Genomic DNA, 115,343 nt, shown 5'->3' with positions numbered 1-115,343 from the left:
CTTTTAATTTACCTGTGCTTACACGTTTTATGAACTTCAATAAAGAAGATACCTGGGGTCCCAGATCATGATAGTGTAAAAAACCATCTTTTTCATAGCCAACATTTACAAATGCGGCATTTAACCCAGGAACAGATTTTCTAATTTTGGCGATATAAATATCTCCAACATTAAATTTGTTACTGTCCTCTTCCTTGTTGAGTTCAACAAGTTTTCCATCTTTTAATAAGGCAAAATCTACAGCAGAAGGTTCGGACCGGATAATTAATTCTTTGTCCACACTTCCAGATTTTTTATCCATATCTGTCATAAAACAAACATAGATGGATTAAACATTATTTTTTTCACAGGTTTTGAATCCTGAAGAAACCTCATCGACATAGGTAAACTGTCGGGGGTTTCGATTTCAAAGAACGATTAAATAAAAAAAGTAGTGATCACACTACTTTTTCTTGTGGCGATTTGCTCTTCTTCTTTTCTTACGCTTGTGCGTAGCCACCTTATGTCTTTTTCTTTTTTTACCACTTGGCATAGTGCAATGTCATTTAAATTAATAATTATTTCTTTTGAAGCCCGACCCATGCCGGGGATCAATTATTTTACCTCAACATTCGATTTCACTCCTTCCACAAAAATCTTCGCAGGCTTAAAAGCTGGAATATTATGTGCTGGAATTTTAATAGTAGTGTTCTTAGAAATGTTTCTACCGGTTTTTTCAGCTCTTGTCTTTACAACAAAGCTTCCAAAGCCACGAAGGTACACATTATCTCCACTTTCTAGGGAAGTTTTTACTTCATCCATAAAAGATTCAATAGTAGCCTGAACGTCACCTTTTTCCATTCCTAATTTTTCTGAAATGTTTGCTACGATATCTGCTTTCGTCATTTTCGTGCTATTTAAATTTATAAATTGGGGTTTCAATTTTTCAAGGGGGCAAATATAAGAATTAAATCTGCAATATTTCAAACCTAATTCACTAATAATAACGGAATAAACTCCTATTATTGCGGAGATTCCTCAATTATTATGGTTTTATCCAATAGACTGATGCATTGGTACTTGCAAAACAAACGTGATCTGCCATGGAGAAAGACTCACGAACCGTACCAAATATGGCTAAGCGAAATTATGCTTCAGCAAACACGAATAGAGCAGGGTTTACCTTATTTTTTAAAATTTATTAAAGCTTATCCAACAGTTTTTGATCTTGCTCGGGCTACTTTAGATGAAGTGCTAAAGCTCTGGCAGGGCCTGGGTTATTATTCCCGGGCACGAAACCTCCATGAAACTGCAAAATATGTTGCTTTTGAACTCAATGGTAAATTTCCAGATTCTTATAAAGGACTCCTTAAATTAAAGGGAGTTGGCGATTATACTGCAAGTGCCATTGCATCCATATGCTATAATGAACCTGTGGCGGTGGTAGATGGGAATGTGTACAGGGTGCTATCAAGAATATTTGAAATAGACACTCCTATTAATAGTACTTCAGGTATTAAAGAGTTTAAAAAACTTGCTCAGGAATTACTAAATACGAAAGATCCGGCTACTCACAACCAGGCGATCATGGAATTTGGAGCTTTGCATTGCAAGCCTCAAAATCCTAAATGTGAAACCTGTCCTTTTAATGATAAGTGTCTTGCGCTAAAAAATGACAGGATTAAAGAGCTACCTGTTAAACTGAAAAAAAGCAAGGTTAAAAAAAGGTATTTCAATTACCTGGTTTTTAATCTGGGGGATGAGAAAACAATTCTTGAACAACGAACTGGAAAGGGAATATGGAATGGTTTATATCAATTTCCATTAATTGAATCTGATGAATTGCTTGAAGAAAACCAGTTAATAGGTCTGCAGGCGTTTAAAGAATCGGTCCCGGATTCAAATATTCAAATTGAACTTCACAATGAAACTCCTATTGTTCATAAGCTTTCACATCAACATTTATTTACCAGGTTCTGGCTGATAGATTCTAATGCTACCTCAGATAATTCAGTCTATATTAAAAAGGTGGCAGATTATCCGGTTCCTGTTTTAATTGAAAATTTTCTGAATGAATACCTCCCTGATGCTTTTAAATAGAACCTTGTTTATATCTTTGAACGTTTTTGTTTACACAGGCAGAAATTTTTAGTATTTTAGGATAAATTTTTTAAGTCAAATAACCGATTTATCGGGATCTAAATAGTTGAATAATGACAGGTACATTAAACAAGGTAATGTTGATTGGACACACAGGAGATGACGTGAAAATGCATTATTTTGAAGGTGGAGGTTCCATTGGAAGATTTCCACTGGCCACAAATGAAAGTTATACAAACCGTACTACCGGTGAACGTGTAACTAATACCGAGTGGCATAATGTAGTGGTTCGAAATAAAGCTGCAGAAATTTGCGAGAAATACTTAAAGAAAGGCGATAAAGTTTATATAGAAGGACGCATTAAAACACGTAAGTGGCAGGATGACGCTGGAAATGAAAAATATTCTACCGAGATTCATTGTACAGAATTTACTTTCTTAACACCTAAGAATGAATCTGGAGCTCAGCCTGCAAGCAATCCTCAAACAACTGAGGGCAGCGCTGCTAAACCAAAAAATGATAACTTTGCAAATAAGAATGAATCTTACTCTCAGGAAGAAGAGGAAGATGATTTACCATTCTAAGTTTAATTAAAATTTTCGCCCTTGGATTCGGAGCCTCCCAGTTTGCTTTTGTTGTGGACCACTATGGGAATTACCCATCTTATAAGTTTCATCTCTTTATTTGTACTATTGTTATGTTCTGCATTGATTTCTGGAGCAGAAGTAGCTTTCTTTTCGCTTACACCGGCAAATTTTATTACTGAAGACGGGAAAAGATCCAAAACGCAGAATATTGTTATCAATCTACTGGAAAAGCCTAAGAAGCTTTTAGCAACCATCTTGGTAGCTAACAATTTCATAAATATTGCGATTGTCCTTTTATTTGACAGTCTTGCTGATGATCTTTTTGCAGGAATTAATACTGAATTCTATGGTGTTGATCTTCGATTTTTCTTTGAAGTGGGGCTGGTAACTTTTCTTATACTTCTTTTTGGTGAGATCCTGCCTAAAGTTTATGCAAGCAGGAATAAAGTGCAGTTTTCCAATTTTATGGCATATCCAATTAACTTTCTGGATAGTTTTTTCTCTCCTTTAAGTACTCCCATGAGGGCTGTGACCTTGTATTTGCATGAAAAATTCGGGAAACAAAGATCTTTTATTAGTATAGATCATCTCTCACAGGCATTGGAGCTTACCAGTGAAGAAGATACAACCAGAGAGGAGCAAAAGATACTTCAGGGGATTGTAAGCTTTGGTAATACAGATACCAAACAGGTAATGCGGCCAAGAATGGATCTATTTGCGTTAAACGAAGAAAGCGCTTTTAATGATATTTTTCCTGAAATTATTGAAAATGGATATTCCAGGATTCCTGTCTACCGTGAGAATGTAGATAATGTGATTGGAATTCTTTATATAAAAGATCTGTTGCCTTATTTGAATAAAAAGAATTTCGATTGGACCACGCTACTTAGAGAGCCCTATTTTGTGCCTGAGAACAAGAAGCTGGATGATCTTTTAAATGATTTCAAAAACAAGAAAAATCACCTGGCCATCGTGGTAGATGAGTATGGAGGAACCAGTGGTCTTATTTCTTTAGAAGATATTATTGAAGAGATTGTAGGGGATATTAGTGATGAGTTTGATGATGAAGACTTGATCTACTCAAAGCTTGATGAGAATAATTTTGTGTTTGAAGGCAAAACACCTCTAAAGGATTTTTACAAGATCGCGAAGATTGAAGATGCTACAGTTTTTGAAGATCAAAAAGGAGAAGCCGATACGCTGGCTGGATTTTTACTGGAGATTTCAGGAGGTTTTCCTAAAAAGAATGATGAAATTGTTTTTTTGAATTATTCGTTTATTATAGAGGTGATTGACGATAAACGTATCAAACAAATAAAATTGAGTATCGCTCCCGTATGAGAAGATTGATTTTGGCTAGTATTGGAATTTTCTTTTTATGTATTTCCTGTAAGCAGGATTTGCAGCCAAAACCAAAAGGCTTTTTAGCTCTTGAATATCCAGAAGCACAATATAAAACTATAGATATTGGCTGTCCTTATTCTTTCGAAATGAATAAAATGGCAGAGATATCACCGTCCAGAAACCGGGTTCCATGTTGGATTGACCTACAATATAAGGATATGAATGGGGTGATATTCATTACGTACCAGCCCGTTAAGAATAATCTTGATTCACTTTTAATGGACGCGCAAAAGTTGCCGTTGCAACATACTATTAAAGCCGATGTAATTGAAGGTGATGTGTATACCAACGAATTACATAATACATACGGAATCTTCTATGAAGTAGATGGCAATGCGGCTTCCCAGGCCCAATTCTATTTAACCGACAGTACAGATCATTTTCTTACAGGTTCTGTTTATTTTAACAGTCTTCCAAATTTCGATTCCATAGTCCCTGCTGCAGAGTATCTTAAGACAGATATGCGACATTTAATCGAAAGTCTGCGCTGGAGTTATTAACAAATGTTGAATTATTAATCGCCGATTTTTGTTAAATCAATAATAAAAATGCTTAATATTGTTAATATAACACTAAAATTAACAATTATGAGGCAATTTTCTTTGAGTTACTTCAAAGTGATTTTCTTTTTTCTTTGTCCTTCATTACTTCTTTCCCAGGAAGTTCTGGAAGGGAAAACGATCAACGAAGCAACCGGCGAGCCGGTACCATTCGTAAATGTGATCGAGAAAGGAACAAGCAATGGTACTACCAGTGATTTTGAAGGTAACTATAGTATTTCGGTAGAATCACTCCCCACAACCCTGGTATTTTCATATTTAGGTTTTGAAACCCAGGAGGTAAATGTGACAAACGTCTCTCCAATGACCATCCAGATCTCTGAATCTGCTGCGGCATTAGACGAAGTAGTTGTTACCGGATTAGCTTCTTCTACTAAGCGTTCTAATACCGCTAATGCTGTAGCGTCAGTTTCAGCAGAAGAATTAACAGGGGTTACAGTACAGTCAGGATTGGACGGAGCTCTTTCAGGTAAATTTAATGGTGCAGAGATTAAATCAAATTCAGGTGCGCCCGGAGGAGGTATATCCATGCGTTTACGTGGTGTAACCTCTATTTTTGGAGACCAGCAACCTCTTTTTATAGTAGATGGGGTGTATGTGGATAACTCCTCAATTGGTTTAGGTAATAATATTGTTAGTGAAGCTGCAGGAGGTGGAAATCCTTCAACCAATCAGGATGACGCTTCCAACCGTATTGCGGACATAGACCCGCAAGATATTGAAAGCGTAGAGATACTTAAAGGTGCCTCAGCTGCGGCCATTTATGGATCACGGGCTGCTGGAGGGGTAGTTCTTATTACCACAAAGAGAGGTAAATTAGGAAAGCCAAAAGTTTCATTTTCACAGGTGGTAGGTCTTAGGAGTCCTACTCAGCTTCTTGGATTAAGAGACTATACCCCGGAGCAGATCACCGCTTTAGGCGGGCCTGCTAATCCAACATTAAGGGATTATGAGGCAGAGCTTTTTGACAATACAGTGGTTTCTTCCACAACACGTTTTTCAACTTCAGGAGCGAATGAGAAGACCGATTATTTTTTCGGTGCAACTCATAGAAATGAACCTGGATTGGTTGATAATACTGGCTACAAGAAAAGTTCCGTTAGACTAAACATAGGGCAACGCTTTAACGATTGGCTGGATCTTTATATAACCAGTAATTATATCAATTCTCAATCAGATAGAGGATTCTTTAATAATGGTAATGCCAATAGAACGGTGGGTTATGCATTAGCTTTCACATACCCATGGGAAGATCTTTCGCCTGTAGATGGTGTTTATCCTTTTGGTGGAGCGGGTTCTAACGTATTGGAAACGGTAGCTTTAACCACGAACAGGGAAGAAGTAAATCGTTTTATAGGAAGTGCCAAGACTAATGTGAAGCTGTTAACTACAGATCGCCAAAGACTAAAATTAGTATTAGAAGGCGGATTTGACCAGTATACCTTAAGAACTACAAGTATCTTCCCTAGCGGACTTACTTATTTCAGGGATCCAAGTTCCCTTGGAGGTGTATCAATATCAGGTAGTACTGTGAATACCAATTACAATTTATCTGCCTTCCTTGTTCATAACCTTGATCTGGATAATGGGCTTGCATTTACAACTCAGGCGGGTAGTTTTCTTCAGGATTTCAACAGAAATACAGTAATTACTATTGCGACAGGATTAAATGGTTCTCAAACCAATCTGGGACAATCTACCAATGTTTCAACCAACCAGGTAATCAGGCCGCAAAGGGATAAAGGATTTTTTGTTCAGGAAGAAGTCAATTTTGATGACAAGATTATTGGAACCGTGGGTATTAGAGGAGATAAATCCACTAATAACGGAGATGCAAACGAAATGTATTATTATCCAAAAGCTAACCTGGCGGTTAACCTTCATGAATTCGATTTCTGGAATATAGATTTTCTAAATGTCCTTAAACCAAGGGTAGCCTATGGTGAGGCAGGACGATTCCCGAATTTTAACGATCGATTTTCTTTAATGGATGCTCAGTTTATTGATGGATCATCGGGTTTAAGCCCGGCGAATTTGCGAGGAAATTCGAATATTGGACCAGAGAGACAAAAAGAATTGGAATATGGTCTGGACTTCGCATTATTTGATAAAAGACTAGATTTTTCAGTTTCATTCTATGATAAAACAATCGAAGATCTGTTAATTCAATCTCAATTCCCAACTTCTTCTGGGTTTACTACAGAGGTTGTAAATGGTGGAGAACTTCAGAACAAAGGGGTTGAACTGGGCTTAAATGCCATCGTGATGGAAAAAGATGATTTTTCATGGAACGCCAGTTTAAAATGGTGGAAAAATAAGTCTGAAGTGACCAGTCTGGATGTACCATCTTTTACTAATGGTGGATTTGCAGCAGGTCTGGGAACATTCCTTATTCAGGAAGGAAAAAGTGCAACGCAAATCGTAGGTACTTATGATCCAGATGCCTTTACTGCAGAAGAAATTGCAGCAAGAGATCCTGAAGGTGACGGATTCTTTGTTTATGGAAATGCAGAGCCAGATTTTCAGATGTCCTGGTATAACGAAATCAAGGTGGGGAACTTTGATTTTACATTTTTATGGCACTGGAAAAAAGGCGGGGATAATATTAATTTAACTACCTTACTATATGATCTTGCTGGTACTACCTGGGATTATAATGATACAGATCTGGACCCAAGTGGAGAGCTTAGTAATGGGCGGTATAGAGCCAGTCAGGCTTTTGTGAATCCAGGTCCTTTTATTGAGGATGCCGGTTACTTGAAACTAAGAGAGGTTGGGTTGTTTTATACACTCCCGAATGACTTTATCAAATATGCATCTAACATTAAAGTTGGAGTGTCAGGAAGAAACCTGATCAATATATTTGACTATAACAGTTATGATCCTGAAGTATCTAACTTCGGTAACAACGTTCTGGCTAATAACGTTGAGGTTACGCCTTACCCTATGTCAAGGTTCGTTAATTTTCATTTAAACGTTAACTTCTAAAAAAATAGAACAATCATGAAAAAATTATCAATAACATTCATCTTCATGTTTGCGTTGATACTCTTCCCGGGGTGCGAATTAGAAGATATCGAAAATCCAAATGCACCTACCGTAAGTAGTTTTGAAGAAGGGGCAACCGCTGGTGATATTATGCTACTGGCTACAGGCCTTGAGGCTATTATGCGTAGCGACCTGGAGTTTCATTATGATACTGTGAGTATTTTAGGTAGGGAGTATTATGACCTCACAAGTGTAGATCCGCGATATACCGGAGAGCTGCTGAAAGGGCCTCTGGATAATAATGGATTTTTAACCACGCGTTCATACGCCGCCTGGTATAAGATCGTGAAGTCGGCTAATATTCTTATTGAAGCCGTTGAAAATTCTGTAGCCGGATTTAGTGATGCGCAAAAGAGCGACTACTATGGTTATGCCAAGACCCTGAAAGCATATGCTTTATTGATGGTGGCGAACCGCCAGTTTGATAACGGAATTAGAATAGATGTAGCCGACCCTGATAACCTTGGGCCGAATGTGGGTTACGACGAAGCTCTTACCGCTATTATGAGTCTTCTTGATGAGGCTAATGCAGATCTTGCTAGTGGAACTGAAGAATTTGTAAGTTTAAGTTCAGGTTTTGATGGGTTTGATACAGCTGCTACTTTTAGTGAGTTTAATAGGGCTATAGCAGCAAGGGTTGCCTTGTACCAGGAGAATGATCAATTAGCTCTCAGCTTACTGGCAGATTCATTTCTTGATCTGGACGGGGACTTGTATGAAGGTCCTTCACATATTTTTGGTTTAACCGGTAACGATATCCTTAATGCACAATATCACGTGCCTATGCAATCCGGCCAGGAATTTATGGTTCATCCATCCTGGATCGCAGATGCGGCTCCTGGAGACTTAAGAGTTGAGGAAAAATCTATAATGCTAGAAGAGGTAGTATTAACAGATGGCTTATCTGCGCAATACCAGATCACGGTATACGAAAGTAATGTGGATCCGGTATATTTAATTAGAAACGAAGAACTAATCCTTATCTATGCTGAAGCCAATATTGGAACAGATAACGATGAAACTGTTGAAGCAATTAATATTGTAAGAAATGCCGCTGGATTATCAGATTATTCTGGTGCTACTGATGCAGATAGTTTGCTTGAAGAAGTTCTAAGACAAAGAAGATATTCTTTACTGGCTGAAGGTCATCGTTGGATCGATCTAAGAAGGCTGGATATGCTCAATGAAGCGAATGTGCCGTTAGATCGTGCTGGAGATAACATTATAGATGCCTTTCCAACACCATTTACCGAGCAGTTAAATTAGAAACGAATATCTAGAACAACTAAAAACCTCTAACGTATGTTGGAGGTTTTTTAGTTTTATATATAAGCCTGATCCTATAATTAAATTTTAGAAAGATCATAATATTCAAAATCAGACCTTAAGAAACATGGAACTTATTTCTATTATAGGTTTTGGAGTATTCCCAATTAAAGAGCTTCAAGAAAATATATCTTCGCAGTCCTAATTTAAAAATAACAGGCTGTGAAAAACCTTAAATGGATCTATTTGATCATACTTTCTATTGTATGGGGAAGTTCCTTTATTCTCATTAAAAAGGCGCTTATTGGTTTAACTGCATTGCAGGTAGGATCATTCAGAATTATTTTTGCTGCTCTTTTCCTGATCCTGGTAGGATTTAAGAGTATTTCAAAACTTACAAAACAACAATGGAAATGGATCGTTATTTCAGGTTTTCTTGGCTCTTTCTTTCCGGTATACCTTTTTGCTTTTGCCGAAACTGAAATAGATAGTGCCATAGCATCTATTCTGAATGCCACAACCCCATTATTAACGCTCATTTTTGGAGTCTTATTCTTTAGGGCAGTATTTACCCAGAATAAAATTACAGGTGTGATTATTGGCCTCCTGGGAACCGCCGGGCTTATATTTAGCGGGGCAAGTATCAATCCAGATCAAAATTATTTTTATTCTTTCTTAGTGATTCTGGCTACCGGTTGTTATGCTTTGAATGTAAATATTCTTAAAACCCGAATGAGTAATATCACGCCACTTGGGATAACCGCAGGAAATTTTTCAGTGTTACTTATTCCGGCCATTGCCATTTTGTATTATTCTGGTTTTGAAATGTCAAATTTGAGCGTAGAAATACGATCTTCTTTAATTTATGTGGGAATTTTAGGAGTGATAGGTACTGGTGTGGCTATGATTATTTTCAATAAACTTGTTCAAATAACAGATCCCGTGTTTACAACATCGGTAACCTACACTATTCCAGTGGTTGCTTTAGGTTGGGGTATTTTAGACGGAGAAGTATTTAGTTTCTGGCAACTTATCTCATCTTTTGTGATTTTAATTGGTGTGTTTATAGTAAATAGATCAAAAGATATTGTCTCTAAATTCAGAAAACAGGCGACATAAAAAAAGCCCCGAAATAGGGGGCTTTAGTTTTACTGTTTTATTAAAATTTATTCAGTCGCAAAATCCTCTTCAGAAATTCCTTCGTTTACTAGAATTTCAGAAACTTTAAATTCAAAAGACTGTGGTCCCATGCTTTGAGAGATCGTAAAAGGAAACTTTACTCCTTCTACTTCCTGGTAATCACTATAACCTGTTGGAATAGTCATCGTTTGTCCAGCCTGGCTCACAGTTTTAATAGATTGAACTTTTAATCCTGTTTTAACGGAATAGAAATTTTTGTTGTTGTCATCTATTTCAACAACATAAGCATCTTCACCATTCACCTTTTCCAACCCTGTTACCTTGGCATCACCAACACTTAATTCAGGAAATGGATTGGCATCTGTTTTAGCGGTTTCAATTTGTTCTTCATTATATGGCATTTTTTGTCCCTGTGCCATTACAAATCCGGTTTCTCCGTCAAAAACCTGCTTATTCATCACATTTCCTCCCATAGAAATTGACTGGGAAAGTTTGCCTTCCATGGTTCTTTTCATTTCAAGGTCTAATTTCATTCCCTGAACCTCAGCCTGAGCAAGCATTACAACACTTTCTACATTATTTACGGCTTCTTTGCCGCCAATAGCGTCAATATATTTGGAGAAAACAGCCTCGGTAGTAACAGAAGCATCTACTGTTTTGGCTTCTGGTTTTTCAGTCTTTTCACCAAATCTATTATAATAATTTATCGGAATTGTTTTGCCGTTATAAGTCATTTTTTCCAGATTCTCAAGTACATCAGAACCTTTTCCTGCGATCACGATTCTCGAATTATCTGCCATGAAATATTTCTGGGCAACTCTTTGGACATCATCTTTAGTTACCTCATCAATTCTTTCAAGATATTCTTCGTAGAAATTATCGTCAAGATCCTCGGTTTCAATTTCCATGGCAAAATTTGCAATAGTTGCAGGTTGCTCCAGGGATAAAACAAAATCTCCAGTAATTTTGGCCTTTGCATTTGCAAGTTCCTGATCTGTTACTTTTTCATTTCTAATCTTGTATACTTCGTCAAGAAAAGCAACCACAGAGCTATCTGTAACTTCATTTCTAACGCTGGCGCTGGCTACAAAGGTAGACGCATATTTGTCATTTCCTGTACTGGAGTAAGCTCCGTAGGTGTATCCCTTGTCTTCTCTTAAATTAAGAAAAAGTCTCGCTTCACCACCGCCACCAAGGATCTTGTTAGCTACAAGAACCGGGAAATAATCGTCGTCTTTCTTCTTAAGATTGATAGTGTTCACTAGCGCGATTTCACTTTGAACAGCGTTTGGCATATTTACGAAATCGATCTCTGTTTCTTCAACATTAGAAACTGTAGGTAAAGTCACATCTGGAGTAGCAGTTCCTTTCCAGCTGGAAAAATTCTTTTTCACAAGATCTTTCACTTCATCTTCGTCTACATCCCCAACAATAACCAAATAGGCATTTTTAGGAGAGAACCATGTGCTGTAATAAGATTTCACATCGGCAAGCTCAATATTATTTACCGTTTCCTGAGTAGAAAATTCACCGTATGGGTGATCTTTTCCATAAGCAAGTGCAGATCGTACTCTTCTTGCGTTATAGGAAACATCTTTTTCGCTGCTCTTAAGCCCATCAATAGTTCTGGCTTTTGACTTGTCAAATTCTTCCTGAGTGAATTTTGCGTTCACCATTCCATCAGCCATCAGGCCTAATACTTCAGGGAAATATTTAGAAAGGGTGTTAGCGTTTGCTCCTCCAGCGTAGAAATTTAAACGTGCTCCAAGAAAATCAACTCTTTCGTTGAATTCATCTTTGGTCATGTTCGTAGTCCCGGTTCCTATAAGGTCCCCGGTAATTCCTGAAACACCTGCTTTACTACCTTCTACATGGGGAGGGTTGTCAAATCTTAACGACATCGCTACCCTTGGTAATTTATGGTTCTCAACGATCATTACCTGTAATCCGTTATCCAGATCAAAAGTTTCAGGTTCGTCCACATTTACTTTCGGAGCAGGCCCAGGTTCGGGCATTTTACTTCGATCTATTTGAGCTGAAACACCAGCAGACAGAGTTAAAACTGCTGCCAGGGTTAATATATTTTTTATCATTATCTATATTTTTTGATTTATTATTCTGCCTGTTCGTTTGCAGGTAAGTATTCCAATACCACTCTTTGATTTGGTTTCAGGTATTCGCTGGCTACCCTCTTTATATCCTCACGAGTAATAGAACGGTAGATTTCGATCTCATCATTAATAAGATCGGTATCCCCGTAAAGCAGGTAGTTTCTAGCTAAGGAATTTGCGATCCCTGCCACGCTCGAATTAGAATTCACGAAACTATTTTCAGCTTTATTCTGAAGTTTTTGAAAGTCACTTTCTGAAATCATCTCATTTCTTAGTTTAGCGATCTCCTCTTCTACTTCGGTATTCAAGGTCTCCAAAGATGTTTCGCCAAGAGGGATACCAAAAATAAGGTACATTCCATAATCTTCCTGTTCAAGGTTAAAGGCACCTATTTGAAGAGCTTGTTTTTGCTCATCAACCAATTTCTTATACAATTTAGAGCTATTCCCGTCACTTAGATAATCTGAGATCATATTTAGAACATATGAATCCTTTTTTGTGAAAGCAGGGGTTCTATATCCAATTACTGAAGCAGGAATTTGAATGTTAGAATCATAAGCTTTTGCATTTATTTGCTTTGTAATTGGCTCTTCTTCTGGGTAATTTCTTGTGATCTCTTCCCCTTTCTGGATAGGACCAAAATAATCCTTGATCATTTTTTTAGTCTTATCCATATCTATGTCTCCCGCTACAACAAGCACAGCATTGTTAGGTACATAATATTTATCAAAATAAGCTTTAAATTCGTCCAGTGTCGCAGCATCAAGATCTTCCATATAACCAACATTAGGATCTTTGTAAGGGTGGTTCACAAACATGTTCTCTTGCATGGACTGCAGGAGATTTCCATAAGGAGAGTTGTCATATCGAAGTCTTCTTTCTTCTTTTACCACTTCATTCTGGGTATCCACTCCCTTTTGACCAATAATTGGGTGCATCATCCTTTCAGACTCCATCCATAATCCAAGTTCAAGGTTGTTTGAAGGAAATACTTCGTAATAATAAGTTCTGTCCTGGCTTGTGTTCGCATTGTTACTTCCCCCATGGGAGCTAACTATTTCAAACCATTTTCCATTTGGAATATTTTCAGTTCCTTCAAAAAGAAGATGTTCAAAGAAATGAGCCATTCCGGTTCTTCCATCTTCACGATCTTTTCCTCCAACGTGGTACATTACAGAGGTGGTAACAACCGGTGCCGAATTATCCTTATGCAGAATAACATGGAGCCCGTTGTCTAAATCATACTCAGTGAATTCAACTTCCTGAGCGAAACCTACGATTCCTATAAAGAAAAAGCAGGCAACAAGTTTTAGTTTGTTAATCATTTTAAAATAGGTTTTTTCAATTGTATTAATTAGTAACTATTAGAGCTAAAAAGTTACATTATTTTGGTATAAATACTAACTCCTGGTGAAAAGTGTTAAAATTAACATGCTATTAAGGTAATAAACGTAACATTTTTTGGAAATTTACTATGAAAAATCTCAAAGTGCTATGGACAAATTAAGTATTCCCGTTAAATATGGAGTTGCTATTGCAGCTGGTTTAATTGCTTATTTTTTAATACTCTCCTTATTTGGAGCTCATGTAAATCCAATTTATAGTTTATTTAATGGAGTTATTATGGCTTACGGGATGTTTGAAGCAATCAAGCATTACAGACTGCATAAGGGGAATAAATTCAAATTTCAGAAGGGGTTTATGGCCGGCCTTCTAACGGGTTTTAATGCTACGATCATTTTCACTATTTTCTTTGGTCTTTATGCTACAGAATTTAATCCTGGATTTCTTGATGATCTCATTACAGTTTGGATCAAAGATTATAATACCAATATTGGAATTGTACTTTTTGTAGTAGCTGTGATGGGCTTTGCAACAAGTCTGGTATTGACGCTAGCTTATATGCAGTTATTCAAAAAATCATGGAATACTAAAGAAGCGAAGAAACATACGATTTCTGGTGATTCTGAAAAATAGAAAAACCTTTGTCAATTAATTAATTAGGATTATATTTGCACCCGCTTGCGTGAAAAATGTAAGCACTATTTTAAGTATTTAAATAATTAATTATACGCTATGTACGCAATTGTAGAGATAGCAGGGCAGCAATTTAAAGTTGCAAAAGACCAAAAGGTTTACGTAAACCGTTTAGCAGGTGAAGAAGGAGACAGTGTTTCTTTTAACAAAGTTTTACTTACTGCAGATGGTGATAATGTTACTGTTGGCGCCCCGGCTATAGATGGAGCTCTTGTTGGAGCAAAGATCAACCGTCACTTAAAAGGTGATAAGGTTATTGTTTTCAAAAAGAAAAGACGTAAAGGTTACCGTGTTAAGAATGGTCACCGTCAGGCTCTAACAGAGATTCTTATTGAAGGAATAGACCTTAAAGGAGGTAAAAAAGCATCAACTAAAAAGGCAGAGCCTAAAAAAGAAGAAGCTAAAAAAGAAACAAAGAAGACTGAGACCAAATCTGATAAGAAATCAGAAGACCTTAGCCAGAACACAGTAGTAGAACTGAGGGAAATGGCAAAAGAAAAAGGTGTTGAGGGATACTCTTCTATGAAGAAAGCAGAATTAATTGCTGCATTAAGCTAAGTTTAACTACTAAAAACGAAATAAAATGGCACATAAAAAAGGAGTTGGTAGTTCCAAGAACGGTAGAGAGTCAGAATCGAAACGCTTAGGTGTGAAGATCTTTGGCGGACAGGCTGCTGTTGCAGGAAATATTATCGTAAGACAGAGAGGTACTGCGCATCGTCCAGGTGACAATGTATACGCAGGGAAAGATCATACATTACACGCTAAAGTAGATGGTCTTGTAAAGTTTACTAAGAAGAAAGATGATAAATCTTATGTTTCTATTGAGCCTTTCGAAGCTTAATTAAACAACCTGATATTTATACAGAAACCCTTTTCTAAACGGAAAGGGTTTTTTTATGTCATTCAGTAAAATTGTTTAACTTTAATCTATATAAATTAAACAAAAAATGAGCATTGCGAAAGAATTTCAATTAGAGGAACGCCAGATAGATAGAATCATTTCCATGGCCTGGGAAGATAGAACCACTTTTGAAGCAATTGAATATCAGTTTGGGTTAACAGAAAAGCAGGTGATCATCTTTATGAAAGAGCAAATGCATCCTCGTAACTGGAGAAAATGGAGAGCTCGCGTTCAGGGCAGAAAAACAAAACATGAGAAATTAAGAGGGAATGATGTGAATAGGTTTAAAAGTAATTCTCAAAGACACATCACCGGGAATAGAATTTCTAAAAAGAAATATTAAAATAAAAATCCCCGCCCTACACGGGGATTTCTAAAAAAAACCAAACAAAAAAGGGAATTAATTCAAAGTAAAAGAACTTATTAAATTAATTTCGTTACCCTTATAGGAATACTGGTAGAGTATATTATCCCCAACCATAAGTAGTCTTTCATCAAGGGGGATGACATCATAGGTGTTAATGTTACTGAATTGATCGATATACTTAAGGTTAGGGGTTTCTTCTATTCCAAATATTTTTAAGCCTGCATTTCCGTCGCAAACAAATAACCAGTTGTCTTTTACACCAAGTCCATAAGGATTTGTCATTTCATAAGAATTCACAAGCTTAGGATTGGATTTGTCTGATACATCCACAACATCAAGTTGATTCATATTTTGACCACAGGCATTACCACCGCGAATCGTTACATACGCATAATTATCTTTAACAACCACCGGGTCACATCCGCGAACATGTTGTAGAAATGATTTTTGCTGAGGATTTGCCGGATCTTCAATAGTGTAAATATACATTCCGGTACTGCTGCCTAGGTATAGATGATTTTCGTAATTAAAAATTGTTTCTACCTGCCAGCCTACATATTCATTCTTTAGTAGATCTGGACTGGAAGGTGTTGAAATATCAAAAGTAGAAAGTGAAGATTCATCGGCAACATATAAGTGGTCATCGTTGAGGCTAAACCTGGCCATGCTACCACCTGTGCCCGAATTTCCTCCTCCGTCTGCGGCTGACTCAAAGAAAGGGCCATCCCCACGTGTCTCTGCATGCTCAATTCTCCTTGTTTCAATTACGTATCCAACAATTACTTCTTTAGAGGGATCAAAACTTTCAAAATCAACATAATTAACACCTTCAGGAGCAGTAGCGTAATAGTTTGGGAATACATCCTGAACTCTTCCAACTTCAGAGATTTTATTAATGTTGCTTATATCAAAGACCACCAGGTCCATTCCATTATCTGCATAAAGTTTTTCGTCCTTTATGGCAATGTCCATATTTCTTGGAATCTTGAGGAATTTAATATTTTGAGGATTAAAAGGATCGGTGTTATCTATTATATGTACACCCTCGTTTTTATCGTTGATGAAAATATAATCGTTCCAGGCATATATTTTCCCTGACTCCTTTATGGTTTTGGGTGCCTGCACCTTAATGGAGGCTCTAAAGTCTGCGATAGATTGTGTAACAGGAACAGCGACATTAGAAAGATTAGAATTCTCCTCTTCGTCACAGGAAATAAAAACCAGAAATACCAATAGGAGCGGAAAATTAAGTAGCCTGTTCATTTCTAAATCGGTTAGTTACCTTTTAGATGCAACTAAAGAAGAAAGGTTGCGTATATATTTATAAATTTTTTTCTGTCACTTTGTCAGAATTGTCTTTAGTCCTATCTTTGCCAATCTAAAAACCGACAGGTTATTAAAGAATTATGGAGAAGATTATAGACGAGAAGAAACAGGGAAACTCTTTGGTAATAGAGCCTAAGGCAAATAATAGTCGTAAGCTGTTTATTGAAAGTTATGGCTGCGCCATGAATTTTAGTGATAGCGAAATTGTAGCTTCTATTCTTTCTAAAGAAGGTTTTAATACTACTCAAAATCTGGAAGAAGCAGATCTTGTTCTAGTCAATACCTGTTCTATAAGAGAGAAGGCTGAACAAACCGTACGGAAACGTTTAGAGAAATATAACGCAGTAAAAAGAATTAATCCCGGAATGAAGGTGGGCGTGCTTGGTTGTATGGCTGAACGTTTGAAAGATAAATTTCTGGAAGAAGAGAAGATCGTGGACCTGGTTGTTGGACCAGATGCTTATAAGGATCTTCCAAATTTGATAAATGAAGTTGAGGAAGGCAGAGATGCTATCAATGTAATCTTAAGCAAAGAAGAAACCTATGGGGATGTTTCACCGGTAAGATTACAAAGCAACGGAGTGTCGGCTTTTGTTTCTATTACCCGCGGCTGTGATAATATGTGTACATTTTGTGTGGTTCCTTTCACAAGAGGGCGTGAGAGAAGTAGGGATCCACAGAGTATCGTTGAAGAAGTGAACGATCTTGCATCAAAAGGCTATAAAGAGATCACATTGCTGGGGCAGAATGTAGATAGTTATTTATGGTATGGTGGCGGGCTAAAAAAGGATTTCAAAAATGCCACAGAGATTCAGAAAGCTACAGCGACCAATTTCGCAGGGCTTCTAAGACTGGTTGCTGAGGCACAGCCTAAAATGAGAATTCGATTTTCTACTTCGAATCCGCAGGATATGACCCTGGATGTTATTGAAACAATGGCTGCTTATAGAAATATTTGTAACTATATTCACTTGCCTGTTCAAAGTGGAAGCGATCGTATTTTAAAGAAAATGAATCGCCTTCATACCAGAGAAGAATATTTTGAGTTAATCGATAATATCAAAAAAATGATCCCTAATTGCGGGATTTCTCACGATCTTATCACCGGTTTCCCTACAGAAACTGAAGAAGATCATCAGGATACGATTTCTCTTATGGAATATGTGAAATATGATTTTGGATACATGTTCACTTATTCTGAGAGACCAGGTACTACGGCAGAGAGAAAATTAGAAGATGATGTGCCAGAGAAAGTCAAGAAAAGAAGGTTACAGGAAATCGTAGATCTTCAGCAAAAACATAGTAGGTACAATACTAATTCAGTAATAGGAACCACCGTTGAAGTTTTAATTGAGAAGAAATCTAAAAAATCTGATGCTCACTGGAGTGGTAGAAATGAAAGAAATACGGTAACGGTGTTTCCAAAAGAAAATTACAAGATCGGTGATTTTGTAATGGTTAAAATTCAAGACTGTACAAGCGCAACCTTAATTGGTGAGCCTGTGGGGTATAGCGATATCAACTAATTATTATTAATTACAGTATAACAGTTCATGTTTTATTAACTGATTGCTGTTTACTAACTACTGAATACTTAAAAATGGAATCAGTTCAGGCAATTAAACAACGTTTTGGCATTATAGGTGACGATCCAAAACTTAACCGTGCAGTTGAGAAAGCCATACAGGTTGCTCCAACAGATATCTCTGTACTGGTAACCGGGGAAAGTGGAGTAGGTAAAGAAAGTATACCTAAGATAATTCATGCATTATCTCATAGAAAACACGGGAAATATATAGCAGTAAACTGTGGTGCAATTCCAGAAGGTACTATAGATAGTGAGCTTTTTGGACACGAAAAAGGAGCTTTTACGGGGGCAACTCAAACCAGAAATGGATATTTTGAGGTAGCAGATGGTGGAACGATCTTCTTAGATGAGGTAGGAGAATTACCTTTACCAACCCAGGTGAGATTGCTTAGGGTTCTGGAGAATGGGGAGTTTATTAAAGTAGGTTCTTCTAAAGTTCAAAAAACCAATGTGCGTATTGTAGCTGCTACTAATATCAATATGTTTGAGTCGATCCAGAAAGACAAATTTCGGGAAGATCTTTATTATCGTTTAAGCACAGTAGAGATAAGCCTTCCGCCGCTGCGTGAAAGAAAGGATGATATTCATTTACTTTTTAGAAAATTTGCTTCAGATTTCGGACTTAAGTATAAAATGCCTACAATCAAACTTGAAGAGGAGGCAGTAGCATTATTGCTGAAGTATCGTTGGGGAGGAAATATTCGTCAGCTCAGAAATATTGCCGAGCAAATTTCAGTTCTTGAACAAAACAGAAGTATAAGCGCTGCAGATTTAAGACATTATCTTCCAGATGTTGGCAGTAATCTGCCTGCAGTTATTTCAGATAAGAAGAAGGAAGGTGATTTTAGCAATGAAAGGGAGATACTATATAAAGTGCTCTTCGACATGAAGAACGACCTTAATGATCTAAAGAAGCTTACCTTGAAATTGATGCAGGAGGGAGATAGCAAACAGGTACAGGACGAAAATGAAGGTTTAATTGAAAAAATTTATGGTAATAGTGGGGACGATATAGATGAAGCTGATATAGATGAAGATGAATTGAACGTACTTCAAATTCCGCAACAGAATTCAGCTGGATCAAGGCAGGAAGAAAAAGATAAATATTATTTTGCCGAAGAGATAGAGGAAGAAGAAACACTTTCCCTGCAGGACAAAGAACTGGAACTTATTAAGAAATCCTTAGAAAGACACAGCGGAAAAAGAAAAGCTGCGGCAGATGAACTGGGGATTAGTGAAAGAACTTTATATAGAAAGATCAAACAATATAATTTGTAGTATTAAGCTATCGGCTTACAGCTAAAACATATGAAGAAACTATTTTTTATTTTTTGCTCTACCTTACTTTTAAGTCTGCAATCTTGCGGAATTTATTCCTTTACAGGAGCAGATACCGGTGAAGCCGAAACTTTTCAGGTCAATTTTTTTCAGAATAATGCAGATCTTGTGGAGCCTGGAATAGACAGGACGTTTACTAACTCATTGCAGGACCTGATCTTAAATCAAACAAGTTTAAACTTGACCAATACCAATGGAGACCTGGTATTTGAGGGGGAGATTACCCAGTATTATATTTCTCCAATGTCTGCGACGGCACAAAATACAGCAGCACAAAACAGATTGACGATTTCCGTAAACGTAAGATATTATAACACGCTGGAGCCGGAAAAGGACTTTGAGAATAGGTTTTCGTTCTATTATGACTACCCTGCACAAACACAATTAGTAGGAGCGGCTTTACAAACTGCGCTGGATGAAATATATACCAGATTAACTCAGGATATTTTTAATGCAGCATTAACCGATTGGTAATGGATGTAAAAGAGCTAACATATCTCTTAGATAATCCCGGAGAAATTACTTCCGAGCAAACCCGAGAGATTGAAAAAATCCTGGTTAGAGCACCTTATTTTCAGGCGGCCAGGGCTATTAGGTTAAAAGGTCTTAAAGAACATCAGGAGTTTAGTTATAATTCAGCGCTTAAGAAAACAGCTGCTTACACTACAGATAGGAGTATCCTGTTTGATTTTATTACCTCACCAGAATTCAATCAAAATCAGATTGCAAAACAAATTAGGGAGCAGGAGGAAAGATTGAAGCAGATCACGGTCTATGAAGCTGAAGAAGTTCATGGGCGTCGAAGTCTTGATATCAATGAAGCTATCAAGATGAAGCAATCTGAATCTGAGCGGGTGATGGATCCTTCTTTGTTTGAAAGGCCTATGCATTCAGAAATAGCAGAAAGTCATGCTGTTGGGAATGAAGAGTCTTCAGAAGAAGAACTGGGGATTGGGAAACCTTTGGAGTTTGATGGAAAAGAGTCGCACTCATTTTCAGAATGGCTAAAACTAACTAAAGCAGAACCAGTACAAAGAGATGATGAGAAAATAGAAGAAAAAACAGATGAGGGTCGTTTAAGGAAATTTGAACTTATTGAAGAATTTATTTCAAAAAATCCAAAAATAAAACCCGGTAAAATTGCCAATAAAGCGAATCTCGCAGAAGAGAGTGTTGCAGCCCCGGAGTCCTTGATGACAGAGACTTTAGCGAAGGTTTATTTAGAGCAGAAGAACTATAAAAAAGCCGTTCAGGCATATAAAATATTAATTTTGAAAAATCCCGAAAAAAGTGGTTTCTTTGCAGACCAAATTCGGGCAATAGAGAAATTACAAGATATTAATAACGATTAAGAATGAGCACATTCACTATATTTTTAGCTTTAATAATTATCGTAGCATTTTTGCTGGTAGTTGTGATTATGGTACAGAACCCTAAAGGAGGGGGACTATCTTCATCTTTTGGTGGCGGGGGTCAGCAAATGGGAGGTGTTAAGAAAACAACAGATTTTCTTGATAAAAGTACCTGGACATTAGCAACTTTATTATTGGTGCTAATCTTACTTTCCAATGTTACAATTATGGATGCTCCGGCCGAGGCTGGAACCAGAGTTTTTGAAAGTGATGAACCTGTAAATACTGAAATGCCTGCAACACAAACTCCGGCTCAACAACCGGTAAGAACTGACAGTACTCAGTAATTTTCACATAATATTATATTCTTAAAATGCCAGCTTATGACAAGCTGGCATTTTTTTTTTGCTATTGGCAGAAATAAGCTACTGGCATAATTTTAGAAACATCCCTAGCAACATTGAAAAATTAATTAACCTATAATAAAATTTCGAAAAAAATGGGACTAAACGTTAAGCCACTTTCAGACAGGGTTGTTATTGAACCTGTTGCTGCAGAAAATAAAACTGCATCTGGTATAATCATTCCTGAAACTGCTAAAGAAAAACCTCAAAAAGGTAAAGTAGTAGCTGTAGGTAAGGGAACCAAAGATCACGAAATGACCGTTAAGGAAGGTGATATGGTACTTTATGGTAAATATGCTGGTACAGAGCTTAAACTTGAGGGTACAGATTACCTGATTATGCGTGAAGACGATATACTGGCAATAGTATAAGTACACGCCAATAAGCTTTTCCTCATTTCGCAGGAAATAAATTCAAAAAATTAATTAACCACATTTTTTCAGATTTAGAATATTCTGAAAATTAAAATTTATAAAAATGGCAAAAGATATAAAATTTGACATCCAGGCCCGTAACGGGATTAAACGTGGAGTAGATGCATTGGCCAATGCTGTAAAAGTAACCTTGGGACCAAAAGGTCGTAATGTTATTATTAGTAAATCATTTGGAGCACCAACCGTAACAAAAGATGGTGTTACTGTAGCAAAAGAGATCGAACTTGAAGACCCTCTTGAGAATATGGGGGCTCAGATGGTAAAAGAAGTTGCTTCTAAAACCAATGATCTTGCAGGTGATGGTACCACTACTGCAACGGTTCTTGCTCAGGCGATCGTTCAGGAAGGTTTAAAGAACGTTGCTGCCGGTGCAAATCCAATGGATCTTAAAAGAGGAATAGATAAAGCTGTAGAGGCTCTTACAAAAGACCTTGCAAAGCAAACCAAAGAAGTTGGAGATTCTTCAGAAAAAATTAAGCAGGTAGCTTCTATTTCTGCTAACAATGATGATGTTATTGGTGATCTGATCGCTCAGGCATTCGGGAAAGTTGGGAAAGAAGGAGTAATTACTGTAGAGGAAGCTAAAGGTACTGAAACGCATGTAGATGTTGTGGAAGGTATGCAGTTTGACAGAGGTTACCTTTCTCCATATTTCGTTACAAATTCAGAGAAAATGACGGCAGATCTTGAAGATCCTTATATCCTTCTTTTTGATAAGAAGATCTCTTCAATGAAAGATCTACTTCCTGTACTTGAGCCAGTAGCTCAGTCTGGGAAACCATTATTGATCATTGCTGAAGATGTTGATGGGGAAGCACTTGCGACTCTTGTTGTAAATAAACTTCGTGGATCACTTAAAATTGCAGCTGTAAAAGCTCCAGGATTTGGTGACCGTAGAAAAGCAATGCTTGAAGATATCGCGATCCTTACAGGAGGTACTGTAATTTCTGAAGAAAGAGGATTCTCTCTTGAGAACGCAACAATCGATATGTTAGGTACTGCTGAAAAAGTAGCGATAGATAAAGATAATACTACCGTAGTAAATGGAGCGGGAGACGATAAAGCGATCAAAGAGCGTGTGAATCAGATCAAAGCTCAGATCGAGTCTACAACTTCAGATTATGACAGAGAGAAGCTTCAGGAGCGTCTTGCTAAGTTAGCAGGTGGTGTTGCCGTACTTTATGTAGGTGCAGCTTCAGAAGTTGAAATGAAAGAGAAGAAAGACCGTGTAGATGATGCACTTCATGCAACCAGAGCGGCTGTGGAAGAAGGTATCGTTGCTGGTGGTGGTGTTGCCCTTGTTAGAGCCCAGGCTGTATTAAGCAAGATCAAAACTGAAAATCCAGATGAGGCTACGGGAGTTCAGATCGTATCTCGTGCAATTGAATCTCCATTAAGAACAATCGTTGAAAATGCAGGTGGTGAAGGATCTGTAGTGATCAATAAGGTTCTTGAAGGTAAGAAAGACTTTGGATACGATGCGAAGACTGAAACATATGTAGATATGATGAAGGCTGGTATCATTGATCCTAAGAAAGTAACCAGAGTAGCCCTTGAAAATGCTGCTTCTGTTGCCGGAATGATCCTTACTACAGAGTGTGCATTGATCGATCTTCCAGAAGATAATGCTGGTGGAGGCGGAATGCCACAAGGAATGGGTGGTGGAATGCCAGGAATGATGTAAAATAGAAGTTAGACGTTAACTTTTCGGCGTCAGACTTATTTTCAATAAAAACCCGCTTCAAATATTTGAAGCGGGTTTTGTTTTTAGTAGAATTTCTCAGAGAAACGTCCTGAACGATTTGAAGAAATTATTCAGGAGCTTCCATAAAATCAAACCCTCCTTTACGAAGATTGATTCCATATTCTAAATAAGCTTTCATACAGGCAAGAAAATTTGCCCAGCCTTCGGTATTTCTTCCAAACCAGGTGATACCCTCCTCGTTAGCCTCCATTTTTCCTTCTGATATTTTTATAAGCGTACTGTTTCCAGGTCGTTCTTCCAGGTGTATTTTTACTTCCAGATTGCGGTTGGCACTTCCTTCCCATTCAAAAACAACTTCTTCATAAGGTCTTACTTTTAAGACCTGCACATTAACTTTCATATCTGGAAACTCAGGAAATCCCCAAACTACAGCCTTTCCCTCCTCCATTCTGTCAGAACCTTCAGAGATAAAATAGTGAGACATCTGTTCAGGATTTACGATCGCTTCAAAAACGACCTTTTTTGGTTTATTAATCTGAAGTGCAGCTTTTATTTCTAAGTGTTTCATTTGTATAGCATTTATTAGAACTTAAATATCGGAAATATTAATCGAATAATTCTCTAATGCCAGTCCATCGGATTTCCATTTTACTCTACTTAAGAGAGGTTGAAATTGTTCTTTTAGGATCTTTTGATCTGTTCTATTGCTAATACTGAAAAAAGCGATGCTGTTTATAAGGAGATAAATTTAATTATCTTCCGTTTAAAATTGAATGAAATGAAGGGAGCCTTCAGAAAAGCGGCTTTGATGGCGGGGCCAATCTTATTCCTGATTTTACAGGTACTTGGAAAACCTGAAACTATGCCTGAACCTGCATTTGATGTACTATGCGTTACCCTTTGGATGGCGATCTGGTGGGTTACAGAAGCAATCCCAATATCTGTAACTGCACTTCTGCCAATAATTCTTTTCCCACTAACCGGGGCTCTGGATATAGATCTTACTACTGCAGCCTTCGGGCATAAATATGTGTTCCTTTATCTTGGCGGTTTTATACTTGCTGCGGCCATCGAGCGATGGGGTTTACATAGAAGAATAGCTCTTAATATCATCAATTTAATAGGAACCAATATTAAATTTATTATTCTGGGATTCATGATTTCTACTGCATTTTTATCTATGTGGATCTCCAATACCGCGACTTCGGTAATGATGTTGCCAATAGGCACAGCAATTATAAGCCAGTTAAAAGATAACCCTGGGACTAGAAATAATGAAAATAAGATGTTTGGGAAAGCCCTGATGCTTGCAATCGCATACAGTGCTTCAATTGGAGGAATTGCGACACTCATTGGAACTCCACCAAATTTAGTATTTGCAGGTATTGTGGAAGAATTATATGGCTTTGAAATTAGCTTTTCGAAATGGATCATCCTGGGATTGCCAATTTCAATCTTATTGCTATATATATGTTGGAAATACCTTACTTCTAAAGCTTTTGATTTTAAACAGCAGGAGTTTCCCGGTGGAAAAAAAGAGATCCAGAGGCTTATGAAGGAGTTGGGAAGAATAAGTGTTCAGGAAAAACGTGTACTTATAGTTTTTTGCATTACAGCCTTTTGCTGGATAAGTCGAAGTTTTCTATTGCAGCCATTTTTGCCATTTATTGACGATACGATTATTGCGATGAGTGCTGCGGTGCTTCTATTTATTATTCCGGGAGGGAATAAAAGAAATCTCATTACCTGGAACGAGGCGGTTAAGATCCCTTGGGGAATTATTTTACTCTTTGGAGGTGGTATGGCTCTGGCTAAAGGTTTTGGTGAATCAGGTCTGGCGATTTGGATAGGGGAGCAACTTACCAATCTGGAAAATCTGCCTTTATTTTTACTGATATTGGTATTAATTGCAGCGGTGAACTTTCTTACAGAGATCACTTCAAATCTGGCCACTACCGCCATGCTTCTCCCAATTCTCGCCAGCATGGCAATTGCATTAGAGCTACATCCGTATTTTTTAATGGTTGGAGCAACTCTTGCAGCTTCCTGTGCTTTTATGCTTCCCGTAGCGACGCCTCCAAATGCTGTAGTATTTGGCTCTGGTTATTTGCACATCCCGGATATGATAAAAGCCGGGTTATGGCTAAATATCATATCTATATTAATTTTAAGTCTTATGGTATATTTTGCCCTTCCGCTATTATGGGATTTTGATCCTCAAATAATTCCTGAAAAATTTGAAATTCAGGGTAATTAACCCATTCCTTCTTCTACTTCAGCGTCCTTTAAGTTCTTTTTGCTTTTTAAGAAGTATTTTGGGCTCACGCCGTATTTCTCTTTAAATATTTTAGAGAAATAAGACCGATTATTGAGACCTATGGAAGTAACGATTTCTGAAATATTTTTTTCAGAAGCCTTCAGCATTTCTTTTGCAGCTTCAAGCTTTACATGCTGCATATATTTATTTACGGTAAGGTTGTAAACATATTTAAACCCTTCCTGAAGCTTGTTAACATTTGTGCCAGCTTCCTTTGCGAGAGTTTCTACCGTTAAATTAGTGCTGAGATCACCCTGGATTCTTTTGGCAACATAATCTACTTTCTCAACATCAGATTTTCTTAAGATTTGTGGTAGATTTTCACCATTCTCGTCATCCTCATATTGTGCTATCTGAATAACAAGCATTTCAAAAGTTTTTCCTTCAAGGAAAAGATTCCGAAGAAACCCGGTATAAACATTAGTATTGATATCTTCCATCAGATCTGCAGCTTTAATGCTATAATTTCCCTGATAGAAAAATTGCTTTTTAGAAACCGCGTCTTTAAAGAGTTCTTTTAAGGTAGGATCAAGATCTTTAAAGTCATAGTTAGATCTATGGGTAAAAATAGATCTAATAATTTCCAAACTGGAAACGTGTGTAGGCTCATCTTTCTTAAAATATAAGATATGCCCGTCATAACCATTACTACTTACCACGATATTCTGGTAAGTATCTATATTATGGATTTTTTCTTTTTTCTGAAAACAATGGCCAACACTACCCTGCGAGCAGAAAATAAATTTTAGGGGATGTACGGTATTAAGGGAGAAATGAATTTCCACATCCTCGAAAAATTTACAATTATAAGTAACATACCCCATACCCGAATCAAAACTAACTCCTCTTATATAGCCTTCTCCGACTTCTGCAGGTAATTCAATAGTTAGTTCACCGCTGTTGTTTTTTAACTCGGTATCTAAAGATTTGGCAATGTCATCGAGGATTTCATTAACCGGCAATGTTTTTACATCAATTCTCATTTATAAATGCTGTAAATTAACGCTTTTCAAAGTTACGCGTTTTTTAACAAAAAATTTCATTAAATGGGTGCGTAAAACTATCAATTGCGTGAAAAAATTAAGAATTTCATTCGGTTTTATCACCGTATGAGCTAATGGTTATGCGAAAAACGTTAGAGCCAGTACTATTTATCATTAAACTAGCTCTGAAATGACCAAAAGACCTTTTATCGGGTATTAAAAACTTTTGTTAATTCAAGATCGAAACTTTTAGAACCTGGGATTATCCCGTAAATTCATAAAAAACAATCATGGATACAAAAAAAGACCGTTCTTCCCCGGTACCAACAGATCATAAGGAAACAGAACAGAGCAGAAATCAGTCAACCGAAACAAGAACAAATAACTCTGGCTCGAAATTATGGGTTGTTATACTTGTTGTTATTGTTTTTTTGCTTATCATTCTTGCAATTACAGGAGTAGTAAATCTCTAAAACTATTTACCTGAAAATTTCGTACATATTATAAATACTAAAAGCACCTGTTGCTATGTCTAAAACTTATTATGATCCAGCTGATCTTAGAAAATTTGGTGAAATAACTGAATGGAGTGAAGATCTGGGTAAAAAATTCTTCGATTACTACGGAAAGGTATTTGAGGAAGGCGCGCTCTCTGCCAGGGAAAAATCTTTGATAGCACTAGCCGTTTCCCATGTGGTGAAATGTCCATATTGTATAGATGCTTATACCAAAGATGGTCTTCAAAGAGGAATCACTAAAGAGGAAATGATGGAAGCTGTTCATGCCGGAGCAGCAATTGAAAGTGGCGCTACTTTAGTACATGGTGTGCAGATGATGAACAAATACAAAAAGCTAAGCATGTAAGTAATTTCAGAAAATCTGAACTAACTTACTAAGCAAGAAATATTCTTTATGTTAACGAAGTCCCTAAAAGCTAGAAAAGACGACCTTTCAAGCCCAAAAAATCAATTAAAATTTTTAAGTAATGGAATCTTTAAAGAGGGGAAACTTCCTCGTTTTAAGGATAAGATTGCAGAAACGGGAAAATTTCCCTTAAAGCCTAAAAAATTAGAGATACTCCAGTTAAATCTGGGGTATATGTGCAACCAGGTATGTTCTCATTGCCATGTTGATGCGGGTCCTGATAGAAAGGAGATCATGACTAAAGAAACCATGGAGCAATGTCTTGAAGTTATTAAGACCACGGGTGCCCATACACTGGATCTTACAGGTGGTGCTCCAGAAATGAATCCTAATTTCAGATGGTTTGTAGAAGAAGCTTCTAAAGCAGGAATTAAAGATTTTATTGTAAGGTCTAATCTTACCATTATTCTTGCAAATAAGAAATATCACGATCTTCCGGAGTTCTTCAAAAAACATAATGTTCATGTGGCGTCCTCCCTTCCTTTTTATAAAAGAGAGAAAACCGATAAGCAGCGTGGAAGCGGAGTTTTCGATAAATCTATTAAAGCACTTCAAATGTTGAATGCAGTTGGTTATGCCCAGGAAGGAACCGGTCTTAAGCTGGATCTGGTCTATAACCCTTCGGGAGCATTTTTACCAACAGATCAGGAAGCTATGGAACGTGATTTTAAAGTGGCGCTAAAAGAAGATTTCGATATAGATTTTAATAGTCTTTTTGCCATTACTAATTTGCCTATAAGTCGCTTTCTTGAATATTTAATAGCATCAGAGAATTACGAAGAATATATGTATTCATTGGTAGAAGCATATAACCCAACAGCGGTAGAAAATGTAATGTGTACCAACACTATTTCTATTAGCTGGGATGGCTGGTTGTATGACTGTGATTTCAATCAAATGCTTGAGCTTAAGGTAGACAGTAAAGTGCAACATATCAGCGAGTATAATGAGGATCTTTTAAACGATAGGAATATCATCATTTCCCAACATTGTTACGGCTGTACCGCAGGTGCAGGAAGTAGTTGCCAGGGAACCGTAACGGAATAAATAGCAGAATGAAGAATAATTCTGCTGTATTGATATTTGCAAACTCTGCCCAGAAGGAGATCTTGAAAAAAGGGATTCTTTCTCCTGAACTTTTTGATAAGCTCAATGAGCAGGTGCTTAAAACCGTTAAAAAATCTGGTTTAGAGTATTTTTTAATTACCGAAAATGAGCAAAAAGGTAATTCCTTTGGGGAGCGTTTTAGCAATGCAATTCAAGAAATTTTTGATAAGGGCTATGACCATGTTATTAGTATTGGGAATGATACACCGCAGCTCACATCTGCTCATTTAAAGCAGGCCAGCGAACTGCTTCTGGATCATAAGATCGTTCTTGGACCTTCCATGGACGGTGGTTTCTATTTAATGGGAATTCATAAATCTCTCTTTAGAAGAACACAATTCTTAAAATTACCTTGGCAAACCACAAGTTTAGTAAAGTGTGTTAAGAGATTAATCCAGAAGTCTGGAGTAGCCAGTTATCGTTTGGAAAAGCTTCAGGATATTGATCATGCTGAAGACTTAAATTCTTTACTTCATATTTTTAATGGAGTATCAGTAGGGATACGACGTATCATCGTTCATTTTCTGAAAAGGCGTTTCTCTTTTTTTGAGAAGAAGCAAATTATAGAAAAAAGCAGTTACCTACATTCGTTTTACAATAAAGGTTCACCGGAAATACTTCATATTTAGTTGAATTCAGGCTGATTTTTTCAGCAAATATCCATTTTAACTTAACTAACCAATGAAGTTTATTTTTATAAGCATTTTCATGTGCTTATCACTATCTGTATTTTCACAAGAGCAAATCACGGGTAGAGTTACCGATAGTTCAGGAATTGCACTTCCTTATGTGAACGTGATTCTTGTAAATTCCTCTAAGGGAACTACTACAGACGAAGCCGGACGATATAGTCTAAACCTGGAAAATCTTGAAGGAAATCTTGAATTTTCTTCCCTGGGATATAAAACACAAATTATCCCGATTAATGGAAGGAGTATAATTGATGTTGTTTTTTACGAGTCGGAATCTGTCCTGAATGAAGTGGTGGTTACCGCTTTGGGGCAGGCACGAGAAACCCGGGGCCTTGGGTATGCCGTGCAAAGCATTCAGGAAAAAGAGATCTCAGAAGTAAAGGCTCCAAATTTCCTGGATAATCTGGGCGGGAAACTTGCGGGGGTCACCATTAATCAGGGGGCGACCGGAGTAGGCTCTTCCACAAAAGTGACAATTAGAGGAGAAGCTTCTTTTTCTAACAACAATCCCTTATTTATTGTAGACGGTACACCTATTAATAATAACACCGTTTTTCCAACAACTTCTGAGGCCGCTGCAGGTTTTCAGGAAGTAGATTTTGGTAACGGAGCCATGGAAGTGAATCCAGACGATATCGCTTCGGTTTCGGTTTTAAAAGGTCCTAGTGCGGCAGCACTTTATGGGACACGTGCTTCCAACGGGGTTATTATTATAGAAACCAAAGATGGATCTAATCAAAAAGGTTTGGGAATAAGTATAAATTCCAGTGTTTTTATAGACACCGCCTTCAAATTACCTGAATTTCAAAACGAATATGGCCAGGGAAATTCTGGTCAGTTTGAGTTTGTAGATGGACTTGGAGGGGGAATTAATGATCTAATTACGTATAGCTGGGGTCCCAGACTTGACGTGGGAAATATGATTCCGCAATTCGATAGTCCGGTAGTTTTAGATAATGGAACATTAGTTAGAGGAGGCGATACTTCGGTGTATGGAGATGAAGCTATTACACCTACTGCTTTTAATTCACATCCCGATAATTTGCAGAATTTTTATAGAACCGGAGTGACAACGATTAACAATGCCGCGGTTTCTTCTAGTTTTGATAATGGCAATTATCGGATATCGTTCACCGATCTTCGAAGCGAATCTATTCTTCCCGGAGTTAATTTAGACCGGCAAACAGTTGCTGCAAGTTTAAATTTTAAGCCCTTAAAAGGCCTCAAAGTTAGATCTCATATTAACTACGTGAATTCAGGTAGTGATAATCGGCCGGCAAATGGTTACGGTTCAGAAAACCTGAATTATTCCCTGGTTGCGTGGGGACCTCGTTCTTTAAATACCGAAAATTTAAAAGATTACTGGCAGCCTGGACTTGAAGGTGTACAGCAGTTCTCTTATAATTATACGTATTTTGATAATCCGTATTTTATTCTTTATGAAAATACAAACTCCTTTGGGAGGGATCGTGTTTTCGGGAATATTTCGGCTACACAACAGATCAATTCTAACTGGAGTGTGAGTCTTCGCTCGGGAATGGACTATTCCAGTGAAAAAAGAAAGTTTAAGCGGGCTTTTAGTTCTAATAGGTTCAAAAATGGAGCTTATGGAGAACAGGATGTTTTATACAGGGAAGTGAATACCGATTTTCTGATAAATTATGCCAAGGCTTTCGGCGATATTTCTGCTGATATTTCTTTCGGCGGAAATAAATTAGATCAGAAAGTTTCAAATACACAAAGCCAGACAACTACACTTGCACAGCCGGGAGTTTTTAAACTTACCAATGCAGCTTCGCCAATTGAAGTGTATCAGTTTGAATCTGAAAAACGAATTAATAGCCTGTATGGAATTGCGAAGTTGAAATATAAAAACTTTCTTTTTTTAGATATTACAGGTAGAAATGACTGGTCTAGCGCATTGGCAACTCCATTTTCAGTAGATAATACCTCTTTCTTTTATCCTTCGATTTCTTCCAGCTTTATAATATCTGAGGTTGTGGATTTACCGGAGGCAGTTTCTTTTACTCAATTGCGTGCAAGTTGGGCGCAGGTTGGTAACGATACCAATCCTTATCAAACCACTGGTGCTTTTGTGGCTCAAACTCCTTATAGATCACAGCCAACATACAGTGATCAGAACATTATTTCCAATCCAAACCTGAATCCGGAGCAAACCACTTCATTTGAAGTTGGCGGCGATATTCGCTTTTTTAAAGATAGATTAAGATTTGATGTCACTTATTATAATGCTTTAACCAAAGATCAGATTTTATCATTGCCTATAGGGATATCTTCAGGCTATACACAGAAAGTTGTGAACGCGGGGAAAGTGAGATCTAAAGGGATTGAAATAATTGCAGGAATTACACCCGTTAGGAACTCTAATTTTGAGTGGAATACACAGCTAAATTTTAGCAGAAATATTTCGAAAGTTGAAGAGTTGCCACAGGAAGCAGGTAGATTAACGCTGGCATATAATAGAATTTATGATAATCCAGATCAAACAGTTTGGTTGCAGGTGGAAGAAGGCGGTGAAATAGGAGACCTTTATGGAACCGGCTATAGAAAGAATGAAAATGGAGATTTTATCTTAACGGAAGAAGGACGATACATAGCCGATAATAATTTGCAGAAATTGGGGAATTATAATCCCGATTTTATGCTTGGGATCAATAATAACTTCAACTATAAAAACTGGAATTTCTCATTTTTATTTGATTGGAGACAGGGCGGGATCTTGGTTTCCAGAACCAGGGCATTGGCAACAGTTGGTGGGCAACTAGCAGAAACCACTCCACGTCCTGAAGAAGGAATAGTCCCTGAAGGTGTAGTGAATGTTGGGACTGAAGAAAATCCTGAGTATGTACAAAATACAACCGCAGTTTGGGCAGAATCATACTATCGTCAGTTCTATGATCGTAATCACGAAGAAAATAATATCTATGACGCTTCTTATTTGAAATTAAGGCAGTTTTCTCTTGGATATACTTTTGATCTTAAGAATGATTTTCTTGGGTTTATGAAGCAGGGGGGTACGGTAAATCTTTCGCTAATAGGCAGAAATTTATTTGCCCTGAGTGAAATTCCGCATTTTGATCCTGAACAGCTTGCCGTACAGGGTCAGGGTTTTATTAGCGGGGTTGAAGATATGTCTTATGCGACTACCAGAAGTATTGGGTTTAAAGCCGGGATTAATTTTTAGGCTATAATGGCCGTTTATAAACTAAAGAATTCGTCAAGTTGGACTTGTTTCATTTCTCAAGTTCATAATGACGTAATTATAAAATATTAAAAGATGAAAAAGTATAAAAATATTGCTGGTTTGATTTTGGCAATTTTCGCCATGCTTTCCTGTACCCAGGATTTTAAGGAAAAGAATACAAATCCCAATGCCCCGGTAGAAGTTCAGCCCAGTTTGTTACTAAGGCAGGTAATCTACGATTATGGAGAGCAGATGTCTTATGAGGGTTTTGTTGCCGGTAATTTGCTGGGACAGTATTTAACCGCATTAGATTTTAACCTTTTTGACCGCCATGCATTGAAGTCTCCCCAACTAGGAGGAAATCCCTGGCCAGTTCTGTATACCAATCTTCGCGACAATCAAATTATCCTGAATAAATCAAGGGAAAATGAAGCTTTTCGTGTTTATGAAGGTCCGGCATTGATTCTAAAAGCCTATATGGCTGCCACTTTAACCGATCTTTTTGGCGATGTTCCTTATGCTCAGGCTTTTCAGGGGAAAGAAGTGACTACGACACCGGTTTACGATTCCCAGGAAGATATTTATATGTCTGAAGGAGGAATTTTAGATAATCTGGATAATGGAATCTCAGCAATAGAAGCGTATAATGGCAATTTTTCGTTGGAAGGAGACATACTTTTTGAAGGGGATCTGGATAATTGGGTTCGTTTTGCAAATTCTCTAAAGATTAAATATTTGATGCGAATTTCTGCCCGGGTAAATGTTTCAGCCGAATTACAACAGCTTTATTCTGAAGTAAATTATATAGAAACAAACGCTCAAAATGCAGTCTTCAACTTTACTTCAGGAGAACCAAATAGCTTTAGAATGCAACAATTAAGAGTTGGAGATTTTAATAATTTCGTCATGTCTGAAACGATAGAAGAAATACTTTCAGAATTGAATGATCCCAGAATAGAGGTTTTATTCAGGCCAACGGCAAATGATGCGACACAATATAATGGGCTGATAAATGGAATTGATGCTTCTCAAACCTCTATTTCTCCTGCAAATTATTCGTATGCAGGAATGATTTTTAGAGAAAATACGGGTGTTTTAGATGCCAATTTTCTTACCGCATGGGAAACCAATTTCTGGCTGGCAGAAGCAGCTGAAAGAGGAATGATCTCGGCAGATCCTGAAATGCTTTATAATACAGCTGTAGAACAAAGTTTTGATTACTGGAACACTCCTTTTCCCGAAGATTATTTAAACGGAACTGCAGCTTATGGCACAACTGGAAATAATTTAGAACAAATAATTACTCAAAAATGGATTGGGAATATGATCAATGGGTATGAAGGATGGATAGAATGGAGAAGAACCGGGTATCCAGATTTAAAACCTATATCGGCAAGTCTGAATAATGACATGATTCCTGTTAGAATGCCATATCCTACAGAGGAAGCGGCACTAAATGCTGAAAATTATGAAGCAACGGCCGCTGCTACTAATGGAAATAGTATCAATTTCCCGGTATGGTGGGATGAATGAATAAATATAAAAATGAATTAATTGATTGATTTTTCTAAAATAGAACCGGTTTATTGGCAATGGGGATTGCTTGTAATATCCAGTTTGGCATTTTTAATATTGTCTCCGTGGGCAAAGACGAAAGCACAGTTTTTCAAAGCCACCTTTCGGAATAAAGCTCCAAGTGCAGGCATGCTTACAGGCAGCCTTATAATTTCCTGGATTTTTGCGAAAAGCATTACCAATGCTGCAAATCTTGGGCTTGATTTTGGGATTGTAGGCGGAGTCGCCTATGCAGGATATTATCTTTCTTTTGCGGTCGCCGGGATCATTATTTATTTAATGCGGGTAAAAGGAGGTTTCAAAAGCATTCACCAGTTTCTTATCGAAAAGTTTGGAAGAGGAGCGATTATTATTTTCTCGATTCTTATCAGTATTCGGCTTTTTAATGAGGTTTGGTCTAATACCATGGTAATTGGAAGCTATTTTGGAGAAATTGGTTCATCTTCCTTTTACTGGTCTATTCTGGTGTTCACATTATTAACACTGGCTTATGCCTTAAAAGGAGGGTTAAGTAGTTCCATTTTTACCGATGTTATCCAAATGGGTTTATTTTCCATCTTATTATGTGTGATTTTGTGGAATATTTTCAACATTGGAGAGATGGAAGTGAAAGAAGTTGTAAACTCTGGTAACTGGACCATGGCTACTGGGATGAATTTACTCTTTGCAGCGGTTTTACAGTCTTTTAGTTACCCGTTTCATGACCCTGTACTAACTGATAGAGGTTTTATTAGTAAACCCAAAACGACCCTTCGAAGTTTTATACTTGCCAGTATATTTGGCGGAATTTGTATTATTTTTTTCAGCATCATTGGGATATATGCTCAAAAAAATGGAATGGAAGGCCAGGCGGCGGTAGAGGTTGGAAAATCATTTGGAGTTGTTATTTTGTTGGTGATCAATTTTATCATGATCACTTCTGCCGCATCTACCCTGGATTCTACTTTTTCATCTTCTTCAAAATTGTTAACACTAGATCTAAAGTTTGGAAAAACGATAAGATCGGGTAGAGTAGCCATGATTATAGTAGCTATTCTGGGGACTATTCCAGTTTTTCTAAATGCTGAAATTCTTTCAGCAACAACAATTTCAGGAACCATGGTAATTGGCTTAACTCCTATTTTTATATTTTGGAAAATGAAGGTGCCTAAGATCAGTTTTTATCTTAGCGTGTTTTGCGGACTCGTTTTCGGGTTTTTGCTAGTTTTTGATATTTTCCCTCAATCTTTAATTTTTACGGAAGGTCCATATGCTGATCTACTGTGGATTAATATATGGGGAATTCTTAGTTGTTTAATCCTATATTTGATCCCGAAATGGCTAAAAAAGTAATCGATCTAAATAAAATTAAAGGGAAGGTTCTTGTTTTTGGTGGTGTCTATAGCAATTTGCAGGCTTTACAGGAACTCATTTTAAAAGCAGAATCTTTAGGAATTCCTCCTGAAAATTGTATTTGTACAGGAGATATTGTTGGCTACTGTGCGCAACCGGAAGAAACGGTGCAGGCTTTCAGAGAATGGGGTGCTCATAGCATTGCGGGGAATGTGGAAATTCAGCTGGCTGAAGACAAGGCAGATTGTGGGTGCGACTTTCGTGAAGGCTCCCGCTGTGATGATTTTTCAAAGCAATGGTACCCTTATGCGAAGATTCATCTTTCACAGGATTCCATAGACTGGATGAAAGAATTGCCCTTGCATATTAGATTTAATTATGCCGGAAAGAAAGTTCAGGTAGTTCACGGTTCTGCATTTCATGTTTCAGAATTTATTTTTAAGTCGACTGATTGGTCAGTTAAAAAGCGCAATTTCATCGAAACCGAAACTGACGTTATTATTGCAGGACATTGTGGGTTGCCTTTCTCAGATTCAGAAGAAGAAAAACTTTGGATAAATCCCGGGGTAATTGGGATGCCCGCAAATGATGGTTCTCCTAAAACCTGGTATGCGATCCTGGATTCAGAAAAGGAAATTACTTTTAAGCATCATTCCTTAAAATATGATCATCAACTGGCAAGTTCACTTATGATGAAGAACCATTTGCCGCAAGAATATGCTCGTACGTTAATTACAGGAATTTGGGATAACACCGAAATTTTACCGGGTCTGGAAAGCGGTTTACAGGGATTTGGTATAAATCTTTAGAAAACGATAACATCTCGTGTTCCATTAATTTCGTAAATAGAAGAAAGAATCACATTGAAAAACCTACTAAGTTTAATATTGATAATTTTTGGATGCTCAATTGTCTCAGGACAGAACGAGCCTTTAGATAAATTATTATCTAAATATAATAAAACGGATGTTCCATATATATCTGTGGAAGAGTTGAAGATGAATCGTTTAAAAGATTCTGTTGTTATTTTAGATGCAAGAGAAAAAATAGAATATGATGTGAGTCATCTCCCTGAAGCAATATTTGTAGGCTATTCTAATTTTTCAGAAGACCAATTTTCACAGAAGTTTAAAGACAAATCTGCTCCTATCGTGGTATATTGCTCTATTGGAATTCGTTCAGAAAATATTGGCAATAAGCTTCAAAAAGCCGGTTATACGAATGTTTCAAATTTATATGGGGGAATCTTTGCATGGAAAAATACAGGTTTTGAGGTATTCTCTAATGGAAAAGAGACCAATAAAGTACATACGTTCTCCAGAAATTGGGCGAAATACCTGGAAAAAGGCGAAAAAATATATTAAGTGACTGAAACTATAAAAGATAAATTACTTCTCATATTTACTAAAAATCCCGTTGCTGGAAAGGTAAAGACCAGACTGGCAAAAGACCTTGGGAATGAGAAAGCACTCGAAATCTATAAATTTTTACTGAATCATTCAGCAAAATTTACTGCTGCCGTAAATGCAACGAAACAGGTCTATTATTCCGATTCCGTTAATAAGGACGATATTTGGAATAACGAACTTTATTCTAAAAAGAAGCAATTAGGGGAAGATCTTGGGGAACGCATGCAGAATGCTTTTCAAAATGGATTTGAAGAGAATTATAAAAAAATAATTATCATAGGAACCGATATGTATGATATCGATTCTACTGATATTGAAAATGCTTTTCAGGATTTGGAAAATCATGAGTATGTGATTGGCCCTGCCGAGGATGGCGGGTATTATCTATTCGGTATGAAATCCTTAAATTCTGATGTATTCAAAAATAAAGAGTGGGGAACTTCCAGTGTATTACAGGATACTCTGCAAGATCTTAAGAACAAAGACGTCAAATTACTGGAAACCCGCAACGATGTAGATCTATTGGATGATATAAAAGACCATCCTGCATTTCAAAAATATATAACAATATGACAGATAGAATAAACGAATCTGTAGATTATTTAAAATCTAAAGGCTTTGGAGAGCCTGAAGTTGGTATCATCCTGGGAACAGGCCTGGGAAAACTTATTGGCGATGTAGAGGTTGAGGTAGAAGCCAGTTACAACCATATCCCTTACTTTCCAACCGCAACGGTAGAATTCCATAAAGGAAAACTCATCTTTGGAACACTCCAGGGGAAAAAAGTGGTAGTAATGCAGGGAAGATTTCATCTTTATGAGGGCTATAGTCTTTTTGATGTAACTTATCCTGTAAGAGTAATGAAGCGTCTGGGGATGCAGAAATTACTGGTTTCAAATGCATCCGGAGCCATTAATCTTGATTTTAAAGAAGGTGAATTAATGCTGATCGATGATCATATTAACCTGCAGGGAGGATCACCATTGGCATTTCATGGAGTAGAAAAATTAGGTGAACGATTTGTAGACATGAGCCAGCCTTATGATGCTACCATGAACCAAATTTTTGAAGAATCTGCCAAAAACCAGAATATCACCTTACATAAGGGAGTATACGCTTCGGTTGTTGGACCGCAACTTGAAACCAGGGCAGAATATCGATATTTGAAAATTATCGGTGCAGACGCGGTAGGAATGAGTACGGTGCCGGAAATTATTGTGGCGAATCATTTGGGAATCCCGGTTTCTGCAATTTCAGTGATCACCGATCAGGGAGATCCCGATAATCTTGAAAAAGTGGATATTCAGAATATACTCGCCAACGCCGCCAGGGCAGAGCCAGATATGGTTAAACTATTTAAAGAATTACTTCAGAAAATATAACATGAGCTATTTAGAAACTACTAAAGATGTATACAGAGACGCGGCATTAACTCCAGATGTTGGATTATGCTGTACTACCAATCCTATTTGGGAATTACCGGGCTTAAAGATTCCTAAGATCATGCAGGAGATGAACTATGGCTGTGGGACTACCGTGCATGCAAGAGATCTCACTAACGATCCCCGAATTCTCTATGTAGGTGTAGGTGGAGGAATGGAATTACTTCAATTCGCTTATTTCTCCAGACAAAAATCAGGGGTTGTAGGGATAGATGTAGTAGATGAAATGCTGGAAGCTTCCAGGAAGAATTTTAAAGAAGCAGAGGAATTGAACCCTTGGTTCAAATCTGAATTTGTTGATCTTAAAAAAGGAGATGCGACAGAACTTCCTGTGGAAGACAATTCTATTGATGTGGCAGCCCAAAATTGTCTTTTTAATATCTTCAAAACCGAAGAATTAACAAAGGCTTTAAAGGAAATGTATCGTGTTTTAAAACCTCACGGGAAGCTTGTGATGAGTGATCCTACCTGTGAGCAGGAGATGAATGAAGAATTGAGAAATGACGAAAGACTACGTGCACTATGCCTAAGTGGAAGCCTTTCTATTAAAGATTATGTAAAGGCGTTAACCGACGCAGGTTTTGGTACTATTGAAATTAGGGCAAGAAAACCATACAGAATCTTGGATCCAAAAAACTATCCAACCGATGAACTCGTATATATAGAATCTATAGAAGTTGCGGCAATCAAAGACCCTATGCCAGAGGATGGCCCCTGTATTTTTACAGGAAAGGCGGCCATTTATTATGGGGAAGGAGATCATTTTGATGATAAAAAAGGGCATATTCTATTAAAAAATCAACCACTGGCAATTTGTGATAAGACCGCAAATGCATTGGCAGTTTTAGGTCGTGATGATATTTATATCAGTGAGTCTACTTTTCATTATGATGGTGGTGGCTGCTGTTAATTTTAAAATTTAAACTATGAAAAAGTTATTTTTAAGTTTTGCAATTCTAATATCAGGAGCATGTATGTTTGCTTCCTGTAATCTTATTTCCAGCGCGGGCCTGAACAGTAAAGGTTTGCCAACCCCGGATGCTTCTGAACAAACTTCATCTGATGTGGATCAAGTTATGGATCACAAGATATGGGATGATTTGCTTCAAAAACACGTAAGTGCAAGCGGAATGGTGGATTATAAAGGTTTTAAGAATGACCGTGAAAAACTGGACAAATATTTAAAAATGTTGTCTGCACAAGAACCTACGAATGACTGGGGAGCAAATGAATTACTTGCTTACTACATCAATCTTTACAATGCTTATACGGTAGATCTTATTCTAAGAAATTATCCGGTAAAGAGCATTAAAGATATAGATAGTCCCTGGACTAGCGAATTCGTGAAAGTAGGCGATACTGAAATTTCTCTTGGAGGCATTGAAAACAGCGTGCTAAGAAAAATGAACGAACCTCGTATTCATTTTGCGATCAATTGCGCCTCTATCTCGTGCCCAAAACTTCTGAATGAAGCTTATACTGCAAATAAGATTGAGGAACAATTAGAAAGAGTAACCAAAGAATTTATCAATTCTGATAAAAATGAGATCTCAAAAAATTCAGCTAAATTATCTTCAATTTTCGACTGGTATAAAAAAGATTTTAAAGAAAATGGAACCGTAATAGATTATGTAAACCAGTATTCAAATACAAAGATAAGTTCAGGAACCTCTATCACGTATAAAGATTACAACTGGGACCTGAACGAGGCTAAATAATCGTTAATGATCAGTATTATTATTCCGGCATATAATGAAGAACAACAGCTTCCAGGCCTGCTAAGACACCTGGAAGCAACTTCTTCAGGGTATGTGACTGAAATATTGATCGTGGACGGCGGAAGTACCGATGGAACTGCTGAAATTGTACAAAAATCCAGCAATGCTAAATATGTGTCTTCAGCAAAAGGCAGGGCTGTTCAAATGAACACCGGAGCCCGGAACGCTAAAGCCGATATTCTTTATTTTTTACATGCCGATAGCTTACCGCCACAAAATTTTGATTCGCTAATTGTAAATGAATTGAGAAAAGGGAAGAAGGCGGGCTGTTTTCAAATGAAATTTGATAAAAATCACTGGTGGCTTAATTTAATGGGACAGTTTACGAAAGTGAATCATATTACCTGCAGAGGGGGTGATCAATCCCTGTTTGTTGAAAAATGCCTTTTTAATGAAATTGGTGGATTTAATGAATCTTATAAGGTTTATGAAGACAATGAAATTATTAGAAGACTTTATAAAAAGAAACAGTTTACGGTTATTAAAAGTTGGATAACAACCTCTGCAAGACTCTACGAAACAATGGGAGTTTGGAATACACAGTGGCTTTTTATTGAGATTTACTGGAAAAGGAGACGTGGAGCTTCACCTGAAGAACTCTACAGCCACTACTACAAAAGGCTTAGTTCCTGAATTTTTGATAGTATTCTTTTACTATATTTTCAGCAGGTTTATTTTGAGGAGTAAAACGATCATTTTCTAATCCGCCAGAATCCTCATGTTGGTGCCATTTCCAAATATAACCGCCGGCAAACCAGCTTTGAGTCCAAAATTCTTCATATAAAACTTGCAGGGCTCTCGCTTGTAAACCATGATTTGTTCCTGAAATATCTCTATTCGAATTCCAGGGTTCTTTTAACGCATAGTCTATATTTCTGTATCCGTATTCTGTAAAAAGTATCGGTTTTTCATGTTTAGAAGAAAGACTTTTAAGCATACTTTTATGCTTCTGCCATCCATTTCTGATTTCATCTTCAGAAGGAGAAACCTTTTCGCTTAAAGGAAAATAGGCATCAACTCCAATGAAATCCAGATCATCCCATATATTTACCAGATCTACTTTATCCCAGTTCTCTGCGTATACCAGTTTCCCTTTGTAAATCTTTCGTATATCACTAATAAGTTCTTTCCAGAATTCAGGCCTGGAACTTACAAAATGGTATAATTCCGTTCCAATACATAGAATCTCAATATGATGCTTTTCTGAGATTTTTGCATAGAGCATAATGTATTTTTTATAGGACGTCTCAAATCTTTCCCATTCAGCTTCTGTAGAAAATTGAAGATCACCGGTAAAATCTCCATTTCTCAACCAGATATGGGGCTTCATCATGATTCTCAAATCCTGTTCCTTTAAAAGTAAAATAGCCTGTTCTATGCCCTCTGCTCTTTCTCCAAACCATTGTCTTTCGATATTATAAATGAGTTCCGGCTCTTTTTTATTGCCCATAAACGCATACGGCATTAGAGCAATAGCGTTAGCATTAACCCTGGTAAGTTGGTTTATTTGAGCTGGATTTAGACTGTCTCTGGATGCTACGAGACTTATTCCGTTGATTTTCCTGGAAGGAATCTCTGCCTGGCACGACAACATCAGGAACGTGATCGTTAAAATGATCATTGTTGCGTATGGTAATCTTGAATTGCTAGACATTTGTTTGAGGCATAAAATCCTTGATATAATTGGGATTCTGGCTATTTTCAGCGTTCTTTACTTAAGTGCTGTCCGGCCTTCAGCCAAATTAAATAAATTAATGGAGCATATTGTTATAATTGGAAACGGAATTTCGGGGATTACTGCGGCAAGGCACATCCGGAAACTTTCCGATCACAGGATCACTGTGATTTCAGGCGAATCTGACTATTTTTTTTCCCGTACTGCACTAATGTATGTGTATATGGGGCACATGAAATGGGATCATTTACAACCTTATGAGAACTGGTTTTGGGAAAAGAACAGGATAGAATTAAAAAAAGCCTGGGTAGAGCAGATCGATTTTGATAAAAAGAAACTTCGTTTTTCATCTGGTGAGCCTCTGGGGTATGATAAGTTGGTGATCGCAACAGGTTCTATTTATAATAAATTTGGTTGGGAAGGAGAAGAGCTGGACGGAGTTCAGGGCCTGGTTACTAAACAGGATCTTATTGAGCTTGAAGAGAATACTGCTTTCACAAAAAAAGCAGTGATCATTGGTGGTGGTTTGATTGGGGTAGAGCTGGCTGAAATGCTTAGAACACGAAATATAGAGGTGACGTTCCTGGTGCGGGAAGAGGCATTTTGGAGTAATGTATTACCGTTGCCGGAAGCTAAAATGATCTCGGAACATATTTCTTCCCATGGTGTAGATCTTAGACACCATACAGAGCTGGAAAAAATAATTCCAGATGAAGATGGAAGGGTAAAAGCGGTAAGAACTAAAGGCGGAGAAGAGATAGAATGCCAATTGGTGGGACTTTGTGCAGGAGTAAGGCCTAATATAGATTTCCTGAAAGATTCTGATCTTGAAACCGATAAGGGCATTTTGGTCAACGAATTTTTAGAGACTAATATCCCTGAGGTATATGCTATTGGAGACTGTGCGCAACAAAGAACTGCCATCGGTTTAAGAAAACCTGTTGAGGCGGTGTGGTATACAGGAAGGATCATGGGTGAGACGCTTGCAAAGACTTTAACAGGAGATCGAACTGCGTATCAACCCGGGAATTGGTTTAATTCGGCGAAATTCTTTGATATAGAATATCAAACTTATGGTTGGGTTTGGGCTAAACCTAAAGAAAACGAGCAACATTTTCACTGGAGGCATGAAACAGATCTAAAGGCAATCACGATCTCATACAATACTGAGACCAATGAGTTTTTGGGTATAAATACTTTCGGAATTCGAATGAGACAGGAAATTTTTGACTTATGGTTAAATGAGAATCGAAAAATAGACCATGTTCTGGCAAATTTGAAACTCGCCAATTTTGATCCTGAATTTTACGATTCCCACGAAAAGGAAATTTTTGAAAGTTTTAAAAATAATCTACAAGAAACTAAGTAATGAGCAGAATAGAACATAATATGGCGCTTACCGGAGATGCCCCGGCATCTATTAATACACAACAAAAACTAGCCACTTTTTTAGGAATGTCGGGCCTTATAATTCTTTTGCTAGCAAGTTTTAATTTAAATTTCCCGAATAAAACATTGTGGTTAAGTATCTCATTAATTTCGATTTTTGCCGGGATCGTATGGTTTGCGAAGGCGGCATATACAGGTAAACATCCTGGTATTAAGAACGATGGTGTCTGGTTTAAATCGATGACAAATAGAGGTTACCTGGCCTGGCTTGCCGGTATATCCCTTACAGGGTTTTATGTTGTTCTTTACTTCTATCCGCAGTTTATAGGGCTGCGTGCCGAAGGTGATAATGTAGGTTTAATTGCCTTATTTGATCCTTTAAGTAAATTATTAAGCGGTAATCCAGCCAGTCAGTGGTTTGTTTATGGAACTTTATATACCATTGCAATTACCGCATTTGGTGTAAAATTTCTCTATAAATACCGGCATAATCGCTATGAAAGGCTCAGAACCTTTTCAGTGATGTTTTTCCAGACATCTTTTGCCTTCCTAATTCCTGAATTTATGGCCAGGTTAAACGGAAAAGGCTTTTCCCTGCCCTATTATGACCTTAAGAATATCTGGCCGCTCAATTATTATAATTTTGAACAATATAGGGTAGACGATTTTATTTCTGCCGGAACTATTGGCATTGCTTTATTGCTCTTCGGAATAGTTTCTATCTTTATCATCACTCCAATTTTAACTTATAAATATGGAAAACGCTGGTACTGTAGCTGGGTTTGTGGTTGTGGTGGATTAGCCGAAACAGCCGGGGATCCTTATAGACATTTATCAGATAAAAGTCAGTTTGCCTGGAAAGTAGAAAGATGGGTTGTGCATAGTGTACTGGTTTTTGTAGTCTTAATGACCACAGCGGTTATCTATTCTTATTTAGGTGAAGATGCTTCGAAATACTGGTTAACAAGAGATGTCTTTCTAATTGGAGTTGGGATTTTTCTAACCTTACTATTTGCCGGGATATGGTATTTTAAAAGAGAAGAACTTGAAAAAGACGCCAGGTATGGAGCGATAGGTTATCTGGTAATTATCCTTGCCCTGATAGGTTTCCACTATTTTAGCGGAACAAATTTATTCCTCTTTAATGCTGAAAGTTTAAGAGCATCCTACGGATTTCTTATAGGGGCAATATTTAGCGGAGTGATAGGAACCGGTTTTTACCCAATTTTCGGTAACAGAGTATGGTGTAGGTTTGGTTGCCCAATGGCGGCAATTCTGGGAATGCAACAGAGATTGTTCTCAAAATTCAGAATTACAACAAATGGAGGTCAATGTATTTCCTGTGGAAATTGTTCTACTTATTGTGAAATGGGAATAGATGTCAGGGCGTATGCGCAGAAGGGAGAGAATATCGTAAGATCAAGTTGTGTAGGTTGCGGAATTTGTTCAGCGGTTTGCCCTAGAGGAGTTTTAAAACTCGAAAACGGATCAAGGGATAACAGAATTAGTTCTGAAGATGGAATTTTAGGTGACAATGTGGATCTTTTGGACCTTATCAACCAAAAGACCAAATAATCTGTAAGGATTAAGTTTATTTACACACTCCCTAATAAATTCTGAATTTGCATACCGCAGTGCCCCCAGTTATTAAGGTTATTATTCCAGCATTTAACGAAGCTGAATCTATTTCGCATGTTATTTCTGAAATTCCAGATATTGTAGAAGAAGTAATTGTTGTGAGCAATAATTCTACCGATGATACTGGAGTTAATGCTGAAAAGGCCGGAGCTACAGTGCTTTCAGAATCAAGAAAAGGTTATGGATATGCCTGCTTAAAAGGAATGGATTATATTTCCAGGCAAAACCAAAAAACTGATATTATCGTATTTCTGGATGGTGATTATAGTGATTACCCGAATGAGTTGAACAAAATTATTCAGCCCATATTAGAAGATGATAAAGATTTTGTAGTTGGAGCTAGAGTAGGTAAATGGAGAGAAAAAGGTTCCATGACATTCCCGCAGCTATTTGGAAACAAACTGGCTACCACCTTAATGAAATTGCTCTTCAAATCCAGGTTTACAGATCTTGGCCCATTCAGGGCAATTAAGTATGAAAAACTGCTTCAGCTTAATATGGAAGACAAAACTTATGGATGGACGGTTGAAATGCAACTCAAAGCTTTACGACAAAAACTAAGTTATGCAGAAGTCCCGGTTCATTACAGGAACAGGATTGGCGTGTCTAAAGTTTCAGGAACCATCAAAGGTGCTATCTTTGCAGGCGTAAAGATTCTAGGTTGGATTTTTAAATATAGTTTTAAATGATCGATTTTGCGGTAATTCTAATTTATACTCTGGCACTGCTCGTTATCTTTATCTATAGCCTTTCCCAGCTTCATTTACTAATCAATTACCTTAAGTCGACTAAAGCTACCGATCATTCTGAGAAATTTGATTTTTCAGAAGAAGAATTGCCAATGGTTACTATTCAATTGCCACTTTATAATGAATATTATGTTGTAGAGCGATTATTGAAGAATATTGGGAAAATCAACTATCCACTGGATAAACTGGAAATCCAGGTTTTAGACGATTCTACAGATCATTCTATCGAGAAAACTTCAGGAATCATTCTGGAGCTTCAAAATTCGGGACTCGATATTCAGCATATAAGAAGGGAGAACAGAACCGGGTTTAAAGCGGGCGCATTAAAAGAAGGGCTAAAAATAGCCAAAGGCGAGTTTGTAGCTGTTTTTGATTCTGACTTCGTTCCGGGTGAAAACTGGCTTATGGAAACGCTCCCATATTTTAAAAATCCTAAAATTGGAGTGGTGCAAACCCGTTGGGGACATTTAAATAGAGATTATTCCCTGCTTACAAAAATTCAGGCTTTTGCACTTGATTTTCATTTTATACTGGAACAAACCGGTAGAAATTTTGGCAGGAACTTCATTAATTTCAACGGTACTGCGGGGATCTGGCGAAAAGAATGTATTCTCGACGCCGGGAATTGGAGTGGTGACACTTTAACGGAAGATCTTGATCTTAGCTATCGTGCCCAGATGAAGAACTGGGAATTCAAATATCTGGAGGATGTGGAAACTCCGGCAGAACTTCCCGTGGTAATTAGCGCGGCAAGGAGTCAGCAGTTTAGATGGAACAAAGGAGCCGCTGAAAATTTCAGAAAAAATTACGGAAAATTATTAAGGGATAAATCGGTTTCTTTTAGTACCAAGTTTCATGGCTTTTTTCATTTGTTGAACTCCAGTATGTTTTTAATTGTGCTGTTACTGGCAGTGCTAAGCGTACCGGTATTATATATAAAACATGGCAACCCTAACTTTCACTGGTATTTTAATGTGATGGCGGGTTTTGCCATTAGCACCTTTATATTCTTTGCCTGTTATTATGTTGCCTATGCGAAAATTCACGGAAAAAGCATAAAGAGTTTTTTCAAATTTGTGGGAATGTTCATTACCTTCTTTTCTATTGCTATGGGTTTTTCGGTGCATAACTCACTGGCCGTTCTGGAAGGTCATTTTGGGAAAAGGTCTGAATTCATCAGGACCCCTAAGTTCAATATTAATTCTATAAAAGATTCCTGGAAAGGAAACACTTATTTAACCAATAGGTTTTCTAAGAATGTAATCCTTGAGGGACTCCTGTTCCTGTATTTTGGTTTTGCGATATGGAGTGCTTTTAAACTGAATGATTTTGGATTGTTAATCTTTCACCTAATGCTATTTACTGGCTTTGGCTTTGTATTCTTTAAAAGCCTAAGAGCTTAAATTTTTATATTTTAGCCAAAAGCCTGTTGCCCTTCATGGATTTGAAATTTCTTAAACTTTATAAGTTTCCCGTTCTACTGGCGCTTTCCTGTCTCGCATTTTACTTTTCTTTTGGTTATGGATTGGAGCGGTCAGATTTTCCAAGACTAATTTTACTATATACTGCGCTGTGCTTTCTAAGTTATAAGCTGGTAAATATGCTAAAAGCAGATCTTCGACTTTTAATAGGTTTTGCAGTGCTTTTCCGGCTAATATTTCTGTTTGCTCTGCCCAATCTTTCACAGGATTATTTCAGGTTTATCTGGGATGGGAGACTGGTGGCGGAAGGATGGAATCCGTATCAATACATTCCAGACAAGCTCATAAATCTTGAGAACTTCAGCATTGCTCAGTCTAAAGAATTAGTTATGGGAATGGGGAATTTAAGCGCTGGCCACTTTTCAAATTATCCTCCATTAAACCAGTTGATATTTACCATTGCCGGCTGGATTTCTTCTTCAAGCATCCTGGGATCGGTGATCATTTTCAGGATCATCATAATTTTGGCAGATCTTGGAACGTTATTCTTCGGAAGAAAATTATTGAAATCAATGGGATTGCCAGAACATCAGATTTTCTGGTATATTCTTAATCCATTTATTATAATTGAAATGACTGGAAATCTCCATTTCGAGTCTGTCATGGTTTTCTTTTTAATCTGGTCATTGTATTTGTTACATCAGCGAAAATGGTTTTGGAGTGCTGTTATTTTCGGTCTTTCCATATCGGTAAAATTACTTCCATTGCTGTTTTTGCCATTGCTCTTCAAATATTTCAATAGATCTAAAGAGCAACTCGGCCTTAGAAAACTAATTATATACTATTTGGTTTGTATTCTTACGGGAATCATTTCCTTTCTGCCGTTCTATTCAGCTGAAGTAGTTTCTAATTTCTTAGGCAGTATAGGTTTATGGTTTGGGAAATTCGAATTTAATGCGAGTATTTATTATCTCGTGCGATGGATTGGTTTCCAGGTGAAAGGTTATAATATAATCGAAACTGCTGGAAAAATACTTCCCATTATTAGCATTATAGTCATACTTGGATTAAGCTTTTTCCGAAGATTTCAGAGCACCAAACAACTTATAACCAACATGCTATTTGCGGTAACGGCTTATCTGTTACTTTCAACCACTGTGCATCCCTGGTACTTGGCAATTCCGTTGATTCTAAGCGTTTTTACCGAATTTAAATATATATTGATATGGTCAGCAGTGATAATGCTCAGTTATTATGCTTATTCCAATCCAGAATATCAGGAGAATATGTGGCTGGTGGCTATAGAATATATTGCTCTCATAGGTTTTATGATCTATGAGTTTTATAAGGGAAAGAGTCAGGTTTCTGCTTAAGCTTCAAATTTTTCACCAACCTGTGTTTCAGTTTTTTTCAATAAATACATATCTCTCATGTAAATGATAGAGCCGAAGAAATGTGCAGCGATAAGCACCGGGTCATGTCTAAATATTCCGTAGGTGAATAACAGGACAGAACCAATTAGACTAAGAATCCAGAATCCCATAGGTAGGGAAGATTCATGAGTCTTTTCAGAATAATACCACTGATAAAAAAATCTTGAAGTATAAATTATCTGCGCTAGAATTCCAAGACCTATGAGCCATCCGGGAATAGTCCCTGTATCAAGGAGAACATCTGCCCAGGTGAGAGTTCCAAGAAAGAGGATGTAAGCCGCAATACCAAGAGGAAATATTATGATAAGAGTTTTAAAGAAAATATTTCTTGGTTGCCATTCACCCATTAAACTAAGATTTCGCCAGTAAATTCCATAGATTAAGAATTGTCCAAGCATAATCGCAAAATCTTCACGTAAATAACCATAAGTGAATAGTAGAATGGAAGCAAGTAAACTGAGTTTCCAGAATAAAACAGGTGTTTCTACTTTTTTTGATTTTTCAGAAAGAAACCACTGACTAATCAGTCTGGCAGAGAATAATAATTGGGCTAAAAAACCGATTGTGAAAATGGGCCAGTCTTGCATAAATTCAATAAATAAAAAAGCTGCCCAATATTAATCAATAAGATACATTGAACAGCCTTAACTTCCTGTAATTCTTTGTTAATTACATGTCAAGCAAATATGCGAAAATGAGAGGGGCGACAATCGTTGCGTCACTTTCTATAATATGCTTTGGAGTATCAATATCCAATTTACCCCAGGTGATCTTTTCATTAGGTACAGCTCCAGAATATGATCCATAACTGGTGGTTGAGTCTGATATCTGGCAGAAGTAACTCCAGAAAGGAGTATCAGGTCTTTCCATATCCTGATATAACATAGGTACAACGCAAATTGGAAAATCTCCGGCGATACCGCCACCAATCTGGAAGAAACCTATTCCATTTTCAGAATTATCGGTATACCAGTCGGCCAGGAAAGTCATGTATTCAATCCCAGACTTCATAGTGCTTGCTTTCAATTCACCTTTTAAAACGTATGAGGCGAAAATATTGCCAAGCGTAGAATCCTCCCAGCCTGGAACTACCATGGGTAAGTTCTTTTCAGCTGCAGCATACATCCACGAATCTTTCAGGTCAATTTCGTAATGCTCTTCCATCACACCGCTTAATAAAAGCTTATGAAGAAATTCATGCGGGAAATAGCGTTCCCCTTTTTCTTCAGCATCTTTCCATATTTTAAAAATATGCTCCTGAATTCTTCTGAAGGCTTCCTCTTCAGGAATACAGGTGTCGGTTACACGATTTAATCCTTTTTCCAGTAGATCCCATTCGTCCTGCGGAGTCAGATCCCGGTAATTAGGAACTCTTTTGTAATGAGAATGTGCCACAAGGTTCATCACATCCTCCTCAAGGTTTGCACCGGTACAGGAAACGATATGAACTTTATCCTGGCGGATCATCTCAGCAAAGATCTTCCCTATTTCAGCCGTACTCATTGCACCGGCAAGGGAAACCAGCATTTTAGAACCTCCTTCAAGCTGTTTTTCGTAATCTTTAGCAGCATCTACAAGGGCTGCAGCATTAAAATGTAAATAGTACTTCTCAATGAATTGAGATATCTGTCCTTTACTCATCTTCGTCTTCTTCGTTGTAATTTTGATATTTAAATTTGTAGCTCAACATTTTATAATAGAGTTTTGCCGCAAGAAAATCTGATGATTTTTCATCTTTATTCGGGCAAAGTTCTACAATGTCGAATCCTACTACGTTCTTTTTCTTGAACATCATTTTTAGAAACTCCAGTGTTTCATACCAGAACAATCCTCCCGGTTCCGGAGTTCCTGTAGAAGGCATGATACTTGGATCAAAAGCATCAAGGTCTATCGTGATAAATACATTCGGTGTCATTTGTCCAATGGCATCTTCCTGCCAGTCTTCATATAGATCATGAGCAAAATAGACCTGGTTTTCATCCATATGGTCGTTTTCTGAAACATCCATAGAACGAATTCCTACCTGTACTAAATTGGTTGTTTTGCTAGCTTCGTGCATAGCACACGCGTGATTACAACTAGAACCTTCGTACTCCGGTCTAAGATCTGCATGAGCGTCTAATTGCACTACGGTAAGATCTTCAAAAGACTCATTAAAAGCTTTGATGCTCCCAATTGAAATAGAATGTTCGCCCCCAAATAATGTTACGAACTTATCCTGTTTAATATAGTTTTTTGTCGTCTTGTAAACGGCTTCCACCATCTTTTCAGGAGAGGAATCTTCGGTTACCGGAGGAGCAAGATAAATACCCTGTCTGTAAACCTCAGTTCGGGTTTCAATGTCGTAAAGCTCCATATTTTCGGAGGCATTCAAAAATGCTTCCGGGCCTTTATCGGCGCCTTTTTGCCAGGTACTGGTACCATCGTAGGGAACAGGAATCAATACCACTTTTGCTTCGTCAATACGAGCATGTTTATCGGGTATCCCGGCATAATTCTTTTTGCTCATGGCTAATTGAATTGATTAGTTAGTTGATTTTTAAAGTTATAAAAAATTAATTGTTTCTATCGTACCCCAGAATGCTAAGCATATCTTCATGATTTTGCTGTTCACTGAAAAGGCGGGTATTAATTTCACCATTTTCACCTTTATCTATCAAGATATGTTTTGGCTGCGGAATAAGACAGTGTTGTAATCCACCAAATCCGCCAATTGTATCCTGGTAAGCTCCGGTATTGAAAAACCCAATATACAAGGGCTTTTCTTTTTTAAATTTTGGAAGGTAAATCGCGTTTGTATGTTGTTCTGAATTATAATAATCATCACTATCACAGGTTAAACCACCCAGAAGCACTCTTTCATATTCATCGTTCCAGCGATTTACGGCCAGCATTACAAATTTCTTGCTGATCGCCCAGGTATCTGGCAATGTGGTAATAAAAGATGAATTGATCATATTCCACTTCTCACGATCATTTTGTTGTTTTTGATACAGGACTTCGTAAATGGCGCCACCGCTTTCTCCTACGGTAAAACTTCCGAATTCAGTAAAAATATTTGGAACATCAACTTCGGCTTCTTCACAGGTAAGCTTGATTTGATTGATGATTTCATCAACCATATAGGCATAGTCATAATCAAATGCCAGGGAATTCTTAATTGGAAATCCGCCGCCAATATTAAGACTGTCCAAATGAGGCGCAACCTTTTTTAATGCGATATAAACCTTTAAACATTTATTAAGTTCGTTCCAGTAATAGGCGGTATCACGTATCCCGGTATTGATGAAAAAATGCAACATTTTCAATTCTACCTGGTCGTTCTCTTTGATCTGCTTATTATAAAAAGGAACTATATTTTTATAACCAATTCCAAGTCTTGAAGTATAGAATTCAAATTTTGGCTCTTCTTCTGAAGCGATTCGAATTCCAACCTGGAACTTATCATCTATCTTTTCTGAAAGTAGGTCTAATTCTTCGTAGTTATCTATTACCGGAAGGCAATTTTTGTGACCGCCGTTCAATAACCGACTAATATTCTCAATATATTGATCTCTTTTGAAACCATTACAAATCACCCATTGTTCGTTGGAAATTTTACCTGCTTTTTTAAGTTTTTCAACGATGTTGATATCGAAAGCTGAAGAAGTTTCTATATGAATATCGTTCTTAAGGGCTTCATTTAAAACATGCTCAAAATGGGAACTTTTAGTGCAATAGCAATAGTTATATTTTCCCTGGTAGTCATGCTTTTCAATAGCCGAATTAAACCAGCCTTTCGCACGATTGATATTCTGGGATATTTTAGGCAGATAGGTGAATTTTAATGGAGCACCATATTTTTTTACCAACTCCATGAGGTCTATGTCATGAAATTTTAATTCTGTTCCTTCCAGTGTAAATTCTTCCTGCGGGAAGTAATAAGTCTGGTCAATTAGATCGCTGTACTTGGTATTCAATTTCTTAAAGAGATTTAAGGCTAAAAATTAGAGAATAATTTATAGGGTCAAAAGAATCGACTGGTAAATTAATGTTAAGAATAAAATTTGACAACCCAGCGGTTAGATCAAGGAATAGATGATCATGCTGAATTTGAGATGCTGAAAAGATTTCAGACTTATAAAATGGTTTTCTGTTCAATTACCTGAAAATCGAAAAGAAACCGTCTTCAAAGTAAGTATTTAGTCTGGCTTAATTTATTTCAGCTTCTCGTCTTGTTTTAATTAACAAAACCATTAAATTCCTGAAATAAACTAAAGATGACGTTTTTCCACCTTGAAAGACTGCTTCGGTTTTTGACGAAGTAAATGTATTAAAAAAACGGAATGAAAAACCTAAAATAATATTTAATGCATTCCCAGGTTAATTACCTCTTGTTGAGTAAGGTTGCGATGTCTTCCGCGAGCTAGATCTTTCTTGGTAAGCCCGCCAAAAACTACACGATCAAGACTTTCCACTTCATAACCCAAACTTTTGAAGATACGGGTTACAATATGCTCTTTAATGCTGTATAGTTCAATTCCTACCTCATTGTGAGGTTTGTCTTCAATAAAGCTAATGCTGGTGATAATTACCTTGGAACCTTCAATGTAAACACCTTTTGAAATATTTTCAAGATCTTCTTTACTCATTGTCTTATCCAGAGTAACCTGATAGATCTGTCTTATCCCATTTTTAGGTTTGGCAAGTTTTTTAGCAAGGGTCCCGTCGTTAGTAAATAGTAAAAGGCCTTTTGCCTGATTATCCAGTTTACCTACAGGACTTACTTTTGCTGAAGTAGCTCTGGAAATCAATTCCATTACTGTTCTTCCTCCTTTTTCTGGATTTCCTGTTACAAAAAATCCGCCTGGCTTATTTAATAGAATATATTCTGGTTTTTCAGGATTTAGTCTTCTACCGTCAAAACGAACATCGTCTTCCAGTTTAACACGGTATCCCATTTCAGTAATAGATTTACCATTTACGGTTACATTACCAGCAGCGATATACATATCGGCATCCCGGCGTGAGCAAACTCCTGAATTGGCGATATATTTGTTGAGACGAATCCCTTCTGTGTTAGACAACGGACTTTTCTCCATTTTCGGTTTAATGGGCGCATTTCCACGTGCATGGGATTTCTTCTTTTGTCCTCCACCTTGCCTTCCGCTGTACTTTTTGCCTGAAGATCTGTCGTTTCTACTCATTGCTAAAATTTTTGCAAAGATACATCATCCCCAATGAGGAAGCCAAGTATTTGAGAAAAGTTTTAGAATGAGCGGGTTATCTAAAAAACACGATTTAAAACTTCGTCAAAATCTATAAGGAGAATACTAAAAACTCCGGCAACGATGATCAGTTTCAGAATATTATGCAGTAAAAGATATTGCCATTTCGCTTTGCTGAAATAAAGCATTAAAAGAAAAATTACTAAAAGTAAGAATGAAGAATAAAAATAATAATCCATATATCCCGTCTCGAACCTGGTAACTAACAGATATATTGGGATAATCGCAAGGATGGTACATACTCCAAGAAAAAATTTACTCCATTTTTCTCCATAAACCAATGGAATGGTTTTATAATTCTGTGCCAGATCACCCTGCATATTTTCCAGGTCTTTCACCAATTCGCGCATCACGATCATTAGATAAAGGAAAGTGGCGTGTATAAAAATGACCGTTTCAAAGTTTTTATAATAAATAAAAATCACAAAGAAAGGAGTGATCGTAAGGATAGAAGCGACCAGGTTGCCCAAAAATAATATTTTCTTAAGCCTGTGGGAATAGAGCCATATCACAAAAATGTAGATAGAAAAAAATACTACGGCTCTAAAGGAAACATAACTCGCAAAAAAGATCGAAGCAAAATTAAGGATAAAATAAACCGAAAGCTTTGTTCGCTGGCTAACAATTCTATCCAGCATCGTTTTTTTAGGCCTGTTGATGAGGTCTTTTTCGCTATCGTAAAAATTATTGATGATGTAACCTGAAGCGATCGCACTGGAAGATGCAAGAATTAAAAAAAATAAATTGGCGTCAAAAAGTACTTCCCGTAACGGCTTGTCATGAGCAAGTATAAAAGCAGAAGTGAGATACTGGGCTATAACAACAACCAAAATATTGTAGCCCCTAACTACAGAAAAAAGACTGAATATCTTTAGTAGTAAGCGCTTGTTAGCAGTAGACGCCATAAGCTAATTAGAAGTTATATACTACTTCTAAATTGTAATCTTTTAAGGCTTTTCTGGCTTTATCTATATCTTCGGTAAACCCAAGAATATAACCTCCGCCACCAGAACCACAAAGTTTTAAATAGTAATCGTTGGTTTCGATTCCCTTTTTCCAAAGTTTATGGAATTTGGCAGGAATCATTGGTTTGAAGTTATCCAGAACGGTATGAGAAAGTTTCTTAACGTTAGAGAATAAAGATTTTACATCTCCTTTCAGGAAATCATCCACACAGGCATCTGTTTGTTTTACAAACTGGTCTTTCAGCATTTTCCTGAAAGGCTCCTGTTTCATATTTTCCATGAAAATACTTACCATGGGAGCTGTATCTCCGGTAATGCCACTATCCAGTAAAAATACTGCTCCGGTGCCGTTTTCAGTTTGAGAAGGTATCCCGGCAGGTTCAATATTTTCTTTTGAATTGATAAGGATGGGAATGCTTAAATAAGAATTAAGCGGATCCAGACCTGAAGATTTTCCATGGAAGAAAGATTCCATTTCTCCAAAGATCTTTTTCAGTTTTAATAATTTATCCCTGGTGAGATTTTCAAGTACCGTGATCTTATCTGTAGCATATTTATCATAGATAGCTGCCACTAAAGCTCCGCTACTCCCTACGCCATAGCCCTGAGGAATACTGGAATCAAAATACATTCCATTAGAAATGTCTTCTCTTAATTTCCCAAGATCAAATTGCACCAATTCTGGATTATTATCTTCAAGAGCTTCCAGGTATGCAGCGAACTTTCTAAGATTCTCATTAGATTTCGTAGCTACCTTATCCAGATTCTCATCGAGCTTAAGTGCGCCATTATAGAAATTATAAGGAATGGATAAACCCTTGGAATCTTTAATGATCCCATATTCTCCAAAGAGAAGGATTTTCGAGTAAAATAGAGGTCCTTTCATAGGTATAAATGATTCTTACCGGTAAATGTTAGGCTGTCAACGTACTAAATCTACAATATTTTTGCTCCACTACCAACCTGGTCGCAAATATACTGTCCGTTTTGACAATATACAACTAACTCATTCTTAATGAATTCTAAAACATTATCTTTTTGATCTTCAGGATATAAGACATGAACGTTAGCACCTGCATCTAGAGTGAAACACACCGGGATACCGGTTTCCTTTCTAAATACCCAGATCTTATTGATGATCTCCAAGGTATTTGGTTTCATTAAAATAAAATACGGCTGGCTGCTCATCATCATTGCGTGAAGACTTAGTGCTTCACTTTCCACGATCTTTATAAATTCTGAAGTATCGCCAGACTCAAGGACATTAACTAATTTACTTAAATTATCATGGGCTTGTTGAAAACGTTGCGCAGCAAATGGATGTCCATGCATAAGATCATGTCCAACGGTGCTGCTCACTTGTTTTTCTCCTTTATCTACCAGTAAGATCGTGTCCTGATAATTCTTAAAAATTTTATTGACTTTATAAGGAAATTGCTCGCCAAATAAATCTGAAGAACCTTCAATATTTTCATGTGTCCCCCAAACTACAAGTCCACCGGCTATGCTTCTGGAGGCACTCCCAGATCCAAGTCGGGCCAGAAAAGAAGCTTTTTTATTGAAGTATTCTTCTTCAATTTCAGGAAATAGTTCTTTTTCAAGACTCATTAAACAAAGCGCAATTGCACTCATGCCACTGGCAGATGAGGCTATTCCACTACTGTGCGGGAACGAATTTTCGCTATATATCTCAAATTCATATTCCTTAAGATAAGGGCAATAAGATTCTATACGTTCAAAGAATTTCTCGATCTTAGGTTTAAAATCTTCTTTTTCCTTGCCCTCAAAGAAAAAATTGAAAGCAAAATCATCGGTTTTTTTCCTCTTCTTAAATTTAAGCGTAGTAGTACTCTTGCAATGGTTGAGCGTAAAACTGATGGAAGGGTTTGCCGGGATTTGATTTTCCTTTTTTCCCCAATATTTTACCAGCGCAATATTGCTTGGAGATTGCCAGGTCACCTTACCTGATGAGATCATTTTAGGTTCTTGTATAGGAATAAAATCCTTTGGAGTCATCCTCAAATTTTTTGTCAAAGTTAAACTTTTCTCTCTTTCAATCCAGTCGTTACAATCCAAATTAATTCCTATTTTAGTATATTCAACCGGGCAGTAATGACTAAAAAACTATTCATAAGAAGTTCCTTTGCGGTGATGGTTTGTCTCATCTTTGGTTTTATGGGTGCCGTGGCCACTCAAACGGGTATTGCCAATTGGTATCCCACGCTTAAAAAACCCTGGTTTCATCTAGATGAAGATCTTTTTAACTCCATTTGGATATTTATGTATGTTTTAATGGGTGTTTCTGCCGGAATTGTTTGGAGTAAAGGCTTTTATCACAAATGGGTAAAAACTGCACTATTCCATTTTGGATTTCAAATTCTGCTTAATGGATTCTGGTTTGTGCTTTTTTTTGCTCTTGAGAAGCCTTTTCTTGCATTCCTTGATCTTATAGTGCTATTTATTGTTATTCTTTTCACCATTAAATGGTTTAAGATTGTAAATAATAGGGCGGCATATTTATTGGTTCCCTATGCAGTCTGGGTTCTTTTTGCAATTGTCTTTAATTTTGAGATCTGGCGTTTGAACCCATAGCCTTTGCCGCCAGGAATCCACCCGTCCATGCATTCTGAAAATTGAATCCTCCTGTGATGGCATCAATATTTAGAATTTCCCCTGCAAAATAGAGGTTTTTGTGAAGCTTACTTTCAAAGGTTTTAAAATCAACTTCCTTAAGATCTATCCCCCCGGCAGTTACAAATTCCTCTTTAAAAGTACTTTTTCCATTTACCGTGAATATTGCTGATGTGAGTTCTTTAGAAAGATTTTTAAGCTGATCCTTATTTAGATCTGCCCATTTAGTTTCCTGTTTTATTTTTGAAGCTGAAACAATATTCTGCCAAAGTCTTTTTGGAAGCTCAAATTGAGGCCTGGTGGATACCTGTTGCTTTGAGAATGAAAATTTTAATTCTTTTATTTCTTCTAATATTTCATGGAAAGAACTACCTGGAATCCAGTTTACCTGGATCTTAAAGTTATAATTTAGGCCATTTAGCTGCCTCGCCCCCCAGGCCGATAATTTTAAAATTCCCGGACCGCTCATTCCCCAGTGTGTGATCAATAACGGGCCAGAGCTTTCCAGATTTTCGTCAATAATAGCAGCTTCTGCATCTGAGGCAATTCCCGCCAGACCCTCAATTCTTTTATCTTTAATATTAAAGGTAAACAGGGACGGCACTGCAGGGACAATCTCATGCCCAATTTTTTTCAGTAAATTCCAGACTTTTGAATTACTCCCTGTAGCCAGCATTAGTTTTTTTGTTCTAAAGCTATCTTTATTTGTGAATACATCCCAGAAACCCTCGTTTCTATGAAAGGTATTCAAACTCTGACCTTTTCTAACTTCAATATTTAGCTTTGTGCATTCACTTTTGAAACAATCTATAATAGTTTGGGAACTGTTAGAAACGGGAAACATTCTTCCGTCTTCTTCGGTTTTTAATTCAATTCCGCGGGATTCAAACCAGGCGATAGTGTCACCGGTCATGAATTTGTGAAACGGTCCGCGAAGTTCTTTTTCTCCCCGAGGATACCGTTTTACAAGTTCAGAAGGAATAAATTCGGCGTGAGTAACATTACATCTTCCACCACCAGAGACTCTTACTTTTGTGAGCACTTCCTTTCCTCGTTCAAGGATCATAATTTTAAGTTCAGGGTTATTTTCAGCAGCATTAATTGCAGTGAAAAATCCTGCGGCACCTCCACCAACGATAATAATATCAAATTGTTCCAAATTTCGCTTCTTTAAACCTGAGGTAAAAATAGGGAGATATTAAGTGATTCTGAACCCCGATCTTAAGGATTCAAATTTAGAACAGGATTATGCAGCCTGTTAGGGTAGTCTGAAATGATACCATCAACCCCGAAATCTATCATTCTCCTGATGTCTTCTCGTTCATTTACCGTCCAGACGTTGACCTTAAATCCATTATCCTGGCTCAGTTTGGTATTGTCCCTGGTTATAATTCCTAAAGATGGGTGAATAGCCAGAGCTTTGAGATGTTTTCCTAATTCTATTGCTTCCGGGACACTGGCCTTGCTAAGAACGGCGATGGGAACCTGATCATTATTATTACGAACTTCGAAAAGTTCGTTTTTCTGAAAACTTGAAATAATAAAATCTGAATATTTCCATTTTCCTGTGGCAATTTTATGTTGAACTAAATTACATACAGGCAGGGCAGTATTTAATCCTTTAAGCTCAATATTTATCGTACATTTTCCTTCAATAAGATCAAGGACTTCGGTTAGCAGCGGTATTTTAAAATGCCCTTCCACTTTAAGATTTTTAAGTTCTGAAGCAGATTTTTTGGCAATTTCTCCGCTTCCGTCGGTAGTGCGGTCAAGCGTAAAATCATGGATCACCCAAAGCTCACCGCTTGCACATTTGTGCACATCAATTTCTATCATGTCTACACCAATATCCAGGGCTTTTTGGATGCTTTCCAGTGTGTTTTCCGCTAAATGTCCCTTAGCACCCCTATGACCTATTTTAAGAAATTCGTTCATATTCAAAAATATTCAAATAATCTGTTTCAACTATTTTTTAACGCAATCGATTTTAATGCTTTAAGATTTACAAATGATTATGAGTGCTTAACATTTAATTAGATAGGTTCCTGTTTAATTTAGTTTTTCGATGAATATTAATTAGCTTAATGCGATGAATAAGAAAAAAACCTTTCCGACTCAGAATCAGGAGCAACCGGGAGATGAATATAAGATGAAGCCTGAACCTGAAATTATAAGAAATGATTATAAAGGCAGTGAGAAACTTCTGGGAAAAACAGCATTAATAACAGGAGGTGATAGCGGGATAGGTAGAAGTGTAGCGGTTCATTTTGCGAGAGAAGGCGCAGATGTGGGTATTGTTTATCTGGAGGAGAATGAGGATGCGGCTAAAACTAAAGAACTGGTAGAAAAGGAAGGTAAACAGTGTCTTCTAATTCATGGAGATTTAAAAGAGGAAAAATTCTGTAAAGAACTGGTAGATATTTTTGTAAAGCATTTTGGAGAATTACATATCCTCGTAAATAATGCTGCTATGCAATTTCCCAAAGATAATATTGAAGATATTAGCAATGCTCAATTCAGAAAAACATTTGATACGAATCTTTTTCCATATTTCTACGTTGTAAAAAACTGTCTTGAACATCTAAAAAAAGGAAGTGTTATAATAAACACCACTTCAGTCACCGCTTATCGCGGAAGTGAACATCTTTTGGATTATTCCAGTAGCAAGGGTGCAATTGTTAGTTATACCAGATCGCTATCTAAAATGCTGGTGGATAAAAATATCAGGGTAAATGCGGTGGCGCCGGGACCAATTTGGACTCCGCTTATTCCTTCAACTTTTGATAATATCGAAGACTTTGGAAAAAAAGTACCTATGGGGCGAGCAGGACAGCCTAGTGAGGTAGGTCCCGCTTACGTGTTTCTCTCCAGTACCGATAGCAGCTACATGACAGGACAGGTGATTCACATTAACGGAGGAGAAATAATAGGAGGATAAAATTTAATTATGGAAAAATGGTTTGCTTTTGAATGGAACTCAATGATCGCTATTCTCTTAACGGCTATAGGGATCTATATAGCGATTATAATTTTTACAAGAATAGCTGGAAAACGAAGCTTTTCCAAAATGTCAAGTTTTGACTTTGCAATGACTGTGGCCCTAGGATCGATGATTGCCACGACGGTATTATCAAAAAGTGTAAGTCTTTGGGACGGAGTTGTGGGTCTTGGGATTATTTATATCCTGCAAATTTCGGTCGCGCTCTTAAGAAGGTTTCAGGTAGTACAGAAAATGGTGGATAATGCTCCACTTCTTTTAATGGAGGGCGAGGAGATTTTTGAGGAGAATTTAAAGAAAGCAAGGGTAACCGAGTCTGATTTGAGATCTAAACTTAGGGAAGCAAACGTCATAAGGTTAAAAGAAGTAAGAGCTGTTATTTTTGAAGCTACAGGAGATATTTCAGTCTTACATACGGGTGATGATAATGAGGAACTGGAGGATTGGTTATTAAAAGATGTTGATCGATAAAGCGATATGGAGTTTGGATGGGAGCAAATATTAGGTCTGGTAGCTGGTATCTGTACCACTATTGCTGTAATTCCTCAAATTATTAAATCCTGGAAAACGAAAAAAGTGAAAGATGTTTCACCTTTTATGTTCACAATTTTATTAATCGGAGTTTGCTTATGGGTAATTTACGGAGTCACTCAAGGCGATATTCCTATAATAGCGACCAATGGGATCTCTCTGGGATTAAATTCCTTTATGATGTATTTAATGCTGAAGTATAGAGACAGCGATTAGTACATAAAAATGATGGCTCCAAATGCGAATAGGATGTGCGCAAAAAAAAGTTGAATATAGAACCCTTTAAGAGCTATATCGGGTGGTCTGGAAGAAATATAGAACATAAGATGCCAGCTAAGTATGGCCAGGATTCCTGAAATGATTCCATAAGTTATTAAGGAGATTAAAGAAATATTGAAAGAGAAAAAAAGACGAAACAGGTTAAATAATGTCATTAAAATAATACCAATTGAGAAATGCAATACCCATCCAATTATCGAATTGTTTGAAGGATTCATGTGCTCATGATTGGATCTTCTCAGGATCATATTCAGCAATCTAGGTTCTTTAAACTGGCGGGAAGTAATTATTGAAACGATGTAGCTGAAACTCGTCATAAATATAGTTCCCAGCAGTCCGGCAATTACCACCTTAAAAAGTTCCATAGGTTGAAGATTAGCAACTATGAAAATAACGAAAATCTAAAAATTATGAAAGTAATATATAAAGATGTAAAGAAGGAAACGAAGCGTGATGTTCCAGAGAATGCTGAGGTAAGGAGAGACTTTGAAAAATTCATTCTGACTCAGGACCATCCATGTATCATGGCGAAGACAGTTTTTAGTATGGATCAGGTAAATTTGTTTACTTATACAAATTTTGGAGCCGAAAGTACGGCAAAAAAAATTCTGGAAAATTTGAAGGAATATCTTGCAGATTATGATTTTGAATCAAATGAATTTAAAACATTTTTGGCGGTATTTCCTGATTCTCCTAAATATTCCGAAATTGGTTTCGAAAAGCTTCTTTGGAAACAGCTAGAGCATATTCATAAACTGGATCATTCTAATTGGGACCCGGAGGTAAGTGATGATCCCGAAAATGAAAATTTTAGTTTCAGCATTGCGGGTAAAGCTTTTTATGTAGTGGGAATGCATCCCAATTCATCCCGAAAAGCAAGGCAAAGTCCTTACCCGGCTATAGCTTTTAATTTACACTGGCAGTTTGAGAAGCTGAGAGAGATGGGAAGTTACGAAACTGTTCGTGATAGAATAAGGGATAGAGACAAAGCTTTGCAGGGAAACATGAACCCAATGCTTGAAGACTTTGGAAATAGCAGTGAAGCCAAACAGTATAGTGGTAGAAATATCGGGAAGGAATGGAAATGCCCTTTTCACCGTAAAGACTAGATAAATGTACAGACCTTCGAAGTACCGAAAAGATGATAAAGAATTCATATTTTCATTCATTCAGGATCATCCTTTCGCCACTTTTGTGATGAGCGGTGAGAACCTGATCGCAACCCATATTCCGGTGATGACGCAGGGCGATGCCGGGAGTTGGAGGTTGTATTCTCATATTGCCAACCATAATGAACAGAAAACATTCTTAAAAGATGGGGCAGAAGCTTTACTTATTTTTCGGGGGGCAGATGCCTATATTTCATCTTCCTGGTATAAGGAGAAAGATATAAGCACCTGGGATTATTCGGCAGTGCATGTGAATGCCAGGGTAAAATTGCAAACTAAAGAAGAGCTTGAAAATTCACTAGATCAACTTGTAGAAAGATTTGAGAAAGATCAGGAAAACCCTCTGTATTATAAAGAGATCCCTACGCAAATACTCGAAGATCATCTACCTCTTATTACCGGTTTCTGGCTAGAGCCATTTAAAGTAGAAGGGATTGCCAAATTGCATCAGGGATATCCAGAATATGATGTAAAAAGAACGATTAACAAGCTAAAGGAGTCTCAAAATTCAGTGGAAAGAGATCTTTCAGAAGCCATTAGAAAAGAAAACAAGATTGAATAGATCGAAATTTAAAATGGAAATAATTCAGAAACAAAGCGGAGCAGCTTTTAAACTCAATAAAGGTCAGCTTCTAAAAGTAATAGATCCCCAAGGAGAGCAGGTGAGCGATATGGTTCTTTTTAATACCGAAGATAAGCGGGAAAAGATCTCCAGCGGAAAGACCATGGATTTTGAAGAGAGCATTCTCATTACCAAGGCAAATTATATTTGGAGCAACCGAAGCAATAAAATGATGGAGATTCTTGAAGATACTAATGGGCGTAACGACTTTCTTCTTGCTCCCTGTAGTCCGGAGACCTTTAAGATCATGTACAAAAACGAGCAATACCATCCCAGCTGTTTTGAAAATCTATATACCAGTCTTGAAAAATTTGATATTGAACCAGATGATATTCCAACTGCCTTCAATATTTTTATGAACGTCCAGTTTGACAAATTTGGAAAGATCTCTGTAAAGCCTCCAAAAACAAAGGCCGGAGACTATATTCTATTTGAAGCCAGAATGGATCTTATAGTTGGGCTAACTGCTTGTTCAGCTGAAGACAGCAACGGTGGAAGCTTTAAACCTATACATTACGAGATCATTGATTAAACATTCTTTTTGCGATATCGCATATTTAGCATTTCTATGGCTAAAGAAAAGAAAACTGCAAAATAGATATATCCCTTTGGAACGTGGTAATGAGCGCCTTCCACGATTAGCATGACGCCAATTAGAATTAAAAAAGAGAGCGCAAGGATCTGGATGGTTGGATGATTATTCACGAATTCTCCAACGGGTTTTGCAAAGATCATCATAACTATAATGGCTACAACTACAGCAATAACCATTAATATAATTTGATCTGTAAGTCCAACGGCGGTTAAGATCGAATCAAATGAGAATACAAGATCCAGTAAAACGATCTGGAGAATAGCTGAAGAAAAGGAAATAGTCTTTTTCGTTCTTTTACCATTTTGTGATTCCTCATGCTGGCCTTCTACTTTATGATGAATTTCTAAAGTACTTTTTACCAGTAAAAAGATTCCCCCGGCAATTAATATAATATCACGCCAACTCAGTTCAAAATCTGCTACGGTAAGTACCGGTTTTGTTAAGCCAATAATCCAGGTGATACTTAAAAGTAAAAGGATTCGCATGATCAATGCTATGGAAAGTCCTCCCACTCTGGCTTTTTTCTGACTTTCTTCCGGTACTTTTCCGGCTACAAGTGAGATAAATATAATATTATCTATCCCAAGAACGATTTCTAAAAATGTAAGGGTCAGTAAGGCTACCCAGGTATCTGGTTGTAAAAAGATTTCCATAGTATATTGGTTGGCTATGCTTCAAAATTATATAATTTTCGATGAGTTCAAGTTAAATTTTTGACAAAGGCTCTACGAAAAAGTATGGAATTTTATTTTGGAAATCCAAACTTGTAGCTAACACCACCGTAGACTGAAATCTGGAAAAAATCATAATCGGTTCGCCAACGATTTTCTCCGCGCAAATAGATAAAAAACCTTGAAAAATGAAATTCCAACCTGCTGTTCAGGGCTAGCGAGGGAAAAGTTTTCCAGGGTCTCCTAATAAAGGAGAGGGAAATGTCTGCCACAGGAACAAGCATTTTTCCCGGTCTGAAAACATAACCTGGATTTACTCCCATAGATTCATATCGTATGGCTGAAAAAGTTTCGTAATAAGCTAGAATGCTGAAATTTTCATTGCGGTAGCCGGCCGTCCAGGTACCATCGTAAGCCGCAGGATTTACGGTGCCTCCAAAAGTTGCATTTCGCAGGTCTAAACCAGTGCTTACAAAGAAATAAGTGTCTTCACGAGTAAGCCAGTATTGGGCAAAAACATGAGTAGGCAACACCAAAAGCAGCAATAAAATAATCTTTTTCATTCATAAGAATTAATCTGAAGCTACTGTAGCTTCAGTTCCTGAACTTTTTGGTTGCTTAAACATTTGATTATTGGCCGGTTATGAATATACTAATAAATTTTGTAGCCTGTGATTCTCAATTTAAATTCTTAAATTTATAATAGCAGATTTTTATCGGATCAGAATGAAAGCCTCAGAACCACATAAGTTTCAGGATAGCTTTGGAAGCCTTCTTTCCACTTTCAGAATAGATCCAAAAACAGCTTTCTACAGCGGAATCTTATTCCTGATTTTTCCTTTTCTATTTTTTATAGGACTCATTCTAAAACAGTACCTGTAGATAGATTTCTTAATTCTTACAGGGGTTTATGAATGGACAATAGAGAGCGATCGTAAATATGGAGATGTTTCATTATTAAATTGGTTACTAAGATTTTTAATATTAGGAGGCCCTTTGATTGCTGTTTTTTTAAATGCTTTGGCCTGGATTGGTTTCAGAAATAGGCCAAAAACTTTTGTGAACTACAAATGGCTCAACCTTTTAATACTTCTGTCCGGATTACTGCTAAGCATAGTCTTCATGACTTATTTAATTATTGAAAACCTGCCTTTATCCTAGGATGTTTTAGGTAAAACAATAATAATTTGCTTAAATATCTCGCTTTGAGACGCATATTCCTTAAAAAATTTATAAATTCTACTGCAAATTATTTCAGATATCTAAATACAAATATTGATTGTTGTAGAGTATTAAATAATCCTTCCTTTTTTATTCCATTTTAATTAATTTAAATATGAACAAAATCCTTACCTGGTCCATAAGTGCTGCGCTTGCCGGTTTCCTTTTCGGTTTTGATACCGTGGTAATTTCAGGAGCAGACAAACAACTTCAGGAATTATGGAATACTTCAGATGCTTTTCATGGTTCTGTAGTGATGGCCATGGCCCTTTGGGGAACTGTCGTCGGGGCCATATTTGGGGGAATACCAACCAATAAATTTGGTAGAAAGAACACCCTCCTGGTGATAGGAATCTTATATTTTGTCTCGGCATTAGGTTCAGCCCTGGTAGATGATCCCATTACTTTTGCAGTTTTCAGGTTTATTGGCGGCCTTGGCGTAGGTGCATCGACGATTGCAGCACCGGCATATGTTTCTGAAATCGCGCCTGCCAATCAACGAGGAAAACTGGTGTCTCTTTATCAATTTAATATTGTACTGGGGATTTTAATCGCATTTCTCTCCAATTACCTTCTTAGAAATACCGGGACCGAGCCCTGGAGATGGATGGTGGGTGTAGAGGCAATTCCGGCTTTGATCTATTGTGTATTTGTTCTTTTTATCCCCAGAAGCCCACGATGGCTTATTTCTAAAGGAAGGATGGAAGAAGCTAAAAAAGTTCTGCAGCTTATAAACCCGGGTATTGATGTTACGACTAAAGTTGCTGAGATCAAACATCAGGATGACATAGAAGAAACAGGAGAGCATATTTTTATGAAAAAGTACAGATTCCCACTTATCCTGGCTTTTCTAATTGCTTTTTTTAATCAACTTTCAGGAATCAATGCCTTTCTATATTATGCGCCGCGAATATTTGAGTCGGCGGGACTGGGTGCAAGTACAGCGCTTTTAAGTAGTATAGGGATTGGAGTTGTAAATTTATTATTTACTCTCTTAGGTGTATTTCTTATAGATAGGCTGGGTAGAAAACAATTAATGCTTTACGGTTCTATTGGATACATAATTTCTTTATCACTGGTAGCAGCTGCATTTTTTCTGAATTGGGGCGGTTTATGGGTGCCTGTTTTCCTGTTCCTTTTTATTGCTTCACATGCTATTGGCCAGGGAGCGGTGATCTGGGTTTTTATATCTGAAATATTTCCTAATCGTCTACGCGCATCGGGACAGGCTTTTGGTAGTTCCACCCATTGGGTGCTTGCAGCCATCATTCCGTCTTCCATTCCATTTTTATTTTCCACTATAGGACCAGGATTTGTGTTTGCATTTTTTGCATTTATGATGGTACTCCAATTACTTTTCGTCCTGTTTATGATGCCCGAAACTAAAGGTAAATCCTTAGAAGAATTAGCTGAGGAGCTTTCTTTTAAAGAACAAATTTCAACTACAACTAACTAATATGAGAAAGAATATCAAGACAGTAATCTTGTTTGCAGTATTTGGTTTTTTTGTGATCTCCTGTAAGAACGATACTAAAAATACCGAAAAAACCACCGATGAGAAAATTGCAAAAGCACAGAGCGACGAAGATTTTAGGCCAAATTTTCACTTTACTCCTGAAAAGAACTGGATGAACGATCCCAATGGGATGTTCTATTTAGACGGCACCTATCATTTATACTTTCAGTATTATCCAGATGACAATGTATGGGGGCCAATGCATTGGGGACACGCGACCAGTAAAGATATGATCACCTGGGAAGAGCAGGAGATCGCACTTTACCCTGATGAAAAAGGCTATATATTCTCTGGAAGCGCCGTAGTTGATAAAAACAATACTTCAGGTTTTGGTGAAGATGGGAAAACTCCTGTGGTCGCAATGTTTACCTATCACGATCCTGTAGGTGCTGAAAATAAAGAGGAAGATTACCAGTCTCAGGCCATTGCTTACAGCCTGGATGAAGGGATGACCTGGACAAAGTATAAGGGTAACCCCGTGATTCCAAATCCCGGAATTATAGATTTTAGAGATCCAAAAGTTACCTGGGACGATATTCATAAACAGTGGTTAATGGCGCTTGCCACCAGAGAGAAAACACTTTTTTACACCTCCCGGAACTTGAAAGAATGGAAGAAAGTTTCAGAATTTGGATCTGGAACAGGTGCTCATGATGGTGTGTGGGAATGTCCCGATTTCTTTCCCATGAGGGTTGAGGGAACCAATGAAACAAAATGGGTTCTAATACAGAGCCTGAATCCTGGAGGTTATAACGGCGGTTCTGGAACCCAGTATTTTGTTGGGAATTTTGACGGGAAGACATTTACGCCTGAGGAGAACATGAAAACTTTGCAAGAAAAACATAAATTCTGGATAGATTTTGGAAGAGATAATTATGCCGGTGTAACCTGGTCAAATATTCCTGAAAAGGATGATAGAAAGCTATTTATGGGATGGATGTCTAACTGGCTTTATGCTGAAGAGGTACCAACTAAAACCTGGAGAAGCGCGATGACGATCGCAAGAGAATTGAAATTAGTCAAAAAGAATGATACATATCTGGTGACTTCTAGTCCCGTTGAGGAACTAAAAAAATATCGATCTTCAGATATAAAAAAGGATAATCTACAGGTAGATTGGAATAGGGTGTTAGTTGATTCTTCTGAAATTGACCTTGCTAAGGCCGAGATTAAATTTAAAATAAATAATCTGAAGGAGACTACCTATAATTTCAGACTTTCCAATTCTGTTGGGGAAGAATTTATTGTTTCCTATAATCATTCTAAGAAACAATTTAATGTGAACAGGGCTCATGCCGGACAGACAGATTTTTCAGATAAATTTTCAGACAAGGATTCAACGGCTCCACGCATTTCTGATTCAGAAGATATGGAGGTGGTTCTCATTATTGATAAAACTTCTATAGAAATGTTCTTCGATAATGGAACAACGGTGATGACAGAAATTTTCTTTCCCAATCAACCATGGACTGAATTTTCTCTAAGCTCGGTAAATGAAACCTTCACTGTAAGTGGTATAGAGGCTTATGAACTTAAATTTAAATAGAAAGTAACGGTAGATATGAGTAAAAAAATAAAAGCAGTTTGTTTTGGAGAGATATTGTATGATATCTTTCCTGATATGGAAAGAATTGGTGGCGCACCGTTAAACGTAGCTAGCAGGTTGAGTAGTATGGGAGTAGATACTGAAATGATCAGTAAAATTGGTGTTGATGAAAAGGGAAATGAACTACTGAACTATCTACGTTCAAGAAATATAGAAACAGGAAATATTTTAAAGGATGAAAAGCATCCTACAGGGATGGTGAAGGTGAATCTTTCAGCAAGTGGTTCGGCGACTTATGAGATTACGTATCCTTCAGCATGGGATAAAATTGAATTGACAGATTCCATGATCAATTCGGTTAAGAATTCAGATGCTTTTATTTTTGGAAGTCTGATTTGCCGGGATGAGGTGAATAGGAAAACGCTGTTTCAGTTAATTCCAAAAGCGAAATACAGAGTTCTCGATTTTAATTTGCGTCCACCACATTATAGCATGGAACTTTTACTGGAGCTCATGCAGCATGCTGAATTTTTGAAATTCAACGATGATGAACTTTTTGAAATAACCAAAATGATGGGTTCTCAATACAATTCTTTAGAACAAAACCTACTCTTCATGGCTGTTAAATCGAATGCAAAAACTATTTGTGTGACTAAGGGAAGGCATGGAGCAGTATTATTGCATGATAAAAAAATGTATTATAACTCGGGTTACAAGGTTAAAGTGAAAGATACTGTTGGCGCAGGAGATTCTTTTCTTGGAACTTTGCTGGCAAAGCTTTTACAGGGAGAGAAGCCACAAGAGGCTTTAGATAAGGCTTGTGCCGTAGGAGCACTGGTGGCAGCCAAAGAAGGTGCAAATCCCGAGATTTCTGAAAAACTTCTAAGTCTTTTTATGAATCCCGTTAGCGCTAAATAAGTAATTAAAAGGCTTTCGTAGTACACCCAAATCATGTTTACTTTCAAAAAATCTATTTTTATAGTCTTAATTCTTATTGGATTTTCCGCTTGTTTTTCTAACAGATTAATGGAAAGGAATCCCGATCTTAAGATAGTGTCTAATAATGTTGAATATGAATTGTTAGTTGTTTCTCAGAACAATCAAATGAACAGCTATGGGCTTATTTTTAACGAAAGTTCTAAAAACACTTCAACTGGTGAATTTGGGAAATTATATTTAGCAACGCTGGAGATCAGGAATAAATCAAAGGAAGTGAAATCTGTTGATCTAAAAAATATTCTACTGTGTGATAAGAATAAAAACTGTCTGCCACCTGTAAGGTTTGATATTAAATCTGCCATTGATGCACATGCAAAAGAAATCTTAACTCTAGATGCGGGTGAAAAAAAAGGACGTGAGATTTATTATGCAGGTTCCAAATCATTTTTCCCGGGTTTCCTTCTCTTAAAGGATAGCGGTGACTTTGTTGAATTTGAATATAAAAAATAGGCCGGATTAAATTTTTAGAAAATGAAATTAACCAATGCGCAACAAGCTGAAATCTTAAATACCTTAAAAATTCGTTTTGAAGAAAACAGGCATCGGCATAAAGATCTTAAATGGGATCCTATTGAAATGAAATTGAAAAAGAACCCTGAAAAACTATGGTCTTTACAGGAAATGGAAATAACAGGTGGGGACCCAGATGTTGTGGATTTTGATTCTGAAAGTGAGCAGTATATTTTTTTTGATTGTTCCGCAGAAAGCCCGGATGGGCGTAGAAGTCTTTGCTATGATGAGAAGGCGTTAAAGGCAAGGAAAAAACACAAGCCTAGAAACAGCGCCATGGAAATAGCAAAAATTATGGGTGTTGAAATATTAAATGAAGCTGAATATAGAAAGCTGCAAGCTACAGGTAGTTTTGATACAAAAACTTCAAGCTGGTTAAAAACTCCCTCTAAAATAAGGAATTTGGGTGGTGCTATTTTTGCCGATTTTCGATATGGGCAGGTCTTTGTCTATCACAATGGTGCAGAGTCGTATTATGCGGGCAGAGGTTTTAGAGGTTCTCTAAAGGTTTGATCTGGTAGTTAATGTAACATTTTTGTTTAGTTTTTAAATGTTAAGTGTTGTATCACAGTTAGTTGAATATTTGTTGTAAATTGATAATTATAAGAGACGCCCTTCAGATTTTTTCCTTTCCGCTACTTATCCGGTAAACATAATTATCAATTAAAAACTACAATTATGAAACGGAGAAAATTTACAAAACTGGCAGGTCTCAGTATGATCGCCATTTCAGCTTCAGGATTTATTAAATTTGACGGATTGGGTTATGCCGGGGATTGCGAAACTACGTCAGATATTTTAGGACCTTTCTATAGACCAGATAGTCCGGTTAGAAATAATCTGGTGATTAAAGACATGCCTGGAGAGGTCGTTGAACTTTCAGGAGTCGTGAGACATAAAGACTGTAGTACTCCCTACAAAAATGCAAAAGTAGAATTGTGGCATTGTTCTAATGAGGAGGTGTACGATAATACAAGTGAAGAATTCAAGTATAGAGGAACCACGTATTGTAATGACAGCGGAAAGTATAAGTTTACTACTCAAATGCCGGTTCCCTATGATGTTGGAGGAGGGGAAATAAGGCCGGCTCATTTCCATATGATGTTTTCTGCGCCCGGATATCAAAGTTTGATCACCCAAATTTATTTTGAGGGAGATGATCATTTAGATGAAGACCCCTCTACGCTAAGTCCACGCGCAAAACGAAGAATTTTGAAAATAGACGATAGTGAAGAAATCCATAAAATAGTTTTTGACTGTAATATGAATGACAAGTTAAAGCCAACCAATACTGCACTGGAAAGTATTATTGGGAAGTTCAGAAATGTGGATACCGGTGAGATTAATGAGTTCTTTAAAAAAGATGGAGATCTATGGATTAGAAATGATGTTTTTGGTAAAGTGTTCACTTATACCGGAAAAAACACTTTTGAATATGACGGGCTTCCGGAAGGCATGTATGAGCGCCTGCAGTTCGATCTTAAAACTGGCGGGGAAGTATTGCTTAAAAAATCAACTTATTACGGGAGCGGAGATGAGATAGTCAGAAATTTCAAACGAATTTGAAAAAGCATATTTAAGATAGTTTAAATATTGTTCAAAATCATAATTTTGCAACTTCATAATAAAGCTGAAAATTTAAGCGAAAGATGAAGACAGAATTAGATATTTCCACCTGGAACAGGAAGGAGCATTTCGAGTTTTTTTCAAAATTTGAAGAATCATTTTTTGGAATTACCGTAGATGTTGATTGTAGCCTTGCGTATGAAAAAAGTAAAAAGGAGGGCATCTCTTTTTTTCTTTATTATCTATACCTTTCTTCTAAAGCCGTTAATTCTATAGAGCCATTTAAATATAGAATAGAAGATGATAAGGTTTTTATTTACGAAAAGATCAACGCATCTGCTACCGTTAGCAGGGACGATCATACTTTCGGTTTTTCACATATTGTTTTTGATGATGACCTGGACATTTTTCTTAAGAATGCTGAAAAAGAGATCAAACGTGTGAGAGCAGGAAAGGGATTAATGCTGGACAAGATCCGTCAGAATGAAGTGCACTATTCTGCATTGCCGTGGCTTAAATTTTCTTCCCTGTCACATTCAAGGGCTTTGGGAAAAGACGATAGTTGTCCTAAAATTTCATTTGGCAAGCTAACAGATGATGGTCATAAAAAGATCATGCCTGTTTCGGTACACGTGAACCACGCGCTCATGGATGGGTATCATGTTGGACTGTTCATAGATAAATTTCAAAAACTTCTGAATACTAAGTGAATAGGATGTATTCTGAAAAGTATAAATTAAAAATTGTAGTTTCAGGTCATTATATAACAGACTTGCTAACTTTAGTGAAAGAGTAACAATATAATTTTTGAAAAGAAATCTCAGAGTTTATTTCCTTAAAATACTTGTATGGCTTTTATATATTATATACCTAACCGTTGTTGATGAATTGCAGTTTCCTAAACATTCAGAACCCTAGATCTCATAAATGAAAAATATTCTAATCATTCTTCTGTTGATTGGAGGAATATCACTTATAAAGGCTCAGGAAGACCGTCCTTATGACGGTAAATTTTATAAGATGGGATTAAATATGGGCTTTGGGTCGGTAGATAATCCTGTTTTTTATGATGATGACTATTTTTACGAAGTTCATTTAAGAAAAATTCAAATTTATTATCGAATAAAGTCGGGAAGTGTCTTTGATTATGAGTTTATCTTCCAGCCAGAAGTGAATTTTGTAAGACACCAGCTTACAAGCGATAGATTTATCGTTGGAGGTCACCTGCTCTACGAAAGAAGGGAGGAAATGAAAACTTTGAAATCTTTCAATGAGTATTTTATGAATTTTGGAATGATCTTACGAAAGAGCATTAGAAAAGATTTAGATGTCTATTTCCTGGCAAGTATAGGCCCTGGATATATTGAGCGCACTACAGAGAGAATGGCAAAAGGAATTGGTTTTTCTGATAATATAGGCTTTGGCGCAAGCAAAAAACTGAATAACTTCTATATAGATTTAAGAATGGGGTATCGTCATCTTTCTAATGCAAATTTCAATGAAATTAATGATGGCTATGATATTATGGTAGCTGAAATAGGAGCAGGATTTTATTTGAATTAATATTAAGTGCTAACTTAAAGCGGTTTCTTAGGCTTATTGCACAGTCGTAAAAACGATCATTATTTAATATTGCCAACAATTAAGGTGTTGAGAAAGGTAATTTTGCAATGGAGAGCTGATTTTCAATATATAAGCGGTGCTTTTTTGTGAATTTTATTTCAAAAACGCATTAAATATTTAAATATTTCTTTAAGTTTACTACCCGAATTTGGTCTTATCTATAAAATGTTGTCCCTACTCCGCATTGTATTGCAGAGACCTGTAAACGCTAAGTCATGAATAAAGTAAGGATCGTGGGTGTAGGGAGCCTGATCGTTGGAATTGTTATCGGTTATTTTTTTAATAGAACAGATGTGCATTTGTTATCTGGAATGCTCATTGGGCTTGGAATAGGATGGCTTATTACAGGGAGATTTATGGTAGACTCAAAAGTTAGAAGATCCAGGATTAGGTCATAATAAAAGTCTTATTCAAAAAGGCTTCAAAGTAAAATTAACTCATTCCATTATTCAACCAGCTATTTTGTTTTCTTTTTCTCTAGCATGGTGAACGTAATACATTTTTAAAATTCTGCCGTTTTTAACTTCTACTTCTCCACGGTATTCACAATCGAACTTTCTTTTTATAAGCTCATAAGTGTTTTCTGAGATGTTTATCCTGCCAATATCTGAGTGAGATTCCATACGAGCAGCGATATTCACAGTATCGCCCCAAATATCGTATGCAAATTTTTTAGTGCCCACAACACCGGCAACTACCGGACCTGAATTTAAACCAATTCTTACATCAAAATCGGCATCATCATAAAGAGAGTTCTCCTTGGTTTCTTTTACAAATTGAATCATTTCGAAGGCAGCCATCAAGATTCTGGAGGCGTGATCTGGATTTGGAAATGGAAGTCCGCTGGCAGCCATATAACTGTCTCCAATGGTTTTTATTTTTTCAATATCATATTTCTCCATGATCTTGTCAAATTTGGAGAAATAGTAATCTATTGTTTTTATAAGTCTTTCTGGAGTAAGTTTTTCTGCTACTAGTGTGAATCTTTTAAAATCTGCAAAAAGTACAGTAACAGATTCAAATTTCTTCGCGCGAACTTTTCCATTTTTCTTTAATTCCCGGGCAGTTTCTTCAGGAAGGATATTCAATAACAATAGTTCAGAACGGTTTTTCTCTTTTTCTATGATCGCGCTGGTTCTTTTAATAAACCGGTTTCTGCGATAAAGTCCGAAAGCCAGCAAACAAATTAAAAAAGAAGCTATGGCAATAGATATTACTACCAACTGCTGATTTTTTCGCTGTTCACTTAACAGATCAACTTCGGCCTGTTTTTGAGCTACTTCATAATCTGCCCTGAGGCCGGCCATATTTTGTGCGGTAGAAACGTTGAGTACACTATCTTTATATACAATGTATTCTTTGTAGAAATAATAAGCTTCAGACATATTACCCGTCTTTTCGTAAAGTTGGGCAAGTTTTAAATTGGCTTCTCTAACTTCATTTTTAAAACCGTACATTTTTGCTAATTCTCTGCTTAAACTTGCGAATTCTATGGCGGTAGAGTCCTGGTCTTTTTCAGTATAGATATCAGACATTCCATTTAAAAACTCACAAATTGGAGAATAATCTTCTTCTTTTTCCAGCGTTTGAATGGCTTGTTTAATATTCTTTTCAGCTTCTTCATTTCTGCCTAATTTTGCAAAGGCAAGTCCTAAAGTGCCGGAACAGTATGCCAGGCCCAGGCTAAAATTGATATTTTCGAATATTACTTCAGCTTCTTCTAAGTATGAAATGGCTTTATCAATTTCATTATTTTTTAGATAGCCATCCCCGGCATTAAAAATTACAGAACCTAGCGTCAAAGAATCCTTTGTTCTTCTAAAAATTTCAATTGCTTCATTATAATAGTTGATAGACCTGTCGTGGTTCTTAGTAAGGGAATAGACATCTCCAAGAGTGACCTTTATCAGGCCTAACTCTTTTTCATTTTTTGCTACTGAAGCTGCTTTAAAGTAGCTTTCAAGGGCATCGCTAAAATCTCCTCTAGATGCCAGGGCATTCCCTTTTTGTAAATACCCCGAATATAAATAGCTGGAAGAGTCTTGTTTTTTCGCATGTTTAAGTAGCTCCTTCGAAAACTTTAATTTCATGTAGGGAGCTATTGTATTTTCGGCAAGGCCTTTTAAAACTTTTAGATCCTGTTTTGCTTTATTACTGGAATTATAAATTTTTTCAATACTATCTGCACGTGTTTGATCCTGAGAATAAGAAGCTATGGGTAACAGGATATTTAAGCAAAACAGGACTAAATTAATCCAATTATTGAATGTACAGGTATGTGATCCAGATGTATTAATCATCAATAAATGCTTGTTATTCTTGAGGTACAAGTTTGAGCTTTGGATCTATTCTATAAATATTCCCGGACTGCTGGCCTCTCTTAACTACCTCAAATTTTATGATGTATTTTTCATAATCACCGGGATTTCCATTTACAATGATACCCACAACAGCTCCCGGAGTATTATTATCGGTTAACCTCTTACTTTCAAAAAGGCTGGTCCCGTCTTCATAAATTATGGCCTTAATATATACGTGGTCACCATTACCATTTTCAGATCTGGCTTGCCATATCACCATATCACCCATTCTCACATTAGTAGTATATTCTTCGTTGCTAATATCATTGGGTTGACCAAAATTGCTCATCGTGTTGATGTTTTCCTGATTGATCTCCTGGGTATTGACCATCAGATTAATTTTAACCGGGTTTCCCTGAGCGTTAAGATGTTCACTGATAAAAATTAGACTAATGAATAAAATTAGAATTGTAGTTTTTGTTTTCATTATTAAATATTTTGGTTGGTAAAATATCGTAGGGAAATGTTCGGGGTAGAAACCTGTAAATCAGATAAATAAAATAGGGATTGTCTAATTTAGTCTTTTTTCTTGATTAAAAACTAATTAAGCGGCTGTAAGTTAGATACTTGTGTGTGTTTAGGCAACCAGTATCAAGATGAGAAAAGCAGTAGATATAAGGTGATTTTCGATAAATATGCCGAGGCATAAGAATAAAAAAGCAAATATGACTATCTTCAGAACATGATCTTCTAATTCATTTAAATATTCCTAAAATGAGAATTATCATATTCATTCTAATTGGCCTGATAAGTGTTTTTAGCTATTCACAGAAAACTTCAGAAATTTCAACGATAGATTTTGTGGAGGTTTTAAATGATCATAAAGAAGAAGCATTGTTTTATTATCAGAAAAACTGGAAAGAACTTCGTGAAAGCGCAGTAAAAGAAGGATATATTTCATCTTTTGAAATGCTGGAAACATCTCCAGGTTTAGAATATCCCATTAGTTTTATTTTAATCACTACCTATGCCGGGAAGGAGCAATATGATCTTAGGGAAAAGCATTTTGCTGAACTTATCAAAGCCAAAGGAAGTTTGGATCTTTTAAATGAGAAAAAGCCGGATGAATTTAGAAAAACTCTTTTCAGTAAGGAAAACGTAGTTCGCATAAAATAATTGAAAATACTGAAGCCAGAAAGTAGGTTTGGGATGAATGCTAACTTTTTTATCTAATTTCGGGCAGACTTTTTTGATATCTATTTCTATCCCTCAAATTCTGAAGACCTTTGCCATTTCCAGATGTTTTAAACCCCATATTGTGTGTTGGAAATGTCATTAATTTCATGAAAAGTTCATTAAAATTTAATATAACATGTCAATTATCTTACCTTAAAAGCCTTTGTAGTCCTGGGTTCAATAGTTTCAGTGTCATGATCATTATATTTTAAAAATTTTGTTCTTAAACGTTTTACTGTTTCTGAATAATTCTCATCTTCAATAAGATTTTGTTCCTGAGAAAGGTCATTAGATAGATCGTAAAGTTCTGTTGCCTTATTATCCCGATCCACCACAAGTACGAGATCGCCCTGTCTTATTGCTCCTGTGAATGCGAAACCTGCCTGGTAGATTATAAAATCATGAAGAGGATCTTCTTCAGATTGTTTTCCGGTAAAAATGGACATTAAGGAAGAGCTGTCTTTCGCCTGATCTTCCTGCATATTCTGTTGGGTAAACTCATACATGGTGGCTACCCAGTCGTGACCAATTATTGTTTGGTCTGAAACTGTTCCGGGTTTTATAACAGATCCTTCGGAGGTTCCATCACCCCAGCTTGCGATAAACGGAACACGGTGCCCTCCTTCATAAATAGAAGCTTTGTAGTCTCTAAGAACACCATTATTGTCGTGTTCGGGATTACCATAATGGGTAACGTTTGGCCATAAAGCCCCATTATCGCTGGTGAAAATAATGAGTGTAGTTTCCAGAATTCCTTCCTCTTTTAATTTATTCATGATCTTCCCAACCTGCAAATCCAGTTCGTAAAGTACGTCTGAAGTCATGGCGCCAGTCTTCCCATAAACCTGCTCATCGATGTTTTCCGGATTTCCATCAAAATCGAATGGGGGAGAATGAGGAACATGAATTGCCTGAGAAGAATAATATAGAAGAAAGGGTTGATCATTTCCACTCTCTTTATTTGTCGTTAAATGTTGATCTATAAAATTGACTGCTCCATTGGAAAGAATGATGCCGGCCTGGCTCGAATCATAATCTTCATCTCCTCTGGCGGGAACTCTGCCGGCTTCTACAATTTCTGAAAGTCCGTTGCCGCTCACCTTGTAAAAGCCATTCTTCAATAACCTGGTACTTTCATTGGTGGCCGGATTATCAGGATCTACAGGGCGGTATTTACCATTTTCGAAATACGCATAAGGTTCATGCTGAATTCCGCTAAGAAGTCCCAACCAGTAATCAAAACCGTGCTTGTTTAACCCGTCTTCAACCCCACGGCTATAATCCATGGTATTTATTTTTTCCTTTTCCCTAATAAGATTTCCATCAGTATCATAAACGTCACCACCTAAATGCATTTTTCCGAAGAAAGCTGTCTTATAACCTGCATTCTGCATGATCTCCCCAACGGTAATATGTCTTCCTGCTTTGGTTCTGTCGCCATTTACACTAAATGCTGAACTATTGTTTACATCCCAGGATCCGCCCGGTCTGCCATTTCTATAGGGATAACTTCCGGTTAATAAACTAAATCTTGATGGTGCACATAATGCAGCTGGTGAATGAGCATCTGTAAAACGCATTCCCATTCTTGCAAGGCTATCAATATTAGGAGTGGGTACAGTGCCGCCATCAATCCCCAGATTGGTATAACCAACATCATCGGCAAGAATAAAAACGACGTTGGGAAGTTTTCTCTCCGAAGTATTTTGCTGACAGAAACTTATAAAGCTTATAAAAAACATACTGAGGACCAATAATTGTCGCCATTTTGGGAAGTAAAATATTTGCAGGATCTCTAGATTTAAGAAATTACAAAATACAAAAAAGCCGACTTAATTAAGCCGGCTTTACTATTCTTGAGAAACTTTGGGTTTAAATTAATGACTGTGACCGCCTTCACCTTTTTGCATTTCAGCCATTAAATAGTAAGCATTGTTATAGCTTATCTCGGCTTGCTCCGCTACCTGGTTTAATAAATCTACCTGTATCCAGCCAGAATCTTCCGCACCGATTCTTACCTCCACAGGTTTAAAACTCCAGTCGTTTCCTTCTTTTTCAACCGTAAAAATAAAATGCTTTCCATTATCTCGTACAATAGCATCTTCTGGCAATGCTGTTGTTTCCTCATTTTGGATGAGAATACGCCCTCTTACATACATTCCCGGAATAAGATTTTCAGGTTTGTCCTTAATTTCAGCATGGGCATGGAGCGCCTTGGGATCGTTTTCGAAGGTCTTACTTATGGATAGGATTTCCGCAGTCAATTCGGTTCCCGGAAGAGATTCCACGGTAAATTTGACGGTTTGCCCCTGTTTTACTTTTGAAACATCTTTTTCAAATACCATAAGATCTACATGAACATGATGGGTGTTAACAATCTCAAATAAATTGGTTTGGGCCTCTACGAATTGTCCTGTTTTGATATTTACTTTTTGAACAGCCCCTTCTATAGGACTTACTAGGGGAACGTTTTTCTGAATATTTCCGCTTAAAATAGAAGAGGGGTTTAGATTCAGTATTTCTACCTGCGATCTTAGTCCGTTATACCTCCCTTGAGCACTCTTAAGACTGGCTTCAGATCTTTGAAATAATTCTCCTGAACCTACACCTGCCTCGTAAAGTTTTTCCTGTCTTTCAAATTCCTTTTCTTTCAGTTCCATATCGTTGAAGGAATTCAGAAATTCACTTTGAATTTCAAAAATATCAGGATGTGAAATATAAGCAAGAACCTGTCCTTTTTTTACATTTTCTCCTTCTATCACCAGAATTTTGGTAATGTTAGCACCAAAAACAGTAGTAACGCTTGCTTCGCTCTGCGGTGGTACTTCAAGTTCGCCATTTACCTCTACATATCCGCTCATTACCCTTCCTTGGAGACTGCCTTTCTTGATATCTAAAGCCTCATATTGCTCCTGGCTAATCATAACTTCCGTAGGAGTTGATGCTGAAGTGTTTTCCTTTTTTTTCGAGGAATTTTCAGTGTTTTCAGCTTCTTTCTTCTCTCCGCATGCAATGAAGATCCAAAAAGGGAGTGCGATTAATATTAATGATCTTATTTTCATTTTTTTCTTATTTGTTGCTTTGGAAATATTCTAATTCGGCAAGGGCAATCCCGTAATTTTTAAGGGCTTCGAGAGCCTTTAATTCGGTTTGCAAAGCGCTATCAAGATTCTGTATCAGGGAAACATACGAGATGGCACCTTCATTAAAAGCCAGCAGGGAACCGCTGATCTGTTCTTTAACCAATTCAAGCCCCTCATTCTGGTAATAGCTCCAGGTTTCCTGCCACTTCTTATAATTCTGAATGGCGATGGCATATTCACTTTCTATCCTTTTTTTGTGATATTCCAGTTCGGTTTCGGCTATTTGTCTATCAAGTTTTGAAGTTTTTACCGCTGCATAGCTTTCTCCTGAAAGTAACGGAATAGAAATTCCTGCCTGGAAGCTTCTGAATCCTGAATTGTTGTTTACCTCTTGTATGCCATATTGTAAATTTAGATCTGGCAAAAATTCAGCAGCCGCTTTTGTTTTTTCCGCTTTTGTAACCTTTATCTTTTGTTGAGAAATATTCAAAACTGGATGATTCCTAAAGTCATTTTTATCTTCAATCATCAATTCTTCTTTCTCGAAATTAGAGGTATTCGGAATTGTATATTTCGTATCATCGGCAAACCAGAGTCGGAGATTCGTCAATGCAGCCTGGTATTCATTTAAAGCCTGATTCGTCTCCAAACTTATCTCTTTGGCTTTATTGGTAGCGGTTAACCGTTCCAGATTCGAAATTGCTTCAACCTCATATCTTAGATCAACTGCTTTTTGAAATTTCTGGTAAACCGAATCCAGTCTCTTTAGAAGCAAATATTTACGTTTGGCGTAATAAGCAGTGGTCCATGTAATTTGAACCTGTTTGGTAACTTCAAGCTTTGAAAGGTCAAAAGCCGATTCTGTAAGCCGCACTTTTTCTTTCTGAAGTTTTGATTTTGGTGCAATCCCAAAAATATCGATTCCCTGTTGCTGAAAGCCGATTTTTGTGTAAATCCCAACATCATCGTTCAGTTCTTCACCACCGGTAAATATCTGAGTATTCCCCAGGTCCCAGGCACTGATCTTATTAGCTTTTTGACGTTCTATTTCCAGTCTTTTTTTCTGAAGTAATGGATAATCTTCTATGGCTTTGCTCACGGCATCCTTTCTACTTATCTCTAATGAAGTTTCCTGAGCATTGAATTTATTAGGGATCAATAAGCAGGATAAGATCATCGCTCCAGCTAAAACCGGTTTTTTAATTTTCATCTTTCCTGAATTTTCTTCGATCCATTTATAAAGGATAGGTAAAATAATAAGGGTTAGAAGTGTTGAAGTGATCAATCCTCCAATAACCACTGTAGCCAGAGGTCGTTGCACTTCTGCACCTGCCGAAGCTGAAACCGCCATTGGTAAAAATCCGAGAACATCCGTAAGTGCAGTGAGCATAATGGGTCTTATTCTTCTTTTGGTTCCCAGGCGTATTCTTTCCCCGAGATCGTTCACACCATCGGCTTTCAATTCATTTAAACCGCTAATTAAAACGAGTCCGTTTAAAACAGCTACTCCAAAAAGAACAATAAAACCGACTCCGGCAGAAATACTGAAAGGCATGCCGCGAAGCCAAAGCGCAAATACCCCGCCTATTGCCGCCAAAGGAATGGCCATATAGATCATGGTAGTTTGCTTAAAAGATTTTAATGCGAAATAAATAAAAATGAAAATAAGCAGCAGCGCTATGGGAACAACGAGTTGTAATCGCTTACTGGCTCTTTCAAAATTCTCAAACGCTCCACCGTACCTTATATAATAGCCGGGCGGTAATTGCAATTCTGCATCCAGTTTTTCCTGAATATCCTCTACTACAGATTTTACATCACGATCACGGATGTTAACCCCAACATAAGTTCTTCTCTGGGTATTATCACGACTTATCTGCATGGGGCCGGGCAGGTAACTTATTTCGGCTACCTCTTTAAGTGGGATCTGACTACCGGACGGCAGACTTACATATAGATTTCGAATATTGCGGATATCTTTTCGCTGACTCTCGGTAAGACGCACCACCAGATCAAATTTCTTTTCCCCGTCGAAGATCACTCCGGCTTTTCCGCCCGCAAATGCCGACTGGATCAATGAATTCAACTCATTTACATTCAGGCCGTACTGGGCGAGCTTATTTCGGTTATAATCTACCGTGATCTGTGGTAAGCCAACAGTTGCTTCTACCTTCATATCGCCAACACCTTCAACCTGACTAATTAAAGAACCCATTTCTTGGGCCTTTTCAGCAAGGACATTTAAATCTTCTCCATAAAGTTTGACGGCAATATCTTCCCGAACTCCGGTAAGTAATTCGTTAAAACGCATCTCCACAGGTTGCGTGAATTCATAACTAACTCCCGGAACAGTTTTCAGTTTCTCCTTGATCTTGGAAATCAGTTCATCTTTAGTTTCTGCAGAGACCCATTCAGATCTTGGTTTTAAAATGATAAAACTATCCCCAATATCCATTGGCATAGGATCTGTCGGCACGTCTGAGACACCAAACCTGGTGACTACCTGTTCAATTTCAGGAAATTCGTCTAACAAAAGAGCCTCGATTTTAGTAGAGGTTTTGATACCTTCAGTTAAAGAGCTCCCGGGTTTTTGAATAATATGATAGGCAATGTCGCCTTCATCAAGTTGGGGAATAAATTCTCCTCCCATTCTGGTAAATATTAAAACGCTGATCAATAATAAGCCTAGAGCAGCTCCTACAAGAATTTTTGCATGCCCCAGCGACCATTTAAGAACAGGTTCATATTTGTTCTGAAGCCAGAGAATTGCTCTGTCTCCCCATGACTTTTTAGTGTTTTTACTTTCCTTTAAAAACATCGCTGAAACCATTGGAACATAGGTAAGACAAAGGATCATAGCCCCGATCATGGCGAAAATAAAGGTTAATGCCATAGGTCTGAACATTTTTCCTTCAACACCTTCTAAGGCTAAAATGGGTAGAAAAACGATCAGGATAATAAGCTGACCAAAAAATGCTGAATTCATCATCTTTTTGGAGGAAGAGGCTGCGATCTCATCCCGATCTTTTTGATTGATCTTTTTATTCCTTCCAATTCTTTGAGAAATAATAAAGACGGTGCTTTCCACAATGATCACGGCGCCATCCACAATAATTCCAAAATCGATAGCACCCAGACTCATAAGGTTGGCCCAGACGTCAAAGACATTCATTAAAATGAATGCGAATAGTAGCGATAGTGGGATCGTGGAGGCAACGATTAATCCGCCGCGCCAGTTTCCGAGCAAAATGATGAGAACAAAGATCACAATAAGTCCCCCTTCAATTAAATTCTGGGTAACTGTTGAGGTAGTATCCGAAATGAGCTCACTCCTGTCCAGAAATGGTTTTATGGAAACTCCGTCTGGCAGTGATTTTTGAATCTGAGTGATCCTGTCTTTCACATTTTCAACAACTTCATTAGAATTTGCTCCTTTCAGCATCATCACCATTCCGCCCACAGTTTCTCCCTGTCCGTTTTTGGTTAGCGCTCCATATCTAACGGCGCTGCCAATTTTTACTTCCGCGATATTATCTATGGTGATAGGAATCCCTTCAGAATTCTGGATTACGATATTTTTTATATCTGAAATGTTTCTGGCCAGGCCTTCACCACGAATAAAGTTTGCCTGATGGTTCTTTTCAATATAAGCGCCACCAGTGTTCTGGTTATTTTTTTCGAGGGCCGTAAATACATCGGAGATTGTTAAACCAATAGCTCGTAATTCTTCAGTATTAACGGCAACTTCAAATTGCTTGATCTTGCCTCCAACGCCATTGACTTCAACCACGCCGGGAACCATGGCCATTTGTCGTTTTACGATCCAGTCCTGAATGGTCCTTAGTTCCGTAGGAGAATATTCATCTTTAAATTCTTCTTCAACTTCAAGAGTATATTGGAATATTTCGCCAAGACCCGTAGAAATTGGCCCCATGGAAGGTTGCCCAAATCCTTTGGGAATTTCTTCCCGAACACTGTTTAGTTTTTCACTTACCAGTTGCCGTGGAAGATAGGTTCCCATATCGTCTTCAAAAACGATAGTAACTACAGAAAGTCCGAACCGGGATACCGATCTAATTTCCATTACCCCGGGTAGGTTGCTCATTTCGATCTCTACAGGATAGGTGACAAACTGTTCAATATCCTGGGTTCCAAGATTAGGTGCCTGGGTGATCACCTGTACCTGATTATTGGTAATATCGGGTTGAGCATCTATAGGGACTTTAATCATGCTCCATATTCCTGCGACGATCAAAACGCAGGTTAACAACCCAATAATAAATTTATTATTGATTGAAAAATCAATGATTCTGTTGATCATAAAATTTTGATTTGAATTCAGTAAATCTGCTTAAAAAGGAAAATTTTCCTAAAAAAAATGGACATAGCTGTCCTATAAAACTGAATTAAATACGCGGAGGCTGAAAGTGTGTGTCTGGAATTTCTATTCCAGATTCTGAATTTCTTTCAATAATTAAAGTTGAAGCCTGAATATCAAGCTCTTCAGATTCCATGGTGTCAATCTTCAGTATATGAATATGGCAACAGTGGCACTGGCAAAAGGGGGAGCAGAGATCTGCACCGGTTTCCTGTTCCGATTCAAGACTTGAAACCTGTTCAATACTAATTTCTTCTTTATTGGCATCATCCTCACAAGGAACTACAGTAAGTCCTATCAAATAAATGGATAATATGATGCTTAGTAATTTCACGTTACAAATATAGGAATTACAAAATGCAATGGTATTGCAAATAAACAATATGCTTTTTTAAAAATTTTCAGCCTCGATATAGAATTTGACGGAAACCTTCGTCTAAAAGGAAAAACCGAAACTACAAAATCTTCAGCGTAAACAGGATCTAGTTTCTTCTGTTAGTTTCCGCCTGCCAATCCAGAGCCGAAATTTCATTTATTTAAAACCCTCTTAAGGATTCTTCTTGATCTAGGTTAAGGAAACAGGTTAAACTATTTATAATCATCACTATTAGCCCGAATTCCTGATATCTGAGCCCTAATTTTGACTTCTCAAGGAATCATAAATTAAAATTTTAGAATGATGGAAGATAATATTAAAGGGAAAGTAGTAATTATAACTGGAGGAAGTAGTGGACTAGGAGAAGATACCGCCCGACATTTAGCTTCTAAAGGAGCTAAAGTAGTCATCGCTGCCAGACGTAAGGAAAAACTGGAAGCTATTGCCGAAGACATTAAGAAAAACGGAGGGGAAGCATTGGTAGTGAAAACCGATGTGACTAATAGAAAGGAAGTGAAAAACCTTATAGATACCGCCAAAAAAGAATTGGGAAAAATTGATGTGCTTATCAACAATGCCGGCTTAATGTCTATCGCACCAATAGCAGAGGATAAAGTAGAAGAGTGGGATAAAATGATAGACATCAATGTGAAAGGTGTGCTTTACGGAATTTCTGCTGCATTGCCGGTATTCCAGGAGCAGGGACACGGACATTTTATCAACCTGTCTTCAGTTGCGGGGATTAAAGTATTTAGCCCGGGCGGAACTGTATATAGCGGAACCAAGTATGCGGTAAGAGCAATTTCTGAAGGATTAAGACATGAAGTTGGTGGAAATATTAGAACTACTACCATTGAACCTGGAGCTATAGATTCTGAATTGAAATTTGGAAGCAGCCATGATGAAAGTTCAGAGAATGTAAAGGAATTTTACAAGCAGGCGATCCCCGGAGATTCTATTGCCAGAGCTATTGCTTATGCAATTGAACAACCGAACGATGTAGATGTGAATGAGATCGTGATTAGACCAACGGTTCAGGAATTCTAGATTTTTGAAATAGTTTGAATTGTACAATGAAAAAGTCCTTTAGAAAATGATCTAAAGGACTTTTTTTGTAGTATGATTAGTTAACTGTGGAGTCTTGTAACATCATAAACAACGTCATCCTGAATTTATTTCAGGATCTCATCTAATTGTTGATGAAATTTAATTAGAAGCTGAATCAAGTTCAGCTTGACGACTAGAAACTTTTTTATAGTATGTTTAGTTATCTGCAAAGTCTTATGCCATCATAAACAATGTCATCCTGAATTTACTTCAGGATCTCACCAAATTGAAAATCAAATTCAATTAGAAGCTGAATCAAGTTCAGCTTGACGAATATGTAGACCTATAAAAAAAGTCCTTTAGAAATGATCTAAAAGACTTTTTTATAACTGATATTTTAAAATTAATTAAGAACTCCTTCTCTTTCTGTTTTTACTTTATAATCTGTATATCCTTTTTTACCACCAGAATAAAAAGTATCCTCATCCCATGCATCCAATTCTACATTCTGAGCGAATCTTTCAGCTAGATCTGGATTGGAAATAAATGGTTTTCCAAAGGCCACAAGGTCTGCTTCTCCATCTTCAATAACTGTATTCCCTTTTTGCTGATCAAAATTGGAATTAATCATCAAGGTTCCGTTATAGATCGGGCGATAGCGTTTAGCAATATCTGTTTCAGCAAAAGAAATGTCTGAAACATCTGTAAAAGGTTCTGAAAGGTGCAGGTAAGAAAGATCATATTCATTCAGTTTCTTAACGATATAATCGAAGGTTGGAATTGTTTCTTCATCCATCGTCATCCCGAAAATTCCGTGCATGGAAGGATTTAAACGAATTCCAATACGATTCTCTGGCATCACTTCTTTAACAGCATCCAGCACCTCAAAAAGAATTTTTGCCCTGTTCTCTATGCTTCCGCCATACTCATCATTTCTATGATTGGAAGTTGCATTAAAGAACTGGTGAAAAAGATATCCGTTAGAAGAATGAATTTCTACTCCGTCAAAACCAGCGTCCATGGCATTCCTGGCAGCCTGTTTAAAATCTGCGATCGTTTGCTGAATGTCTTCAATGGTCATTTCTCTTGGCGCCACCGTATCTTTAAAGCCTTCCGGAGTAAAAGATTTGGCGTTTGGATTTACCGGGGAAGGGGCCAGGGGCAACTCACCGCCGTGAAAATCTGGATGGGACATCCTGCCCACATGCCAGAGCTGAATAAAGATTTTTCCATCGGCCTCGTGAACCGCTGAGGTAACTTCTTTCCATCCTTCAACCTGCTCCTGAGAATGGATCCCGGGTGTATTTATATAACCAACGGCATCTTTAGAGATCTGTGAACCTTCAGAAATGATAAGACCTGCGCTTGCACGCTGCTTATAATATTCTGCATGTAGTTCACGGGAAGGTTTTTTCTCCTCGTTATCTGCACGGCCACGCGTCATAGGGGCCATTACTACACGGTTCTTTAATTCTAAATCGCCTAATTTATAAGTTTTTAAAAGTGCTTGTGTACTCATGTTTTTTTCTTCAAAATTGAATACAAAAATACTGGAAAGCCTGCTTTTAGAAATTGATATAGGTTAATCTGAATCGTTAAAGCTTGTTAAGTGCTATATGGATTTTCGTATACGGCTAAGGCTTTCCGGAGTAATGCCCAGGTAATTCGCGATATGGTAATTGGGAATCCTCTTTTCTATGGAAGGGTAGGTGTTGCAGAAGTCAAGATAGCGTTCACGGGCATCCAATTGCAGGCTGGAAAGGATTCTACTTCTCAAAGCCACAAAAGCATTGGTGGTTTTGATCCTGAAGAAGCGTTCAAATTTAGGAATGCGCTCATACAAAGGTTCCAGAATTTCCTTTTTAATGCCGAGTAAATAGGAATCTTCAATGGCTTCAATATGTAAAGAAGCAGGTTCATTCTTGAAAAATGCTTCAAAATCGCTTATCCACCAGTCTTCTATAGCAAATTGCAAAATATGCTTGTTTCCTTTTTTGTCCAGGTAATAAGCTTTTAAGCAACCTTTCACTACAAAATATTCATATTGAACTTCCTGTCCTGGTTTGATGAGGTAATCCTTTTTTGAGACTTTTTTTTCTGCCAGAAGGCTAAGGAATTCATCCATTTCAGCTTTATCCAGCTGAATGTGCTGTTGTATATGTGTGGCTATTTGCTGAAACATTCCTGTGGTTTTGATGCTGATCCCAATTCAGGAATTAAAATTACATATATTATGTTTGAATCAACGAATTTTTCTTTTGACTGAAAAGATCTCCTGATAAAAATTTTTGTGACCCTGATTTTAGAAAATAAGCATAATTCCTGAAAGGCATAAAAGTCCAAGAATTACCTTTTTCAACACATTTTCATTTAGTTTTTTATAGACTATTTTTCCGAGGAAAATAGCAAGAATAAAAAAAGGAATTACGAATAGAGCGTTATATACCTGTTCTAAAGTGAGAATCCCACCGATGGCCAGGGCGGGAATTCTAATAAGGGTGACCAGGCCCAAAACACCAAACATGGTAGCCCTGAAAGTTCGTACATCTGGTGTGGCATTTTTTACGATCATCACGTATAACGGGCCTCCCGTAGAGAAAACTCCGGAAAAGAAACCTCCCAAAAACCCAAAGAGGTATTTCATCTTAGTGCCCAGTTGCAGATCGCCTTTTGGTCTCAAACTGTTTAATACAAACAGAATGATAAATACTCCCAGTGCTTTTTTTAATATAACAGGTTTGGTATAGACTAGCAGGATAATTCCCGCCACCACTCCAATAAGCGAGGAGATCGCCAGTCTCATTAATAATTGTTTGTCAATATTATGGCGCTCTTTATAAACGTAGTAAGGGGTGGAGATCAAATAAAAAATAGACAGATACGCGATGGCGCTGGGCAAAGGCATAACAAAGAGTAAAAAAGGAAGGGCAATGAGCGCGCCTGCAAAGCCAATAATGGTTTGAATAAAAAACCCGACAAATATTCCAATTATCAATAATAAAAGCATCACATCCATAGCGTAAAAGTACTTGTAGATGGATAGTCTTTAAAATTGATTCAACGGATTTTATTTGATTTTTCCGCATAAAAATATAATTTTAAACTTTTTACAGGTTATTTTATGGTAGACGCAATAGATCTTAAAATTATAAGCAGACTTCAGTTAAATTCAAGAGCATCCTTTGTTGAAATTGGAAAGCAAATAGGCCTTTCACCTTCTTCGGTTAGGGAACGGGTACAAAAACTTGAAGAGACGAATGTGATCAAGGCTTATAAAATTCAGCTGAACTATAATAAACTGGGGTATGGGCTGGAAGTGATGATCATGTTAAAAATGTTCAGCGGGAAATTAAAGGATTTTAATAAGCAGGTGCATGATTTTCCGGAGATTAAAGAGTTGTTTAGAATTACCGGACCACATAATATTTTTATGAAAGTAGTGCTGAAAGATCAGTCGCATCTTCAGCAATTCATAGACCGGCTTTTGCTTTTTGGAGAGCCTACGACGCACCTGATCTTATCTGACTTCAGCGATTCTGAATATGGGATTTTTTAAGCTTATCACAGATGATATTCCTTTAATAATATTTATCGTTTCTTCAAAATATTCAATTCTCCAGATTTAACGGTATTCCCTACATATTAGATATAGTTGATAAGAATTTAATCGCCTTTAATTTATGTTTAAAGTATTCCGATAGGGTTTTAAAAAAACCTTGGTGAACTTACATATTTCATTGCATCCCGTATGTCAAATCTCAAAACGATCTCGTGAGAACCGTCATTATACGTTCTTAATCTGGTGGTATCGGCATCATATGAATATCCAATAAAAACCGAATCGAATATTTGAAAACCTGCCAGTGCACTCACTGCTGAATTCAATCTATAAGAAGCCCCCAGGGTGAACTTCTCAGAAAACAATAAGTTGGCAGAAATATCTACCTGTAGGGGAGCACCATCTGTTACTTTCAATAAATAGGCTGGTTTTAATTTAAGCCCAGGGTTCAGGTCAAAAACATATCCTCCCATAAAATAGGTGTGAAAACGTTCTTTTGCCAGAAAAGTATCAGAATTCTCATTGTTCTTATAATGCTCCGTCTCCAGCAATTGTGGTACCGAGAAACCTACATAGAACTTATTACTGTAATAATAGACACCAGCTCCTATGTTTGGAGTAAATCTATTATCGATATTCTGATTAAAATCGGGGTCATCGGGTCCTGAGAGCTGAGTGAAATCCACATTAAGTAAATTTGCACTGGCTTTCAAACCAAAGGCCAGTGCTGTGTTTTCAAAATCAAGGGTATAAGAAAAATCGGCGTTAATGATAGTTTCACTACTAGGTCCTATTTTATCTGAAATAACAGAACCTCCCAATCCAACTTTTTTTCCGATGCGATCATTGATACTGAAAGATAAGGTTTCGGGAGCGCCATCCAGGCCTACCCATTGAGACCTATATACTCCCGATATTTTGAGAAAATCCTCCGATCCTACATAGGCCGGATTGAACAAGGCTGTATTGTACATATATTGGGTGTACTGCGCGTCCTGCTGAGCATATCCCCCCAGGCTTATAATACTTAGTAATAAAAATATATATCTTTTCATAGTAGGTTTTTAACGTGTGAGGTATAAGTAACCAGATTTAGATTTCCATTCTCCGTCTTTATATCTCAATACATAGAAATAAGTTCCTGCAGGGAGTTCTTCCCCTTTTCTAACGGTTAATCTTCCTTCTGAGATCCCTCCAAAAAGATTTCCGTTTTCTCCATAAGCCTTAGCCTCATATATAAGTACACCCCATCTATTGAAAATTTCCAGGGTATTCTCTTCATATAACTCCAGGCCTTCTATCATAAAGAAATCATTAGTACCGTCACCGTTCGGAGATAGTTTCTGAATAATTTCGGGTCCATCTTCAAGGCAGTCGGTAGAAACTGGATTTGGATCACAAATGTTCAACGGATCACTTACTCCGGTTGCAATTGTTTCTGTTGAAGGATCATCGATTCCGTTCACTTCTTCACCATCGTTCAGTCCGTCATTATCTGTATCTGCATCATTAGGGTCGGTTCCTGCTGAAGCCTCTTCTTCATTGATCAGTCCGTCATTATCAGGATCGCAGGTAGCAGAAGTTTGCAATGGATCACAGATGTTTAGAGGATCACTAACATTTTCAGGTACTAATTCGGTTGAGTCATCATCAATTACAAGCACCTCTTCTCCGTCGGTTAAACCATCATTATCAGAATCTGCATTTTCCGGATCTGTTCCTAAAGCTATTTCTTCCTCGTTAAACAAACCGTCATTATCCAGGTCTAAATCGGCTCCAAAACTCAACACGATCGTCTGAACAGTAATTCCACCATTCTCATCAGTAGTAGTGATCTCGAAACTATAATCTCCGGCTTCCAATAGGTTAGCATTTTCAACTGAAAGACTTCCATCTTCATTCAGAATCACACCCGGAGGAAGATTACCATTTGTTACTTCAGCATTTACAATATCACCATCAGCATCAGAAACTGTTGCGAGTACCTCATTATTTTCGTATTCATTGATCGGCTTAGCATCAGCGATGGTATAAATTGCTTCGGAATCAGAATCTGCTCCGAAACTCAAGACAATGGTCTGAACAGTAATTCCACCATTCTCATCGGTTGTGGTGATCTCAAAACTATAATCACCGGCTTCTAATAGATCGGCATTTTCAACTGAAAGACTTCCATCAGCATTTAAAGTAACACCTGCCGGAAGAGAACCGTCGGTCAGTGCTGCATTTACAATGTCTCCATCAGCATCCGACACCGTTGCCAGTATATCCTCATTGTCGTATTCATTGATCGGCTTAGCATCAGCGATGTTATAGATCGCTTCGGAATCAGAATCTGCTCCGAAACTCAATACGATCGTCTGAACAGTAATTCCACCATTCTCATCAGTAGTAGTGATTTCGAAACTATAATCACCGGCTTCTAACAGATCAGCGTTTTCAACTGAAAGACTTCCATCAGCATTTAAAGTAACACCTGCCGGAAGAGATCCGTCGGTCAGTGCTGCATTTACAATATCTCCATCAGCATCAGACACCGTCGCCAGTATATCTTCATTATCATATTCATTGCTCGGCTTAGCATCAGCGATGGTATAGATCGCTTCGGAATCAGAATCGGCTCCAAAACTCAACACGATCGTCTGAACAGTAATTCCACCATTCTCATCGGTAGTAGTGATCTCGAAACTATAATCACCGGCCTCTAATAGATCAGCATTTTCAACTGAAAGGCTTCCATCAGCGTTTAAAGTAACACCTGCCGGAAGAGAGCCGTCGGTCAGTACTGCATTTACAATGTCTCCATCAGCATCAGACACCGTTGCTAGTATATCTTCATTGTCATATTCGTTGATCGGCTTAGCATCAGCGATGGTATAGATCGCTTCGGAATCAGAATCGGCTCCGAAACTCAACACAATAGTCTGAACAGTAATTCCACCATTCTCATCGGTAGTAGTGATCTCGAAACTATAATCACCGGCCTCTAATAGATCAGCATTTTCAACTGAAAGGCTTCCATCAGCGTTTAAAGTAACACCTGCCGGAAGAGAGCCGTCGGTCAGTACTGCATTTACAATGTCTCCATCAGCATCAGACACCGTTGCTAGTATATCTTCATTGTCATATTCGTTGATCGGCTTAGCATCAGCGATGGTATAGATCGCTTCGGAATCAGAATCGGCTCCGAAACTCAACACAATAGTCTGAACAGTAATTCCACCATTCTCATCGGTAGTAGTGATCTCGAAACTATAATCACCGGCCTCTAATAGATCAGCATTTTCAACTGAAAGGCTTCCATCAGCGTTTAAAGTAACACCTGCCGGAAGAGAGCCGTCGGTCAGTACTGCATTTACAATGTCTCCATCAGCATCAGAAACCGTTGCCAGTACATCCTCATTGTCATATTCATTGATCGGCTTAGCATCAGCGATGGTATAGATCGCTTCATCGTCTATAGAGTTTACTGTTATAGTCACCGTTCCGGTGTTGCCTTCTGAATTGGTGTACGTGAAAGAATCTATACCGTTGAAGTTTTCTTCAGGAGTATATTTCACTGTGCCATCATCATTGATGCTTACTACGCCATTAGTTGGCTGAGTCACGCTGGTTACCGGGGATTTATCATCCACATCGGTATCATTGGCGAGTACAGTGATATCAACCGCAGTATCCTCATTTGTTGAAGGATTGTCATCATTTATTGTAGTAGGTTCGTCAAAGTTCTCTACACTCACACTCCATGCTTCAGCATCGGTATTCCCGTCACTATCGGTAGCTACCAGGGTTATTTCATATACATTATCGGAATTGGCATCGGCGGGGTTCTCAAAATCCTTTTCGGTCATAGTGACCACGCCGGTATCTTCATTGACCTCGAACAGGGCAGCATCAGCCCCGGTGATGGTATAGGTCACACTTCCAACAGGAGCATCACCTGATAAACTCGGAGTAGGCCCGGTATAGGCGCTGTTCTCATTTACGGTAGCATCTCCAATAGCATCGATAGTAAAGTCAGCTGCTTCCGTCTGATCGGTGACACTTACACTCCATGATTCAGAATCAGTATTTCCATCAGAATCGGCCGCGGTAATGGTTACTTCATATACATTATCGGTATCAGCATCCACCGGAGCTTCAAAATCTCTGGCGATCATACTTACCACCCCGGTACTGGCGTTGATGGTAAAGTCATCAGCATCATCACCACTCAGGCTATAGGTTACAGTTCCAATCGGACCTCCGGTAATGGATGGGGTCTCACTGGTATAAGCGCTGTTCTCATTTACGGTAGCATCGGCAATCGGATCAATGCTAAAGCTTACTGCTTCAGCAACATTTTCAACCGTGACACTCCATGATTCAGCATCGGTATTCCCGTCACTATCGGTCGCTACCAGGGTTACTTCATATACATTATCGGAATTGGCATCGGCGGGGTTCTCAAAATCCTTTTCGGTCATAGTGACCACCCCGGTATCTTCATTGACCTCGAACAGGGCAGCATCAGCCCCGGTGATGGTATAGGTCACACTTCCAACAGGAGCATCACCTGATAAACTCGGAGTAGGCCCGGTATAGGCGCTGTTCTCATTTACGGTAGCATCTCCAATAGCATCGATGGTAAAGTCAGCTGCTTCCGTCTGATCGGTGACACTTACACTCCATGATTCAGAATCAGTATTTCCATCAGAATCGGTCGCGGTAATGGTTACTTCATATACATTATCGGTATCAGCATCCACCGGAGCTTCAAAATCTCTGGCGATCATACTTACCACCCCGGTACTGGCGTTGATGGTAAAGTCATCAGCATCATCACCACTCAGGCTATAGGTTACACTTCCAATCGGACCTCCGGTAATGGATGGGGTCTCACTGGTATAAGCGCTGTTCTCTGCTATACTGGCATCTGCAATCGGATCAATGCTAAAGCTTACTGCTTCAGCAACATTTTCAACCGTGACACTCCATGCTTCAGCATCGGTATTCCCGTCACTATCGGTAGCTACCAGGGTTACTTCATATACATTATCGGAATTGGCATCGGCCGGGTTCTCAAAATCCTTTTCGGTCATAGTGACCACCCCGGTATCTTCATTGACCTCGAACAGGGCAGCATCAGCCCCGGTGATGGTATAGGTCACACTTCCAACAGGAGCATCACCTGATAAACTCGGAGCAGGCCCGGTATAGGCACTGTTCTCATTTACGGTAGCATCCGCAATAGCATCGATAGTAAAATCAGCTGCTTCCGTCTGATCGGTCACACTTACGCTCCAGGATTCAGAATCTTTATTCCCGTCAGAATCGGTCGCGGTAATGGTTACTTCATATACATTATCGGTATCAGCATCCACCGGAGCTTCAAAATCTCTGGCGATCATACTTACCACCCCGGTACTGGCGTTGATGGTAAAGTCATCAGCATCATCACCACTCAGGCTATAGGTTACACTTCCAATCGGACCTCCGGTAATGGATGGGGTCTCACTGGTATAAGCGCTGTTCTCTGCTATACTGGCATCTGCAATCGGATCAATGCTAAAGCTTACTGCTTCAGCAACATTTTCAACCGTGACACTCCATGATTCAGCATCGGTATTCCCGTCACTATCGGTCGCTACCAGGGTTACTTCATATACATTATCGGAATTGGCATCGGCGGGGTTCTCAAAATCCTTTTCGGTCATAGTGACCACCCCGGTATCTTCATTGACCTCGAACAGGGCAGCATCAGCCCCGGTGATGGTATAGGTCACACTTCCAACAGGAGCATCACCTGATAAACTCGGAGTAGGCCCGGTATAGGCGCTGTTCTCATTTACGGTAGCATCTCCAATAGCATCGATGGTAAAGTCAGCTGCTTCCGTCTGATCGGTGACACTTACACTCCATGATTCAGAATCAGTATTTCCATCAGAATCGGTCGCGGTAATGGTTACTTCATATACATTATCGGTATCAGCATCCACCGGAGCTTCAAAATCTCTGGCGATCATACTTACCACCCCGGTACTGGCGTTGATGGTAAAGTCATCAGCATCATCACCACTCAGGCTATAGGTTACACTTCCAATCGGACCTCCGGTAATGGATGGGGTCTCACTGGTATAAGCGCTGTTCTCTGCTATACTGGCATCTGCAATCGGATCAATGCTAAAGCTTACTGCTTCAGCAACATTTTCAACCGTGACACTCCATGCTTCAGCATCGGTATTCCCGTCACTATCGGTAGCTACCAGGGTTACTTCATATACATTATCGGAATTGGCATCGGCCGGGTTCTCAAAATCCTTTTCGGTCATAGTGACCACCCCGGTATCTTCATTGACCTCGAACAGGGCAGCATCAGCCCCGGTGATGGTATAGGTCACACTTCCAACAGGAGCATCACCTGATAAACTCGGAGCAGGCCCGGTATAGGCACTGTTCTCATTTACGGTAGCATCCGCAATAGCATCGATAGTAAAATCAGCTGCTTCCGTCTGATCGGTCACACTTACGCTCCAGGATTCAGAATCTTTATTCCCGTCAGAATCGGTCGCGGTAATGGTTACTTCATATACATTATCGGTATCGGCATCCACCGGAGACTCAAAATCTCTGGCGATCATACTTACCACCCCGGTACTGGCGTTGATGGTAAAGTCATCAGCATCATCACCACTCAGGCTATAGGTTACACTTCCAATAGGACCTCCGGTAATGGATGGGGTCTCACTGGTATAAGCGCTGTTCTCATTTACGGTAGCATCGGCAATCGGATCAATGCTAAAGCTTACCGCTTCAGCTATATTTTCAACCGTGACACTCCATGATTCAGCATCGGTATTCCCGTCACTATCGGTCGCTACCAGGGTTACTTCATATACATTATCGGAATTGGCATCGGCGGGGTTCTCAAAATCCTTTTCGGTCATAGTGACCACGCCGGTATCTTCATTGACCTCGAACAGGGCAGCATCAGCCCCGGTGATGGTATAGGTCACACTTCCAACAGGAGCATCACCTGATAAACTCGGAGCAGGCCCGGTATAGGCACTGTTCTCATTTACGGTAGCATCTCCAATAGCATCGATGGTAAAATCAGCTGCTTCCGTCTGATCGGTGACACTTACACTCCATGATTCAGAATCTTTATTTCCGTCACTATCGGTCGCGGTAATGGTTACTTCATAGACATTATCGGTATCGGCATCCACCGGAGCTTCAAAATCTCTGGCGATCATACTTACCACCCCGGTACTGGCGTTGATGGTAAAGTCATCAGCATCATCACCACTCAGACTATAGGTTACACTTCCAATAGGACCTCCGGTAATGGATGGGGTCTCACTGGTATAAGCGCTGTTCTCTGCTATACTGGCATCTGCAATCGGATCAATGCTAAAGCTTACTGCTTCAGCAACATTTTCAACCGTGACACTCCATGCTTCAGCATCGGTATTCCCGTCACTATCGGTAGCTACCAGGGTTACTTCATATACATTATCGGAATTGGCATCGGCCGGGTTCTCAAAATCCTTTTCGGTCATAGTGACCACCCCGGTATCTTCATTGACCTCGAACAGGGCAGCATCAGCCCCGGTGATGGTATAGGTCACACTTCCAACAGGAGCATCACCTGATAAACTCGGAGCAGGCCCGGTATAGGCACTGTTCTCATTTACGGTAGCATCCGCAATAGCATCGATAGTAAAATCAGCTGCTTCCGTCTGATCGGTCACACTTACGCTCCAGGATTCAGAATCTTTATTCCCGTCAGAATCGGTCGCGGTAATGGTTACTTCATATACATTATCGGTATCGGCATCCACCGGAGACTCAAAATCTCTGGCGACCATGCTTACCACCCCGGTACTGGCGTTGATGGTAAAGTCATCAGCATCATCACCACTCAGGCTATAGGTTACACTTCCAATAGGACCTCCGGTAATGGATGGGGTCTCACTGGTATAAGCGCTGTTCTCTGCTATACTGGCATCTGCAATCGGATCAATGCTAAAGCTTACTGCTTCAGCAACATTTTCAACCGTGACACTCCATGCTTCAGCATCGGTATTCCCGTCACTATCGGTAGCTACCAGGGTTATTTCATATACATTATCGGAATTGGCATCGGCGGGGTTCTCAAAATCCTTTTCGGTCATAGTGACCACGCCGGTATCTTCATTGACCTCGAACAGGGCAGCATCAGCCCCGGTGATGGTATAGGTCACACTTCCAACAGGAGCATCACCTGATAAACTCGGAGTAGGCCCGGTATAGGCGCTGTTCTCATTTACGGTAGCATCTCCAATAGCATCGATAGTAAAGTCAGCTGCTTCCGTCTGATCGGTGACACTTACACTCCATGATTCAGAATCAGTATTTCCATCAGAATCGGCCGCGGTAATGGTTACTTCATATACATTATCGGTATCAGCATCCACCGGAGCTTCAAAATCTCTGGCGATCATACTTACCACCCCGGTACTGGCGTTGATGGTAAAGTCATCAGCATCATCACCACTCAGGCTATAGGTTACAGTTCCAATCGGACCTCCGGTAATGGATGGGGTCTCACTGGTATAAGCGCTGTTCTCATTTACGGTAGCATCGGCAATCGGATCAATGCTAAAGCTTACCGCTTCAGCTATATTTTCAACCGTGACACTCCATGATTCAGCATCGGTATTCCCGTCACTATCGGTCGCTACCAGGGTTACTTCATATACATTATCGGAATTGGCATCGGCGGGGTTCTCAAAATCCTTTTCGGTCATAGTGACCACCCCGGTATCTTCATTGACCTCGAACAGGGCAGCATCAGCCCCGGTGATGGTATAGGTCACACTTCCAACAGGAGCATCACCTGATAAACTCGGAGTAGGCCCGGTATAGGCGCTGTTCTCATTTACGGTAGCATCTCCAATAGCATCGATGGTAAAGTCAGCTGCTTCCGTCTGATCGGTGACACTTACACTCCATGATTCAGAATCAGTATTTCCATCAGAATCGGTCGCGGTAATGGTTACTTCATATACATTATCGGTATCAGCATCCACCGGAGCTTCAAAATCTCTGGCGATCATACTTACCACCCCGGTACTGGCGTTGATGGTAAAGTCATCAGCATCATCACCACTCAGGCTATAGGTTACACTTCCAATCGGACCTCCGGTAATGGATGGGGTCTCACTGGTATAAGCGCTGTTCTCTGCTATACTGGCATCTGCAATCGGATCAATGCTAAAGCTTACTGCTTCAGCAACATTTTCAACCGTGACACTCCATGCTTCAGCATCGGTATTCCCGTCACTATCGGTAGCTACCAGGGTTACTTCATATACATTATCGGAATTGGCATCGGCGGGGTTCTCAAAATCCTTTTCGGTCATAGTGACCACCCCGGTATCTTCATTGACCTCGAACAGGGCAGCATCAGCCCCGGTGATGGTATAGGTCACACTTCCAACAGGAGCATCACCTGATAAACTCGGAGCAGGCCCGGTATAGGCACTGTTCTCATTTACGGTAGCATCTCCAATAGCATCGATGGTAAAATCAGCTGCTTCCGTCTGATCGGTGACACTTACACTCCATGATTCAGAATCTTTATTTCCGTCACTATCGGTCGCGGTAATGGTTACTTCATAGACATTATCGGTATCGGCATCCACCGGAGCTTCAAAATCTCTGGCGATCATACTTACCACCCCGGTACTGGCGTTGATGGTAAAGTCATCAGCATCATCACCACTCAGACTATAGGTTACACTTCCAATAGGACCTCCGGTAATGGATGGGGTCTCACTGGTATAAGCGCTGTTCTCTGCTATACTGGCATCTGCAATCGGATCAATGCTAAAGCTTACTGCTTCAGCAACATTTTCAACCGTGACACTCCATGCTTCAGCATCGGTATTCCCGTCACTATCGGTAGCTACCAGGGTTACTTCATATACATTATCGGAATTGGCATCGGCCGGGTTCTCAAAATCCTTTTCGGTCATAGTGACCACCCCGGTATCTTCATTGACCTCGAACAGGGCAGCATCAGCCCCGGTGATGGTATAGGTCACACTTCCAACAGGAGCATCACCTGATAAACTCGGAGCAGGCCCGGTATAGGCACTGTTCTCATTTACGGTAGCATCCGCAATAGCATCGATAGTAAAATCAGCTGCTTCCGTCTGATCGGTCACACTTACGCTCCAGGATTCAGAATCTTTATTCCCGTCAGAATCGGTCGCGGTAATGGTTACTTCATATACATTATCGGTATCGGCATCCACCGGAGACTCAAAATCTCTGGCGACCATGCTTACCACCCCGGTACTGGCGTTGATGGTAAAGTCATCAGCATCATCACCACTCAGGCTATAGGTTACACTTCCAATAGGACCTCCGGTAATGGATGGGGTCTCACTGGTATAAGCGCTGTTCTCTGCTATACTGGCATCTGCAATCGGATCAATGCTAAAGCTTACTGCTTCAGCAACATTTTCAACCGTGACACTCCATGCTTCAGCATCGGTATTCCCGTCACTATCGGTAGCTACCAGGGTTATTTCATATACATTATCGGAATTGGCATCGGCGGGGTTCTCAAAATCCTTTTCGGTCATAGTGACCACGCCGGTATCTTCATTGACCTCGAACAGGGCAGCATCAGCCCCGGTGATGGTATAGGTCACACTTCCAACAGGAGCATCACCTGATAAACTCGGAGTAGGCCCGGTATAGGCGCTGTTCTCATTTACGGTAGCATCTCCAATAGCATCGATAGTAAAGTCAGCTGCTTCCGTCTGATCGGTGACACTTACACTCCATGATTCAGAATCAGTATTTCCATCAGAATCGGCCGCGGTAATGGTTACTTCATATACATTATCGGTATCAGCATCCACCGGAGCTTCAAAATCTCTGGCGATCATACTTACCACCCCGGTACTGGCGTTGATGGTAAAGTCATCAGCATCATCACCACTCAGGCTATAGGTTACAGTTCCAATCGGACCTCCGGTAATGGATGGGGTCTCACTGGTATAAGCGCTGTTCTCATTTACGGTAGCATCGGCAATCGGATCAATGCTAAAGCTTACCGCTTCAGCTATATTTTCAACCGTGACACTCCATGATTCAGCATCGGTATTCCCGTCACTATCGGTCGCTACCAGGGTTACTTCATATACATTATCGGAATTGGCATCGGCGGGGTTCTCAAAATCCTTTTCGGTCATAGTGACCACCCCGGTATCTTCATTGACCTCGAACAGGGCAGCATCAGCCCCGGTGATGGTATAGGTCACACTTCCAACAGGAGCATCACCTGATAAACTCGGAGTAGGCCCGGTATAGGCGCTGTTCTCATTTACGGTAGCATCTCCAATAGCATCGATGGTAAAGTCAGCTGCTTCCGTCTGATCGGTGACACTTACACTCCATGATTCAGAATCAGTATTTCCATCAGAATCGGTCGCGGTAATGGTTACTTCATATACATTATTGGTATCAGCATCCACCGGAGCTTCAAAATCTCTGGCGATCATACTTACCACCCCGGTACTGGCGTTGATGGTAAAGTCATCAGCATCATCACCACTCAGGCTATAGGTTACACTTCCAATCGGACCTCCGGTAATGGATGGGGTCTCACTGGTATAAGCGCTGTTCTCTGCTATACTGGCATCTGCAATCGGATCAATGCTAAAGCTTACTGCTTCAGCAACATTTTCAACCGTGACACTCCATGCTTCAGCATCGGTATTCCCGTCACTATCGGTAGCTACCAGGGTTACTTCATATACATTATCGGAATTGGCATCGGCCGGGTTCTCAAAATCCTTTTCGGTCATAGTGACCACCCCGGTATCTTCATTGACCTCGAACAGGGCAGCATCAGCCCCGGTGATGGTATAGGTCACACTTCCAACAGGAGCATCACCTGATAAACTCGGAGCAGGCCCGGTATAGGCACTGTTCTCATTTACGGTAGCATCCGCAATAGCATCGATAGTAAAATCAGCTGCTTCCGTCTGATCGGTCACACTTACGCTCCAGGATTCAGAATCTTTATTCCCGTCAGAATCGGTCGCGGTAATGGTTACTTCATATACATTATCGGTATCAGCATCCACCGGAGCTTCAAAATCTCTGGCGATCATACTTACCACCCCGGTACTGGCGTTGATGGTAAAGTCATCAGCATCATCACCACTCAGGCTATAGGTTACACTTCCAATCGGACCTCCGGTAATGGATGGGGTCTCACTGGTATAAGCGCTGTTCTCTGCTATACTGGCATCTGCAATCGGATCAATGCTAAAGCTTACTGCTTCAGCAACATTTTCAACCGTGACACTCCATGATTCAGCATCGGTATTCCCGTCACTATCGGTCGCTACCAGGGTTACTTCATATACATTATCGGAATTGGCATCGGCGGGGTTCTCAAAATCCTTTTCGGTCATAGTGACCACCCCGGTATCTTCATTGACCTCGAACAGGGCAGCATCAGCCCCGGTGATGGTATAGGTCACACTTCCAACAGGAGCATCACCTGATAAACTCGGAGTAGGCCCGGTATAGGCGCTGTTCTCATTTACGGTAGCATCTCCAATAGCATCGATGGTAAAGTCAGCTGCTTCCGTCTGATCGGTGACACTTACACTCCATGATTCAGAATCAGTATTTCCATCAGAATCGGTCGCGGTAATGGTTACTTCATATACATTATCGGTATCAGCATCCACCGGAGCTTCAAAATCTCTGGCGATCATACTTACCACCCCGGTACTGGCGTTGATGGTAAAGTCATCAGCATCATCACCACTCAGGCTATAGGTTACAGTTCCAATCGGACCTCCGGTAATGGATGGGGTCTCACTGGTGTAAGCGCTATTCTCATTTACTGTAGCATCGGCAATCGGATCAATGCTAAAGCTTACTGCTTCAGCAACATTTTCAACCGTGACACTCCATGATTCGGAATCGGTATTCCCGTCACTATCGGTAGCTACCAGGGTTACTTCATAGACATTATCGGTATTGGCATCGGCGGGGTTCTCAAAATCCTTTTCGGTCATGGTCACCACGCCGGTATCTTCATTGACCTCGAACAAGGCAGCATCAGCCCCGGTGATGGTATAGGTTACACTTCCAATAGGAGCATCACCTGATAAACTCGGAGTAGGCCCGGTATAGGCGCTGTTCTCATTTACGGTAGCATCTCCAATAGCATCGATGGTAAAGTCAGCTGCTTCCGTCTGATCGGTGACACTTACACTCCATGATTCAGAATCAGTATTTCCATCAGAATCGGTAGCAGTAATGGTCACCTCATATACATTATCGGTATCAGCATCCACCGGAGACTCAAAATCTCTGGCGACCATGCTTACTACCCCAGTGCTGGCGTTGATGGTAAAGTCATCAGCATCATCACCACTCAGGCTATAGGTTACAGTTCCAATCGGACCTCCGGTAATGGATGGGGTCTCACTGGTGTAAGCGCTATTCTCATTTACTGTAGCATCGGCAATCGGATCAATGCTAAAGCTTACTGCTTCAGCAACATTTTCAACCGTGACACTCCATGATTCAGCATCGGTATTCCCGTCACTATCGGTCGCTACCAGGGTTACTTCATAGACATTATCGGAATTGGCATCGGCTGGGTTCTCAAAATCCTTTTCGGTCATGGTCACCACCCCGGTATCTTCATTGACCTCGAACAGGGCAGCATCAGCCCCGGTGATGGTATAGGTTACACTTCCAACAGGAGCATCGCCTGATAAACTCGGAGCAGGCCCGGTATAGGCACTGTTCTCATTTACGGTAGCATCTCCAATAGCATCGATAGTAAAATCAGCTGCTTCCGTCTGATCGGTGACATTGACCGTCAGGGTCTGAGTATCGGAAAAGGTTCCGTCACTTACAGTAACAATGGCTTCATATTGATTATCCCCACTGCCTTCAAAATCAGGCGCTGATTTAAAGCTAAGTTCACCTGTATTAGTATCTAAATCAAATAGAGCAGCATCGGCTCCGCTTAAAGAATACGTCAGGTCATCCCCATCAGCATCAGTCGCATCCCAGTCGATCACGTTACCAGTTCCATTTTCAGCAAAGTCTACTGAATGGGTGGCAGCACTGCCGTTATTTGTAATGGCAGGAGCCTCATTGATATCTGAAATTTCAACTGCCCATGCTTCACTATCGGTATTGCTATCTTCATCTGTTGCGATAACAATTAATTCATAGGTATTATTAGTATCATCATCTACTGGGTTTTCAAAATCACGGGCCACCATGCTCACCACCCCGGTACTAGAATTTATCGTAAAGTCACCTGCATCTTCTCCGGCCAAAGTATAAGTTACTGTCCCAACCGGTGTATCTCCAGAAAGAACCGGCGTAGGTCCGGTATAGGCTGTGTTCTCATTTATGATAATATCATTGATTGGGTCTATAGTGAAATTGATTGCCGGAGGAGCCGATGCATCTATAGTAATACTAAAAGGAATATTTCCAGAAATGCATCCGGTGGTGGTATTTAATACTTTTATAACTCCATTGTATGTCCCCCCAGATGCTGTGCCTGGTACCAAAATCTCAATTGGTGATGCGGGTAGATTTGTAGGTGTTGTAATGTCTGTAAAGCCCGCTGAGTTAGCAGATGAATCAAAATCTAATACATAGTTTGCAGGATCATTTACAGCATTTGTATAACTAATAAATGCTGAAGTTTCACTATCGTTTATTATGGGATTTGCACCCAGAGTAATAGCTGGTAAAGGATTTACCGTAACTGAAACTGAGGGTAGAATAATTCTATCGCAGTCTATTCCGATCTTTTGTGCACGGATTCTGATTCCTGTCACTGAGGTATTTAATCCGAAACTAGTAAGTGAAATAGAAGATCCTGTACCAAGCATGGCCGGTCCTACTCCAGCATCGGTTTGATCTATAAGTTCGTAAACTATATTTTCTTCCGTATCGTTTACCTGAAATGAGATTGTTTCGTTCTGGCACACCGTAGTACTTGTTGTTGCACTAAATACTTGTGAGGCTGGCTGTTTACACTGTACAGTTACGGCATTGGAGGGATCACTTTCGCAAAAGCCTATCGTAGGACTGGTAACAGTGACCGTCGCAACTCCACCTGCATATAATTTGTTGAAAGGGGTGTCTAAACCGGTAATTGTCCACTCCTGAACCGATGCTACGCCAACTACGGGATTTACTGTTGCTGTGGCACCTTCTATAGCAACACCATCCATATATAGCTGGATGGTTAACTCAACACTGGTACTAGCTAGAGCTTCGCCCGTTATACTCGCATCACCTTCTGTTATTGGATCTGAAGTGATTTTAAGATTTGGTGAAGGAGTTTTGCTTCTTACTAAAACTTCATTTGAAAATTCACTTACAATTTCTCCAGTGTTCTGTGCGGTTGCAGTAATATATCTGCCAATAAGGATATTTAAGCCGTCTGCAGACCAGGAACCATTTGACTGAACATTTGTAGTTCCCTCCAGACTTTTCATCCCACCCTGCGTTGGACTTGAGTAAATATTAATTTCTGACCCTGCGTCTTCTGATGATACACCATTCACTGTGTTTACCGTCATTCCTCCGGCAAGACAATATTCGCCCCTTACTATAGGAGCATCAGATTTTGCACTTACAGTAACACTTGTTTCTGCACTACAATTTCCGCTTTCGATCGCCCTAATAGTTAATTCATCTCCCTGGGACAAACCAGAAACACTAAAACTCCAGTTTCCACCACTTGCTATATCAACGCCTTGTTCTTCTCCATTGATGAGTAGCGTTATTGTAGCTCCTGTAGTTGCAGTACCAGAAATACTGGTGTCTGATTCTAATATAGGGGTATTAGAAATTACTGGAGCCGAGGAAAAGGTAGCTGTATCAAAACAAAATTCTGTTTTTGAAGATTCACATTTACCAGTTTCAGTCACTGTAAAATAATAAACTCCGGCTGGGATTTTAGTCCCTCCACGCCCATATTCCCAAACCCAGCTGGAAGTGGTGTACGTTGCCGGGTTGCTAGTTCCAGCAGGAGAAACTAGTTTTGTACCGTCTGAATTATATATTGTTAATTCATAACTACCTGAAGCACTGGAAGTACCTTCAAATGCTTTTTTTGACCCGTTCTCTGTACCAGCCACATCAGGTGGATTCGAACATGTAGCTCCTACAGTAGTTTTATTACAATCTGAATAGGATGCAGATTTTTCTTCAGTTCCTGTTGAATCGGCTGTAGCTGCGGAAACCTTTGCAGTTGCAGAGAAGACTTCATTTCCTACTGCAGGACTTAATCCAGAAAGGGTCCAGTTTCCGGCACTCACCGTGGTAGTTCCCACTGATACATCATCGCGAAAAACTTCGATCGTTGCACCATCAACTTCAGAAGAGGTTCCGGTAATAGAGGTAGCATCTACTGCGATAGGGCCTGTGATGGATGGGCAGGCAGCTCTCGGAGGTAATGTAGCTCCAGATCCAATTTCAGTAACACTGGTTGGTGGAAATACATTGATAAGCTCTTCCCATAAACCATCGGTTATTCCGGTACTATCATCAATACCACCCAAATCAGATATTCCATTATTCCCAGTAGCAGCTTTTGGGTTAATTACTGTGTTTCCTACCATTCTCAGCGGAGTATTTACTGTGACAGAAGGAAAAGCTGCGGTAATATCTGCAAAAGGAATGTAGAAATCATAAAAGTAATCATCATCCCCGCAAATTTCTGAAAGGGCAATACTCTTTTGGGCAAAATTATCGTAAGGCCTGTCTGTAACCGCATCTCCCACTTCAACAGGAGAAACCGTTCCATCTATGTCGTATAAACCCACACCAAAATTCGTTCTTAGAACAACTTCTATTTCAAACCCCGGATTGCCAGGGATGTAATTAGGGTCAGCATTTTCACCACTAGCGCCAAATTTTTGATCGGTATCTATAAGAATCGAATATCCTTTAGAGTTTTCTGCGGTGCCACCTAGCCGAAAACGGAACATTAGATTGCCAGTACCGTCCAGATAGGTATAAACCGTATTATTATTTTCAGATTTTACAAGGTCTGTAAACTTACAATCCGGTCCCGGTCCTAAATCACTATCAGGTTCGGAAGCACCTACAGAAGGAAGGGCAGTGTAAGGAATTTCACTCTCTGTTTCATCATTTTCAAAAAATCCCTGATTGGTTTCAGAGGAATAACCGTCTGTATTTGGATCTAATACTGTTTGGCCACTACCAGCAGCCTGCTTATATATAAGTCCTTTAGTTTGCGCATTTAATGAAAATATGGCAAAAAATAAAAAACAAAAAATAAGGGTGTTTTTTCCAAAATTGGAAAAATAGGGGGGTAATGGTTTATCCATAAGATAATGTTCAGTTAATTTGGGCTTCAAATAGTATAATACGCGCAAGCGTACCATATAGAGTACAAATATTAATATATACGAAAAAAAAGCTTTTCGGTTTTCGACGAATGGTGGAATTTTAGCTATAAAGCGGATATCTTAACGTTTGAATTGCTTTGTTTTGGACTTTGTTAACATTAATATTCAGTTCACCGGGCTAAAAATCCCATTCAACTATATGAATTAACAATTGAACGAATTATAAGCCTTTCCTGACCAATATTCTACAATTTTGGTCCTTTCAGTATATATTTTATGTCCAAAAGATTGAATATTCTCTTTATAGAAGATGATGCTATAGAAGTGATGAAGTTACGTCGCACCGTTGCTTTGCTTCCAAACGTCCCGAAAATTATAGAGGCGAAAAATGGAGAAGAAGCTATTGAACAGCTCCAATCTGGAGATCCCCTGCCTGATATTCTTCTTCTGGATCTTAACATGCCTAAAATCTCCGGGATAGAATTTCTAAGAATTCTAAAGAGCGATAATCAGTTAAAATACTTACCGGTAATTATCCTGACAACTTCCAATAACAGAAAAGATGTGTTAGAATGTTATAAGATCGGGATTGCGGGCTATATCATTAAGCCTTTTAAATTTGAAGATTACGAGGTGAAGCTCAAAGCGTTAATAGATTATTGGAGCCAGAATGAGCTTATTAACGTTAGCGGGTAACAAATACTACCGGGGCTCATTTTTTGATATTTCAGTATTGATCATTTTTGGAAAATTCTAAACATTACTTTTTATTAAATTTGGTAAAAAGAATTTTTTTGACCTTTCTCAAAAATTCGCCAAATTTGATATGTACTAAATCTGAATATAATAACTAAATTATGTTCAGAATTCCCACATTAAATGGACTTAACCGAAAGAATTAACGAATTAGAACTTAGGCTGAAAAAGGAAAAGTCTGCACGAATAATAGCCGAAAGAAATCTCGAAAAAAAATCCAGAAAGCTTTTTGACCTTTCTGAAGCTTTGAAACAATCTAGTGAACAATTACAACAGCTGCTCACTGAAAAGACCTCTGAATTAGAAGGTGTATTTTCAAACATTAGCGACGCATATGTGGTGATGGATATCGATGGTTTGGTATTACGAATGAACAATCCTGCCAAAGAATTACTGGGATTTGATGTTTCAGAAAATATAAATTTACTTGATCTTGTACATCCCGATTATAAATCATACACCGTAGAGGCGTTTAAACAGCTTTTTTATATAGGATCTTTTTCTAATTATAAAGCCGTAATTCTTACGAAGAATAATCAGGAAAAAACAGTCCAGATAAATGCTTCCATAATTTATGATCCCGAGGGGAAGCCTAAAGCCGCGCAGGGTATTGTTAGAGATATAACTGAAGAAACACTCACCAAAGAGAAGTTAAATGAACAAAAAAGTCAGTTAGATATTATTATTGATAACTCCCCCCTGGGAATTACACTTATGGAACCTGGGAGAACCGGGTTTACAAAAGTAAATAAGGCTTTTTGTACTATGCTGGGATATTCTGAAGAGGAGTTAATGCCACTGGGTATTAAGCAAATCACCCATAAGGATGATCATGAAACGACCGCGACCTATCTGTCTCGATTAAAAAATGCAGAAATCGAATCTTTTAGTCTCGAAAAAAAATACATTACAAAAGATAAAAATAGTATCTGGGCAAAAACATCAGTCTCTGCCGTTCGTGATGAAAAGAACAATATTAAGTTTCAAATTGCGATTATTGAAGATGTAACCAGCGATCTACAAACCAAGCAGAAGGTAAAGGAATCTGAAGAACGTTTATCAAGTCTTGTGAAAAATCTTCAGACCGGTGTTTTGCTTGAAGATGAAGAGCGCAACGTTCTACTTGTAAATGAAATGTGTTGTAGCATGTTCGAGATGGGGGTAACTCCAGAAGAGTTGGAAGGCACGAACCTGAAAAATAGCGCTGAAAACTTTATGGATTATTTTAAGGATCCAACACATTTTATGAGCCGGATGCAAGATGTATTAAAAAGAAAAGTTCGTGTAGTTGGAGAAGAACTGGAACTTGCCGATGGCAGAATTTTAGAAAGAAATTATACTCCTGTGTATATAGAAGGCACTTACAAAGGTCATTTATGGAGTTTTAATGACATTACGCTGCAAAAGAATTACAAGGATACACTTAAGTCTCAAAAGGAAAAATATAGTAATATTATAGCAAACATGAACCTTGGCTTACTGGAAGTAAGTAACGAAGGCATTGTATTACTAGCGAATCAAAGTTTTACTGATTTAAGTGGCTACGATCAGGAAGAATTGTTAGGTAAATCGGTTTCTGAGGTTTTTAATTATCAAGAGGAATCAGACAGGGTACAGAATTTTATGAATTTGGGGATGTTTATTTCTGAACCATTTGAAGTTAAAATCAAGACTAAAACAGGAAAAAAGAGATACTGGCTGGTAAGTGGTGCTCCAAATTTTGATATAAACGGGGAGCAACAGGGTTTTATACTTATTCACCTGGATATTACGAGGCAAAAAAACCTGGAAATACAAAAAGAGCGCCTGCTTCAAAATCTTGAGCGGCAAAATGAACAACTCAATGAATATGCGCATATTGTAAGTCATGATCTTAAATCTCCTTTGAGGAATATTTCAGCATTATTAAGCTGGACAAAAGAAGATTTTAGAAATCAGCTAGGGGAGGAAAGTCTTACCAATTTAGACCTCATGCAAACCCGGATTGAAAAAATGGATCATCTTATTGAAAATATCCTTAAATATTCAAGCATTGATAGCGACCGGGTAGATAATAGAAGAATAGATCTAAACACATTATTAGAAGAGGTACAGGAGATGCTTTATGTTCCTAAACATATTGAGATTTCGGTTTGTAAGCCATTGCCGGAAATTGTTGCCGATGCGACAAGAATGCAGCAACTTTTTCAGAATTTGCTGGGAAATGCTATAAACTATAGTAATAAAAAAGATGGGCGAATTGAAATAGATCATACCCAAAATGGCTCTGCCTATATTTTTTCGGTTAAAGACAACGGCATTGGAATCGCTCCAGAAGACCATGATAAAATATTTAAAATTTTCAGGTCACTAGGAAACAACGATATGTCCAGCGGGATTGGATTGAGTATTGTAAAAAAAATTATAGAGCTTTATAATGGAAAGATCTGGCTGGAGAGTGAAATTGGTAAGGGAACCACGTTCTATTTTAGTTTAAAAAATGCGATAGTTAAAAAATGAAATAATGTTAAAGTCTCCAAATCTCGATTATATAAAACAGCTATCTGGCGGTGATAAGGATTTTGAAAGAAAAATCATCACGATCATAAAAAAGGAACTTCCGGTAGAGATTCAGTCTTATAAAAAAAACATCTCAGCCCGGGAATTTGAAAAGGCCGCAGAGAATATACATAAGATTAAGCATAAAATAGGCATATTTCAAATGGAAGAAGCATATAAGCTAGCTATAGATTATGAAGAGGCTTTACGTGAAAAAGAAGATAGGTATAAAGAGAAGTTTGAAATATATTTGGGGCAATTAAAAAGCTTTGTTGAATCCTGTGAAATTTAGGGAATATGAAATGTATCATTATAGACGATGAAGAAACTGCCAGGGCCATCTTACAGCAATTAGTAAGTGAGAATACACACCTTGACTTGAAAGGGTCCTTTAATAGCGCTATGGAAGCCATTAAATTCTTGAATAAGAATGCCGATATAGATTTAATTTTTTTAGATATCCATATGCCGGGTTTCACTGGTTTTGATTTGATTGAAACATTGCAAAACCCGCCAAGGATTATTCTAACCTCTTCAGATAAAAATTTTGCGCTTGCGGCTTTTGAGTATGAAATGATTGTAGATTATCTTGTAAAACCTTTTACTCGTGAGCGTTTTGAAAAGGCATTGAGAAAGGCTTCCAATGAACAACAAACAATAGAACAAAAAAGCACTTCAGAAACCATGAAACAGGAGACTGAAGATGATGAAATGTTTATTAGCGTTTCCAGGCGCTTAGTGAAAATTACCATTTCTTCTATCAAATTTATAGAAGCCCGGGGCGATTATATTCTTATAAAAACCATTTCTAAAGATTACGTGGTGCATTCTACACTAAAGAAAATTGAAGAGAAATTACCAGGTTCTACATTCCTTAAAATACACCGATCGTTCATTATCAATATAAGAATGATCATTGATATTGAAGATAATTCAGTTTTGATAGGTAAAGACGTTATTCCTATTAGCAGATCTAAACGGGCCGATTTAATGAAGGTTTTAAACCTGCTGTAGATTCTTTTTCGGCATATTTTCACCTTGCATCATTATTTAAACAGCTCGTCTAAGTTAACCTGCCATCCGTCTAAAAATTCAAATATCAATGATAAATCCCTCTATTTTTGATATTGAATTTGTGCAGGCTATCAGGTTTTGGTTAGGTTATGATAGAAAAGAAAAAAGTACCTTCTTCCCTACATTGGTTAAATATTCTTCCTGTACAAATTCTTTTTATCAATTTTAAGGAGTAGCGTAAATATGGCAATGTATATAGAAGTAGATGAAAAAGGTATTTTAAAAATTGTTGGAAAGTTAACATCTGATAATGCTCTTAAGGTTCAAAACCATCTAAACGAACTCTTGTTTACAAGGAATCACCTGGTACTTGATATTACCGAAGTGGATTACATAGATATTCCGGGTATTTACATGCTTTTTCAATTTAAAAATAAAGCACAGCAAATTTCTAAAGAAGTGAATATTTTATTGAATAAGACTTCTTGTCTAAATGATATTATAAATAGGAGCGGTTTGAAAACCATTCTGGATTAAGCCCTAATTTCAGAAAATAGGTTTTCAAAGAATCCGTTTAGCCTACTTATGTTAGGAAGGTCTCATACTCGTATGAGGCTTTTTTTTTAGATAGGCTTAATTATCAGTCTTTATTAAAGGTAAAAGCTATGATGCCTAAATAAAAAAAGCCGACTCGTTAAAGTCGGCTTTTCTGTTTGGCCTGCACTGAGCTTGCCGAAGTGCGGGCGAAAGGACTCGAACCTTCACACCTCGCGGCACTAGATCCTAAGTCTAGCGTGTCTACCAATTCCACCACGCCCGCATTTAAAGTTTCACAACACTTAGGACTCGTTGTGATTCCTTGCTTAATTACTTAAGCGGGTGCAAATATAATTATTGTTTTTAAATTTCAAATAGTGTTGAAGGAAAATATTAAAAAAAATCTTCTAAAAAATTAGTGGTGAAATTTCACTGTTTTCAACTGGCTGATTTACAGATTCTATTGAAATCCTAAATTTTTTTAGAACTCCTGGAAAAATTTAGCTCACACTTAAGAAAGAGAGCGGAATTCGATTATCGTTTTCCAAAGAGAACTTAGTAACTTTACGCAAACTTGAAATTAAATTCATGGATTCAATAAAAGACTACTTAAATAAGAATAAAGACAGGTTTCTGGATGAACTGGTAGATTTGCTAAAGATTCCTTCCATTTCAGCCGATCCTGCCTATAAAGGAGACATGCTCAAAGCTGCGGAAGCGGTGAAAGCGAGACTTCTTGAAGCCGGTTGTGATACGGCAGAAGTTTCGGAAACACCCGGGCATCCTGTGGTGTATGCTGAAAAAATTATTGATAAAAACTTACCGACGGTCTTGGTATATGGTCATTATGATGTGCAGCCGCCAGATCCTTTGGATCTTTGGGATTCACCACCGTTTGAGCCAGTGATAAAGGAAACTAAGATCCATCCTGAAGGAGCCATTTTTGCAAGAGGTTCCTGTGATGATAAAGGGCAAATGTATATGCACGTGAAAGCGATGGAATACATGACCAAAAATGATGAACTTCCCTGCAATGTGAAGTTTATGATAGAAGGTGAAGAAGAAGTAGGAAGTGAACACCTGGACTGGTGGATCAAGGAGAATAAGGAAAAACTTCAGAATGATGTCATCCTGATCTCCGATACCGGAATGATCTCTAAAGACACTCCTTCAATTACCACAGGTCTTCGCGGACTTTCTTATGTGGAAGTAGAGGTGACTGGTGCTAATAGGGATTTGCATTCGGGACTTTACGGAGGTGCCGTAGCAAATCCGCTGAATATTTTAAGCCAGATGATTAGTCAACTTACAGACGAGAATAATCATATTACTATTCCAGGTTTTTATGATAATGTTGAAAACCTAAGTGATGAGGAGAGATCTAAAATGGCTGAAGCTCCTTTCAGTTTAGAAGAGTACAAGGAGAAACTGGACATAAAAGATGTTCATGGAGAGAAAGGATATTCTACTTTAGAAAGAGGTTCAATCAGACCAACACTGGATGTCAACGGAATGTGGGGAGGCTATATTGGAGAAGGTGCTAAAACAGTACTTCCTTCTAAAGCATATGCAAAGATTTCCATGCGTTTAGTACCGAATCAAGATTGGAAAGAGATCACCGAACTATTTAAAAAACATTTTGAAAGTCTGGCACCAGATTCAGTAAGAGTAGAAGTGAAACCACATCATGGCGGGTATCCGTATGTGACTCCAATAAATACCATTGGATATCAGGCGGCGAGCAAGGCGTATGAAGAAACCTGCGGGAAAACACCAATTCCACAGCGAAGCGGTGGAAGTATTCCAATCGTTTCCCTTTTTGAAAAAGAATTGGATAGTAAGATCATCCTGATGGGCTTTGGTTTAGATACCGATGCGATACATTCTCCAAATGAGCATTTCGGAGTCTGGAATTACCTGAAGGGGATTGAAACCATTCCTTGGTTCTATAAACATTTTACTGAAATGAGTAAAAAATAGATTTACTTCTGCTGGTGTCATCCTGAACTTGATTCAGGATCTATTCAAAAAGACTAAATCTCTTAATCAACGGGGAATCAATTTTATTAAAATTTGATTCCCCGTTTTTATATCTTAGCGCCTCAAAATTTCTTAACAACATGAACAAAATATTAAGTACTTGTCTGTTAGCTGCAGCGCTTACTTTCGTATCCTGTGATCAGGATAAGAAAGATCCGGAAATGGCTCAGACAGAAAATTCTGCGGAAGATTTCAATTTTAAAGCAGATGAATTTGCAGATCTTAAAATTCTGCGGTATCAGATCCCGGGATGGGAAAACTTAAGCTTGAAAGAGCAAAAACTTGTTTATTACCTTACTCAGGCGGGACTTTCAGGACGTGATATTATCTGGGATCAGAATTACCGTCACAATCTTACTATCCGTGAGGCTTTAGAGAATATCTATGTAAATTATGAAGGTGATAAGTCTTCTGAAGACTGGAAGGCTTTTGAAACCTATTTAAAAAGAGTTTGGTTTTCTAACGGAATTCACCACCATTATTCAAATGCCAAGTTAAAGCCTGAATTCAGCAAAGAATATTTTGATACTTTGCTTAAAGAAACCAATACAGACCTTACCGGTGAAGCTTACGAAGTGATCTTTAACGATAAGGACGCGAAAAAAGTAAATCTGAACGAGGCTGATGGTTTGATCGAAGGTTCTGCCGTAAATATGTATGGTGAAGGAATTACAGCCGCCGAGGTGGATGCATTCTATGCCAATAAGAAATCACCAAATCCGGAAAAGCCATTGGCTTATGGAATCAATACCAAGTTGGTGAAGGAGAATGGAAAACTGGTAGAGAAAGTTTACAAAAGTGGCGGACTTTACGGGGAAGCGATCGATGAGATCGTAAAATGGCTGGAGAAAGCAAAAGCTGTTGCTGAAAATGAAAAACAGGCAAATGCTTTAGGTCTTTTGATCGATTATTACAATACCGGAGATCTTCAAACCTGGGACGAGTATAACGTTGCATGGGTAGAAGCTACTGAAGGAAATATCGATTATATCAACTCGTTCATTGAAGTATATAACGATCCTAAGGGTTACACAGGTTCATATGAAAGCATTGTTCAGATCAAAGATTTTGATATGTCTGAGAAGATGAGCAAGGTAGAGCAGAATGTTCAGTGGTTCGAAGATAATTCGCCAATTATGGACGAGCACAAGAAGGATTCTGTAGTAGGAGTTACTTACAAAACAGTGATCGTTGCCGGAGAGTCTGGTGATGCTTCACCAAGTACACCAATTGGGGTAAACCTTCCAAATTCAAGCTGGATCAGAAAAGCTCATGGAAGTAAATCTGTTTCCCTTGGAAATATCATCAACGCGTATGAAAATGCCGGCGGAACTGATAAACTAAAGGAATTTGCCCATGATGAAGAGGAAATTGCCCTTTCAGAAAAATACGGAAATCAGGCAGATAAATTACATACAGCACTTCACGAAGTGGTAGGTCATGCTTCAGGACAATTGAACAAAGGAGTAGGGACTACAAAAGAAACTTTGAAGAGCTACGCTTCGACTTTGGAAGAAGGTCGTGCAGATCTTGTAGGACTGTATTACCTGATGGATCCAAAACTTGAGGAGCTTGGACTTACAGATAATGCTGAAGAGCTCGGGAAAGCTGCTTACAACGATTATATCAGA

At 38.4% G+C, this 115,343-nt stretch carries 97 protein-coding genes and 1 tRNA gene (2 of these 98 cut by a window edge); 65 read left to right on the top strand and 33 right to left on the bottom strand.

What is annotated here, in order from left to right; all coding sequences use genetic code 11:
- A protein-coding gene (locus BLT95_RS09100; RefSeq protein ID WP_089666893.1) for an Rne/Rng family ribonuclease crosses the window boundary here: on the bottom strand, window positions 1-280 show its start. Its footprint begins 1,259 nt before the window's first position; only the first 280 of its 1,539 coding nucleotides appear in the window; it begins with the start codon at window positions 278-280; the stop codon falls past the left edge of the window.
- 314 nt (window positions 281-594) lie between these two features.
- A complete protein-coding gene (locus BLT95_RS09095) occupies window positions 595-885 on the bottom strand; it encodes an HU family DNA-binding protein (protein ID WP_011711414.1) in 291 nt (96 codons plus the stop codon).
- Between the two features lie 141 nt (window positions 886-1,026).
- Between BLT95_RS09095 and mutY the strand changes: the two genes are divergently transcribed.
- The 7 genes from mutY to BLT95_RS09060 all read left to right on the top strand — a co-directional run bounded on the left by mutY (window position 1,027) and on the right by BLT95_RS09060 (window position 10,063).
- A complete protein-coding gene (gene mutY, locus BLT95_RS09090) occupies window positions 1,027-2,079 on the top strand; it encodes an A/G-specific adenine glycosylase (RefSeq protein ID WP_089665779.1) in 1,053 nt (350 codons plus the stop codon).
- Between the two features lie 113 nt (window positions 2,080-2,192).
- Window positions 2,193-2,663 (top strand): single-stranded DNA-binding protein, encoded by a 471-nt coding sequence (ssb, locus tag BLT95_RS09085; protein ID WP_089665778.1) that lies wholly within the window; start codon window positions 2,193-2,195, stop codon window positions 2,661-2,663.
- A gap of 21 nt (window positions 2,664-2,684) precedes the next feature.
- Complete coding sequence (locus BLT95_RS09080) at window positions 2,685-4,007, top strand: gliding motility-associated protein GldE (RefSeq protein WP_089665777.1); 1,323 nt, start codon at window positions 2,685-2,687, stop codon at window positions 4,005-4,007.
- Window positions 4,004-4,570 (top strand): gliding motility lipoprotein GldD, encoded by a 567-nt coding sequence (gldD, locus tag BLT95_RS09075; protein ID WP_089665776.1) that lies wholly within the window; start codon window positions 4,004-4,006, stop codon window positions 4,568-4,570. The genes BLT95_RS09080 and gldD overlap by 4 nt, the downstream gene beginning before the upstream one ends.
- 87 nt (window positions 4,571-4,657) lie before the next feature.
- On the top strand, window positions 4,658-7,618 hold the full coding sequence (locus BLT95_RS09070) for a SusC/RagA family TonB-linked outer membrane protein (protein WP_231896350.1): 2,961 nt from the start codon (window positions 4,658-4,660) through the stop codon (window positions 7,616-7,618).
- A 15-nt stretch (window positions 7,619-7,633) separates the two neighbouring features.
- Window positions 7,634-8,944, top strand: coding sequence for a RagB/SusD family nutrient uptake outer membrane protein (locus BLT95_RS09065; protein ID WP_231896349.1), 1,311 nt, complete (start codon window positions 7,634-7,636; stop codon window positions 8,942-8,944).
- 222 nt (window positions 8,945-9,166) lie between these two features.
- Entirely contained in the window at window positions 9,167-10,063 is an 897-nt protein-coding gene (locus BLT95_RS09060; RefSeq protein ID WP_089665774.1) for a DMT family transporter, read from the top strand.
- A 47-nt stretch (window positions 10,064-10,110) separates the two neighbouring features.
- On the opposite strand, the gene BLT95_RS09055 is transcribed toward BLT95_RS09060, so the two are convergent.
- The gene (locus BLT95_RS09055; protein ID WP_089665773.1) at window positions 10,111-12,177 is read right to left on the bottom strand and encodes a pitrilysin family protein; all 2,067 of its coding nucleotides are present in this window, start codon (window positions 12,175-12,177) and stop codon (window positions 10,111-10,113) included.
- A gap of 20 nt (window positions 12,178-12,197) precedes the next feature.
- Complete coding sequence (locus BLT95_RS09050) at window positions 12,198-13,520, bottom strand: pitrilysin family protein (RefSeq protein WP_089665772.1); 1,323 nt, start codon at window positions 13,518-13,520, stop codon at window positions 12,198-12,200.
- Between the two features lie 169 nt (window positions 13,521-13,689).
- On the opposite strand from BLT95_RS09050, the gene BLT95_RS09045 reads away from it, so the two are divergent.
- From BLT95_RS09045 to BLT95_RS09030, 4 genes are all read left to right on the top strand, one after another.
- Complete coding sequence (locus BLT95_RS09045; protein WP_089665771.1) at window positions 13,690-14,172, top strand: DUF4199 domain-containing protein; 483 nt, start codon at window positions 13,690-13,692, stop codon at window positions 14,170-14,172.
- Between the two features lie 99 nt (window positions 14,173-14,271).
- On the top strand, window positions 14,272-14,790 hold the full coding sequence (gene rplU, locus BLT95_RS09040) for a 50S ribosomal protein L21 (protein WP_089665770.1): 519 nt from the start codon (window positions 14,272-14,274) through the stop codon (window positions 14,788-14,790).
- A 25-nt stretch (window positions 14,791-14,815) separates the two neighbouring features.
- A complete protein-coding gene (gene rpmA / locus BLT95_RS09035) occupies window positions 14,816-15,076 on the top strand; it encodes a 50S ribosomal protein L27 (protein WP_026913974.1) in 261 nt (86 codons plus the stop codon).
- Window positions 15,077-15,182: 106 nt separating this feature from the next.
- Complete coding sequence (locus BLT95_RS09030) at window positions 15,183-15,479, top strand: TIGR03643 family protein (RefSeq protein WP_089665769.1); 297 nt, start codon at window positions 15,183-15,185, stop codon at window positions 15,477-15,479.
- Window positions 15,480-15,536: 57 nt separating this feature from the next.
- Here the strand turns inward: BLT95_RS09030 and BLT95_RS09025 are convergent, their stop codons facing one another.
- The gene (locus BLT95_RS09025) at window positions 15,537-16,766 is read right to left on the bottom strand and encodes a hypothetical protein (protein ID WP_089665768.1); all 1,230 of its coding nucleotides are present in this window, start codon (window positions 16,764-16,766) and stop codon (window positions 15,537-15,539) included.
- A 143-nt stretch (window positions 16,767-16,909) separates the two neighbouring features.
- On the opposite strand from BLT95_RS09025, the gene miaB reads away from it, so the two are divergent.
- The 7 genes from miaB (at window position 16,910) to groL (ending at window position 23,629) form a co-directional block, all read left to right on the top strand.
- On the top strand, window positions 16,910-18,355 hold the full coding sequence (gene miaB, locus BLT95_RS09020) for a tRNA (N6-isopentenyl adenosine(37)-C2)-methylthiotransferase MiaB (RefSeq protein WP_089665767.1): 1,446 nt from the start codon (window positions 16,910-16,912) through the stop codon (window positions 18,353-18,355).
- A gap of 74 nt (window positions 18,356-18,429) precedes the next feature.
- Complete coding sequence (locus BLT95_RS09015) at window positions 18,430-19,695, top strand: sigma 54-interacting transcriptional regulator (protein ID WP_089665766.1); 1,266 nt, start codon at window positions 18,430-18,432, stop codon at window positions 19,693-19,695.
- 30 nt (window positions 19,696-19,725) lie between these two features.
- Complete coding sequence (locus BLT95_RS09010; protein ID WP_089665765.1) at window positions 19,726-20,229, top strand: LptE family protein; 504 nt, start codon at window positions 19,726-19,728, stop codon at window positions 20,227-20,229.
- Window positions 20,229-21,107: a hypothetical protein gene (locus BLT95_RS09005; protein ID WP_089665764.1), complete on the top strand. Its 879-nt coding sequence runs from the start codon at window positions 20,229-20,231 to the stop codon at window positions 21,105-21,107. The genes BLT95_RS09010 and BLT95_RS09005 overlap by 1 nt, the downstream gene beginning before the upstream one ends.
- A gap of 2 nt (window positions 21,108-21,109) precedes the next feature.
- A complete protein-coding gene (gene secG, locus BLT95_RS09000) occupies window positions 21,110-21,454 on the top strand; it encodes a preprotein translocase subunit SecG (RefSeq protein ID WP_089665763.1) in 345 nt (114 codons plus the stop codon).
- 152 nt (window positions 21,455-21,606) lie between these two features.
- Window positions 21,607-21,882, top strand: coding sequence for a co-chaperone GroES (locus BLT95_RS08995; protein WP_089665762.1), 276 nt, complete (start codon window positions 21,607-21,609; stop codon window positions 21,880-21,882).
- Window positions 21,883-21,988: 106 nt separating this feature from the next.
- Window positions 21,989-23,629 carry a chaperonin GroEL gene (groL, locus tag BLT95_RS08990; protein WP_089665761.1) on the top strand — a complete coding sequence of 547 codons (1,641 nt, stop codon included), beginning with the start codon at window positions 21,989-21,991 and terminating at the stop codon, window positions 23,627-23,629.
- A 127-nt stretch (window positions 23,630-23,756) separates the two neighbouring features.
- Here the strand turns inward: groL and BLT95_RS08985 are convergent, their stop codons facing one another.
- Window positions 23,757-24,218, bottom strand: coding sequence for an SRPBCC domain-containing protein (locus BLT95_RS08985; RefSeq protein ID WP_089665760.1), 462 nt, complete (start codon window positions 24,216-24,218; stop codon window positions 23,757-23,759).
- A gap of 210 nt (window positions 24,219-24,428) precedes the next feature.
- Here BLT95_RS08985 and BLT95_RS08980 point away from each other — a divergent pair, with 210 nt between their 5' ends.
- A complete protein-coding gene (locus BLT95_RS08980; protein ID WP_089666891.1) occupies window positions 24,429-25,907 on the top strand; it encodes an SLC13 family permease in 1,479 nt (492 codons plus the stop codon).
- Here the strand turns inward: BLT95_RS08980 and BLT95_RS08975 are convergent.
- Window positions 25,904-26,950, bottom strand: a complete 1,047-nt coding sequence (locus tag BLT95_RS08975; RefSeq protein ID WP_089665759.1) for an AraC family transcriptional regulator — start codon at window positions 26,948-26,950, stop codon at window positions 25,904-25,906. The two genes, BLT95_RS08980 and BLT95_RS08975, sit on opposite strands and share 4 nt — an antisense overlap.
- Window positions 26,951-27,240: 290 nt before the next feature.
- Here BLT95_RS08975 and BLT95_RS08970 point away from each other — a divergent pair, with 290 nt between their 5' ends.
- The 14 genes from BLT95_RS08970 to BLT95_RS08905 all read left to right on the top strand — a co-directional run bounded on the left by BLT95_RS08970 (window position 27,241) and on the right by BLT95_RS08905 (window position 41,047).
- Window positions 27,241-27,423, top strand: a complete 183-nt coding sequence (locus BLT95_RS08970) for a hypothetical protein (protein ID WP_089665758.1) — start codon at window positions 27,241-27,243, stop codon at window positions 27,421-27,423.
- 55 nt (window positions 27,424-27,478) lie between these two features.
- On the top strand, window positions 27,479-27,814 hold the full coding sequence (locus tag BLT95_RS08965) for an arsenosugar biosynthesis-associated peroxidase-like protein (protein ID WP_089665757.1): 336 nt from the start codon (window positions 27,479-27,481) through the stop codon (window positions 27,812-27,814).
- A 48-nt stretch (window positions 27,815-27,862) separates the two neighbouring features.
- Window positions 27,863-28,921 (top strand): arsenosugar biosynthesis radical SAM (seleno)protein ArsS, encoded by a 1,059-nt coding sequence (arsS, locus tag BLT95_RS08960; RefSeq protein ID WP_089665756.1) that lies wholly within the window; start codon window positions 27,863-27,865, stop codon window positions 28,919-28,921.
- 8 nt (window positions 28,922-28,929) lie between these two features.
- Window positions 28,930-29,610, top strand: coding sequence for a DUF2064 domain-containing protein (locus BLT95_RS08955; RefSeq protein WP_089665755.1), 681 nt, complete (start codon window positions 28,930-28,932; stop codon window positions 29,608-29,610).
- 52 nt (window positions 29,611-29,662) lie between these two features.
- Window positions 29,663-32,878: a SusC/RagA family TonB-linked outer membrane protein gene (locus BLT95_RS08950; RefSeq protein ID WP_089665754.1), complete on the top strand. Its 3,216-nt coding sequence runs from the start codon at window positions 29,663-29,665 to the stop codon at window positions 32,876-32,878.
- Between the two features lie 93 nt (window positions 32,879-32,971).
- Window positions 32,972-34,411, top strand: a complete 1,440-nt coding sequence (locus BLT95_RS08945) for a SusD/RagB family nutrient-binding outer membrane lipoprotein (protein WP_089665753.1) — start codon at window positions 32,972-32,974, stop codon at window positions 34,409-34,411.
- 39 nt (window positions 34,412-34,450) lie between these two features.
- A complete protein-coding gene (locus BLT95_RS08940) occupies window positions 34,451-35,785 on the top strand; it encodes a sodium:solute symporter (RefSeq protein WP_089666890.1) in 1,335 nt (444 codons plus the stop codon).
- Entirely contained in the window at window positions 35,770-36,594 is an 825-nt protein-coding gene (locus BLT95_RS08935; protein ID WP_089665752.1) for a metallophosphoesterase family protein, read from the top strand. Before BLT95_RS08940 ends, BLT95_RS08935 begins: the two co-directional genes overlap by 16 nt.
- A gap of 54 nt (window positions 36,595-36,648) precedes the next feature.
- Window positions 36,649-37,149 (top strand): rhodanese-like domain-containing protein, encoded by a 501-nt coding sequence (locus BLT95_RS08930; RefSeq protein ID WP_089665751.1) that lies wholly within the window; start codon window positions 36,649-36,651, stop codon window positions 37,147-37,149.
- The gene (locus tag BLT95_RS08925) at window positions 37,150-37,767 is read left to right on the top strand and encodes a TIGR04282 family arsenosugar biosynthesis glycosyltransferase (protein ID WP_089665750.1); all 618 of its coding nucleotides are present in this window, start codon (window positions 37,150-37,152) and stop codon (window positions 37,765-37,767) included. It begins immediately after the preceding gene.
- Window positions 37,764-38,576, top strand: a complete 813-nt coding sequence (locus BLT95_RS08920; protein ID WP_089665749.1) for a purine-nucleoside phosphorylase — start codon at window positions 37,764-37,766, stop codon at window positions 38,574-38,576. The genes BLT95_RS08925 and BLT95_RS08920 overlap by 4 nt, the downstream gene beginning before the upstream one ends.
- A gap of 1 nt (window position 38,577) precedes the next feature.
- Complete coding sequence (gene arsM, locus BLT95_RS08915) at window positions 38,578-39,546, top strand: arsenosugar biosynthesis arsenite methyltransferase ArsM (protein WP_089665748.1); 969 nt, start codon at window positions 38,578-38,580, stop codon at window positions 39,544-39,546.
- 16 nt (window positions 39,547-39,562) lie between these two features.
- A complete protein-coding gene (locus BLT95_RS08910) occupies window positions 39,563-40,354 on the top strand; it encodes a DUF547 domain-containing protein (RefSeq protein WP_089665747.1) in 792 nt (263 codons plus the stop codon).
- 6 nt (window positions 40,355-40,360) lie between these two features.
- Window positions 40,361-41,047 (top strand): TIGR04283 family arsenosugar biosynthesis glycosyltransferase, encoded by a 687-nt coding sequence (locus BLT95_RS08905; protein ID WP_089665746.1) that lies wholly within the window; start codon window positions 40,361-40,363, stop codon window positions 41,045-41,047.
- On the opposite strand, the gene BLT95_RS08900 is transcribed toward BLT95_RS08905, so the two are convergent.
- Window positions 41,037-42,068, bottom strand: coding sequence for a glycoside hydrolase (locus BLT95_RS08900; RefSeq protein WP_089665745.1), 1,032 nt, complete (start codon window positions 42,066-42,068; stop codon window positions 41,037-41,039). The genes BLT95_RS08905 and BLT95_RS08900 overlap by 11 nt on opposite strands.
- A 100-nt stretch (window positions 42,069-42,168) precedes the next feature.
- On the opposite strand from BLT95_RS08900, the gene BLT95_RS08895 reads away from it, so the two are divergent.
- Genes BLT95_RS08895 through BLT95_RS08875 form a run of 5 tightly spaced genes read left to right on the top strand, consistent with a single transcriptional unit; the run spans window position 42,169 to window position 48,659 of the window.
- Entirely contained in the window at window positions 42,169-43,458 is a 1,290-nt protein-coding gene (locus tag BLT95_RS08895; protein ID WP_089666889.1) for an FAD/NAD(P)-binding oxidoreductase, read from the top strand.
- Window positions 43,458-45,053: a 4Fe-4S dicluster domain-containing protein gene (locus BLT95_RS08890; protein ID WP_089665744.1), complete on the top strand. Its 1,596-nt coding sequence runs from the start codon at window positions 43,458-43,460 to the stop codon at window positions 45,051-45,053. Before BLT95_RS08895 ends, BLT95_RS08890 begins: the two co-directional genes overlap by 1 nt.
- 59 nt (window positions 45,054-45,112) lie before the next feature.
- A complete protein-coding gene (locus BLT95_RS08885) occupies window positions 45,113-45,805 on the top strand; it encodes a glycosyltransferase family 2 protein (protein WP_089666888.1) in 693 nt (230 codons plus the stop codon).
- Complete coding sequence (locus BLT95_RS08880; RefSeq protein ID WP_089665743.1) at window positions 45,802-47,268, top strand: cellulose synthase family protein; 1,467 nt, start codon at window positions 45,802-45,804, stop codon at window positions 47,266-47,268. Before BLT95_RS08885 ends, BLT95_RS08880 begins: the two co-directional genes overlap by 4 nt.
- A gap of 35 nt (window positions 47,269-47,303) precedes the next feature.
- The gene (locus tag BLT95_RS08875; RefSeq protein WP_089665742.1) at window positions 47,304-48,659 is read left to right on the top strand and encodes a glycosyltransferase 87 family protein; all 1,356 of its coding nucleotides are present in this window, start codon (window positions 47,304-47,306) and stop codon (window positions 48,657-48,659) included.
- Here the strand turns inward: BLT95_RS08875 and BLT95_RS08870 are convergent.
- The 8 genes from BLT95_RS08870 to BLT95_RS08835 form a co-directional block, all read right to left on the bottom strand.
- Window positions 48,656-49,306, bottom strand: coding sequence for a lipid-A-disaccharide synthase N-terminal domain-containing protein (locus tag BLT95_RS08870; protein WP_089665741.1), 651 nt, complete (start codon window positions 49,304-49,306; stop codon window positions 48,656-48,658). The two genes, BLT95_RS08875 and BLT95_RS08870, sit on opposite strands and share 4 nt — an antisense overlap.
- An 82-nt stretch (window positions 49,307-49,388) precedes the next feature.
- Window positions 49,389-50,360 carry a deoxyhypusine synthase family protein gene (locus tag BLT95_RS08865; RefSeq protein WP_089665740.1) on the bottom strand — a complete coding sequence of 324 codons (972 nt, stop codon included), beginning with the start codon at window positions 50,358-50,360 and terminating at the stop codon, window positions 49,389-49,391.
- Complete coding sequence (gene speB, locus BLT95_RS08860) at window positions 50,353-51,228, bottom strand: agmatinase (RefSeq protein WP_089665739.1); 876 nt, start codon at window positions 51,226-51,228, stop codon at window positions 50,353-50,355. Before speB ends, BLT95_RS08865 begins: the two co-directional genes overlap by 8 nt.
- 46 nt (window positions 51,229-51,274) lie before the next feature.
- Window positions 51,275-52,678, bottom strand: coding sequence for an arginine decarboxylase (locus BLT95_RS08855; RefSeq protein ID WP_089665738.1), 1,404 nt, complete (start codon window positions 52,676-52,678; stop codon window positions 51,275-51,277).
- A gap of 387 nt (window positions 52,679-53,065) precedes the next feature.
- Complete coding sequence (locus BLT95_RS08850; protein WP_089665737.1) at window positions 53,066-53,905, bottom strand: pseudouridine synthase; 840 nt, start codon at window positions 53,903-53,905, stop codon at window positions 53,066-53,068.
- Between the two features lie 80 nt (window positions 53,906-53,985).
- Window positions 53,986-54,891 carry a geranylgeranylglycerol-phosphate geranylgeranyltransferase gene (locus BLT95_RS08845; RefSeq protein WP_089665736.1) on the bottom strand — a complete coding sequence of 302 codons (906 nt, stop codon included), beginning with the start codon at window positions 54,889-54,891 and terminating at the stop codon, window positions 53,986-53,988.
- Window positions 54,892-54,898: 7 nt separating this feature from the next.
- On the bottom strand, window positions 54,899-55,837 hold the full coding sequence (locus BLT95_RS08840) for a mevalonate kinase (RefSeq protein ID WP_089665735.1): 939 nt from the start codon (window positions 55,835-55,837) through the stop codon (window positions 54,899-54,901).
- A gap of 50 nt (window positions 55,838-55,887) precedes the next feature.
- Window positions 55,888-56,967, bottom strand: a complete 1,080-nt coding sequence (locus BLT95_RS08835; protein WP_089665734.1) for a diphosphomevalonate decarboxylase — start codon at window positions 56,965-56,967, stop codon at window positions 55,888-55,890.
- Between the two features lie 96 nt (window positions 56,968-57,063).
- Here BLT95_RS08835 and BLT95_RS08830 point away from each other — a divergent pair, with 96 nt between their 5' ends.
- Window positions 57,064-57,543 carry a TspO/MBR family protein gene (locus BLT95_RS08830; protein ID WP_089665733.1) on the top strand — a complete coding sequence of 160 codons (480 nt, stop codon included), beginning with the start codon at window positions 57,064-57,066 and terminating at the stop codon, window positions 57,541-57,543.
- On the opposite strand, the gene BLT95_RS08825 is transcribed toward BLT95_RS08830, so the two are convergent.
- Both BLT95_RS08825 and BLT95_RS08820 read right to left on the bottom strand, forming a co-directional pair.
- Window positions 57,512-58,741, bottom strand: coding sequence for an NAD(P)/FAD-dependent oxidoreductase (locus BLT95_RS08825; protein WP_089665732.1), 1,230 nt, complete (start codon window positions 58,739-58,741; stop codon window positions 57,512-57,514). The two genes, BLT95_RS08830 and BLT95_RS08825, sit on opposite strands and share 32 nt — an antisense overlap.
- 62 nt (window positions 58,742-58,803) lie before the next feature.
- Window positions 58,804-59,517 carry a glycerophosphodiester phosphodiesterase family protein gene (locus BLT95_RS08820; protein WP_089665731.1) on the bottom strand — a complete coding sequence of 238 codons (714 nt, stop codon included), beginning with the start codon at window positions 59,515-59,517 and terminating at the stop codon, window positions 58,804-58,806.
- Between the two features lie 154 nt (window positions 59,518-59,671).
- Between BLT95_RS08820 and BLT95_RS08815 the strand changes: the two genes are divergently transcribed.
- From BLT95_RS08815 to BLT95_RS08805, 3 genes are read left to right on the top strand one after another with little or no spacing between them, the layout of a single operon-like run.
- Window positions 59,672-60,520 carry an SDR family oxidoreductase gene (locus BLT95_RS08815; protein ID WP_089665730.1) on the top strand — a complete coding sequence of 283 codons (849 nt, stop codon included), beginning with the start codon at window positions 59,672-59,674 and terminating at the stop codon, window positions 60,518-60,520.
- A gap of 9 nt (window positions 60,521-60,529) precedes the next feature.
- Window positions 60,530-61,051, top strand: a complete 522-nt coding sequence (locus BLT95_RS08810; RefSeq protein WP_089665729.1) for a YetF domain-containing protein — start codon at window positions 60,530-60,532, stop codon at window positions 61,049-61,051.
- Between the two features lie 6 nt (window positions 61,052-61,057).
- Window positions 61,058-61,327 (top strand): SemiSWEET transporter, encoded by a 270-nt coding sequence (locus BLT95_RS08805; RefSeq protein WP_089665728.1) that lies wholly within the window; start codon window positions 61,058-61,060, stop codon window positions 61,325-61,327.
- On the opposite strand, the gene BLT95_RS08800 is transcribed toward BLT95_RS08805, so the two are convergent.
- Complete coding sequence (locus BLT95_RS08800) at window positions 61,324-61,755, bottom strand: hypothetical protein (protein WP_089665727.1); 432 nt, start codon at window positions 61,753-61,755, stop codon at window positions 61,324-61,326. The two genes, BLT95_RS08805 and BLT95_RS08800, sit on opposite strands and share 4 nt — an antisense overlap.
- 45 nt (window positions 61,756-61,800) lie before the next feature.
- Here BLT95_RS08800 and gntA point away from each other — a divergent pair, with 45 nt between their 5' ends.
- Genes gntA through BLT95_RS08785 form a run of 3 tightly spaced genes read left to right on the top strand, consistent with a single transcriptional unit; the run spans window position 61,801 to window position 63,713 of the window.
- Window positions 61,801-62,499: a guanitoxin biosynthesis heme-dependent pre-guanitoxin N-hydroxylase GntA gene (gene gntA, locus BLT95_RS08795; protein ID WP_089666887.1), complete on the top strand. Its 699-nt coding sequence runs from the start codon at window positions 61,801-61,803 to the stop codon at window positions 62,497-62,499.
- Window positions 62,500-62,503: 4 nt separating this feature from the next.
- Window positions 62,504-63,121 (top strand): FMN-binding negative transcriptional regulator, encoded by a 618-nt coding sequence (locus BLT95_RS08790; protein ID WP_089665726.1) that lies wholly within the window; start codon window positions 62,504-62,506, stop codon window positions 63,119-63,121.
- Window positions 63,122-63,134: 13 nt separating this feature from the next.
- Window positions 63,135-63,713, top strand: a complete 579-nt coding sequence (locus BLT95_RS08785) for an urea carboxylase-associated family protein (RefSeq protein ID WP_089665725.1) — start codon at window positions 63,135-63,137, stop codon at window positions 63,711-63,713.
- Here the strand turns inward: BLT95_RS08785 and BLT95_RS08780 are convergent.
- Both BLT95_RS08780 and BLT95_RS08775 read right to left on the bottom strand, forming a co-directional pair.
- A complete protein-coding gene (locus tag BLT95_RS08780; RefSeq protein WP_089665724.1) occupies window positions 63,710-64,429 on the bottom strand; it encodes a TerC family protein in 720 nt (239 codons plus the stop codon). The two genes, BLT95_RS08785 and BLT95_RS08780, sit on opposite strands and share 4 nt — an antisense overlap.
- A gap of 92 nt (window positions 64,430-64,521) precedes the next feature.
- Window positions 64,522-65,010, bottom strand: coding sequence for a hypothetical protein (locus BLT95_RS08775; RefSeq protein ID WP_089665723.1), 489 nt, complete (start codon window positions 65,008-65,010; stop codon window positions 64,522-64,524).
- Window positions 65,011-65,173: 163 nt separating this feature from the next.
- Here BLT95_RS08775 and BLT95_RS14310 point away from each other — a divergent pair, with 163 nt between their 5' ends.
- The 10 genes from BLT95_RS14310 to BLT95_RS08730 all read left to right on the top strand — a co-directional run bounded on the left by BLT95_RS14310 (window position 65,174) and on the right by BLT95_RS08730 (window position 73,826).
- Complete coding sequence (locus BLT95_RS14310) at window positions 65,174-65,329, top strand: hypothetical protein (protein ID WP_157718035.1); 156 nt, start codon at window positions 65,174-65,176, stop codon at window positions 65,327-65,329.
- Window positions 65,330-65,783: 454 nt separating this feature from the next.
- Window positions 65,784-67,124, top strand: a complete 1,341-nt coding sequence (locus BLT95_RS08770) for a sugar porter family MFS transporter (protein WP_089665722.1) — start codon at window positions 65,784-65,786, stop codon at window positions 67,122-67,124.
- A 1-nt stretch (window position 67,125) separates the two neighbouring features.
- Window positions 67,126-68,730 carry a glycoside hydrolase family 32 protein gene (locus tag BLT95_RS08765; protein ID WP_089665721.1) on the top strand — a complete coding sequence of 535 codons (1,605 nt, stop codon included), beginning with the start codon at window positions 67,126-67,128 and terminating at the stop codon, window positions 68,728-68,730.
- 15 nt (window positions 68,731-68,745) lie between these two features.
- On the top strand, window positions 68,746-69,648 hold the full coding sequence (locus BLT95_RS08760) for a carbohydrate kinase (RefSeq protein ID WP_089665720.1): 903 nt from the start codon (window positions 68,746-68,748) through the stop codon (window positions 69,646-69,648).
- Window positions 69,649-69,681: 33 nt separating this feature from the next.
- Window positions 69,682-70,179, top strand: a complete 498-nt coding sequence (locus BLT95_RS08755; RefSeq protein WP_157718034.1) for a hypothetical protein — start codon at window positions 69,682-69,684, stop codon at window positions 70,177-70,179.
- Between the two features lie 21 nt (window positions 70,180-70,200).
- Complete coding sequence (locus BLT95_RS08750; RefSeq protein WP_089665718.1) at window positions 70,201-70,752, top strand: DUF4256 domain-containing protein; 552 nt, start codon at window positions 70,201-70,203, stop codon at window positions 70,750-70,752.
- Between the two features lie 165 nt (window positions 70,753-70,917).
- Window positions 70,918-71,805: a hypothetical protein gene (locus BLT95_RS08745; protein WP_089665717.1), complete on the top strand. Its 888-nt coding sequence runs from the start codon at window positions 70,918-70,920 to the stop codon at window positions 71,803-71,805.
- An 83-nt stretch (window positions 71,806-71,888) separates the two neighbouring features.
- Window positions 71,889-72,515, top strand: a complete 627-nt coding sequence (locus BLT95_RS08740) for a CatA-like O-acetyltransferase (RefSeq protein ID WP_089665716.1) — start codon at window positions 71,889-71,891, stop codon at window positions 72,513-72,515.
- Between the two features lie 217 nt (window positions 72,516-72,732).
- Window positions 72,733-73,368, top strand: coding sequence for an acyloxyacyl hydrolase (locus BLT95_RS08735; protein ID WP_089665715.1), 636 nt, complete (start codon window positions 72,733-72,735; stop codon window positions 73,366-73,368).
- Between the two features lie 275 nt (window positions 73,369-73,643).
- On the top strand, window positions 73,644-73,826 hold the full coding sequence (locus BLT95_RS08730; protein WP_089665714.1) for a hypothetical protein: 183 nt from the start codon (window positions 73,644-73,646) through the stop codon (window positions 73,824-73,826).
- A 51-nt stretch (window positions 73,827-73,877) separates the two neighbouring features.
- Here the strand turns inward: BLT95_RS08730 and BLT95_RS08725 are convergent, their stop codons facing one another.
- Window positions 73,878-75,728: an adenylate/guanylate cyclase domain-containing protein gene (locus BLT95_RS08725; protein WP_089665713.1), complete on the bottom strand. Its 1,851-nt coding sequence runs from the start codon at window positions 75,726-75,728 to the stop codon at window positions 73,878-73,880.
- A 13-nt stretch (window positions 75,729-75,741) separates the two neighbouring features.
- Window positions 75,742-76,215 (bottom strand): hypothetical protein, encoded by a 474-nt coding sequence (locus tag BLT95_RS08720; RefSeq protein WP_089665712.1) that lies wholly within the window; start codon window positions 76,213-76,215, stop codon window positions 75,742-75,744.
- Window positions 76,216-76,502: 287 nt separating this feature from the next.
- Between BLT95_RS08720 and BLT95_RS08715 the strand changes: the two genes are divergently transcribed.
- Window positions 76,503-76,904 carry a hypothetical protein gene (locus BLT95_RS08715; protein WP_089665711.1) on the top strand — a complete coding sequence of 134 codons (402 nt, stop codon included), beginning with the start codon at window positions 76,503-76,505 and terminating at the stop codon, window positions 76,902-76,904.
- Window positions 76,905-77,107: 203 nt separating this feature from the next.
- Here the strand turns inward: BLT95_RS08715 and BLT95_RS08710 are convergent, their stop codons facing one another.
- The 4 genes from BLT95_RS08710 to BLT95_RS08695 all read right to left on the bottom strand — a co-directional run bounded on the left by BLT95_RS08710 (window position 77,108) and on the right by BLT95_RS08695 (window position 84,759).
- A complete protein-coding gene (locus tag BLT95_RS08710) occupies window positions 77,108-78,706 on the bottom strand; it encodes a sulfatase-like hydrolase/transferase (RefSeq protein ID WP_089665710.1) in 1,599 nt (532 codons plus the stop codon).
- Window positions 78,707-78,841: 135 nt separating this feature from the next.
- Window positions 78,842-80,026 carry an efflux RND transporter periplasmic adaptor subunit gene (locus tag BLT95_RS08705; RefSeq protein ID WP_089665709.1) on the bottom strand — a complete coding sequence of 395 codons (1,185 nt, stop codon included), beginning with the start codon at window positions 80,024-80,026 and terminating at the stop codon, window positions 78,842-78,844.
- A 7-nt stretch (window positions 80,027-80,033) separates the two neighbouring features.
- Entirely contained in the window at window positions 80,034-84,368 is a 4,335-nt protein-coding gene (locus BLT95_RS08700; protein WP_089665708.1) for a CusA/CzcA family heavy metal efflux RND transporter, read from the bottom strand.
- An 85-nt stretch (window positions 84,369-84,453) separates the two neighbouring features.
- The gene (locus BLT95_RS08695) at window positions 84,454-84,759 is read right to left on the bottom strand and encodes a DUF6660 family protein (RefSeq protein WP_089665707.1); all 306 of its coding nucleotides are present in this window, start codon (window positions 84,757-84,759) and stop codon (window positions 84,454-84,456) included.
- A 345-nt stretch (window positions 84,760-85,104) separates the two neighbouring features.
- Between BLT95_RS08695 and BLT95_RS08690 the strand changes: the two genes are divergently transcribed.
- Window positions 85,105-85,848: an SDR family oxidoreductase gene (locus BLT95_RS08690; protein WP_089666886.1), complete on the top strand. Its 744-nt coding sequence runs from the start codon at window positions 85,105-85,107 to the stop codon at window positions 85,846-85,848.
- A gap of 403 nt (window positions 85,849-86,251) precedes the next feature.
- Here BLT95_RS08690 and BLT95_RS08685 read toward each other — a convergent pair whose 3' ends face one another.
- The 3 genes from BLT95_RS08685 to BLT95_RS08675 all read right to left on the bottom strand — a co-directional run bounded on the left by BLT95_RS08685 (window position 86,252) and on the right by BLT95_RS08675 (window position 88,864).
- Entirely contained in the window at window positions 86,252-87,367 is a 1,116-nt protein-coding gene (locus tag BLT95_RS08685) for an alkene reductase (protein ID WP_089665706.1), read from the bottom strand.
- 93 nt (window positions 87,368-87,460) lie between these two features.
- Window positions 87,461-88,030 carry a Crp/Fnr family transcriptional regulator gene (locus BLT95_RS08680; RefSeq protein ID WP_089665705.1) on the bottom strand — a complete coding sequence of 190 codons (570 nt, stop codon included), beginning with the start codon at window positions 88,028-88,030 and terminating at the stop codon, window positions 87,461-87,463.
- Between the two features lie 120 nt (window positions 88,031-88,150).
- Window positions 88,151-88,864, bottom strand: coding sequence for a sulfite exporter TauE/SafE family protein (locus BLT95_RS08675; RefSeq protein ID WP_089665704.1), 714 nt, complete (start codon window positions 88,862-88,864; stop codon window positions 88,151-88,153).
- A gap of 105 nt (window positions 88,865-88,969) precedes the next feature.
- Here BLT95_RS08675 and BLT95_RS08670 point away from each other — a divergent pair, with 105 nt between their 5' ends.
- The gene (locus BLT95_RS08670) at window positions 88,970-89,404 is read left to right on the top strand and encodes an Lrp/AsnC family transcriptional regulator (RefSeq protein ID WP_089665703.1); all 435 of its coding nucleotides are present in this window, start codon (window positions 88,970-88,972) and stop codon (window positions 89,402-89,404) included.
- A gap of 149 nt (window positions 89,405-89,553) precedes the next feature.
- Here BLT95_RS08670 and BLT95_RS08665 read toward each other — a convergent pair whose 3' ends face one another.
- Window positions 89,554-90,462 (bottom strand): type IX secretion system membrane protein PorP/SprF, encoded by a 909-nt coding sequence (locus BLT95_RS08665; RefSeq protein WP_089665702.1) that lies wholly within the window; start codon window positions 90,460-90,462, stop codon window positions 89,554-89,556.
- A gap of 9 nt (window positions 90,463-90,471) precedes the next feature.
- On the bottom strand, window positions 90,472-106,806 hold the full coding sequence (locus tag BLT95_RS08660) for a gliding motility-associated C-terminal domain-containing protein (protein ID WP_089665701.1): 16,335 nt from the start codon (window positions 106,804-106,806) through the stop codon (window positions 90,472-90,474).
- A gap of 297 nt (window positions 106,807-107,103) precedes the next feature.
- On the opposite strand from BLT95_RS08660, the gene BLT95_RS08655 reads away from it, so the two are divergent.
- The 5 genes from BLT95_RS08655 to BLT95_RS08635 all read left to right on the top strand — a co-directional run bounded on the left by BLT95_RS08655 (window position 107,104) and on the right by BLT95_RS08635 (window position 111,672).
- Entirely contained in the window at window positions 107,104-107,523 is a 420-nt protein-coding gene (locus BLT95_RS08655; protein ID WP_089665700.1) for a response regulator, read from the top strand.
- 183 nt (window positions 107,524-107,706) lie between these two features.
- Window positions 107,707-110,082, top strand: coding sequence for a PAS domain S-box protein (locus BLT95_RS08650; RefSeq protein ID WP_089665699.1), 2,376 nt, complete (start codon window positions 107,707-107,709; stop codon window positions 110,080-110,082).
- Between the two features lie 4 nt (window positions 110,083-110,086).
- Window positions 110,087-110,413 carry a hypothetical protein gene (locus BLT95_RS08645; protein ID WP_089665698.1) on the top strand — a complete coding sequence of 109 codons (327 nt, stop codon included), beginning with the start codon at window positions 110,087-110,089 and terminating at the stop codon, window positions 110,411-110,413.
- 5 nt (window positions 110,414-110,418) lie between these two features.
- A complete protein-coding gene (locus BLT95_RS08640; RefSeq protein WP_089665697.1) occupies window positions 110,419-111,135 on the top strand; it encodes a LytTR family DNA-binding domain-containing protein in 717 nt (238 codons plus the stop codon).
- 243 nt (window positions 111,136-111,378) lie between these two features.
- Window positions 111,379-111,672, top strand: coding sequence for an STAS domain-containing protein (locus BLT95_RS08635; RefSeq protein ID WP_089665696.1), 294 nt, complete (start codon window positions 111,379-111,381; stop codon window positions 111,670-111,672).
- Between the two features lie 201 nt (window positions 111,673-111,873).
- Here BLT95_RS08635 and BLT95_RS08630 read toward each other — a convergent pair.
- Window positions 111,874-111,955 (bottom strand) — tRNA-Leu (locus BLT95_RS08630).
- 305 nt (window positions 111,956-112,260) lie between these two features.
- On the opposite strand from BLT95_RS08630, the gene BLT95_RS08625 reads away from it, so the two are divergent.
- Together BLT95_RS08625 and BLT95_RS08620 are read left to right on the top strand one after the other, a co-directional pair.
- The gene (locus BLT95_RS08625; protein ID WP_089665695.1) at window positions 112,261-113,652 is read left to right on the top strand and encodes a dipeptidase; all 1,392 of its coding nucleotides are present in this window, start codon (window positions 112,261-112,263) and stop codon (window positions 113,650-113,652) included.
- 140 nt (window positions 113,653-113,792) lie between these two features.
- Window positions 113,793-115,343 carry the 5' portion of a dihydrofolate reductase gene (locus BLT95_RS08620; RefSeq protein WP_089665694.1) on the top strand. Its footprint extends 537 nt past the window's final position, so the window shows 1,551 of its 2,088 coding nt (coding positions 1-1,551); it begins with the start codon at window positions 113,793-113,795; its stop codon lies beyond the right edge, outside the window.

This window comes from Gramella sp. MAR_2010_147 (assembly GCF_900105135.1).
GTDB lineage: Bacteria > Bacteroidota > Bacteroidia > Flavobacteriales > Flavobacteriaceae > Christiangramia.
This window is presented reverse-complemented; position numbering and strand designations above follow the sequence as displayed.

Bases quoted from the DNA above. Each gene is read 5' to 3' on its own strand.
- BLT95_RS09095 (WP_011711414.1), bottom strand. From the start codon at position 885: ATGACGAAAGCAGATATCGTAGCAAACATTTCAGAAAAATTAGGAATG.
- mutY (WP_089665779.1), top strand. From the start codon at position 1,027: ATGGTTTTATCCAATAGACTGATGCATTGGTACTTGCAAAACAAACGT.
- ssb (WP_089665778.1), top strand. From the start codon at position 2,193: ATGACAGGTACATTAAACAAGGTAATGTTGATTGGACACACAGGAGAT.
- gldD (WP_089665776.1), top strand. From the start codon at position 4,004: ATGAGAAGATTGATTTTGGCTAGTATTGGAATTTTCTTTTTATGTATT.
- BLT95_RS09070 (WP_231896350.1), top strand. From the start codon at position 4,658: ATGAGGCAATTTTCTTTGAGTTACTTCAAAGTGATTTTCTTTTTTCTT.
- BLT95_RS09065 (WP_231896349.1), top strand. From the start codon at position 7,634: ATGAAAAAATTATCAATAACATTCATCTTCATGTTTGCGTTGATACTC.
- BLT95_RS09055 (WP_089665773.1), bottom strand. From the start codon at position 12,177: ATGATAAAAAATATATTAACCCTGGCAGCAGTTTTAACTCTGTCTGCT.
- BLT95_RS09050 (WP_089665772.1), bottom strand. From the start codon at position 13,520: ATGATTAACAAACTAAAACTTGTTGCCTGCTTTTTCTTTATAGGAATC.
- BLT95_RS09045 (WP_089665771.1), top strand. From the start codon at position 13,690: ATGGACAAATTAAGTATTCCCGTTAAATATGGAGTTGCTATTGCAGCT.
- rplU (WP_089665770.1), top strand. From the start codon at position 14,272: ATGTACGCAATTGTAGAGATAGCAGGGCAGCAATTTAAAGTTGCAAAA.
- rpmA (WP_026913974.1), top strand. From the start codon at position 14,816: ATGGCACATAAAAAAGGAGTTGGTAGTTCCAAGAACGGTAGAGAGTCA.
- BLT95_RS09030 (WP_089665769.1), top strand. From the start codon at position 15,183: ATGAGCATTGCGAAAGAATTTCAATTAGAGGAACGCCAGATAGATAGA.
- BLT95_RS09025 (WP_089665768.1), bottom strand. From the start codon at position 16,766: ATGAACAGGCTACTTAATTTTCCGCTCCTATTGGTATTTCTGGTTTTT.
- miaB (WP_089665767.1), top strand. From the start codon at position 16,910: ATGGAGAAGATTATAGACGAGAAGAAACAGGGAAACTCTTTGGTAATA.
- BLT95_RS09015 (WP_089665766.1), top strand. From the start codon at position 18,430: ATGGAATCAGTTCAGGCAATTAAACAACGTTTTGGCATTATAGGTGAC.
- BLT95_RS09010 (WP_089665765.1), top strand. From the start codon at position 19,726: ATGAAGAAACTATTTTTTATTTTTTGCTCTACCTTACTTTTAAGTCTG.
- BLT95_RS09005 (WP_089665764.1), top strand. From the start codon at position 20,229: ATGGATGTAAAAGAGCTAACATATCTCTTAGATAATCCCGGAGAAATT.
- secG (WP_089665763.1), top strand. From the start codon at position 21,110: ATGAGCACATTCACTATATTTTTAGCTTTAATAATTATCGTAGCATTT.
- BLT95_RS08995 (WP_089665762.1), top strand. From the start codon at position 21,607: ATGGGACTAAACGTTAAGCCACTTTCAGACAGGGTTGTTATTGAACCT.
- groL (WP_089665761.1), top strand. From the start codon at position 21,989: ATGGCAAAAGATATAAAATTTGACATCCAGGCCCGTAACGGGATTAAA.
- BLT95_RS08985 (WP_089665760.1), bottom strand. From the start codon at position 24,218: ATGAAACACTTAGAAATAAAAGCTGCACTTCAGATTAATAAACCAAAA.
- BLT95_RS08980 (WP_089666891.1), top strand. From the start codon at position 24,429: ATGAAGGGAGCCTTCAGAAAAGCGGCTTTGATGGCGGGGCCAATCTTA.
- BLT95_RS08975 (WP_089665759.1), bottom strand. From the start codon at position 26,950: ATGAGAATTGATGTAAAAACATTGCCGGTTAATGAAATCCTCGATGAC.
- BLT95_RS08970 (WP_089665758.1), top strand. From the start codon at position 27,241: ATGGATACAAAAAAAGACCGTTCTTCCCCGGTACCAACAGATCATAAG.
- BLT95_RS08965 (WP_089665757.1), top strand. From the start codon at position 27,479: ATGTCTAAAACTTATTATGATCCAGCTGATCTTAGAAAATTTGGTGAA.
- arsS (WP_089665756.1), top strand. From the start codon at position 27,863: ATGTTAACGAAGTCCCTAAAAGCTAGAAAAGACGACCTTTCAAGCCCA.
- BLT95_RS08955 (WP_089665755.1), top strand. From the start codon at position 28,930: ATGAAGAATAATTCTGCTGTATTGATATTTGCAAACTCTGCCCAGAAG.
- BLT95_RS08950 (WP_089665754.1), top strand. From the start codon at position 29,663: ATGAAGTTTATTTTTATAAGCATTTTCATGTGCTTATCACTATCTGTA.
- BLT95_RS08945 (WP_089665753.1), top strand. From the start codon at position 32,972: ATGAAAAAGTATAAAAATATTGCTGGTTTGATTTTGGCAATTTTCGCC.
- BLT95_RS08935 (WP_089665752.1), top strand. From the start codon at position 35,770: ATGGCTAAAAAAGTAATCGATCTAAATAAAATTAAAGGGAAGGTTCTT.
- BLT95_RS08920 (WP_089665749.1), top strand. From the start codon at position 37,764: ATGACAGATAGAATAAACGAATCTGTAGATTATTTAAAATCTAAAGGC.
- arsM (WP_089665748.1), top strand. From the start codon at position 38,578: ATGAGCTATTTAGAAACTACTAAAGATGTATACAGAGACGCGGCATTA.
- BLT95_RS08910 (WP_089665747.1), top strand. From the start codon at position 39,563: ATGAAAAAGTTATTTTTAAGTTTTGCAATTCTAATATCAGGAGCATGT.
- BLT95_RS08905 (WP_089665746.1), top strand. From the start codon at position 40,361: ATGATCAGTATTATTATTCCGGCATATAATGAAGAACAACAGCTTCCA.
- BLT95_RS08900 (WP_089665745.1), bottom strand. From the start codon at position 42,068: ATGTCTAGCAATTCAAGATTACCATACGCAACAATGATCATTTTAACG.
- BLT95_RS08895 (WP_089666889.1), top strand. From the start codon at position 42,169: ATGGAGCATATTGTTATAATTGGAAACGGAATTTCGGGGATTACTGCG.
- BLT95_RS08890 (WP_089665744.1), top strand. From the start codon at position 43,458: ATGAGCAGAATAGAACATAATATGGCGCTTACCGGAGATGCCCCGGCA.
- BLT95_RS08880 (WP_089665743.1), top strand. From the start codon at position 45,802: ATGATCGATTTTGCGGTAATTCTAATTTATACTCTGGCACTGCTCGTT.
- BLT95_RS08875 (WP_089665742.1), top strand. From the start codon at position 47,304: ATGGATTTGAAATTTCTTAAACTTTATAAGTTTCCCGTTCTACTGGCG.
- BLT95_RS08870 (WP_089665741.1), bottom strand. From the start codon at position 49,306: ATGCAAGACTGGCCCATTTTCACAATCGGTTTTTTAGCCCAATTATTA.
- BLT95_RS08865 (WP_089665740.1), bottom strand. From the start codon at position 50,360: ATGAGTAAAGGACAGATATCTCAATTCATTGAGAAGTACTATTTACAT.
- speB (WP_089665739.1), bottom strand. From the start codon at position 51,228: ATGAGCAAAAAGAATTATGCCGGGATACCCGATAAACATGCTCGTATT.
- BLT95_RS08850 (WP_089665737.1), bottom strand. From the start codon at position 53,905: ATGAGTAGAAACGACAGATCTTCAGGCAAAAAGTACAGCGGAAGGCAA.
- BLT95_RS08845 (WP_089665736.1), bottom strand. From the start codon at position 54,891: ATGGCGTCTACTGCTAACAAGCGCTTACTACTAAAGATATTCAGTCTT.
- BLT95_RS08840 (WP_089665735.1), bottom strand. From the start codon at position 55,837: ATGAAAGGACCTCTATTTTACTCGAAAATCCTTCTCTTTGGAGAATAT.
- BLT95_RS08835 (WP_089665734.1), bottom strand. From the start codon at position 56,967: ATGACTCCAAAGGATTTTATTCCTATACAAGAACCTAAAATGATCTCA.
- BLT95_RS08830 (WP_089665733.1), top strand. From the start codon at position 57,064: ATGACTAAAAAACTATTCATAAGAAGTTCCTTTGCGGTGATGGTTTGT.
- BLT95_RS08820 (WP_089665731.1), bottom strand. From the start codon at position 59,517: ATGAACGAATTTCTTAAAATAGGTCATAGGGGTGCTAAGGGACATTTA.
- BLT95_RS08815 (WP_089665730.1), top strand. From the start codon at position 59,672: ATGAATAAGAAAAAAACCTTTCCGACTCAGAATCAGGAGCAACCGGGA.
- BLT95_RS08810 (WP_089665729.1), top strand. From the start codon at position 60,530: ATGGAAAAATGGTTTGCTTTTGAATGGAACTCAATGATCGCTATTCTC.
- BLT95_RS08805 (WP_089665728.1), top strand. From the start codon at position 61,058: ATGGAGTTTGGATGGGAGCAAATATTAGGTCTGGTAGCTGGTATCTGT.
- BLT95_RS08800 (WP_089665727.1), bottom strand. From the start codon at position 61,755: ATGGAACTTTTTAAGGTGGTAATTGCCGGACTGCTGGGAACTATATTT.
- gntA (WP_089666887.1), top strand. From the start codon at position 61,801: ATGAAAGTAATATATAAAGATGTAAAGAAGGAAACGAAGCGTGATGTT.
- BLT95_RS08790 (WP_089665726.1), top strand. From the start codon at position 62,504: ATGTACAGACCTTCGAAGTACCGAAAAGATGATAAAGAATTCATATTT.
- BLT95_RS08785 (WP_089665725.1), top strand. From the start codon at position 63,135: ATGGAAATAATTCAGAAACAAAGCGGAGCAGCTTTTAAACTCAATAAA.
- BLT95_RS08780 (WP_089665724.1), bottom strand. From the start codon at position 64,429: ATGGAAATCTTTTTACAACCAGATACCTGGGTAGCCTTACTGACCCTT.
- BLT95_RS08775 (WP_089665723.1), bottom strand. From the start codon at position 65,010: ATGAAAAAGATTATTTTATTGCTGCTTTTGGTGTTGCCTACTCATGTT.
- BLT95_RS14310 (WP_157718035.1), top strand. From the start codon at position 65,174: ATGAAAGCCTCAGAACCACATAAGTTTCAGGATAGCTTTGGAAGCCTT.
- BLT95_RS08770 (WP_089665722.1), top strand. From the start codon at position 65,784: ATGAACAAAATCCTTACCTGGTCCATAAGTGCTGCGCTTGCCGGTTTC.
- BLT95_RS08765 (WP_089665721.1), top strand. From the start codon at position 67,126: ATGAGAAAGAATATCAAGACAGTAATCTTGTTTGCAGTATTTGGTTTT.
- BLT95_RS08760 (WP_089665720.1), top strand. From the start codon at position 68,746: ATGAGTAAAAAAATAAAAGCAGTTTGTTTTGGAGAGATATTGTATGAT.
- BLT95_RS08755 (WP_157718034.1), top strand. From the start codon at position 69,682: ATGTTTACTTTCAAAAAATCTATTTTTATAGTCTTAATTCTTATTGGA.
- BLT95_RS08750 (WP_089665718.1), top strand. From the start codon at position 70,201: ATGAAATTAACCAATGCGCAACAAGCTGAAATCTTAAATACCTTAAAA.
- BLT95_RS08745 (WP_089665717.1), top strand. From the start codon at position 70,918: ATGAAACGGAGAAAATTTACAAAACTGGCAGGTCTCAGTATGATCGCC.
- BLT95_RS08740 (WP_089665716.1), top strand. From the start codon at position 71,889: ATGAAGACAGAATTAGATATTTCCACCTGGAACAGGAAGGAGCATTTC.
- BLT95_RS08735 (WP_089665715.1), top strand. From the start codon at position 72,733: ATGAAAAATATTCTAATCATTCTTCTGTTGATTGGAGGAATATCACTT.
- BLT95_RS08730 (WP_089665714.1), top strand. From the start codon at position 73,644: ATGAATAAAGTAAGGATCGTGGGTGTAGGGAGCCTGATCGTTGGAATT.
- BLT95_RS08725 (WP_089665713.1), bottom strand. From the start codon at position 75,728: ATGATTAATACATCTGGATCACATACCTGTACATTCAATAATTGGATT.
- BLT95_RS08720 (WP_089665712.1), bottom strand. From the start codon at position 76,215: ATGAAAACAAAAACTACAATTCTAATTTTATTCATTAGTCTAATTTTT.
- BLT95_RS08715 (WP_089665711.1), top strand. From the start codon at position 76,503: ATGAGAATTATCATATTCATTCTAATTGGCCTGATAAGTGTTTTTAGC.
- BLT95_RS08710 (WP_089665710.1), bottom strand. From the start codon at position 78,706: ATGTTTTTTATAAGCTTTATAAGTTTCTGTCAGCAAAATACTTCGGAG.
- BLT95_RS08705 (WP_089665709.1), bottom strand. From the start codon at position 80,026: ATGAAAATAAGATCATTAATATTAATCGCACTCCCTTTTTGGATCTTC.
- BLT95_RS08700 (WP_089665708.1), bottom strand. From the start codon at position 84,368: ATGATCAACAGAATCATTGATTTTTCAATCAATAATAAATTTATTATT.
- BLT95_RS08690 (WP_089666886.1), top strand. From the start codon at position 85,105: ATGGAAGATAATATTAAAGGGAAAGTAGTAATTATAACTGGAGGAAGT.
- BLT95_RS08685 (WP_089665706.1), bottom strand. From the start codon at position 87,367: ATGAGTACACAAGCACTTTTAAAAACTTATAAATTAGGCGATTTAGAA.
- BLT95_RS08680 (WP_089665705.1), bottom strand. From the start codon at position 88,030: ATGTTTCAGCAAATAGCCACACATATACAACAGCACATTCAGCTGGAT.
- BLT95_RS08675 (WP_089665704.1), bottom strand. From the start codon at position 88,864: ATGGATGTGATGCTTTTATTATTGATAATTGGAATATTTGTCGGGTTT.
- BLT95_RS08670 (WP_089665703.1), top strand. From the start codon at position 88,970: ATGGTAGACGCAATAGATCTTAAAATTATAAGCAGACTTCAGTTAAAT.
- BLT95_RS08665 (WP_089665702.1), bottom strand. From the start codon at position 90,462: ATGAAAAGATATATATTTTTATTACTAAGTATTATAAGCCTGGGGGGA.
- BLT95_RS08660 (WP_089665701.1), bottom strand. From the start codon at position 106,806: ATGGATAAACCATTACCCCCCTATTTTTCCAATTTTGGAAAAAACACC.
- BLT95_RS08655 (WP_089665700.1), top strand. From the start codon at position 107,104: ATGTCCAAAAGATTGAATATTCTCTTTATAGAAGATGATGCTATAGAA.
- BLT95_RS08650 (WP_089665699.1), top strand. From the start codon at position 107,707: ATGGACTTAACCGAAAGAATTAACGAATTAGAACTTAGGCTGAAAAAG.
- BLT95_RS08645 (WP_089665698.1), top strand. From the start codon at position 110,087: ATGTTAAAGTCTCCAAATCTCGATTATATAAAACAGCTATCTGGCGGT.
- BLT95_RS08640 (WP_089665697.1), top strand. From the start codon at position 110,419: ATGAAATGTATCATTATAGACGATGAAGAAACTGCCAGGGCCATCTTA.
- BLT95_RS08635 (WP_089665696.1), top strand. From the start codon at position 111,379: ATGGCAATGTATATAGAAGTAGATGAAAAAGGTATTTTAAAAATTGTT.
- BLT95_RS08625 (WP_089665695.1), top strand. From the start codon at position 112,261: ATGGATTCAATAAAAGACTACTTAAATAAGAATAAAGACAGGTTTCTG.